This window comes from Pseudomonas sp. NPDC007930, from assembly GCF_042958985.1.
Lineage (GTDB): Bacteria > Pseudomonadota > Gammaproteobacteria > Pseudomonadales > Pseudomonadaceae > Aquipseudomonas.
The window spans coordinates 773,496-883,225 of the sequence record NZ_JBIBKC010000001.1; the positions used below are offsets into that span (position 1 = coordinate 773,496).

Consider the following 109,730-nt stretch of genomic DNA (forward strand, 5'->3'; position numbering starts at 1 on the left):
TTCCAGAGCGCCAAGCCACCGGAGCAGGCCGACTTCCTTGCCCAGGCCAACCAGCAGGGCAGCGGCACCCTGGAGAAAAAGGCCATCCCGAAAACCACCGAGGTGGCGCCTTTCGACGATGCCGAGATCAACCAGGTGACCCCGCCCCCCGCGCGCAAGGTGCAACCGGTGGAAGCGCCCAAGGCGCAGAAGGCCGTGGCCACCCGCGCCACCCAGCCGCGCAAGACCGAAGCCGACCCAGACCTGAGCAAGCCCCAGGAGCAGGCCCAGGAGGCCACCCCGGACCTCGACAGCCCGCAGTTGTCCAACCAGATCGCCAGCCTCGAGGCCGAGCTCGCCCGCGAGCAGCAGGCCTACGCCAAGCGCCCGCGCATCTACCGGCTGACCGCCGCCTCGACCCAGCGCGACAAGGGCGCCTGGTACAAAGAAGAGTGGCGCAAGAAGATCGAGCGCATCGGCAACCTCAACTACCCTGAACAGGCGCGCCGCGAGAAAACCTACGGCAGCCTGCGCATGCTGGTATCGCTCAACCGCGACGGCTCGCTGTATGAAGTGCAGTTGCTCGAAAGCTCCGGCAAACCGGTGCTCGACGAAGCCGCCATGCGCATCGTGCGCCTGGCCGCGCCGTTCGCCCCGTTCACCGGCGATTTATCCGACATCGACCGCCTGGAAATCATCCGTACCTGGCGCTTCGAGAAGGGCGACAAGCTGTCGAGCAACTGAACCGTGTGACAAAATCGTCAACATCGCTGGCTTGTATGTCCGGCGGGCCAGCGCCACACTAAGTGCCATGAAGAACCTCGAAACCACCTACCTCAAGCACCAGTTCCTGATCGCCATGCCGCACATGGCCGACCCGAACTTCGCCCATACCTTGACGTACATCGTCGAGCACTCGGCCAATGGCGCCATGGGCCTGGTGATCAACCGGCCACAAGACCTCAACCTGGCCGAAATCCTCGAGCAGCTTCAACCCGACATCGAGCCGCCGCCCAGTTCGGCGCTCATCCCCATTTACGGCGGCGGCCCGGTGCAAACCGACCGCGGCTTCGTGCTGCATACCAGCGGCCCGGTGTACCAGGCCACGGTCGAGCTGGGCGGCGTGTCGTTGTCTACCTCGCAAGATGTGCTCTTCGCCATCGCCGACGGCGTGGGCCCGGCGCGCAGCCTGATCGCCCTCGGCTATGCCGGCTGGGAGGCCGGCCAGCTCGAGGCGGAAATGGCCGACAACGCCTGGCTGACCTGCCCGTTCGACGCCGAGATCCTCTTCAACCTCGACAGCGACCTGCGCCTGAACGCCGCGGCCCGGCAGCTGGGCATCGACCTCAGCCTGCTCACCAGCCAGGCAGGCCACGCCTGATGGCCGTTCGCTTGTTACTGGGTTTCGATTACGGCAGCAAACAGATCGGCGTGGCGGTCGGCCAGGCCATCACCGGCCAGGCCCGTGAGCTGTGCACGCTGAAGGCGCAGAACGGCGTGCCCGACTGGGCCAAGCTCGAAGCCCTGCTCAATGAATGGAAGCCCGACGCGCTGGTGGTGGGCCTGCCGCTGAACATGGACGGCACCCCCAGCGAAATGAGCGACCGCGCCGAAAAATTCGCGCGGCGCCTGGCCGGGCGCTTCAACCTGCAGGTTTACACCCACGACGAACGCCTGACCACCTTCGAGGCCAAGGGCGAACGCCTGGCCCGCGGCGGCCAGAAGGGCAGCTACCGCGACAACCCGGTAGACGCCATTGCCGCGCGCCTGCTGTTGCAAGGCTGGCTCGAGGCCAACCCCGGGCAGTTGGCCCATTGATACCGTTCGGCCCGCGACGGCGGGCTTGCCAGGAGCACGCATGAGCTTACCCAACCCCGATCAACTGATCCGCGAGATGGCCGCGGCGCTGAACCAGCACCTGGCCCAGCGCGGCATCGCTACCCCGCGCTTCATCGGCATCCGCACCGGTGGCGTGTGGGTCACCGAGGCCCTGCTTGCCGCCCTCGGGCGCGAAGAAGAGTTCGGCACGCTGGACGTGTCGTTCTACCGCGACGACTTCAGCCAGAACGGCCTGCACCCACAGGTACGCCCCTCGGCACTGCCGTTCGAGATCGAAGGCCAGCACCTGGTGCTGATCGACGACGTACTGATGAGCGGGCGCACCGTGCGCGCCGCCCTCAATGAACTGTTCGATTACGGCCGCCCGGCCAGCGTCACCCTGGTGTGCCTGCTCGACCTCGACGCCGCCGAACTGCCGATCCGCCCAGACATCGTCGGCGCTACCCTAGCGCTGGGGCCAGACGAACGGATCAAACTGCTCGGGCCCAGCCCGCTTTCCCTGGAACGCCAGGCCCTCGCCACCAGCCTATAAGAGTCCCGCGATGACGCCACTCGACGCCAAGCGCCCGCTGCAGCTCAATGACCAGGGCCAGCTGCGCCATTTTCTCTCGCTCGACGGGTTGCCCCGCGAACTGCTCACCGAAATCCTCGACACCGCCGACTCGTTCCTTGAAGTCGGCGCCCGGGCGGTGAAGAAGGTCCCGCTGCTGCGCGGCAAAACCGTATGCAACGTGTTCTTCGAGAACTCCACCCGCACCCGCACCACCTTCGAGCTGGCCGCCCAGCGGCTGTCCGCAGACGTGATCAGCCTGAACGTGTCGACCTCTTCCACCAGCAAGGGCGAGACGCTGTTCGACACCCTGCGCAACCTCGAGGCGATGGCCGCCGACATGTTCGTGGTGCGCCATGCCGACTCCGGCGCGGCGCACTTCATCGCCGAGCACGTGTGCCCGCAGGTGGCGGTGATCAACGGCGGCGACGGCCGCCACGCGCACCCGACCCAGGGCATGCTCGACATGCTGACCATCCGCCGCCACAAGGGCAGCTTCGAGAACCTCTCGGTGGCCATCGTCGGTGACATCCTGCACTCGCGGGTGGCGCGCTCGAACATGATCGCCCTGCGCGCCCTGGGCTGCCCCGACATCCGCGTGATCGGGCCGAAAACCCTGCTGCCGGTGGGCGTTGAGCAATACGGGGTGAAGGTCTACACCGACCTTGCCCAAGGCCTCAAGGATGTAGACGTGGTGATCATGCTGCGCCTGCAGCGCGAGCGCATGGCCGGCGGCCTGCTACCGAGCGAGGGCGAGTTCTACCGCCTGTTCGGCCTGACCACCCAGCGCCTGGCGCTGGCCAAGCCTGATTGCATCGTGATGCACCCAGGCCCGATCAACCGCGGGGTGGAGATCGAATCGGCGGTGGCCGACGGTGCCCATTCGGTGATTCTCAATCAGGTCACCTACGGCATTGCCGTACGCATGGCCGTATTGTCCATGGCCATGAGCGGCCAGGCCGCGCAGCGGCAGTTCGAGCAGGAGAGCGCCCAGTGACCCTCAGTATCCTTGGCGCCCGCCTGGTCAGCCCGGGCAACACCCTCGACCAGATCGCCGACCTGCACATCAGCGGCGGCAAGATCGCCGGCATCGGCGCCGCTCCGGAAGGCTTCCAGGCCAGCCACACCCTCGACGCCAGCGGCTTGGTCGCGGCGCCCGGGCTGGTCGACCTGTCCGTGGCCCTGCGTGAACCCGGCTACAGCCGCAAGGGCTCGATCGCCAGCGAAACCCTGGCGGCGGCCGCCGGTGGCGTGACCAGCCTGTGCTGCCCCCCCTTGACCCGGCCGATTCTCGACACCCCCGCGGTGGCCGAGCTGATCCTCGACCGCGCCAAGGAGGCTGGCCACTGCAAGGTGTACCCGGTCGGCGCCTTGACCAAAGGCCTGGAAGGCGAGCAGTTGGCCGAACTGGTCGCCCTGCGCGATGTCGGCTGCGTAGCCTTCGGCAACGGCCTGCAGCCCTTCCCGAACAACCGCACGCTGTGCCGCGCGCTGGAATACGCCGCCACTTTCGGCCTAACGGTGGTGTTCCACTCCCAGGACCGCGACCTGGCCCACGGCGGCCTCGCCCACGAAGGCCCGACGGCGAGCTTCCTCGGCCTGCCGGGCATCCCGGAAACCGCCGAAACGGTCGCGCTGGCGCGCAACCTGCTGCTGGTCGAGCAAAGTGGCGTGCGCGCGCACTTCAGCCAGATCACCAGCGCCCGCGGCGTTGAGCTGATCGCCCAGGCCCAGGCCCGTGGCTTGCCGGTCACCGCAGACGTAGCGCTGTATCAGCTGATTCTCACCGACGAAGCGCTGGTGGGCTTCTCCAGCCTTTATCACGTGCAGCCACCGCTGCGTACCCGCAAAGACCGCGACGCCCTGCGTGACGCGGTGCGCGCGGGGGTGATCAGCGCCATCTCGAGCCACCACCAGCCCCACGAGCGCGACGCCAAGAACGCCCCGTTCGGCCAGACCGAACCGGGCATCAGCAGCGTCGAACTGCTGCTGCCCCTGGCGCTGACGCTGCTCGAAGACGGCCTGCTCGACCTGCCCACCCTGCTCGCCCGCCTCAGCGCAGGCCCGGCCCACGCCATGGGCCTGCCCGGTGGCCAACTGGCCGTGGGCGAAGCCGCCGACCTGGTGCTGTTCGACCTCAACGCCTCGACCATCGCCGGTGAGCGCTGGCTGTCGAAGGGGCAGAACAGCCCGTTCATCGGCCACTGCCTGCCGGGGGCGGTGCGGTATACGTTGGTGGATGGGCGGATGACGTTCGGAAAAGAGGGTTGAAAGTGCCGTAAAGGGCGCAGCGGTTAGCCGCGAGGCGGAAGCGGCAAGCTGCAAGGCAGGCCGCACCTACTTGCAGCTTGCCACTTGCCACTTGCTCTGGGGGCGCTCAGCGCCCCCTGGCGTTCTCCACGGACAGTTGGTCATTCAGCGTCCAGAAGTCATACAGCACCCCCATAAAGCACAGCCCGCCCGTGACCAGGTAAAGGATCCCCGTAATCCACTTGCCCTGGTACATCCGGTGCACGCCGAACACCCCCAGAAAGGTCAGCAGCACCCACGCCAGGTTGTAGTTCAGCCCGCCCGCGTGAAAGCGCAGGTCGGCCTCGCGGTCCATGGCCGGGATCAGGAACAGGTCGATGAACCAACCGATGCCCAGCAGCCCCAGGGTCAATAACCAGATCGTGCCGGTGACCGGCTTGCCATAGTAGAAGCGGTGCGCCCCGGTGAAGCCGAAAATCCACAACAGGTACCCCAGCACCCTGCTGTGGGAGCCCTGCGGGGTGGCAGTTTGATAGCCGTTCATGGGGCTGCTGTGCTCCGCTGATAATTAAATTTTCTATTCAGGTATGTGACTTTTTACCGCGCACCCGACAAGTGGTCGGCCACCGGGCAGCCAAGCGTAACGCCCGAGAATAGGGGGTTCGAGCGGTTTTTTTCGACACTTTTTGCTGGCGCTGGTTCGCCGGCGCCTGAATTTGGATCGACAAGCGGGGGGAAAACGACAAAAAAAGCTGTTATAAGATTTCGCGTCAACCCACCGAGCCCTAGCCTAATGCGTCCATTTATCAAGACATGGCTGACTCTTTGCCTTTTGTTACCCCTGGCCGCCCACGCCACCACCCGTGAGCAACGTCTTCCCAGCGGTTTCTCGGGCCAAACCGCCCGCAGCACCGAGAGCACCCAAGCCAACCCGAGCAATGCGCCGGCCACGCCGCGCCAGCAAACGGTCGCCGCGGTTGTCGAGCCCCGCAACAAGCGCTCCTCGCGCGTGGCCGACAACAGCAAGCGCAGCAAAAGCAGCAAAGGCCAGCCCGTAGCCGTGCAGGCCAGCAGCAAAACCACCAAGGTGAGCAAGGCCACCAGCAAAACCAGCACCAAGGTGAGCACCAAGCTGGCCAAGGCGCCGGCCGCGACCAAGCAGAGCACCCTGGTCGTCGAGCGTGCCGTGAACGCCCTGGGCACCCCGTATCGCTGGGGCGGCACCAGCCCCACCAAAGGCTTCGATTGCAGCGGCCTAGTCAAATACGCCTTCAACGACGTCAAGGCGGTGAACCTGCCGCGCACCTCCAGCGAAATGGCCGCCGGCCATGGCGCCAAGGTCGAGCGCAAGGATTTGAAGCCCGGCGACCTGCTGTTCTTCAAAACCCGCGGCCGCCAGGTGAACCACGTGGCAATCTACCTGGGTGATGACCGCTTTATCCACGCCCCCAGCCGTGGCAAGGCGGTGACCATCGACACCCTCGACAAACCGTACTGGAACGACCATTACGTGGTGGCCAAGCGCGTGCTCAAAACGCAACAGCCACTGCGCCTGGCCAGTGCTGGCAACGAGCAGCACACCCGCACCCGCTAAGGCCGGTGCCCACAAAAAACCCGCCATCTGGCGGGTGTTTTGTTGGGTGCGTGGGCTAGAGGCCTAGAAGTTCTCCGGGATCTTCGCCTTCTCCCGCGCGCTCTCGCGGGCGATCAGGCCCTTGTCGAGCAGGCCCTTGAGGCACATGTCGAGGGTTTGCATGCCAATCTGCCCGCCGGTTTGGATGGCCGAGTACATCTGCGCGACCTTGTCTTCGCGGATCAGGTTACGGATGGCCGGGGTGCCGATCATGATCTCGTGGGCCGCCACCCGGCCACCGCCGATCTTGCGCAGCAGCGTTTGCGAAATCACCGCCTGCAGCGACTCCGACAGCATCGAGCGGACCATGGATTTCTCTTCGGCGGGGAACACGTCGACCACCCGGTCGATGGTTTTGGCTGCCGAGGTGGTGTGCAGGGTGCCGAACACCAGGTGGCCGGTTTCCGCCGCGGTCAGGGCCAGGCGGATGGTTTCGAGGTCACGCATTTCACCGACCAGGATCACGTCTGGGTCTTCCCGCAGGGCCGAGCGCAGCGCCGGGGCGAACCCCAGGGTGTCGCGGTGGACTTCACGCTGGTTGACCAGGCATTTTTTCGACTCGTGCACGAACTCGATCGGGTCTTCCACGGTGAGGATGTGGTGGTGCTTGTTGGTGTTGAGGTAGTCGATGATCGCCGCCAGCGTGGTCGACTTGCCCGAACCGGTCGGCCCGGTGACCAGCACCAGCCCACGCGGCACCTCGGCAATACGCCGAAACACATCTCCCATGCCGAGGTCTTCCATGCTCAGCACCTTCGACGGAATGGTACGGAACACCGCGCCGGCACCGCGGTTCTGATTGAACGCGTTGACCCGGAACCGCGCCACGCCCGGCACTTCGAAGGAGAAGTCGGTTTCGAGGAATTCCTCGAAGTCCTGGCGCTGCTTGTCGTTCATGATGTCGTAGATCAGTTCCTGCACCTGTTTGTCTTCCAGCGGTGGCAGGTTGATACGGCGCACATCGCCGTCGACGCGGATCATCGGCGGCAGGCCGGCCGAAAGGTGGAGGTCCGAGGCCCCTTGTTTGGCGCTGAAGGCAAGCAGTTCGGTAATGTCCATGAGGCTCCCCAAATACGGACAAGCAGGTAGAATGCCGCAGACCCAAAAGCCGCTGGCGCAAGTTATGTCCACGATAGCAGACAACGTTTCCGCGGTAAGCGCCCGAATCGAGGCTGCCGCCCTCGCCGCCGGCCGCGGCGCCGCCCAGGTGGGCCTGCTGGCGGTGAGCAAAACCAAGCCCGCCGCCGCGATCCGCGAGGTATTCGCCGCCGGCGTGCGTGAAATCGGTGAAAACTACCTGCAAGAGGCCTTGGCCAAACAGGCCGAACTGGCCGACCTGCCCTTGAGTTGGCACTTCATCGGCCCCATTCAATCGAACAAGACCAAAGCCATTGCCGAGCATTTCGATTGGGTGCACTCCGTAGACCGCCTGAAAATCGCCCAGCGCCTGGCCGAGCAGCGCCCGGCCGGGTTGGCGCCGCTGAACGTGTGCCTGCAGGTGAACATCAGCGGCGAGGCCAGCAAGGCCGGCTGCACGCCCGAACAACTGCCGGCCCTGGCCGCGGCCGTGGCGGCGCTGCCCAACCTGCGCCTGCGCGGGCTGATGGCCATCCCCGAGCCGACCGAGGACCGCGCCGCACAAGACGCGGCCTTTGCCCTCGTACAAGCCTTGCAACAACAGCTGCAACTGCCCCTGGACACCCTCTCGATGGGCATGAGCCATGACCTGGAGGCCGCCATCGCCCATGGCGCCACCTGGGTACGCATCGGCACGGCCCTGTTCGGCGCACGCGACTACGGCAGCGCCGGCGCCCCCAACCCCGCATAAGGACCCTCCATGAGCGACACCCGCATTGCTTTCATCGGCGCCGGCAACATGGCCACCAGCCTGATCGGCGGCCTGCGCGCCAAGGGCGTGAGCGCCTCGCGCATCAGCGCCAGCGACCCCGGCGCCGACAAACGTGAGCAATTGGCCGCCGAATACGGCATCGCCATGTTCGCCGACAACGCCGAGGCCGCGGCCAACGCCGACGTGATCGTGCTGGCGATCAAGCCGCAAATGATGAAAACCGTTTGCCAGGCCCTGCAACCAGCCCTGCGGCCCGGCCAACTGATCGTCTCGGTGGCCGCGGGCATCACCTGCCAAAGCCTGGCCAGTTGGCTGGGCGAGCGCCCGATCGTGCGCTGCATGCCAAACACCCCGGCGCTGGTCGGCGAAGGCGCCAGCGGCCTGTACGCCACCGCCCAGGTGAGCGCCGCGCAGCGCCAGCAGGCCGAGCAGTTGCTCGAAGCCGTGGGCATGGCGCTGTGGGTCGACAGCGAAGCGCAGATCGACGCGGTGACCGCCGTTTCCGGCAGCGGCCCGGCGTACTTCTTCCTGTTGATGGAAGCCATGACCGCCGCGGGCGAACAGCTCGGCCTGCCGCGCGACAGCGCCGCCCGCCTGACCCTGCAAACCGCCTTGGGCGCCGCGCGCATGGCGCTGGGCAGCGATGCCGATGCCGCCGAACTGCGCCGCCGCGTCACCTCCCCCGCCGGCACCACCGAGGCGGCGATCAAAACCTTCCAGGCCGGGGGCTTCGAAGCCCTGGTGAACAACGCCCTGGGCGCCGCCGCGGCGCGCTCGGTGGAACTGGCCGAACAGCTGGGCAAATAAGGAGCGTTACATGAGTGGATTGAACGGGGCTGCCGTATTCGTGATCCAGGTGTTTGGCGGCCTGTACCTGCTGCTGGTGCTGTTGCGGTTCATCCTGCAACTGGTGCGCGCCGACTTCTACAACCCGCTCAGCCAGGTGGCGGTGCGCGCCACCCAGCCGCTGCTGCGGCCGCTGCGCAAAATCATCCCCAGCGTGGGCGGGCTCGACACCGCCTCGCTGCTGCTGGCGATCATCGTGCAACTGGTGGTGATGGCCCTGACCCTGCTGCTGGCCTACGGGGTGACCGGCAACCCGCTGCAAATGCTGATCTGGGCCGCCATCGGCGTGGCCGCGCTGTTCCTCAAGGTGTTCTTCTTCGCGATGATCCTCATGGTGATCGTCAGCTGGGTGGCGCCGAACAGCCATAACCCGGCGGCGGAGCTGGCCAACCAGATCTGCGAACCGATGCTCGCCCCGATCCGCCGGATCATGCCGACCATGGGCGGGCTCGACCTCTCGCCGATCGTGGCGTTCGTGCTGATCCAACTGCTCAGCACCTACGTGATCGGCTACCTGGCGAGCATCACGCTGATGCCGGATATCATCGGCAAGCTGATTTAAGTGGCCAACAGGCTGCAAGGGGCAAGCTTCAAGAAGATTCGCGGGGTGCCCCCCTTGCAGCTTACCCAGCCGTAGCCTCCGGCGTGCCGCTGCCGTAAACTTGCGCCTCATTTATGCGAGAGCAGGCCAGATGTCCAAGGTCTTCGCCGAAGATTCCGTCGGTTTAGTCACGCCCCAAACTGCCCACTTCACTGAGCCGCTGCCGCTGGCCTGCGGGCGCAGCCTGGCCCAGTACAGCCTGGTCTACGAGACCTACGGCACCCTGAACGCCACGGCCAGCAACGGCATCCTGATCTGCCACGCGCTGTCGGGCCACCACCATGCCGCCGGGTACCACAGCGAAGCCGACCGCAAGCCGGGCTGGTGGGACAGCTGCATCGGCCCCGGCAAGCCGATCGACACCAACCGTTTCTTCGTGGTGGCGCTGAACAACCTGGGTGGCTGCAACGGTTCTACCGGCCCCAGCAGCATCGACCCGGACACCGGCAAGCCGTATGGCGCGCAGTTCCCGGTGCTGACCGTGGAAGACTGGGTGCACAGCCAGGCGCGCCTGGCCGAGCGGCTGGGCATCCACACCTGGGCGGCGGTGGTCGGCGGCAGCCTGGGCGGCATGCAGGCGCTGCAATGGGCGCTGACCTACCCAGACCGCCTGCGCCACTGCGTGGCGATCGCCTCGGCGCCGAAGCTGTCGGCGCAGAACATCGCCTTCAACGAGGTGGCGCGGCAGGCGATCTTGTCCGACCCGGAATTCCACGGCGGCGACTTCCAGGCCGAAGGGGTGATCCCCAAGCGCGGGTTGATGCTGGCGCGCATGGTTGGGCACATCACGTATTTGTCTGATGACTCGATGGGCGAGAAATTCGGCCGCGGCCTGAAAAGCGAAAAACTCAACTACGACTTCCACAGCGTGGAATTCCAGGTCGAGAGCTACCTGCGCTACCAAGGCGAGGAATTCTCCGGGCGCTTCGACGCCAACACCTACCTGTTGATGACCAAAGCCCTGGATTACTTCGACCCGGCCGCCGCCCACAACGACGACCTGGCCAAGACGTTCGAACAGGTGAAGGCCGACTTCTGCATCATGTCGTTCACCACCGACTGGCGCTTTTCGCCGGCCCGCTCGCGGGAGCTGGTCGATGCCCTGATGGCCGCGCGCAAGAACGTGTGCTACCTGGAAATCGACGCCCCCCAGGGCCATGACGCCTTCCTGATCCCGGTACCCCGCTACCTTCAGGGTTTTACCAGCTACATGAACCGTATCGTTACCTGAGGGCCGCATGAGAGCCGATTTGGACATCATCCAGGAGTGGATCCCCGCCGGTAGCCGCGTGCTCGACCTGGGCTGCGGCAACGGCGAGCTGCTCGCCTGGCTGCGCGACCACAAGCAGGTCAGCGGCTACGGCCTGGAAATCGACCCCGACAACCTCAACGAGTGCGTGCGCAAGGGCATCAACGTGGTCGAGCAAGACCTCGACCAGGGCCTGGGCAACTTCGCCAGCAACAGCTTCGACGTGGTGGTCATGACCCAGGCCCTGCAGGCGGTCACCTACCCTGATCGCATCCTCGACGAAATGCTCCGCGTGGGCCGCCAGTGCATCATCACCTTCCCCAACTTCGGCCACTGGCGCTGCCGTTGGTACCTGGCCAGCAAGGGGCGGATGCCGGTGTCGGAATTTTTACCGTATACCTGGTACAACACGCCGAACATCCACTTCTGCACCTTCAAGGATTTCGAAGCGCTGTGCCATGAGCGCCGCGCCCTGGTACTCGACCGCCTGGCGGTCGATCACGAGCACCGGCACACCTGGGCGAGTAAGCTATGGCCCAACCTGCTCGGCGAAATCGGCATTTACCGGGTCAGCAGCCCTGAGCTGGCCCAACACAAGGTGGCGGTGTAACCGCCCCGCACACACAGGTATTTTTTGATGAACCTCCACGAACTGGTGCTGGCCAGCCACAACGCCGGCAAGCTCAAGGAACTGCAGGCCATGCTTGGCGGCAGCGTCACGCTGCGCTCGGTGGGCGAGTTCAGCCAGGTCGAGCCGGAAGAAACCGGCCTGTCGTTCGTCGAGAACGCCATCCTCAAGGCGCGCAACGCCGCGCGGTTGTCTGGCCTGCCGGCGCTGGCCGACGACTCGGGCCTGGCGGTCGACGTACTCGGCGGTGCCCCGGGCATCTATTCGGCGCGCTACGCCGATGGCCAGGGCGACCGCGCCAACAACGCCAAGCTGCTCGAAGCCCTGCGCGGCATCCCCGAGGCCGAGCGTGGTGCGCAGTTCGTCTGCGTGCTGGCGCTGGTGCGGCATGCCGACGACCCGCTGCCGATCCTCTGCGAAGGCCTGTGGCACGGGCGCATTCTCGATGCCCCGCGCGGCGAGCACGGCTTTGGCTACGACCCGCTGTTCTGGGTGCCGGAGCGCAACTGCTCGAGCGCCGAACTGAGCCCGGCCGACAAGAACCAGCTGAGCCACCGCGCCCGCGCCATGGCCCTGCTGCGCGAGCGCCTGGGCCAGGCATGAGCGCCATCACCCTGGGCAGCGCCTTGGCGCTGCCCCCGCTGGCGCTGTACGTGCACATTCCCTGGTGCGTACGCAAATGCCCTTACTGCGACTTCAACTCCCACACCGCCTCCCCCGAGCTGCCTGAAGACGCCTACGTCAGCGCCCTGCTCAGCGACCTTGACCAAGACCTGCACCACGCCCACGGCCGTGAGCTCACGTCGATCTTCTTCGGCGGCGGCACCCCGAGCCTGTTCAGCGCCGCCGCCCTGGGCCGGCTGCTCGACGGCGTGCAGGCGCGTATTCCGTTCGCGGCGGATATTGAAATCACCCTGGAGGCCAACCCCGGCACCTTCGAGCAGGCCAAGTTCGTGGCCTACCGCAAGCTGGGCATCAACCGCTTGTCGATCGGCGTGCAGAGCTTCGCGGCGGCCAAGCTGGAACGGCTGGGGCGCATCCATAGTGGCGATGAAGCCTTGCGCGCGGCAGACATGGCGCGCCGCGCCGGCTTTGATAACTTCAACCTCGACCTGATGCACGGCCTGCCCGAGCAAACCCTGGAGCAGGCCCTGGACGACCTGCGCCAGGCCATCGCCCTGGCCCCCACGCACCTGTCGTGGTACCAGCTCACCCTCGAGCCCAACACGGTGTTCTGGAACCAGCCCCCGCAGCTGCCCGAAGACGACGCCCTGTGGGACATCCAGGAGGCCGGCCAAGCGCTGCTGGCCGAGCACGGTTACCGCCAGTACGAAGTCTCTGCCTATGCCCGTGAGGGCCGCCAGGCGCGGCATAATCTGAATTACTGGGCGTTTGGCGACTTCATCGGCATCGGCGCTGGGGCCCATGGCAAACTCAGCGCCCCCGACGGCACCCTGCGCCGCACCTGGAAAACCCGCCTGCCCAAGGACTACCTGAACCTCGCCAAACCGTTCAAGGCGGGCGACAAGGTATTGCCGGCCGATGAGTTACCGTTCGAATTCCTGATGAACGCCCTGCGCCTGACCGACGGCGTGCCGGCGGCGTTGTTCAGCGAGCGCACCGGGTTGCCGCTGGCCAGCCTCGACGCAGCGCGGCGCCAGGCCGAACAAAAGGGCCTGCTGGCGGTCGAACCGGCGCGGCTGGTGGCCACACCGAAGGGGCAGCTGTTTCTTAATGACTTGTTGCAGTACTTTTTGACCTAAGGGGATTCGATGGACCTGATACTCGACCTGCTCGCCACCGTTTCCCGCTGGAGCCGCAGCAACCTGTCGGAAATCTCCCTGGCCCTGGTCGGCTGCGTGCTGGTGCTGTTCGGTGCCCAGCTCAAGGGCTGGATCGAGGCGCGCCTGGGCAGCCTGGCCGGTGCCCTGCGGGTGCCGGCGCTGGCGCTGGTGTGCCTGGTGGGCAGCGGCGCGGCGTTGATCTACGCCACGCCGTGGGTGGTGCGGGGGCTGGCGCAGTTCAACAACTACAGCCTGGCGCCGGTATTGCTGGTGGTGCTGGTGTTGCTTGGGGTGGTGGCGGACCGCAAATAGCCCGCCGGCCCCTCAGGCCTGTTTCTCGAACTTCAAGTCCCACACCCCATGCCCCAGCCGCTCGCCGCGGCGCTCGAACTTGGTGATCGGGCGCTCGGCCGGGCGCGCCACGCAGCGGCCATCTTCGGCCAGGTTGCGGTAGCCGGGCGCGGCGTTCATCACTTCGAGCATGTGCTCGGCGTACTGCTCCCAGTCCGTGGCCATGTGCAGCACCCCGCCAACCTTCAGCTTGCTGCGCACCAGCTCGGCGAAGGCCGGCTGCACGATGCGGCGCTTGTGGTGGCGGCTTTTGTGCCACGGGTCGGGGAAGAACAGCAGCAGGCGGTCAAGGCTGTTGTCGGCCACGCAGCGCTTGAGCACTTCGATCGCGTCGCAGTCGTACACCCGCACGTTGCTCAGGCGCTGGGTGAGCAGGCCGTTGAGCAGCGCGCCCACACCCGGGCGGTGCACTTCAACGCCGATGAAGTCCAGCTCGGGCGAAGCGGCGGCCATTTCCAGCAGGGAGTGGCCCATGCCGAAGCCAATCTCGAGCGTGCGCGGGGCCTGGCGGCCGAACGCGGCGTCAAAGTCGACCGGGGCATCGGCCAGCGGCAGGATGAATTGCGGGCCGCCGATTTCCAGGCCGCGTTGCTGGCCCTCGGTCATGCGCCCGGCGCGCATCACGAAGCTTTTGATTTCCCGGCGGTGCGGGGCTTCGCCGGCCGGCGGCGTGTGTGGCGTGTCGCTCATTGAGTGCTCTTACTTGATCAGGCCATCCAGCGGCGAAGAGGCGCTGGCATAGAGTTTTTTCGGCATGCGCCCGGCCAACCAGGCCAGGCGCCCGGCCACGATGGCGTGCTTCATGGCTTCGGCCATCAGCACCGGGTTCTGCGCGTGGGCGATGGCCGAGTTCATCAGCACCGCTTCACAGCCCAGCTCCATGGCGATGGCGGCGTCGGAGGCGGTACCCACGCCGGCATCGACCAGCACCGGGACTTTCGCTTCCTCGAGGATGATCTGCAGGTTGTACGGGTTGCAGATGCCCAGCCCGGTGCCGATCAGGCCCGCCAGGGGCATGACCGCGCAGCAGCCGATTTCCGCCAGTTGCCGGGCGATGATCGGGTCGTCGCTGGTGTACACCATCACGTCGAAGCCATCCTTGACCAGCACTTCGGCGGCCTTGAGGGTTTCGATCACGTTGGGGAACAGGGTTTTCTGGTCGGCCAGCACCTCGAGCTTCACCAGGTTATGGCCATCGAGCAGCTCGCGGGCCAGGCGGCAGGTGCGCACGGCTTCCACGGCGTCGTAGCAGCCGGCGGTGTTGGGCAGGATGGTATACCGGCTGGGCGGCAGCACATCGAGCAAGTTGGGCTCGCCGGGGTTCTGGCCGATGTTGGTGCGGCGCACCGCCACGGTGACGATCTCGGCACCGGAGGCCTCGATGGCCAGGCGGGTTTCTTCCAGGTCACGGTATTTGCCGGTACCGACCAGCAGGCGCGACTGGAAGGTGCGGCCGGCTACGGTGAACGGCTTGTCGCTACGCTCGATGCTCATGGGGCAGTCCTCGAAAAGGGTTCGCGAAGAATAGGGCAAAGGCAGCGGCGAACTAGCCGCCGCCGATCGCGTGCACGACTTCGACCTGGTCGCCTTCGCTCAGCGCCGCGCTGGCGTGCTGGCTGCGCGGCACGATGTCCAGGTTGAGCTCGACCGCGACCCGCCGCCCGGCCAGCTCGAGCCTGGCCAGCAGCGCCTCGACGGTGGCGCCGTCGGGCAGTTCGAAGGGTTCGCCATTGAGTTGGATGCGCATGCGCGGGCCGCCTCGGATGTTTTTGGGGTAGGTATTCTAACAGATCACTGTGGGTTTATTTCCAGGCGCGCTGAAGGGCCCGCTACCCCAACGCCAGCGCGGCGATGAACAAGCATGCCCAACCGGCGAGGAACAACGCGCCACCCAGCGGGGTGACGATGCCCAGCTTGCCCACGCCGGTGAGGGTGAGCAGGTACAGGCTGCCGGAGAACAGCAGGATGCCCACCGCGAACAGGCCACCCGCCCAGGCCAGCAGCCGGCCCTGCAGGGTGCTGCTCAGCGCCGCCAGGGCCAGCAAGGCCAGGGCGTGAATCAACTGGTACTGCACGCCGGTCTGGAAGATCGCCAGGTACTCGGCGCTGAGGCGGTTCTTCAACCCGTGCGCGGCGAAGGCCCCCAGGGCGACGCCGGTAAAGCCAAAAAACGCGGCCAGCATCAGGAAGGTTCTTAACATGGGTACGGCTCCGCTCGCAGGGGGTAGGGACCTGTATAATGGCCCGCTCATCCGGCCGGGCCAAGCTCACATATGCTGCGCATCATGTTGCAACGGGTATTCAAAGTCCTGAAATGGTTCGCCATTGGCAGCTTCCTGCTGGTGCTGGCAATGCGCTGGGTGCCGCCGGTGGGCTCGGCATTGATGGTCGAGCGCAAGGTCCAGTCGTGGTTCAACGGCCAGCCGATCGACCTGCAACGCAGCTGGCGCAGTTGGGATGACATCTCCGACGAGCTCAAGATCGCCGTGATCGCCGGCGAGGACCAAAAATTTTCTTCGCACTGGGGCTTTGACCTCGGCGCCATGCGCGCGGCCTTTTTGCACAACGAACGCGGCGGCTCGCTGCGCGGCGCCAGCACGCTGAGCCAACAGGTGGCGAAGAACCTGTTCCTGTGGTCGGGGCGCAGTTACTTCCGCAAGGCCCTGGAAGCCTGGTTCACCGCGTTGATCGAAGTGTTGTGGCCCAAGCAGCGCATCCTCGAGGTGTACCTGAACAGCGTGGAGTGGGACAACGGCATATTCGGCGCCCAGGCCGCGGCGCAGCACCACTTTGGGGTGAACGCCGCCAGCCTGTCACGCCAGCAGGCCAGCCTGCTGGCCGCGGTGCTGCCCAACCCGCGCAACTGGAAGGCCAGCCGCCCCAGCCCCTACGTGATGCGCCGCGCGGCGTGGATCCGCCAGCAGATGGGCCAGCTTGGGGGAGACGAGTACTTGCGTACGCTGAACCATGCCCGGGCGCTGCCTTGGAAATAACGGCTCAGGGCTAATAAAAAACCCCGCACAAGGCGGGGTTTCATTCAACGAGGGCTGGGTCAGGCGACGATTGAGCCCTTGAGCTTGTTCATCGCGTTCTTCTCCAACTGGCGAATACGCTCCGCCGACACGTTGTACTTCTCGGCCAGCTCATGCAGCGTGGCCTTTTCTTCGGCCAACCAGCGCTGGTAGAGGATGTCTCGGCTACGCGGGTCGAGCACCTGCAGCGCTTCGTGCAGGCTGCTGTTGGCGCTGTCGCTCCAGTCGGCGTCTTCCAGCTGGCGGGCGGGGTCGTAGCGGTGGTCTTCGAGGTAATGCGCCGGCGACTGGAACGCGCTGTCGTCGTCGGCCTCGGCGGCCGGGTCGAAGGCCATGTCCTGGCCAGTGAGGCGGCTTTCCATCTCGCGCACTTCACGGGGCTCGACGCCGAGGCTTTCGGCCACGCGATGCACTTCGTCGTTGTTCAGCCAGGCCAGGCGTTTTTTCTGGCTGCGCAGGTTGAAGAACAGCTTGCGCTGCGCCTTGGTGGTGGCCACCTTGACGATGCGCCAGTTGCGCAGGATGAACTCGTGGATCTCGGCTTTGATCCAGTGCACGGCAAACGACACCAGGCGCACGTTCATTTCCGGATTGAAGCGTTTGACCGCTTTCATCAGGCCGACGTTACCTTCTTGGACCAGGTCAGCCTGGGCCAGGCCATAGCCGGAATAGCTACGCGCAATGTGCACCACGAAACGCAAGTGGGCCATTACCAATTCCCGGGCAGCGCTCAGGTCCTGCTCGTAGAAGAGACTATCGGCCAGCTCGCGCTCCCGCTCCGGCGTCAGCAATGGAATGCTGTTGACCGTGTGCACGTAGGCCTCGAGGTTTGCCCCGGGCACCAATGCATAAGCAGGTTGCAAGGATTGGGTCATACGAATGAACCTCCGATATACAGACTCACGCCTTACAGGCGCTGACGATAAGACCGGGAACAGGGTGTGTAGTTCCGATGAAGACGGTCTTTGACGCCAAGAAAACGGCTGATCAACGTGGCGCCAGCTCCCGAAGGTGCCTCGCCACGGCAATCCAAGCCCCGATATACCCTAACAATATGGCACCAAGCAAGAGGGAAAACCCATCTGAGGCCGGTACACCGCCCAGGCCGAAGTCACTCCCGTAGAGCTGCGACAGGTTGATGACCGACTCATTCAGCCAGTTCAGGCCATAAGCCAGTATCGCCCACGCCAGCAACCCCGCGCCCAGGCCGTAGATCGCGCCCATGTATAAAAAGGGACGGCGTACGTAGGCGTCGGTTCCGCCGACCAGCTTGATGACTTCGATCTCGACCCGGCGGTTCTCGATGTGCAGGCGAATAGTGTTACCAATTACGAGCAACAGCGCGGAAATCAACAACACCGCCAGGCCGAAGATGAACCGGTCGCCCAGCTTGAGGATCGCCGCCAGGCGCTCGACCCAGACCAGGTCAAGCTGCGCCTGTTGCACGTTCGGCAGGCCCGCGAGCTGCTCGCGCAGCGCCTCCAGGGCGGCCTTGTCGACCTCCAGCGGGGTCACCACCACGGTGCCCGGCAGCGGGTTGTCTGGCAGCTCCTTGAGCGCCTCGCCCAGCCCCGACTGCTGCTGGAACTCCTGCAGGGCCTTGGCCCGGCTGATGAACTCGGCGTCGGCCACGCCCGCCAGCCCCTTGGCCTTGGCCACCAGGGCCTGGCCGTCGGCGTCGTTGGCATCGATGTTCATGTACAGCGAAATCTGCGCCGCGCGCTGCCACGAGCCACCCAGGCGCTCGACGTTCTTCAGCAGCAACGACAGGCCCATCGGCATGCTCAGCGCCACCGCCATCACCAGGCAGGTGAACAGGCTGCCGAACGGCTGCCGGCCCAAGCGCTTGAGGCTGTCGGCGAGGCTGGCGCGGTGGCTTTCGAGCCAGGCCCGCAGCAACGTGGAGAAGTCCGGGCCGTCGTCGTCATCGGCGCCGCGGCGGGGTTTCTTTTTCGGCGCGTCCGGCTCGGCCGGGCGCGGGGCGACGCGGTCTTGCACCTTGGGGCTACGGGTGGCGCTCATTGCGCAGCCTCCCCGTCGCCGATCAGGCGGCCACGTTGCAGGGTGAGCATGCGGTGGCGCATGCGCGCGATCAGCGCCAGGTCGTGGCTGGCGATCAGCACGCTGGTGCCGAGCCGGTTGATGTCTTCGAACACGCCCATGATCTCCGCGGCCAGCCGTGGGTCGAGGTTACCGGTGGGTTCATCGGCCAGCAGCAGCGCCGGGCGGTGAACGATGGCGCGGGCGATCCCCACCCGCTGCTGTTGCCCGGTACTCAGGTCGCCGGGGTACAGGTCGCCTTTTTCCGCCAGGGCCACGCGGTCGAGGGCCGAATCGACGCGCTTGGCGATCTCGGCCTTGGACAACCCGAGGATTTGCAGCGGCAAGGCGATGTTGTTGAACACCGTGCGGTCGAACAGCAACTGGTGGTTCTGAAACACCACGCCGATCTGCCGGCGCAGGAAGGGGATCTGCGCGTTGCTGATCTGCCCGAGGTCTTGCCCGGCCAGCAGCAACTTGCCACTGGTGGGGCGTTCCATCGCCAGCAACAGGCGCAGCAAGGTGCTTTTGCCCGCGCCGGAGTGTCCGGTCACGAACAGGAATTCACCGCGGCGCACGCGAAAGCTCAGCTCGTGCAGGCCGACGTGGCCATTGGGGTAGCGCTTGCCGACCTGCTCGAAACGGATCATGCACGCTCCCGTTCAGCGAAAAGGGCCTGCACGAACGGCTTCGCCTCGAAGCTGCGCAGGTCTTCGATGCCCTCGCCCACACCGATGTAGCGGATGGGCAGGTTGAATTGCTTGGCCAGGGCGAAGATCACCCCACCCTTGGCGGTGCCGTCGAGCTTGGTCAGGGCCAGGCCGGTGAGCTCCACCGACTGGTTGAAGTGCTTGGCCTGGTTAATGGCGTTCTGCCCGGTGCCGGCGTCGAGCACCAGCAGCACCTCATGGGGGGCGCTCGGGTCGAGCTTGCCCATCACCCGGCGGACCTTTTTCAGCTCTTCCATGAGGTTGTCTTTGGTGTGCAGGCGCCCGGCGGTGTCGGCGATCAGCACGTCGATGCCACGGGCCTTGGCCGCTTGCAGGGCGTCGAAAATCACCGAGGCGGAGTCCGCGCCGGTGTGCTGGGCGATCACCGGGATGCGGTTGCGCTCGCCCCACACCTGCAGTTGCTCGACCGCCGCGGCGCGGAAGGTGTCGCCGGCGGCGAGCATGACCTTCTTGCCTTCGAGCTGGAAGCGCCGCGCCAGCTTGCCGATGGTGGTGGTTTTGCCGGCGCCGTTCACGCCGACGACCAGGATCACGAAAGGCTCGCTGCGTTTTTCGATGACCAGCGGTTTTTCCACCGGCTCGAGCATCGCTGCCAGCTCGCCCTGCAACGACTGGTACAGCGCCTGGGCGTCGGTCAGTTGCTTGCGCGCGACCTTCTGGGTGAGGTTGCGCACGATCACCGACGTGGCCTCGACGCCGACGTCGGCGGTCAGCAGGCGGGTTTCGATCTCGTCGAGCAGGTCATCGTCGATGGCCTTTTTGCCGAGGAACAGGCTGGCCATGCCCTCGCCAATGCTGGCGCTGGTTTTGCTCAGGCCTTGCTTGAGGCGGGCGAAGAAGCCGGCTTTTTCCTTTTCAGGCTCCGCTGGCGCGCGCGCTGGGGCCAGGGGCTCAGGCTCAGGCTCGGGGGCCAGGGCCACGGGTTCTTCGGCCACCGGCAGTGGCAGTACGGGCGCGGCGGGTTCGGGAGCCGGCTTGGGTTCGGGCGCGGGCGCCAATTGAACGGGCGCCGGGGCAGGCTGCGGGGCAACCGGCGCGGGCTCGGCGGCGGGTTCAGGTTCGGGCTCGGGCTCGGGCGCAAGCACAGGCTCCGGCGCCAGGGCCACTGCGCGCTCGGCCGGCACTTCCGCCGGGCCAGGCTCGGGCGCCTCGCGTTCGGCGCTTTCGGCGGCGTGTGCAGCGGCGTGCGCCGCGGCGGGCTCAGCCGCAGGCGCCGCCTCTGGCGCGGGCTCGGCCTGTGGCGCTTCGGGTTGGGCGGCGGGCTCTTCGGCTTTTTTACGCCACCAGCCGAACAGGCCTTTCTTTTCAGGGGCCGCGGCCGGGGCCTTTTTGTCGTCGTTGGAACCAAACATGGAAGACGGCTATCTCACGGTAGCGAAACGCCAGTTGGGCGCTTCGTGGAATTCTCGATATCGCAGAACAGACTGCAATTCATCCCGCTTGTTCACGCGCAATATTTTGTGCAAGTGCCTTGGGGATATTCGCTGACGCAGACGCGGCGGATCAGTATCCTAGCACCTCCTCGCACTGCCGCGCTAAGGCCGGCAGGTTTCCCAACTGGTTTGGATCGACAATGACTGCTTTAGCACGCCGCCTCGCAGGCCTGCTGGCCGGCACGGTTTGCCTGCCCTTGGCCGTATTCGCCGCAGAGCCCCAGCCCACCACCGAATTCACCTTGGCCAACGGCCTGAAGGTCGTGGTGCGCGAAGACCACCGCGCCCCGATTGCCGTCTCGCAGGTCTGGTACAAAGTGGGCTCCAGCTACGAAACGCCCGGCCAGACCGGCCTCTCCCACGCCCTGGAACACATGATGTTCAAGGGCAGCAGCAAACTCGGCCCGGGCGAAGCCTCGCGCGTGCTGCGTGACCTCGGCGCGGAAGAAAACGCCTTCACCAGCGATGACTACACCGCGTTCTACCAGGTGCTGGCCAAAGACCGCCTGCCAGTGGCCTTCGAGCTGGAGGCCGACCGCATGGCCACCCTCGCCCTGCCGGCCGACGAGTTCACCCGTGAAATCGAAGTCATCAAGGAAGAGCGGCGCCTGCGCACCGACGACAAACCGTCGCAAAAGGCTTTCGAGATCTTCAAGGCGGCGGCCTACCCGGCCAGCGGTTACCACACCCCGACCATCGGCTGGATGGCCGACCTCGAGCGCATGAAGATCGACGAACTGCGCCACTGGTACCAGGCCTGGTATACCCCCAACAACGCTACCTTGGTGGTGGTCGGCGATGTTCAACCCGAGGCGGTGAAGGCCCTGGCCGAACAGTGGTTCGGCGGCATCCCGCGGCGCGACACGCCACCGGCCAAGTTGCCGCTGGAACTGGCCGCGCCCGGCGAACGGCTGCTGACCCTGCATGTGCGCACGCAACTGCCGACCCTGATGATGGGCTTCAACGTGCCGAGCCTGGCCACCGCCCAGGAACCACGCACCGCCCAGGCCCTGCGCCTGATCGTCGCCCTGCTCGACGGCGGCTACAGCGCGCGGATGTCGACCCAACTGGAACGCGGCCAGGAGCTGGTCGCCGGCGCCTCCGCCAGCTACGACGCGTTCAACCGCGGCGACAGCCTGTTTACCTTGAGCGCCACGCCCAACGGGCAGAAGCACAAAACCCTGGCCGACGTCGAAAAGGGCATCTGGCAGTTGCTCGATGAACTCAAGGCCAAGCCGCCGACCCCGCAAGAGCTGGAACGGGTGCGTGCTCAACTGATCGCCAGCCTGGTGTACCAGCGCGACTCGATCAGCAGCCAGGCCATCAGCATTGGCCGGCTTGAAACCGTGGGCCTGTCGTGGAAGCTGATCGACAGCGAGGTCGATGACCTGCAAAAGGTCACCCCGCAAGACATCCAGCAAGCCGCCAGCACCTACTTCACCCGCGACCGCCTGACCACTGCCCACGTACTGCCCCTGGAGGCTGCCCATGACTAAGCCCACCCTGCGCGCGGCCCTGGGCCTGCTGGCACTGGCGGTCGGCGGCCAGGCCGTTGCCGCCGAGGGCAACAGCGCACCTTCCAAGCTCGAAACCCTCGCCCAGGTGAGCCAGGCCGCGCCGGCGCACCGCGAGCTGAACATCCAGCGCTGGAACACCGCCAACGGCTCGCGGGTACTGTTCGTCGAGGCCCACGAGCTGCCGATGTTCGACCTGCGCCTGACCTTCGCCGCCGGCAGCAGCCAAGACGGCAAAACCCCCGGCCTGGGCCTGATGACCAACGCCATGCTCAACGAGGGCGTGGCCGGCAAGGATGTACAAGCCATCGCCCAGGGCTTCGAAGGCCTGGGCGCGGACTTCGGCAATGGCTCGTACAAAGACATGGCCACTGCCACCCTGCGCAGCCTGTCGGCCGCCGACAAACGCGAGCCGGCGGTGCAGTTGTTCAGCGAAGTGGTCGGCCACCCGACCTTCCCCGCCGCCTCGCTGGCGCGGATCAAGAACCAACTGCTCGCCAGCTTCGAGTTCCGCAAGCAAAACCCAGGGTTTCTCGCCAGCCAGGCGTTCGCGCAAAAGCTCTACGGCGACCACCCCTACGCCCACAGCAGCGACGGCGACGCCAAGAGCATCCAGGGCCTGACCCTCGAGCAACTGCGGGCCTTCCATAAGCGCGCCTATGCCGCCGGCAACGCGGTGATCGCCCTGGTCGGCGACCTGAGCCCCGAGCAGGCCCACGCCATCGCCGAGCAGGTCTCCAACGCGCTGCCCAAGGGCCCGGCGCTGCCAGCCATGGCCGAGCCGAAGGCGCCGGTGGCCGGTGTCACGCACATCGAGTTCCCGTCGAAGCAAACCCACTTGCTGCTCGGCGAACTGGGCATCCAGCGCAACGACCCAGACTTCGCCGCCCTGACCATGGGCGCGCAAATCCTCGGCGGCGGCAGCTTCGGCACCCGCCTGATGAGCGAAGTGCGGGAAAAACGCGGCCTCACCTACGGCGTGTACGCCGGCTTCACCGCGATGCAGGCCAAGGGGCCGTTCACCATCAGCCTGCAAACCCGCGCCGAGCTGAGCGAGGGCACTTTAGGGCTGGTGAAGCAGATCGTTGCCGACTTCCTCGCCAGCGGCCCGACCCAGCAGGAACTCGATAACGCCAAGCGGGAACTGGCGGGCAGCTTCCCGTTGTCCAATGCCAGTAACGCGGCCATCGCCGGGCAACTGGGGGCGATGGGCTTCTATAACCTGCCGCCGAGCTTCCTCGAAGACTTCATGCAGCAATCGCAGGCCCTGACGGTCGAGCAAGTGCGCGAGGCCATGAGCAAGCACCTGGCCGCCGACCAACTGGTGGTGGTCACAGTCGGGCCCAGCGTGCCGCAACTGCCGCTGCCAGCACCTTCAGCCACGCCTACCGAGCAACCACTCGGCGTACCGGAGCACTGACACATGCCAGCAGCCAAACCCCGGCCCGGCACGGGCACCGGGCAATTGCGCATCATCGGCGGCGAGTGGCGCAGCCGCCGCCTGAGCTTCCCCGAAGCCCCTGGCCTGCGGCCTACCCCTGACCGGGTGCGCGAAACCCTGTTCAACTGGCTCGCGCCTTACGTAGAAGGCGCGCGGGTGCTCGACCCGTTCGCCGGCAGCGGCGCGTTGTACCTCGAAGCGCTGTCGCGCGGCGCGGCCATGGGCCTGGCGCTGGATGCCAACGCCGCGGCCATCGCCAGCCTGCGGCAGAACCTCGACCTGCTCAAATGCGCCACCGGCCAGTTGATGCAAAGCGACGCGCTGCGCTACCTCGAGCACCAGACCCCGCACCTGTTCGACCTGGTGTTCCTCGACCCGCCCTTCCACCAGAACCTGCTGCAAGGCACCTGCGAGTTGCTCGAGCGCAACGGCTGGCTGGCCGAAGGCGCGTGGATCTACACCGAGAGCGAAAGCGTGCCTTCGAGCCTGGGCCTGCCGCCAGGCTGGCGCCTGCACCGAGAAAAGCAAGCCGGGCAGGTGCACTACGCACTGTGGCAGCGCGGGCACTGACCCTCAGCATGGCCGCCCCGCCGTTTCGCCCGGCCCTGGGGCTGGGCAACGCCCACCTGCAAACCCTGTGGGGGCCGTTGTGGCGGCGCATGCCGCCGATGGCGCGGCAGCGTGAGCGGGTGTGGCTGGCCGACGGCGACTTCATCGACCTCGACTGGTGCGGCCCGCACAGCGCCAGCGGCCCACTGGTGCTGGTGCTGCACGGCCTGACCGGCTCATCGAACTCCCCCTACGTGGCCGGCCTGCAGGCCGCCCTCACCGCCCAGGGCTGGGCCAGCGTGGCGGTGAACTGGCGCGGCTGCTCGGGCGAGCCCAACCTGCTGGCGCGCAGCTACCACTCCGGCGCCAGCGAAGACCTCGCCGAAATCATCGCCTTGCTCGCAGCCAAACGCCCAATGGCGCCGCTGTACGCGGTGGGCTACTCGCTGGGTGGCAATATCCTGCTCAAGTACCTGGGCGAAACTGCCGCGGCCTGCCCGTTGCAAGGCGCGGTGGCGGTGTCGGTGCCGTTTCGCCTCGACCAGTGCGCCGACCGCATCGGCCTGGGGTTTTCACGGGTATACCAACGGCACTTCATGCGCGAGATGCTCGGCTACCTGGCCCACAAGCAGCAGCGCCTGAAGCAGGAGGGCCGCAGCGAGCACCTGGCCACCTTGCAGGCGCTTGGCCCGCTGCGGGGCATTCGCAACTTCTGGCAGTTCGACGGCAAGGTCACCGCGCCCCTGCATGGCTTCACCAGCGCGGCGGACTACTACCGCCGCGCCTCCAGCCGCTACTACCTGGGCAGCATTGCCCGGCCAACGCTGTTGATCCAGGCCGAAGACGACCCTTTCGTATTCCGCCACAGCCTGCCAACGGCCGACGAGCTACCGGCCTGCGTGCACTTCGAGCGGCATGCCGGCGGCGGCCACGTGGGTTTTATCGAGGGCAGCCTGCGCCACCCGGCCTATTACCTTGAGCGGCGCATTCCGCAATGGCTGCTGGCTCAGCTGCCGGTGGCCACGGCCCGCTGAGGGTCGGTGATCCACTCGCTCCAGGAGCCGGCGTACAGCCGCGCTAGCGGCAGGCCAGCCAGGCACAGGGCGAACAGGTTGTGGCATGCGGTCACGCCCGACCCGCAATAGGCCACCAGTTGTTCCGCAGGGCGGCCGGCCAGCACACGGTCAAAGCGCTCGCGCAACTGGCCAGCGGGCAAGAAGTGCCCATCGGCGCCCAGGTTTTCAGTGAACGCCGCGCACTGCGCCCCGGGAATATGCCCGGCCACCGGGTCGATGGGCTCCTGCTCGCCGCGAAAGCGGGCCTCGCTGCGGGCATCGATCAACGTCATGCCCGGCTCGGCCAGGCCGGCCTGCAATTGTTGGGCGGTGACCACCAGCGTGTTGTCGGGCTTGCCAGAGAAGTGCCCCTGGGCACTGCGCGGCGCATCCAGGCTCAGCGGCAGCCCGGCCTGGTGCCAGGCCTTCAGGCCGCCGTCGAGCAGGTACACGCCGTTGCGCTTGCCCAACCATGCCAACAGCCACCAGGCGCGGGCCGCGAACGCCCCCGGGCCGTCGTCGTACAGCACCACGTCGCTGTCGGCATTCAGGCCGCAGGCCTGCAGGCGCTCGAGCAGGTGGCCCGGGGTGGGCAATGGGTGCCGCCCGGTCACGCCCTTGACCACCTTGCTCGACAGGTCGCGCTCGAGGTCGGCGAAATGCGCGCCCTCGATGTGCCCCAGGTTATAGCTGCGGCGGCCGTAGTCTGGGTCTTCAAGGGCGAAGCGGCAGTCGAGCACCACCAGTTTGGGTTGGCCTAGGCGGGCGAACAGTTCGGCCGGCGTGATCAGTTGTGCGATGGGCATGGCAGGTACGGTTCCATGAAATGCTGGGTTGATCGGCGGCCGAAGCGGAAGTTCCGGCTCAGCCTGCTCCTTGATCGTTATGCATCATAAGCGGTGCGCTGAATTCGCCCAGTAGACTTTCGACACCCGGGCGCCAGGCCGGCTGCACAAAGCCACTGACCAGGCTCAATACTTGGAAGCAGCCCTGCCGCACCACATCGGCCGCCGGCAGCGGCACTGCCTGGCCGGTCGAGCAATAGCGCACCCAGCCGGTGAGCACGATCCACAGGTTCAGCGCCAGGGCTTCGCCTTGCCGGGGGCTGAGCGCCAGCACCCCGTCACGGCTGAACCCTTCGATCAGCTTGCGGCCGTGAATCAGGCATTGATGGGAGAACACCCGGTAGCGGCTGGCCAACGAGGCGTCGGCGTCGAGCAGGTGTTCGAGGTCTCGGTAAAAGAAGCGAAACTCCCACATGCGTTCGAGCAGGGCCGCCACGTATGCCTGCAACGCTTCTGGGGAATAGCCGCCCGGGGCTTGCCAGGCCAGGCTTTCGCGCACCGCGGCCTGGTAGCGGTCGAACAGCACCGCGACGATCTGTTGTTTATTGGCAAAGTGGTAGTACAGGTTACCGGGGGAAATTTCGAGGTGCGCGGCGATGTGATTGGTGCTCACCGCCCGTTCGCCCTGGTCATTGAACAGCCGCAGGCTGGCCTGGACGATACGCTCTGGGGTTTTCATGCCGTGCGGCACCTGTGTCATGCTTTTGTAACGGCTAGTTTAGCCATGCCGGTGCTGGGGCGGAAGCCACCGGGCCCACGCCCTTGGCCGGTGCCAACTGCTACGCTACCATGCGACTCCCCAAACGGCTCACAGCAGGACGACGCGATGAACCGAGTGTTGTACCCCGGCACCTTCGACCCGATCACCAAAGGCCACGGCGATCTGGTCGAACGCGCTTCGCGGCTGTTCGACACGGTGGTGATCGCCGTCGCCGCCAGCCCGAAGAAGAACCCGCTGTTCCCGCTCGAGCAACGGGTGGCCTTGGCCAAAGAGGTGACCAAACACCTGCCCAACGTCGAAGTGGTGGGGTTTTCTACGCTGTTGGCGCAATTCGCCCAGGAGCAAGGCGCGAACGTGCTGCTGCGCGGCCTGCGCGCGGTGTCGGACTTCGAATATGAATTCCAGTTGGCGAACATGAACAAGCAACTGGCGCCAGACATCGAAAGCCTGTTCCTCACCCCGTCGGAGCGTTACTCGTTCATCTCGTCCACCCTGGTGCGTGAAATCGCCAACCTGGGCGGAGACATCACCAAATTCGTGCACCCCGCGGTGGCCGACGCCCTCAAGGCCCGCTTCCAGGGCTGAGCAACGGGCGTGCAAGGCACGCCACAATGGGGCAAAATGGCCGGCATCTGTTTGTTGATGCCCGGGCCATACGCCCCGGGCTGGAGCCCGCATGTCCCTGATCATCACCGACGACTGCATCAACTGCGACGTCTGCGAACCCGAGTGCCCGAACGCCGCGATTTCCCAGGGTGAAGAAATCTACGTGATCGACCCTAACCTCTGCACCCAATGCGTAGGGCACTACGACGAGCCCCAATGCCAGCAGGTATGCCCGGTAGACTGCATCCCGCTGGATGAAGCCCACCCGGAAACCGAAGAGCAACTGATGGAGAAGTACCGGCGCATTACCGGCAAGGCTTAACGGCCCTTGTTGTAACCGCTATCGGTACAGCCCAGGCAGCGCACGAACGCAGCCTTGCCCGGGTCGACCACCAACGCCTTGCCCGCCGCGCCCATGTTGCCGCCCGCGGCCGTGAACGGTAACGACACCACGAACAGGCCGGCACCGACTACCGTCGCGGCAATCAGCAACGGCCTGGCCACCAGCAGGTCGCCAATCATCGCGAACGCCGGTGGGTTCTGCACCTGGAAGTTCGGGTCGCCACTGGCGCCCCCGGTGGGGCGGCTTTCACTGTCAAAATCGGCCCAAGCGGGCATGGCCTGGGCACCCACGCCCAGGGCGAGCGCCAGGGATAACGCGCGAAACGGCTTCATGGCACGGTCCTTCTGCTGTGCAGATACTTCAAAGGGTGCTTTCAACTATACCAGCGGCACGCGCGTTGTCAGTGTCGTGCCGGTGGCCGAGATGTATTCATTTTTGACACGCGCCGCAGTAAACACTGGCCCGCTGGCCCAGGCGCACCTCGCGCAGGGCTTTACCACAGAGTTTGCAGGGCTCCCCGCCGCGGCCATAGGCGAACAACTCCTGCTGAAAATAACCGGGCTGGCCATCGCCGCCGATGAAGTCACGCAGGGTGGTGCCGCCCCGCTCGATGGCGTTGGCCAGGATGCGCTTGATCTCCACCGCCAGGCGCAGGTAGCGCGCGCGGGAGATACCACCCGCCTCGCGGCGCGGGTCGATACCGGCGGCGAACAGGGCCTCGGTCGCATAGATGTTACCCACGCCCACCACCACGGCGTTGTCCATGATGAACGGCTTGACCGCCATCACCCGCCCGCGCGACAGCTGGAACAGCCGCTCGCCGTCGAACAGGTCGGTCAGTGGCTCTGGCCCCAGGCTGGCGAGCAGCTCATGGGCATGAGGGTCGGTGCTCCAGAGCATCGCGCCGAAACGGCGGGGGTCGGTGTAGCGCAGCGTGAGGCCGGTCTCCAGCTCGATGTCGACGTGTTCGTGCTTGAGCGCCTCCTGCCCGGCCGGCACCAGCCGCAGGTTGCCAGACATCCCCAAATGGCAGATCAGCGTGCCCACCTCGGCGTTGATCAGCAGGTACTTGGCCCGCCGCTGCACGCTGACGATGCGCTGGCCCGACAAGCGCACGTCGAGGTCTTCGGGGATGGGCCAGCGCAACCGGCGGTTGCGCACGATCACCCGGCTAACGCGCTGCCCTTCGAGGTGGGGCGCGATGCCCCGGCGCGTGGTTTCGACTTCTGGTAGTTCAGGCATGCTAGGTAAAGCCTTCAGCGGGTGCCGAGTTCGCGGATGGTTTCGGCCAGGTTATCGAAGTCATACTCGCTCAGGCCCACGTAATCGAGCACCAGCGGGCCCACCACGTTCCATTCGTGGTCCGCGCGTTGGTTGCCGATCACCCGATAGGCGGCGCAGATGTGCTCGGCCATCTTCAGGATCGACAGCAGGTTTTTCAAGGGCGCCTGGCTGCTGGAGCCGTCGCTGAAGATCGCCAACGCATTGTGGTGGTTGGCAATGGCGTTGCACAGGTGCTCGGGCAGGCGCCACGAGCGGGCCGTGTAATAGCCCACCACGGCGTGGTTGGTGTTGAACTGCTGGTTTTCGGTGTCGACGATGCGGGTATCGGGGCCGGCCTGGCCATAGGCGCGTTCGAGCACGCCCATGTACTCAGGGAAGCGTTTGAGCATCAATGGCACGCCGCAATCATGGAACAGGCCGAGGGCGTAGGCTTCATCGACCGCTTGCGAACCGACCCGCTTGGCCAGGGTGGCGCAGGTATTGGCCACGTCTTGGGCGGTGTCCCAGAAACGGTTGAGGATGACGATAGTTTCATCGCTCATCTCGCCCTTGATCGACTGCGCGTTGATCAGGTTGATCACCGAGCGCACGCCGAGGAGGTCTACAGCGCGCTGGATCGAGGCGATGCGGTTGCTGAGCCCGTAGTGCGGCGAGTTGATGATCTTGAGCAGGGCGCCGGACAAACCTGGGTCTTGGGCGATCAGCCTGGCGATGGTGGCCAGGTCTGGATCGGGCATGTACTGCTCCATCTGCAGGTCGACCATGATTTGCGGCTGCGGCGGCACACTGATGCCTTGCAGGGCGTGTTCGATCTGCTCAGCGGTTAACTCGAGGGACATGACTACGGGCTCCAAATGCTCGGCACAGTGTACCCCGTTGCCAGCCGCTTGGTGAGCACCGGTGGGAGGCTACAGGGGTTGCGTAGCGGTTCGAGGGCCCTTCGCCCGGCTGTGCCGGGCGATTTACGCTATCATGGCCGTTTTGCCCGGAAGCCCCCCATGCCCTTGCCCAGCCTTCGCCTCAAAGCCAACGCCGACCGCCGCCTGCGCGCCGGCCACCTGTGGGTATACAGCAACGAGGTCGATGTGGCGGTCACCCCGCTGCAGGGGTTCGCGGCGGGCGCCCAGGCGGTGCTCGAAGCCGCCGGCGGCAAGCCGCTGGGCATCGTGGCGATGAGCCCGAACAACCTGATCTGCGCCCGGGTGGTGTCACGCGACCCCAAGCTGGCGCTGGACAAATCCCTGCTGGTGCACCGTATCAACGTGGCCTTGTCACTGCGCGAGCGGTTGTTCGACAAACCCTTCTACCGCCTGGTGTATGGCGACTCCGACCTGCTGCCGGGCCTGGTCGTCGACCGCTTCGGCGACCACCTGGTGGTGCAACTGGCCTCCGCCACCATGGAAGCGCTGAAGGATGACGTGCAGGCCGCCCTGGTGCAGGTGCTGCAGCCCCGCGGCATTCTGTTCAAGAACGACTCCGCCGCCCGCGACGCCGAAGGCTTGCAGCGCTATGTCGAAACCGGCTTCGGCGTGGTGCCGGAGTGGGTGCCGCTGGAAGAAAACGGCGTGAAGTTCGAAGCGCCCGTGCTCGAAGGGCAGAAAACCGGCTGGTTCTACGACCACCGCATGAACCGTGCGCGCCTGGCGCCCTACGTGAAGGGCAAGCGGGTACTCGACCTGTTCAGCTACATCGGCGGCTGGGGCGTGCAGGCCGGCGCCTTTGGCGCCAGCGAAGTGTTCTGCGTCGACGCCTCGGCCTTTGCCCTCGATGGCGTTGAGCGCAACGCCACCCTCAATGGCATCGCCGAGAAGGTCACCTGCGTGGAAGGCGACGCCTTCGAAGCCCTGCGCGAGCTGAAGGCCGCCGAAGAACGCTTCGACGTGATCATCGCCGACCCACCCGCGTTCATCAAACGCAAGAAAGACCTGAAAAACGGCGAGGCCGCCTACCGCCGCCTGAACGAGCAAGCCATGCGCCTGCTCGCCCGCGACGGCATTCTGGTCAGCGCGTCGTGCTCGATGCACCTGCCAGAAGACGACCTGCAGAACATCCTGCTGACCAGCGCCCGCCACCTGGACCGCAACATCCAGCTGCTCGAGCGCGGCGGCCAGGGCCCGGACCACCCGGTGCACCCGGCCATCGCCGAAACCCGCTACATCAAGAGCCTGACGGTGCGCCTGCTGCCCAACAGCTAAGCACCCGGTTAAAGCTCGAGCACCTGGCTGGCGATCCCGAAGTACACCAGCACCCCCGCGGCATCGGCGATCGACGTGATCAACGGGCCGCTGGCGGTGGCTGGGTCCAGCTTCAGGCGGCTGAAGGCGAACGGCAGGCTCATGCCGATCAGGCTACCGACCAGTACGATCACCAGCATGCTGCTGGCCACGATCACGGCGATGTCGGTACCCCCCCGCACCAGCCCCAAGGTCGAGACCGCTAGCGCCATGGTGCAGCCCAGCGCCAGCGCCACCGCGCATTCGCGGCGCAACAACCCGAGCCAATCGCGCAGCACCACTTCGCCAGTGGCCAGGGCCCGGACCATCAGCGTCGCCGACTGCGCCCCGGCATTGCCGCCGCTGTCTACCAGCAGCGGCAGGAAGAATACCAACGCGATGTTCGAGGCGATCACGTCTTCGAAGGCGGCGATGCCCGCGCCGGAAAACAGGTTGCCAAACACCAGCAGCACCAACCAGAACACCCGTTTGCGGTACAGCAGGCTGACGCTGGCGGTTTTCAGGTTGCCGATGTGCTGGGCGATGCTCGCGCCCTTGTGGAAATCTTCGGTGGCATGCTCCACCACCACGTCCATGGCGTCGTCGCAGGTAACGATCCCCACCAGGCGGGCCTGGGCATCGACGATGGGCAAGGCGAGCAGGTCGTAGTCGCTGATCAGCCGTGCCACCTCTTCGGCAGGCGTGTCGACGCGGGCGTGCACCACCGGGGTGACCATCAGGTTCTCCAGGGCCTCGGCCTCGGGCGCGAGGATCAGTTGGCGCAGCGACAGGGTGCCGAGCAGGCGCCGCTCGCCGTCGAGGATGTAGTTCTGGTAGATGGTTTCAGCCTCGCCCGCCTGGCCGCGCAGCACGCCAATGGCTTCGGCGGCGCTGAGCTGGGCGGGCAGCCAGGAGTATTCGCTGGTCATCAACGCGCCAGCGGTGCCTTCCTGATAGCTGCACAGGCGCAGTACGTCGTCTCGCTCAGCCTGGGCCAACGCCGGCAACAGGCGCTGGCGCAGGGCCTCATCGACATGGTTGAGCAAGTCGGCGCGCTCGTCGGCGGCCAGGGCCTGGAGCAGCTCGCCCAGCGCCGGGGGCGGCAACGCCTTAACCAGCGCGGCCTGCCGCGCCAACGGCAAATAGCCAAACACCTGGGCACGCTTAGGCGGCTCCAGGCTTTCGAGCGCCTGGTTCATGTAGGCCAGGTCGCCCACGCCTTCGAGATAGCGCGCCATGTCGACGGCCAGCAGGCTGGCGGCCCGAATACGGGCTTCGTCATTGACAGGCGCCAAAGACACGGGGGCACGGCGGTAGAGAGGGGTTTGCATGTCACGCACTCCGGGCAGCGGCCACCCGGCTGTACGCGGGGCTCAGCGGGTGGCGAAGATCAAAAGAGAAATGGGACTGGGGGTGTCCATCAAATTAGGAATCCATAGGGCCGCACATGCGGCGCGGGCATAATAGAGAGGCCCGGAGGGCCAGGCTAGCGAGGTGAAACGATTAAGGGACTTTTCCTACAAAGGATTACCGGCCCAGGCCAGCGGTCGCGCGGGGCGCCCGTTACGCTTCTGATTTTGGTAAAGTTTCCTACAGGTCCCTAGGAATCGGCTGCTAGCGCAGTCACGAAGCGGCCGCCTACGCTGCACTCCCTTCCAGCCAGCCCGTAGTCCTTCATGAGCCCTCGCAAACGAAACGCCACGCTGTTCCTGATCCTCACCCTCGTCGTGCTCGGCGCCCTGCCCATCGACCTGCTGCTGCCGGCGCTGCCGGCGATGGCCGCGCAGTTCAACCTGCCGCTGGCGCACATCGCCGGGGTGGCCAGCCTGTACGCCCTCGGCGTGGCCGCGGCGCAGCCGTGCATTGGCCCATTGGCCAGCCGCTGGGGGCGCAAGCCGGTGCTGGTCACCGGGCTGGCGTTGTCGGGGGTGGCCGCCGCCAGCGTGGTGCTGATCGACCACGGCTGGGCCTTGCTGGCGCTGCGCGCGGTGCAGGGCTTTGGCTGTGGCAGCCTGGTGCTGGTGCATGGCCTGCTCGAAGGGCGCGACGTGCGCAGCCAGCGGGCGCTGGCGGTACTGGTGCTGGTTGGGGCGCTGGTGATCGCCGTGGCGCCGCTGGTGGGTGAAGCCCTGCAGCAGCAGTTCGGTTGGCAGGCCGTGTTCCTGGCGTATGAGTTCCTGGTGCTGTTCGCCATCGGCCTGATGATCGGCGTGCTCGACGAAGAGCCCGCCCAGGCCCAGGGCCACAGCAGCTTCGCCAGCTACCGCGAAGCCCTGCGCCAGCCCGGCCTGCGGGGTTATTCGCTGCTGGCGGCGCTGGCCTTCGCCTGCCACTTCGCTGCGCTGGTGTGCCTGCCGGTGGTCGGCACGCTTCACTATGGCCTGGGCAGCGCCCAGGTGGCGCAAATCCTCCTGGCCTACGGCGTGGCCGCCCTCGCCAGCGAGGGCATCGCCGGCTGGCTCGGGCAGCGCTTGAGCGCCAACAACCAGATCCGCGTGGGCCTGGGCCTGACCGCCATGGCCGCGGCGGTGCTGGCCTTGGCGCTGCGCGAGGCCAGCTTGCTGTGGTGCCTTGCCCCGCTGTTGGCCAGCACCCTGGGCACTGGCCTGGTGCGCGGCGCGGCCACCGCCCAGGCGCTGGACTTCGCGCCCAACCGGCCAGCGGCCAAGGCACTGGGCAATACCCTGACCTTCGCCTGCGCCGGGCTGCTGAGCCTGCTCACCCTGCTGGCCGAACCGGATGTGCGGGTCGGCCTGCTGGTGTTGTTCGTGGCCGTGACCCTCGTCAGCTCGCTGCTGCTGGCCGCGGTGACCGAAACCCAGGCCGCCGAGCGTGACGCGGTCAACCTTTAATCTTTCGCGGCGTTCACTCCCCCCGCAGCCGGTGTAGAATCGGCAGATTCATCGCCAGTCATCCCCGGCGGGTTTATGAGCTCGGCCAGCAACGCGCGGCGATCCCGCGCGCCTTGCGGGCCACATCCATGCCAGGCGGCTATCTGCCCGCCCCGCACCGGCCAAGAAAGCTCGACTCTCTTAAAACCTGATTAGCCGTCCGGAGTGCTTCATGCCCGACTATCGCTCGAAAACATCCACCCATGGCCGCAACATGGCCGGCGCCCGTGCCCTGTGGCGCGCCACCGGCATGAAAGACGACGACTTCAAGAAGCCGATCATCGCCATCGCCAACTCCTTCACCCAGTTCGTGCCCGGCCACGTGCACCTCAAAGACCTCGGCCAACTGGTGGCCCGCGAGATCGAGCGGGCCGGTGGCGTGGCGAAGGAATTCAACACCATCGCCGTGGACGACGGCATCGCCATGGGCCACGACGGCATGCTGTACTCGCTGCCCAGCCGCGAAATCATCGCCGACTCGGTCGAGTACATGGTCAACGCCCACTGCGCCGACGCCATCGTCTGCATCTCGAACTGCGACAAGATCACCCCCGGCATGCTGATGGCCGCCCTGCGCTTGAACATCCCGGTGGTGTTCGTGTCGGGCGGGCCGATGGAAGCGGGCAAAACCAAGCTGGCCAGCCACGGCCTGGACCTGGTAGACGCCATGGTGATCGCGGCGGACTCCACCGCCTCGGACGAAAAAGTCGCCGAATACGAGCGCAGCGCCTGCCCTACCTGTGGCTCGTGCTCGGGCATGTTCACCGCCAACTCGATGAACTGCCTGACCGAAGCCCTCGGCCTGGCCCTGCCGGGCAACGGCTCGGTACTGGCCACCCACGCCGACCGCGAGAAGCTGTTCCTGCAGGCCGGCCGCACCGCGGTCGAGCTGTGCAAACGCTACTACCACGACAACGACACCTCGGTGCTGCCGCGCAACATCGCCAACTTCAAGGCGTTCGAAAACGCCATGACGATGGACATCGCCATGGGCGGCTCGACCAACACCATCCTGCACCTGCTGGCCGCGGCCCAGGAAGGCGAGATCCCGTTCGACCTGCGCGACATCGACCGCCTCAGCCGGCTGGTGCCGCAACTGTGCAAAGTGGCGCCGAACACGCCCAAGTACCACATGGAGGATGTGCACCGCGCCGGTGGCATCTTCGGCATCCTCGGCGAGCTGGCCCGTGGCGGCCTGCTGCACACCGACGTGCCCACCGTGCACGCGCCGACCATGGCCGACGGCATCGCCCAATGGGACGTGAAGCTCAGCAAAGACCCAAGCGTGCATGAGTTCTACCGCGCCGGCCCCGCCGGCATCCCGACCCAGACCGCCTTCAGCCAGGCCACCCGCTATGACAGCCTGGACGACGACCGCGCCGAAGGCTGCATCCGCGCCGTCGAGCACGCCTACTCCAAAGAGGGCGGCCTGGCCGTGCTCTACGGCAACATCGCGCTGGACGGCTGCGTGGTGAAAACCGCCGGCGTGGATGAGTCCATCCACGTGTTCGAGGGCACCGCCAAGGTGTTCGAAAGCCAGGACGGCGCGGTACGCGGCATCCTCGCCGACGAAGTGAAAGCCGGTGACGTGGTGATCATTCGCTACGAGGGCCCGAAAGGCGGCCCGGGCATGCAAGAGATGCTCTACCCCACCTCGTACCTGAAGTCCAAAGGCCTGGGCAAAGCCTGCGCACTGCTGACCGACGGGCGTTTCTCCGGGGGCACTTCGGGCCTGTCGATCGGCCACGCCTCGCCGGAAGCGGCAGCCGGTGGTGCCATCGGCCTGGTGCGCGATGGCGACAAGATCCTCATCGACATCCCTAACCGCGGCATCAACCTGCTGGTCGATGACGCCGAGCTGGCCGCCCGCCGCGCCGACCAGGACGCCAAAGGCTGGAAGCCCGCCGAGCCACGCGCCCGCCGCGTGACCACGGCGCTCAAGGCCTACGCCCTGCTGGCCACCAGTGCCGACAAGGGCGCGGTGCGCGACAAGGCGCTGCTCGACGGCTAAGGGTTGCCCTCAGGGCCCATCACCCGGCACAGCCAGCCTCCCACGGGGGCCAGCTGTGCCAGGGCCTGTTACTGAATCTCCTCAGGCTTGACGATCACCCAGTGCTTGTCGGCCGTGACCGCCAGGCCCTCGGCCTTCTGCGCTTCGGCGTTCTTCTTGATCATCGCGTTCAGTTGGTCCATGTACTTGGCCTTGCGGTTCACCCACAGGTGGATGCCGCCCTTGGCCGTGTCGACGCTGTGGAACAGCATGTAGCCATCACTGCTGGGCGTATCGCCCCCCACCAGCACTGGTTTTTTCCACTGGTCGATGTAGGTGAGGATCGCCGCCTGCTTGCCCGCCATCCAGGTGGCTGGGGTCCACAGGTACGGGGTGAGCAGCAGGCCCATGTTGGCCGCGGGGTCATAGTGGCCGGCGGTGATCTGCTTGCGGGCGGTGGTCAGTTCGCCGGTGCTGGGGTTCTTCAGCAGGGTGGTCACGCCGATCACGTTCTGCGGTTTGACGTTGTAGCCGTATTTCGGGTCCGCGGCGACCATCCGCACCAGTTCTTCGGAGGCGGCGGTGATCACGTACACCTCGATACCGTTTTCCATCAGCTTGTTGTACAGCTCAGCCTGGCCGGTGAACACCTTCGGCGGCTGCACCTCGATCGGGGTGACCTTGTCGCCGTCGTAGTAGGTGCTGCTGATCGGCTTGCCCGAGGCCATCAGCTCGTCTACATAGCCCTTGAGCTGCTGCAGGGTGAAGCCGGAAAACACCTGCGCCACCCAGGGGTAGCAGACCATGTCATCGATCTCGCACAGCCGGTAGTAGTAGCTGAACAAGCTCTCTTTATGCTCGGCGGTGTCTTTGAAGGGGATCAGCTTGAGCGACGGGTCGAGGCTGTCGCGGGTGATCACGCCTTTGTTTTCCAGGTAGGGCAGCAACGACTCTTCGAGGTCGTAGCGGTAGCTGGTGTTGTCCATGTCGAACACCGCGTAATTGCCCTTGTGGGCGTTGGCGGCAATCATCGCGTCGAGCTGCTTGGCCGCCTCGGCAGGCCAGTGCTTGAGCTCAGTGGCGGCATGGGCGGTGCCGGCCAGGGCCAGGCATACGGCGGCAACGAACGGCTTGAAGGTGAATGGCATCGGTGGCGCTCCCCAGAATGGTCTGAGGAAGCTAGCAGAGGCAGATGAAGCTTCCGCGCTGAACGCGACGCATTGTTACGTTCGCGCGGCAAAAGCGTTCTGTCAGCGACGCTCCCACACTTCGAAGTGGTAGGCCGGCTTGCCGTCCTGGGCCAGGTTGGGCTCGTCGGAGACCTTATGCCAGACCGCGCGGTCGAACGCCGGGAACCAGGCATCGCCCTCAGGCGCGAGCTCTACGCGGGTCAGGTACAAGCGGTCGGCGTGGGGCAGGCCCAGCGCATACAACTGCGCGCCGCCGATCAGCATCACCTCGCCCACGCCCTGCTCCAGGGCCCAGGCCTGGGCGCGGGCAAAGGCCGCTTCGAACGAGGGGTACACCTCGGCGCCCAGCAGCGCCAACCCTGGCTGGCGGCTGACCACCAGGTTAAGCCGCCCCGGCAGGGGGCGGCCGAGCGAATCCCAGGTTTTGCGCCCCATGATGATCGGCTTGCCGAGGGTAGTGGCCTTGAAATACTTGAAATCGCCCGGCAGGTGCCAGGGCATGGCGTTGTCCACGCCAATCACGCCGTTCTCGCCATGGGCGGCGATCAGGCTCAGGGTCAGTGTTTTGTTCATAGCCGCGGAGCATAACAGAGCCCCACCCACTCAGGTTATGCTGGGCCGTACACAAACGATGGATTGCCGTGTGACTGCACTGGACCGACTCTGGCTGACCGAAGCCATCCACTGGCGTGAAACCCACGCCGGCCCCCTTGAAGACAGCGAAGCGGTGCGCCTGGCCCGCCGCGAAGGCAGCACCCTGGCACAACGCATCGAAGCCCGCGCGCTGTGGCTGGCCGAGCGCGATGGCCTGCCCCAGGCCCTGGGCCATTGGCGCCAGGGCGCGCGGCTGGCGCTGGCGGTGTTGTTGCTGTGCGCCGTGCTCAGCGGCGCCAGCATGGCGGCCGCGGCCTTGGGCGATGGCGGCCGCCCGGTCAACGTGTTCTGGGCCGTGGCCAGCCTGCTCGGGATCAACCTGCTGGCGTTGCTGGCCTGGTGCGCCAGCGGCCTGTTGCGCGGCCATGGCGCCGCGCTGGGCCGGCTGTGGTTGTGGCTGAGCAGCCGCCTGGCCCGCGACAGCCGCGCCTTGCCGCTGGCCCCGGCGTACTGGGCGCTGCTGCAGCGCCGCCGCCTCGGCCGCTGGCGGCTGGGCAGCGCGGCCCATGGCCTGTGGCTGCTGAGCGCGCTGAGCGCCCTGGCCACCCTGGTGCTGATGCTCGCCACCCGCCGTTACGAATTCGTTTGGGAAACCACCCTGCTCGGCAGCGCCAGCTTCGTGCAACTGACCCACGCCCTCGGCGCGCTGCCGGCCTGGCTGGGCTTCAGTGTGCCGGACAGCGAAGCGATTCGCGCCAGCGGCGATGCCGCCCTGGCCAGCGCGCGGCAACCCTGGGCCACTTGGCTGCTGGGGGTGCTGCTGTGTTACGGCGTGCTGCCACGGGCCGTGCTGGGCCTGCTGTGCTGGGCGCTGTGGCGCCGCGGCCGCCGCCAGTTGCTCACGGCCCCGGATTACCCCATCAGCGAAGCCCTGCGCGAGCGGCTGATGCCCAGCGCCGAGCGCCTCGGCGTGCATGACGCCCCCGGGCCATTGCCCGCCACCGCCGAGTTGCGCCCTGCCGTGCACACCGGCAGCGACGCGGTGGTCGTCGCCATCGAACTGAGCGCCGAGCAGCCTTGGCCACCCGCGTTGCCCGCCGGGGTGCACAACGCCGGCATCCTTGACGATCGCGCTTCGCGCCAGCGGGTGCTCGAGCAACTCAGCGCCCACCCGCCCGGGCGCCTGCTGGTGGCCTGCGATCCGCTGCGCTCGCCCGACCGCGGCACCCTCGCGCTGCTCGGCGAGCTGAGCCGCTGCGCGGGCGCCACGCAGGTCTGGCTGCTGCCAAGCGAGCCCCTCGACCTGCCTCGCCTCGAGGCCTGGCACAGCGCCCTGGGCCAAGCCGGCTTTACCCACAGCGCGGCCCTGCCCAGCGCCTGGCTAGGGAGCACGCCATGAGCCAGCCGGTCACCCTCGCCGTGGTCGGCCACACCAACGTGGGCAAAACCTCGCTGCTGCGCACGCTCACCCGTGATGTGGGCTTCGGCGAGGTGTCGCACCGCCCGAGTACCACCCGGCACGTGGAAGGTGCGCGGCTGTCGGTGGTTGGCCAGGCGTTGGTCGAGCTGTATGACACCCCCGGGCTGGAAGACGCCATGGCCCTGCTGGCGCACTTCGACCAGTTGGATGCACCCGGCGAGCGCCTCGACGGGCCAGCGCGGGTGCAGCGCTTTTTGACCAGCGCCGAAGCCCGCCAGCGCTTCGAGCAGGAAGCCAAGGTGCTGCGGCAACTGCTGGCGTGCGATGCCGGGCTGTACGTGATCGATGCCCGCGAGCCGGTGCTGGCCAAGTACCGCGACGAACTGGAAGTGCTCGCGGCCTGCGGCAAGCCGTTGCTGCCGGTGCTCAACTTCGTCGCCGCCCACGAGCACCGTGAACCGCAGTGGCGCGAGGCCTTGGCCCGGCTGGGGCTGCACGCGCTGGTGCGCTTCGACAGCGTGGCGCCGCCGCGGGATGGCGAGCAGCGCCTGTACCAGAGCCTGGCGCTGCTGCTCGAGCCCGCGCGCGGGTTGCTCGAGCGCCTGGTCGAAGACCACCAGCAACAAGCCCAACGGCGCCTGGCCCAAGCACAGCTGCTGGTGGCGCAGCTGCTGGTCGACTGCGCCGCCTGCCGCCGCGGAGTGCCGCGCGAGCAGCACGGCGAGGCCGTAGAGGCCCTGCGCAAGGCCGTACGCGAGCGTGAGCAGCACTGTGTGGAGGCGCTGTTGGCGCTGTATGGCTTTCGCCGGGCCGACGCCGCCGCCAGCGACCTGCCGCTGCTCGACGGGCGCTGGGGCGACGACCTGTTCAACCCGGAAACCCTGCGCCAACTGGGCGTGAAGCTGGGCGGTGGCCTGGCCGCCGGCGCGGCGGCCGGCGCCGGGATCGACTTGATGGTCGGCGGGCTGACCCTGGGCCTTGCCACCCTCGCTGGCGCGCTGGCCGGTGGCGCGCTGCAAACCGCCCGAGGTTACGGCGCGCGCCTGCTCGGCAAGTTCAAGGGCGAGCGCGAGCTGACCGTAGACGACGCCGTGCTGCGCTTGCTGGCGCTGCGGCAAACCCAGCTGGTCAAAGCCCTGCAGGCGCGTGGCCATGCGGCGCTGGCGGCAATCACCGTGCACAGCCCGGACGGCGAGCGCTGGCGCCAGGGCAAGCTACCGGCGGAACTGGCCCGCGCCCGGGCTCACCCGGCCTGGTCCACCCTCAACCGTGGCGCCCGGCCAGGCGACGACGAACGCCAACGGGCGGTGGCCGCGCTCAGCACGCAGTTGGGCCTGGAGGCCGATTAAGCGCGCAACAGCCGCAGGCCGTTGAGCACCACCAGCAGGCTCACGCCCATGTCGGCGAACACCGCCATCCACAGGGTGGCCATGCCGGCCAGGGTAACGCCAAGGAACAGCACCTTGATCACCAGCGCCAGGGCGATGTTCTGCACCAGCACCGCGCGGGTGCGCCTCGACAGCCGGATAAACGCCGGGATCTTGCGCAAGTCGTCGTCCATCAGGGCGACGTCTGCGGTTTCGATCGCCGAGTCGGTGCCGGCCGCGCCCATGGCGAACCCCAGATCAGCCCGGGCCAGGGCCGGCGCGTCGTTGATGCCATCGCCGACCATGCCTACCGGCAGGCCCTGCTCGACCAAGGCCTGCACCGCGGCGAGCTTGTCGTCGGGGAGCAAGTCGCCACGGGCCTCATCGATGCCCACTTCATGGGCGATGGCGCGCGCGGTGTGGGCGTTGTCGCCGGTCAGCATCAGGGTTTTGATCCCCAGCGCGTGCAGCTCGTTGATGGCCTGCCGGCTGCTGGCGCGCAGGGTGTCGGCCACCGCGAACAGCGCCAGCACGCCGTTGGCCGCGCACAGCAACACCGCTGTTTTGCCTTGGCGCTCGAAGGCTTCCAACTGGGCCTCCAACGCCGGGTTGCAGAGGCCCAGTTCATGGACCATGCGGTGGTTGCCCAAACGATAGGGTTGCCCGTCAACCTCACCCATTACCCCGCGCCCAGGCAGCGCCTCGAAGCCGCTCACCTCCAGTAGCACTTGGCCCTCGGCCGCTTGGGCGATCGCCCGCGACACCGGGTGGTCGGAGCGCTGCGCCAGGCTCGCCGCCAGTTGGCGCAGGCGTTCAGGGGCCAGCGCCTGGCTGAGCGGCAGCCAGTCGGTCTGGCGCGGCCGGCCTTCGGTCAGGGTGCCGGTTTTATCCAGGGCCAGCACCTTCAGCCGATGGCCGTTTTCCAGGAACACCCCGCCCTTGATCAAAATCCCGCGCCGCGCCGCCGCGGCCAAGCCGCTGACGATCGACACCGGCGTGGAAATCACCAGCGCGCAGGGGCAGGCCACCACCAGCAACACCAGCGCGCGGTACACCCAGTCGAGCCAGGCACCGCCCAGCAGCAACGGCGGCAGCACCGCGGCGGCGAGCGCCAGCACGAACACCAGCGGGGTGTACACGCGCGAGAACGCATCGACAAAGCGCTGGGTCGGTGCCCGCGCGCCCTGGGCCTGCTCCACCGCGTGGATGATCCGCGCCAGGGTCGAGTCACTGGCTGGCGCAGTCACCCGGTACTCCAGGCTGCCGGCCTGGTTGATGGTGCCAGCGAACAGCTTCGCCCCTGGGCCCTTGTCCACCGGTAGGCTTTCGCCGGTGATCGGCGCTTGGTCCACGCTGCTTTGCCCGCGGGTGACCTCGCCGTCCAACGCCACCCGCTCGCCCGGGCGCACCCGCACCACGGCACCGACCGTGATCAGCTTCGCATCGACTTCAAGCCATTGGCCATCGGCCTGCTGCACGGTGGCTTGCGCGGGCGCCAATTGCATCAAGCTACCAATGGCATTGCGCGCGCGCTCCAGCGAGCGGGCCTCGATCAGCTCGGCCACGGTGAACAGGAACATCACCATTGCCGCCTCGGGAAATTGCCCGATCAGCACCGCGCCGGTCACGGCGATGCTCATCAACGCATTGATGTTCAGGTTGAGGTTTTTCAGGGCGATCCAGCCCTTGCGGTAGGTGCCCGTGCCGCACGCAAGGATCGACACCAAGGCCAGCACACCCGGCACCCAAGCCGGGGCCAGCGCCCCCAGGTGCACCGCCTCGGCGGCCAGCGCGGCCACACCGGCGATGCCCAGCGACCACCAGGGCGTGCGCACCGCGGCCACCTCGCTGGCGGCACCGGCTTCCAGCGGCTGGGCGAGCATACCCAGCTCGCTGATCGCCTGCTGGATCGGCTCGGGGCCAGGCAAGGAATGGCGCACGCCCAGGGTTCGGCTGACCAGGTTGAACTCCAACTGGTGCACCCCAGCCATCTTGCCCAGGCGGCCCTGGATCAGGGTTTGCTCGGTGGGGCAGTCCATGGCGTCGATGCGAAAGCGGCTCAATTGCCCCTCGCCCGCCGCCTGTACGTTCAACGTGATGGTTTCCGCCGCGGCCTGGCCATGGGCGTGGCCGTGGGCGTGCGCGCAGCAGTGCCCGGCGCCGTGGGCATGGGCGTTGGGCGCGCCGGCCGGGGCCAGCTTGGCGCTGCCAGGGCGGGGCGTGAAGGTGGGTTGGCTCATGCTCAGGGCTCCAGCGAGCGGGTATCTGTTGCCAAGTACACACCCTGTAGCCACTATAGGGTCAAGCACCTTGAGGGCACCGCGATGAAAATCGGCGAACTGGCCAAGGCCACCGACTGCCAGGTTGAAACCATCCGCTATTACGAACGCGAGCAGCTATTGCCGGCACCGGCGCGCAGCGACGGCAATTACCGCCAATACACCCAGGCCCACGTGGAGCGGCTGACGTTCATCCGCAACTGCCGGGTGCTCGACATGACCCTCGACGAAATCCGCAGCCTGCTCGACCTGCGCGACAGCCGCATAGATCCCTGCGAACAGGTCAATGCCCTGGTGGATGAGCACATCGACCACGTGCGGGCGCGCATCGACGGGTTGCGGGCGCTGGAGGTGCAACTGGTAGAGCTGCGCCAGCGCTGCGAAGGGCCGAGCGCAAGCGAGCAGTGTTCGATCTTGCAGCGGCTGGAGGAGAACGGCGCGGTGGTGGCGCCGGATGTGGAGCATTCACATGTGGGGCGGGCGCACGGGCATTAGGGGAGCCAATAGAGGATAAAACGCTGCGCATACATGGGAGTTCCACAGATAGGCACCGACCAGCTCCACATCACTGCAGGTAGAAAAAACCTTGCTGTAACTGGCGATTCTATTGGTGCTGATGAGCTGATCGATCAACCTTGGCCGGTACTGGACGGTGTGCGGCATGCAGGCTTCCTTCTGGGCAAGGCGCTGTCATAGCGAGGTTGACAGCAGTGCCAACCGCTCGTAGATTGGCCCTCAGGTTGGCACTAAGCTCCAATGAGCGAAAGCTTACGACTCCTTGCAAAGACCGCGTAACACCCACCCCGGCCTCGAGCCGGGGTTTTTATTTATAGGATGTTTCCACAACGGCTCTGCCGTGCCAGCGCTCAGGCCGCCAGGCCAAGCGTACCTACTGCCTCACACCGCCATGGGCGCCGTCATCGGCGCATGGTGCTCATACCCTTCCAGGCGGAAGTCCCCCGGCTCTACCTGGGCCAGCCACTCCGGCTGGTACACGCCGGTTTTGGCGAACTCGGGCACGCGCTCGTCGATCACCAGCTTCGGTGCCGCCAGCGGCTCGCGGCGCAGTTGCTCGTTGAGCATGTCGAGGTGGTTTTCGTACACGTGCGCGTCGCCGATGAAGTAGGTGAACCAGCGCGGGGTGTAGCCGCTCAGGCGGGCGAACAGCGACAGCAGCGCGGCGCCTTCGGCGAGGTTGAACGGGGTGCCCAGGCCCAGGTCATTCGAGCGAATGTAGAGGGTGAGCGACAACTCGCGGGTTTGCGCGTTGGGGTGGAACTGGTACAGCAGGTGGCACGGCGGCAGGGCCATTTCATCGAGCTGGGCGCAGTTCCAGCCGTGGAACAGGATGCGCCGGCTGCCGGGGTCGTTGACGATGGTGTCGAGGCACTGGCGCACCTGGTCGATGGCCTTGTACAGCACCACGAAACGCTGGCCGTTTTCCTCGCCCTCGGCAATGGGGGCGAAGCCCTGGGCCTGGCTGAAGGCAATAGCGGCCTGGTCGCTCAGGGCGATGCGCTTGTAGGCTGGCCACTGGCGCCATTGCACGCCATAGATTTCGCCGAGGTCGTCAGTGCCCTGGCGAAACGGGTTGTTCAACCACTGGGCATTCTCGTTGGCGTTCTGGTCCCACACCTTGCAGCCCAGCGCGCGGAAATCGGCGGCGTTGTTCACCCCGCGCAGAAAGCCGCACATCTCGCCCACGGCGGCCTTGAAGGCCAGCTTGCGGGTGGTGATGGCCGGGAAGCCCTCGCGCAGGTCGAAGCGCAGCATCGCCCCGGGGAAGCTGATGGTGTCGATGCCGGTGCGGTTGCTTTGCCGGGCGCCATGCTGGATGACGTGGGAAACGAGCTCGAGGTATTGCTTCATGGTTTGTCCACAAGGGCGGGGCAAGCCCCGCCGTTAAACGTTTATTGCGCGTTGGCCACGCTGCCCTGGCGGCGATACGCCAGCCACAGCAGCAACAGGCCGGCGACGATCATTGGCACGCACAGCACCTGGCCCATGGTCAGCCAGCCAAACGCCAGGTAGCCGAGCTGGGCATCGGGCATGCGCACGAACTCGACCGCGAAGCGGAAGATCCCGTAGAACAGCGCGAACATGCCAGACACCGCCATGGTCGGCCGCGGCTTGCGCGTGAATAGCCACAGGATAACGAACAACGCCACGCCCTCGAGGGCGAATTGATACAACTGCGACGGGTGGCGCGGCAGTTGCTCCGGGTCGCTGAACGGCGGGAACACCATGGCCCAGGGTACGTCGGTGGGCTTGCCCCACAGCTCGGCGTTGATGAAGTTGCCCAGCCGGCCAGCGCCCAGGCCGATCGGTACGAACGGGGCGATGAAGTCCATCAGTTCGAAGAACGACTTGTTGTTGCGCTTGCCGAACCACCAGGCCGCGAGCATCACGCCTATGAAGCCGCCATGGAACGACATGCCGCCCTTCCACACCTCGAAGATCAGCGTGGGCTGGGCGATGTAGGCGGGCAGGTCGTAGAACAGCACATAGCCCAGGCGGCCGCCGACGATCACGCCCATGGCGCACCAGAACACCAGGTCGGAGAGTTTCTCGCGGCTCCAGGTGGGGTCGAAGCGCGCCAGGCGCTTGCCGGCCAGCAGCCAGGCGCTGCCGATGCCGATCAGGTACATCAGGCCGTACCAGTGGATTTTCAGGGGCCCGATCGCCACGGCGACTGGGTCTATCTGCGGGTAAGGCAGCATTGCGAATCCTCAAGATCAGGGTGCCAAAAGCCGAGCACTATGCGGTGTGCGGGGCGCGTGCACCAGCCGGGCAAGGATGAAACTTTGTCCATCGAGCCGCGCATATTACCTCATGCCACCGGCCGCGGGCGCATGACTGTGTTTCACAATGGCATACTCAGGTACCCCCCCGACCTCGAGCGAGCTATGTGCCTGATCGTTTTTGCCTGGCGCCCCGGCCACCCGCTGCCGCTGGTGCTGGCGGGCAACCGTGATGAATTCCACGCCCGCCCTACCGCGGCCCTCGGGCCCTGGCCCGACGCCCCGGGGGTGTATGCCGGGCGCGACCTTGAGGCCGGCGGTACCTGGATGGGCATCGGCCCAGGCGGGCGGTTCGCCGCCGTGACCAACATCCGCGCGCCCGGGGCCCGGCACGGCAGCCTCTCCCGTGGGGCCTTGCCGGCCGGTTACCTGGCCGGCGCGCTCAGCCTGCGGGCATACGCGGAGCAGGTGTACGCCGAGCGCGCGCGCTACTCCGGCTTCAACCTGCTGTTGAGCGACGGCGAAAGCCTCTGCCACCTGGCCAGCGAGCAGCCGCCGCGCTGGCTGCCGGCCGGTGTGTATGGGTTGAGCAACGCCGGCCTGGATACGCCTTGGCCCAAGCTGGTAAAGGCCCGCGGCGCCCTGGCCGAGGCGCTGCCGGAGGCGCTCAGCGAGCGCCTGTTCAGCCTGTTGCAAGACCACCAGGTGCCCGCCGACGCCGACCTGCCCGACACCGGCGTGGGCCTGGAGACCGAGCGCCGGCTGAGTACGGCGTTCATCCGTGGCGCGAACTACGGCACCCGCGCCAGCACGCTGCTGTATCTCTACGGCAGTGGCGAGCGGGAAGTGATCGAACGCAGCTTCGGCCCCCAGGGCGTGCCCATGGGGGAGGTGAGGATCACAGCGTTTTCGGCGCCTGCGGGTTGATCATGCGGCCCAGGCCCTGGTTTTTCAGGGCCAATTGCAGGGTGCTGTGGATCACCTGCGGGTTGTCCATTTTCATCAGCTGGGCCAGCAGTTCGCGCGAGGTGGCATGGCTGACCTGGCGCAACATCCACTTCACCTTGGGCAGGTTGGTGGCGTTCATCGAGAGGCTGTCGAAGCCCATGGCCATCAGCAGCACCGCGGCGGCCGGGTCGCCGGCCATCTCACCGCAGATGCTCACCGGCTTGCCCTCGGCGTGAGCTTCGTTGACCACGTGCTGCAGCGCTTGCAGCACGGCGGGGTGCAGGTAGTCGTACAGGTCGGCCACCCGCGGGTTGTTGCGGTCCACGGCGAGCAGGTACTGGGTGAGGTCGTTGGAGCCCACCGAGAGGAAGTCGACCTGCCGCGACAGCTCGCGGGTCAGGTACACCGCCGCCGGGATCTCGACCATCACCCCCACCGGCGGCATCGGCACGTCGGTGCCTTCGTCGCGCACCTCGCCCCAGGCGCGGTGGATCAGGTGCATCGCCTCTTCCACCTCGTGGGTGCCGGAAATCATCGGCAACAGAATGCGCAGGTTGTTCAGGCCTTCGCTGGCCTTGAGCATGGCCCGGCACTGCACCAGGAAGATTTCCGGGTGGTCGAGGGTCACGCGGATGCCGCGCCAGCCGAGGAACGGGTTTTCTTCGTTGATCGGGAAATACGACAGTGATTTGTCGCCGCCGATGTCGAGGCTGCGCATGGTCACCGGCAGCGGGTGGAACGCGGTGAGCTGCTCGCGGTAGATCGCCAGCTGTTCCTTTTCGCTGGGGAAGCGCTGGTTGATCATGAACGGCACTTCGGTGCGGTACAGGCCCACGCCCTCGGCGCCGCGCTGTTGGGCGCGGGCCACGTCGGCGAGCAGGCCGGTGTTGACCCACAGCGGGATACGGTGGCCGTCGGTGGTCACGCAGGGCAGCTCGCGCAGCGCGTCCAGGCCCTTGGCCAGTTCGCGCTCGTCGGCCACCACCGCCGAGTACTGCTTGCGCAGGATCTCGCTCGGGTTGGTGAACACCTCGCCGTGGTAGCCGTCGACGATCAGCTCGATGCCATCGACCTTCGAATACGGCAGGTCGACCAGGCCCATGACCGTCGGGATACCCATCGCCCGCGCCAGGATGGCCACATGGGAGTTGCCCGAGCCCATCACCGACACCAGCCCCACCAGCTTGCCTTCCGGCACTTCGCCGAGCATGGCCGGGGTCAGCTCTTCGCTGACCAGAATGGTGTTGTCGGGGTAAACCAGCGCCTGCTGGCGGGCCTGCTGCAAGTAGGCGAGCAGGCGCCGGCCGAGGTCTTTGACGTCGGAGGCGCGTTCGCGCAGGTAGGCGTCGTCCATCAATTCGAAACGGTTGACGTGCTCGGTGACCACCTGGCGCAGCGCGCCCTGGGCCCACTGGCCGGTCTTGATGATCTGGGTGACCTCACTGCCCAGCGAGGCATCGTCGAGCATCATCAGGTACACGTCGAACAGCGCGCGTTCTTCAGGGCGCAGTTGAGTGGCGAGCTTGGCCGACAACGTGCGCATGTCGTTGCGCACGCCTTCCAGCGCGCTTTGGAACAGCGCCAGCTCCGAGTCGATGTCGGAAACGGGTTTGTCTGGCACGACGTCGAGGTCGGCCGGCGGCAACACCACCACCGCCTGGCCCACGGCAGCGCCTGGCGAGCCGGCGACGCCGACGAACTTGGCTTCCTGGATCTTCACCTTGCCGGCGCGGTCGAGCCCGCGGATCGAACCGGTGGCCTCGGCGTGGGCAATCACCCCCGCCAACTGCGCGCTCATGGTCACCAGGAAGGCTTCTTCGCCTTCGTCGAACTGGCGGCGTTCCTTTTGCTGCACCACCAGCACCCCGACCACGCGGCGGTGGTGGATGATCGGCGCGCCGAGGAACGAGGCAAAGCGTTCTTCGCCGGTTTCGGCGAAGTAGCGATAACGCGGGTGGGCGGCGGCGTCTTCGAGGTTCAGCGGCTCTTCACGGGTGCCGACCAGGCCGACCAGGCCTTCGTTCGGGGCCATGCTGACGCGGCCGATCGAGCGCTTGTTCAAGCCTTCGGTGGCCATCAGCACGAAGCGGTTGGCCTCGGGGTCGAGCAGGTACACCGAGCACACCTGGCTGCCCATGGCTTCTTTCACGCGCAAGACAATGATGCCCAACGCCGACTTGAGATCCTTGGCGGAGTTAACTTCCTGGACGATCTTGCGCAACGTATTGAGCATGCTCGGGGTCGAACTCCGTCGTCAGTCGCGCGCCAGCAGGCGCGGGGCTAGCTCTTTGAGGGCACGGCGGTACACCTCGCGCTTGAATGTGACTACCTGCCCCAACGGGTACCAGTAGCTGACCCACCGCCAGCCGTCGAACTCCGGTTTGCCGGTCAGGTCCATCCGTACGCGTTGCTCGTTGGAGACTAAGCGTAGCAGGAACCATTTCTGTTTTTGCCCGATGCACAGCGGCTGGCTATGGGTGCGCACCAGCCGCTGGGGCAGCCGATAACGCAGCCAGCCACGGGTGCAGGCGAGAATCTGTACGTCTTGGCGCTCGAGCCCGACTTCTTCGTTCAGCTCCCGGTACAGGGCCTGTTCCGGGCTTTCGTCGGGGTTGATGCCGCCTTGGGGGAACTGCCAGGCATCCTGATTGATGCGTCGAGCCCATAGCACCTGGCCAGCATCATTGGTCAGGATGATGCCAACATTGGGACGGAAACCATCGGGGTCGATCACGGCAGCAACCTCGCAAACGCATGTTCGGGCATTGTTCCATAAAGCCCGGCAAAGCGGCAACGAGCGGCCTACCTTATATGAATGTTTCCTGGAAGCCCCGAGTATTGCCGGCCGGCATGACAGTTGTGCAACGCCTTATGACGGAAACGCACGGCTCAGGCTGGCTTGGCCAGCATCAGCACCATCAATACCAGCAGGATCACCACCGCCAGCCCAGCCACGGCCATCACCCAGCGGCCCTGGGTGCTCAACACGGCGGCATTGGCCGGCGCGCTGGCGCGCAGGCGGCGCACCTTCAGCAGTAGCGCCAGCCAGGCCAACGCGCCGACGATATACAACACCGAGCCGGCCAGCAGCCACGCCTGGCTCAAGGGCCAGCCAACGCTGTGCACCAGCCACCAACCACTGATCGGAAAGCTCGCCAGCGCCACTGCCATCACCGCCCAGGCCACCCACCACGGGCGGTCCAGGGTGCTGGCGAACAGCCGGTGGTCGCCCGCGCGCCAACTGGCCTGGGCGCGCCACAGCACCGCGGCAACACTGCCGAGCAACAGTGCGGTGGCCAGCCAGTGCAGGGTTTTGAGGGTGGTCAGGGTGTCCATCGCAGCTCCTGTGGCTCAACCCAGAAAGAGTTGGTACGCCGGGTTATCGGTTTCGTCCCAGAAGGGATAGCCAACATCGGCCAGCGCCGCCAGCACCTGTTCACGTTCCTGCGGCGCCACCTGCAGCCCCGCGACCACGCGGCCGTCGGCAGCGCCGTGGTTGCGGTAGTGGAACATCGAGATGTTCCAGCGCCCGCCCAGCTTGTTGAGGAAGTTGAACAGCGCGCCGGGGCGCTCCGGAAACTCGAAGCGCAGCACCATCTCGTCGCTGACCTTCACCGCATGGCCACCGACCATGTGGCGGATGTGCAGCTTGGCCAGTTCGTTGTCGGTCAGGTCTTGCACCGGGAAGCCCTGGCTGCGCAGGCTGGCCACCAGCGCGCTGCGCGGGTCGTTCTCAGGGTGGGTTTGCACCCCGACGAAGATGTGCGCTTCACGGCCACTGTGGTAACGGTAGTTGAACTCGGTGATCTGCCGCTTACCCACCGCTTCGCAGAAGGCCTTGAAGCTGCCCGGCTGCTCGGGAATGGTCACCGCGATGATCGCCTCGCGGCCCTCGCCCAGCTCGGCGCGCTCGGCCACGTGGCGCAAGCGGTCGAAGTTGACGTTGGCGCCGGAGTCGATCGCCACCAGCGTTTGCCCGCCGACCCCACGAGACTCGACGTACTTCTTGATGCCGGCCACGCCCAGGGCGCCGGCCGGCTCGGTGATCGAGCGGGTATCGTCGTAGATGTCCTTGATCGCCGCGCAGATTTCATCGGTGCTGACGGTGATCACCTCATCCACGTGGTGCTTGCAGATGTCGAAGGTGTGCTGGCCGATCTGCGCCACGGCCACACCGTCGGCGAACAACCCCACTTGCGGCAGCACCACTCGCTCGCCGGCGGCCAACGCGGCCTGCAGGCAGTTGGAGTCGTCGGGCTCAACGCCGATCACTTTCACCTCGGGGCGCAGGTACTTCACATAGGCGGCAATGCCGGCGATCAGCCCACCGCCGCCGACAGGCACGAAGATCGCGTCGAGCGAGCCCTGGTGCTGGCGGAGGATTTCCATCGCCACGGTGCCCTGGCCGGCGATGGTGTCCGGGTCGTCGTAGGGGTGGATGTACACAAAGCCTTTTTCATCGACCAGGCGCAGCGAAAACGCCAGCGCTTCAGGGAAGCTGTCGCCATGCAGCACCACCTTGCCGCCCCGCGAGCGCACGCCTTCGACTTTGATCTCAGGGGTGGTCTTGGGCATCACGATGGTGGCCTTGACGCCCATTTCCCGCGCGGCCAGGGCCAGCCCCTGGGCGTGGTTGCCCGCCGAAGCGGTGACCACGCCACGCGCGCGCTCCTCGGGGCTCAGCTGCGCCAGCTTGTTGTAGGCACCGCGCACCTTGAAGGAAAACACCGGCTGCAGGTCTTCACGCTTGAGCAGAATGCGGTTGCCCAAACGTTTGCTCAGCTGCCCGGCGAGCTGCAGGGGCGTTTCCACGGCGACGTCGTACACGCGCGAGGTGAGAATCTTCTTTACGTACTGTTCGAGCATCGGAACACGCTACGGCTGGCGGGAAAGGGGCAAAAGGATACCAGCCGGGGCCGAAGCTTGCAGCGCCGCGGGCTGGTATAATGCGCGCCCTTTTCTCCCCGTGACGCTTTCGGAGCGCCCGTACATGACGCAAGACCAACTCAAACAGGCCGTCGCGCAGGCTGCCGTGGACTTCATCCTGCCCAAACTCAACGACAAGAGCATCGTCGGCGTGGGCACTGGGTCTACCGCCAACTGCTTCATCGATGCCCTGGCCCAGCACAAGGGCGCCTTCGACGGCGCCGTGGCCAGCTCCGAAGCCACCGCCGCGCGCCTGAAGGGCCATGGCATCCCGGTGTATGAGCTGAACACGGTCAGCGACCTGGAGTTCTACGTAGACGGCGCCGACGAAACCGACGCGCGGCTGAACCTGATCAAGGGCGGCGGCGCCGCGCTGACCCGCGAGAAGATCGTCGCCGCAGTAGCCGGTACGTTCATCTGCATCGCCGACGGCAGCAAGCTGGTGCCGGTGCTGGGCGCCTTCCCGCTGCCGGTGGAAGTGATCCCCATGGCCCGCAGCCACGTGGCGCGCCAGTTGGTGAAGCTGGGCGGCGACCCGGTCTACCGCGAAGGCGTGGTGACCGACAACGGCAACATCATCCTCGATGTACACAACCTGCACATCACCGACCCGGTGGCGCTGGAGCGTGACATCAACGCTATCGTCGGCGTGGTCACCAATGGCCTGTTCGCCGCGCGCCCCGCCGACTTGCTGCTGCTGGGCACGGCCGAAGGCGTCAAGGCGCTGAAGGCTTCTTGAACACGTAGAACAGGTTGGGCTCGCTGACCATGTACAGCGTACCCTGTTCGTCCATGGCCATGCCCTCGCCCTGAGGCATGGCCTGCTCGAGGCCGGCCGAGCCCTGGCGCAGCGACAGGCTGCCGACCACATGGCCGTCCGGGTTCAACTCGAGCACCCTGGACGACTCGTCCGACAGCGCCAGCAAATGCCCACTGGCCTCATCGAACTGCAGGCTAGACAGGTCGCGCACGAACAGCCGGGCATCGCGCTCCGGGTTCTCGGCAATGTGAATACCTTCTGGGCGCGGCGCGGCAAACCCATCGACCTCGTAGATACGCATCGGGTCGCGCTCTTTGGCGACATACAGCCGTTGCGCGCGGCTGTCGTAGGCCAAGCCCTCGAAGCCTTTATTGCCGTTGCGGCCCAGCGCCACGCTCAACTGCTGCCCGGCCTGGGCATCCAGCTCGGTGGCGGCCTCGCCCAGCACCACGCGGACCAGGCGTTGCTCACGCTCATCACTGATCACGAATACGCCGGGGCTGATGTACTCGACCGCCTCCGGGTCGCCAAAGCCTCGCAACGCGACCCGCCGCAGTACTTCACCGTTCAGTGATAGCTCGATCAGCTCTGGGTTTTTGTTGGTCACGGTAAACAGGGTATGGCGATGGCGGTCGTAGGTGAGTGCCGAAACATCGGCCGGCAGGCCGGCGATGGGCAGGCGTTGCACAACGGCACGATACTGCCCCAGTTCGAGGCCGCCGACGGCAGGGGCCAGCCAATGGCTGAGTTCGAACCAGGCCTGCTGCAACAACCGATGGCGGTGGGCGACGGTGGCCAACAGCCCACAAGCCACCAGCAGCAAACCGATGAAGAGAAAACGCCGAACGCGCGCGAACGCCATGACCAAGCACCTGCCCTGAAAAACAGCGAATCTAATCATGAAATGCGGGCTGATAGCACGATGCCAGGCTATTTAGGAGCTTTCTCAAAGCGGTAGAAAAGGTTCGGCTCGCTGACCATGTACAGCGTGCCCTGCTCGTCCATGGCCACCCCTTCGGCGCGGGGGATGGTCTCGCCCAGGCCATTGAAGTGCCCCAGCAACGCCATATAGCTCAACGGTTGCAGGTCGTCGCCCAGCTCCAGCAGCAGGTGCGAATCGGCCGACAGCAGCAGCGTGTGGCCGGTGCGCGGGTCTACCGCCATCGCCGAGAGGTTGCGCAGGTCGAGGTCGCTCTCCAGCGGCTGCGGCTGGCCCAGCAGCGTGGTGCCGTCGCTGGCCCAGCTCGAGAGCTTGGCCGGGCGCTCCTGGCCGAACTGCACCCGGTGCTGGCGGCGGTCCCAGGCCACCGCCTCGGTGCCTTTGTTCTTCTGCTCGGCCGGGCCCAGGTCGAACTGCGGGAAGTCGGCGATGTTCAGCTCGGTAACGCCCTCCGGCGCGGTGACGAGGGTCAGCTTCTGGCTGCGTTCGTCGGTGATCGCGATATGGCCATCTTCAAGCACCGCGACGCCCTCGGGGTTCGACCAGCCGTTAAGGGCGATTTTGCGCAGCACGCTGCCGTCCAGGCCCAACTGCACCAGAAACGGGTTTTTGCCCATCACGCTGTACAGGGTTTTGCTGTGGGGGTCGTAGGCTAGGTCAGAGGCTTCGTCGTCGGCCAGGCCTTCCAGCGGCTTGGCGTCGATCACCACGTGGTAGGCCGGCAGCCAGGCGGCCTTGGCCTGCTCGGCCGGGCTTTGCAGCAGCTCCCGCGCCGACCAGCGCAGGCGGTCGTCCCAGTGCAGCACGGCCGCGACGATGTACAGCACCAGCAACACCAGTAGCCCCGCCAGGGGCCAACGGCGGCGATGCAGGTAGGAGGTAGAACGAGGCATGGGGCGGGTCCGGATTCAAGCGCGCGGTGAGCGCGCCATTATCCGCAGCCGATGTGAAAAAAACGCCAAAGCGCGCGGGGCTTAGCCCAGCACGCGGGTGTCGGCGCTGACCGCGCCCGGCAGCTCGATCACCAGTTCGTCGCCCACGTTCAGCGGGCCAACGCCGGCGGGGGTACCGGTGAGGATCACGTCGCCGGCCTGCAGCGAGAAGCAAGCGGCCATGTACTGGATCATCGGCACGATTGGGTTGAGCATCAGCTCGCTGCTGCCATCCTGGCGCACTTCGCCATTGAGGGTGAGCTTGACCGGGATCGCCGCCAGGTCCGGGAAGGTGCTGGCCGGCACGAACGGGGCCAGCACGCAGGCGCCGTCGAACGCCTTGGCCAATTCCCACGGCAGGCCTTTTTCCTTCAGGCGCGATTGCACGTCGCGCAGGGTCAGGTCCAGTGCGGGGGCGAAGCCGGAGATGGCGTCGATCACTTCTTCTTCACTGGGGCGCGGCGACAGCGGCTTGCCCAGCAGCACGGCGATTTCGGTTTCGTAATGCACCGAGCCGCGGTCGGTCGGGATGCTGAAGCCGCCCTCGGCCGGTACCACGCAACTGCCCGGTTTGATGAACAGCAGCGGCTCGGTGGGAACCGGGTTGTTCAGCTCCTTGGCGTGCTCGGCGTAATTGCGGCCGATGCACACCACCTTGCCCACGGGAAAGTGAACCCGGGTGCCGTCGGCATACTGATGCTGGTAACTCATGCGCCACTCCTGTTTGAAGGTTAACCCTGGGGCCCATTCTACAGCGCTTCACGCGTTCTGCTCATAGTCTGCGTGAGCAGGCTTCACGTCGCTAAATGGCCGATGAGTGTCGCAGCTATGCTAGCATACGCCCCCGCCAAACTTGCCTCAGAGCCTTTGGCGGCCTCCTCGTTTCTACTGCCATTTTCTCTCCGGAGCACAGGTTAAAGCAGATGAGCAAGACTTCTCTCGACAAGAGCAAGATCAAGTTCCTTCTTCTCGAAGGGGTTCACCAAAACGCCGTGGACACCCTCAAGGCGGCCGGTTACTCCAACATCGAGTATTTGACCGGCTCCCTGCCCGACGCAGAATTGAAGGAAAAGATCGCCGATGCCCACTTCCTCGGCATCCGCTCGCGCACCCAGTTGACCGCCGAAGTCTTCGACTGCGCCCAAAAACTGATCGCCGTGGGCTGCTTCTGCATCGGCACCAACCAGGTCGACCTGAACGCCGCCCGTGAGCGCGGTATCGCCGTGTTCAACGCCCCCTACTCCAACACCCGTTCGGTGGCCGAGCTGGTGCTGGGCGAGGCGATCCTGCTGCTGCGCGGCATCCCCGAGAAAAGCGCCTCCTGCCACCGTGGCGGCTGGATCAAAAGCGCGGCCAACTCGTACGAGATCCGCGGCAAGAAGCTCGGCATCGTCGGCTATGGCTCGATCGGCACGCAGTTGTCGGTACTGGCCGAAAGCCTGGGCATGCAGGTGTACTTCTACGACCCGCTGACCAAGCTGCCACTGGGCAACGCCACCCAGGTGCCGTCGCTCAAGGAGCTGCTGGGCCTGGCCGACATCGTCTCGCTGCACGTACCTGAGCTGCCATCCACCCAGTGGATGATCGGCGAAGAAGAAATCCGCTCGATGAAAAAGGGCAGCATCCTGATCAACGCCGCCCGCGGCACCGTGGTGCGCCTGGAAGCCCTGGCCGACGCGATCAAGGACAAGCACCTGATCGGCGCCGCCATCGACGTGTTCCCAGTCGAACCACGCTCGAACGCCGACGTGTTCGAAAGCCCGCTGCGCGGCCTGGACAACGTGATCCTCACCCCGCACATCGGTGGTTCCACCGCCGAAGCACAGGCCAACATCGGCCTGGAAGTGGCTGAGAAGCTGGTCAAGTACAGCGACAACGGCACCTCGGTGTCGTCGGTCAACTTCCCGGAAGTCGCCCTGCCAGCGCACCCGGGCAAGCACCGCCTGCTGCACATCCACGAAAACATCCCGGGCGTGCTCAGCGAGATCAACAAGGTCTTCGCCGAGAACGGCATCAACATTTCCGGCCAGTTCCTGCAGACCAACGAGTCGGTGGGTTACGTGGTGATCGACGTCGACGCCGAGTACTCCGACCTGGCCTTGGCCAAGTTGCAGCACATCAACGGGACGATTCGGTGCCGGGTGCTGTTTTAAGCCTTGCGGTAGGCTCAAGCTGCAAGCTGCAAGCTGTAAGTTCTGGCTTGCAGCTTGCCGCTCAATCCTCCCCCAATATCGCCAGCCACGCCTCATCCAGCTGGTTTTCGTTGAACACCCGCACGCCTTCCTGGCGCAACAGCGCCGCCGTCACGCCCTCCCCCGCTACACGGGTACCGCTGAAGGTGCCGTCGTAGGCCTGCTCGTTGCCGCATGACGGGCTGTTGGCCTTGAGCACCGCCACGCGAATGCCATGCTGCCTGACCAGCGCCAAGGCTTGCTGGGCGCCCGCCATGAAGGGCGCGGTAACGTCCTCGCCGTCGCGGGCGATCACCTGGGCCTGGCCGGTGAGCACGCGCGCGCCCTGGCCGCCTGGGATTTCCGCGGGCGGCCGCGGCGTGGGCAGGCCGCCGGCGACTTCCGGGCACAGCGCAACCACCCGGCCCTCGGCCTGCCACTGCGCCAGCACGGCATAGGGGCCGCTGGCGCCGCCGTCATAGCGCACCTTGTGGCCGAGCAGGCAGCGGCTGACCAGCACCTTGGCCATCTCAGAAGGGCTCATTGCCGCGGCGGCGGAACCAGCCGGTCAATGACAGGCGCTCGCGGCGGGCGGGCAATACTTCATGGGGCATGTCGCTGGAGATGAACACCACCAGGCTGCCGCCCTCGGGCGGCACATCGTGCGCAGCCCCCTGCTCGCCCAGGTAAAGGCGCAACTGGCCGCCGTCCTCGGCTTGCCAGGCCTCGTTGAGGTACAGCACCACCGACACGGTGCGCCGGTCGTCGTCACGGAAGCGGTCGAGGTGGCGCTTGTAGAACGCCCCGGCCGGGTACAGGGCGAAGTGGCACTCGAAGTCCTCCAGGCCCAGGTACAGGGCACGGTTCAGTGCCTCGCGCAGTTCATCCATCAGTGCCAGGTAGGCATCGCAGCAGTCGGCCTGGCCGGGTTCGATCCACTGGGTGAGGTCGCCGCGGATGCCCTCACGCACCTCCTGGCCGCCGCCCCGGCCGACCGCCGCCGGCGCCAGCTGGCCGGCCTGGGCACGCCGGCGGCACTCTTGCGCCAGCGCGGCGGTCAGAGCCGAGGGCAGGAACAGGCCTTGGCGAGACCAACCGTGCTCGGCCAGTTCGTCGACAATGCGCGGCAACAGGGGGGAATCAGTGGTGTTTGGCATGGCGCGAATAGTACCCAGCCACCGGCCAAACCAACAGCGCCTTTTGGCTGCAAATACCGGGCGAGCGCGTTCGTCTCTCGACAAAGGCCGCCCGCCCCACGGACAATAGCGCCCTGCCGACAGGAGTCCTTCATGCGTCGCTTCCTTCTACTGCTGCTGATCTGCTGCTCGATGCCGGCCTGGGCAGACCTTCACGATCAGCTGTACAAGGCCGCGGGCTGGCCCGACCAGCGCGCGCACTTCAGCGATGCCCTCAAGGCCGCCCAGCAGCGCTACCAGAACAGCCTGCCGCCCGCGGTGTTCCAGGCGCTGGTGAACAACAGCAACCAGCGCTTCGCCCCCCAAGCCATGGACCAACGCGCCGAGGCGCGGCTGCGCCAGGGCCTGGCCGACCCACAACCGGCGTTGGCGTTCTTCCAGTCGCCGCTGGGGCACAAAGTGGTGGCCGCCGAGCTGCTGGCCACCCGCCCAGACCAACTCGCCCAGCACGCCAGCGGCATCCCGCATATGCAGGTGGCCGACACCCGCCAGTTGCTGATCGGCCACCTCTCCCGCGCCCTGCCCGCCCGCGAGGCCGGCGCGGAGGTCACCCTGGCGATCGCCGGGGTGGCCGCCGACAGCCTCAGCTCGATGATCCCCGGCCTGCTTGGCGGCGGCTCGACCCAGGGCCTGCTCGACAACCAACGCGCGCGGTTGATGCAACAAATCGGCAACGACCTGGATAACACCCTGCTGTACGTGTACCGCGACCTGTCGGACCCAGAGCTCGAAGAGTTCGTGAGCTTTGCCGAATCGCCTCAGGGGCAGGCCTATTACCAGGCAGCCCTGGCGGCGGTGAAGGCGGGGCTGGCGGTGGGGCAGGCGAATCCTGGGTAGGGGTTGAAGGCCTTTCGCCCGGCGCAGCCGGGCGATGGGCCTAGAGATGCTTCGCCAAAAACCCCAAATACTCCGCCCGCAACCCCGGCAGCTCGTTGGCCAGGTGATGCCGCGCCTGCGGCAGGCGCAGTAACCGCGGCGCGGCGAATTTGCCTTCCAGCACCCTTAGGTTGTGCTGCCAATCGACCGTCATGTCTTGCTCGCCCTGCACGATCAGTGGGCTCAGCCCCGAGCGCGGGGCGGCTTCGATGTGGCGCACCCATTTGACCAGGGCGCCGACCCACGCCGTGGGCAGCCGCAGCGGTTGCAGCGGGTCGGCTTGCAGGAAAGGTAAAAAGGTTGGGTCGTTGCTGTTTTCGCTGAAACGCCGGGCGATGCCTTTCACGAACGGCCGCAGGGCGTGATAGCTGAGCTGCGACCAGCCCCAGGCACGCGGCCGCACCAGGGGGGCGAGCAGCATGGCCTGGCCGTCCAATGGGCTGCCCGGGTGGTGCAACAGGTGGTCGATGGCGATGGCGCCGCCGGTGCTTTGCCCCAGTACGTGCCAAGGGTGCGGCAGGCCCAGCCGGCGGGCTTCGCCGAACAGCCCCTGCAGCGTGGCCTGGTACTCGTCGAAATCACCGATGCTCGCCCGCGCCCCGGCCGAGAGCCCGTGGCCCGGCAGGTCGCAGGCGATCACCGCCAGGCCCTGGCCCAGCGCCCACTGAAACACATGCCGATACAGCCCCATGTGGTCATAAAAGCCATGCAGCACGAACAGCGTGCCGCGTGGGCTGGGCGGCAACCAGCATTGCGTGGCCAGGGCCAGGCCGGCCGCCTCGAACACGCCCAAGCCACAGGTGAAGGGCACGCCGCTGTGGGGCAATTGCAGCCCATAGAAGCGCTGGTACGCCTGGGCCTGGCGCGACAGCGGCTGGGCCGGGTCGAGCCGCGGCAGGCTGGCACGCAGGGCGTCGGCGTTGAATTCGGCTGGCATGAAAAGGCCCGTGTGACAGAACTGGCCTTGATGTTCTGTCACACGGGCCGCGCTGGCAAGCCGCCTATCAGGCCGGGGTCGGCTGCACGCGTGCCGCGCGAGGGTCGGGCTGGCCGGAGTTGGCTGCCGCGGCCTCTTCGATCGCCGCCTGGATGGCACGGCGGCGGGCTTCCTCGGCGCGGCGGCTGAAGAACCACACGAGGAAGGTGAACAGCGACACCACCAGCAGGATCAAGCTGGCAATGGCGTTGATCTCAGGCTTCACGCCCAGGCGCACCTGGGAGAACACCTCCATCGGCAGGGTGGTCGAGCCGGGGCCGGACACGAAGCTGGCCAGTACCAGGTCGTCCAGCGACAGCGCGAACGACATCATCCCCCCCGCGGCCAGCGACGGCGCGATCATCGGGATGGTGATCAACAGGAACACCTTCCACGGCCGCGCGCCGAGGTCCATGGCCGCCTCTTCGATGGACATATCCAGCTCGCGCAAGCGTGCCGACACCACCACCGCCACATAGCTCGAGCAGAACGTGGTGTGGGCGATCCAGATGGTGACGATACCGCGCTCGGCCGGCCAGCCGAGCATTTGCGCCATGGCCACGAACAGCAGCAACAGCGACAGGCCGGTGATTACCTCGGGCATCACCAACGGCGCGGTGACCAGGCCACCGAACAGCGTGCGGCCCTTGAAGCGGGTGATGCGGGTGAGCACGAACGCCGCCAGGGTGCCGAGGATCACCGCCGACACGGCGGTGTACAGGGCGATTTCCAGAGAGCGGAACACCGCGGAAATCAACTGGTTGTTGTCCAGCAGGGTGATGTACCAGTTGACCGACCAGCCCCCCCAGACCGTGACCAGCCGCGAGGCGTTGAACGAGTAGATGACCAGGATGAGCATCGGCGCGTAGATGAAGATCAACCCCGCCCAAAGCATGAAGGTCGAGAAACGAAAGCCGGTTTTCATGCCTTGCCCTCCAGTTCCTTGGCTTGGCTGCGGTTGAACAGCACGATCGGGATGATCAGGATGCCGAGCATCACCACCGCCAGCGCGGAGGCCACCGGCCAATCGCGGTTGTTGAAGAACTCTTGCCAGAGCACCTTGCCGATCATCAGCGTTTCCGGGCCGCCGAGCAGCTCAGGGATCACGAACTCGCCCACCACCGGGATGAACACCAGCATGCAGCCGGCGATGATGCCGTTCTTCGACAACGGCACGGTGATCTTCCAGAAGCTGTTGAAGCGGCTCGAGCCTAGGTCAGACGCGGCCTCGAGCAGGCTCTGGTCGTGTTTGACGAGGTTGGCGAACAGCGGCAGGATCATGAACGGCAGGTACGAGTAGACGATACCGATGTACACCGCCAGGTTGGTGTTGAGGATCTGCAGCGGCTGGTCGATCAGCCCAAGCCATTGCAAGAAGCCATTGAGCAAGCCGTTGTTGCTGAGGATGCCCATCCAGGCATACACGCGGATCAGGATCGCCGTCCAGGTCGGCATCATGATCAGCAGCAGCAGTACGGTCTGGGTTTCTTTCTTCGCCACGGAAATCGCATAGGCCATCGGGTAGCCGATCACCAGGCACAGCACGGTGCTGATGAACGCCATCTTCAGCGAGCCGAAGTAGGCGGCGAAGTACAGGTCGTCATCACCGAGCAGCAGGTAGTTCGCCAGGTTCAGGGCGATGTCGATCTTGTCTTCGGCAAACTGCACCAGGTCCGTGTAGGGCGGGATCGCCACATCAGCCTCGGCGAAGCTGATCTTCAAGACGATGAAGAACGGCAGCATGAAGAACAGGAACAGCCAGATGAACGGGATGCCGATCACGGCCTGGCGGCCGCCGGGCAGGTAACGCTTGAGTCTGCTGGTTTTCATGAGCGAAGCACCACGCCGCTGTCGTCTTCCCACCACACGAACACTTCGTCGTCCCAGGTCGGCCGCGCGCCACGGCGCTCGGCGTTGGCGACGAAGCTCTGCACGATCTTGCCGCTGGCCAACTGTACGTGGAACACCGAGTGGCCACCCAGGTAGGCGATGTCATGCACCTTGCCGCGCGCCCAGTTGTACTCGGTGGTCGGTTGCTCGGTGGTGACCAGCAGTTTTTCCGGGCGCAGGGCGTAGCTCACGCTTTTGTCCTGGGCCGCAGTGCTGACCCCATGGCCCACGTAGATCGGCCGCTCCAGCTCCGGGGTGGAAATCAGCGCGTAGCCTTCCATGTCTTCGACCACTTGGCCGTCGAACAGGTTGACGTTACCGATGAACTCGCACACCAGGCGGCTGGTGGGGGTTTCGTAAATGTCGATCGGGCTGCCGATCTGGGCAATCCAGCCCAGGTGCATGATCGCGATGCGCTCGGCCATGGTCATGGCCTCTTCCTGGTCGTGGGTCACCATCACGCAGGTCACGCCCACGCGCTCGATGATCTGTACCAGCTCGAGCTGCATCTGCGAGCGCAGCTTTTTATCCAGCGCGCCCATCGGCTCGTCGAGCAACAGCAGCTTCGGCCGCTTGGCCAGCGAGCGCGCCAGGGCCACCCGCTGGCGCTGGCCACCGGACAACTGATGCGGCTTGCGCTTGGCGTACTGGGTCATCTGCACCAGCTTGAGCATCTCGGCCACGCGGGCGTCGATCTCGGCGGCGGGGATTTTGTCCTGCTTCAGGCCGAAGGCGATGTTCTGCGCCACGGTCATGTGCGGGAACAGCGCGTACGACTGAAACATCATGTTGATCGGCCGCTCGTAGGGCGGCATATCGGTGATGTCTTCACCGTCGAGGAAAATCCGCCCCTCGGTGGGCCGCTCGAAACCGGCGAGCATGCGCAACAGAGTGGACTTACCCGAACCCGAACCGCCGAGCAGGGCAAAGATCTCGCCCTTGTTGATTTGCAGGGACACATCGTCCACGGCAATCGTCTCATCGAATTTTTTCGTAACCCGATCGATCTTCACCAGCACCTGCTTGGGTTGCTGGCTGCCTTCGAGGGCTTTCTTATAGGCACTAGAGGCAACGGCCATTAACGAAACTCCCAACAGTTGGTCAGCGAACCCACCCCCGCGGTGGGCCCGGCACAATTACTTGCCTGATTTGATCTTGGTCCAGGACCGCGTCATCAGGCGTTGAATCTTCGGCGGCAGCTCGTGGCTGACGTAGGCCTTGGCCAGGACTTCTTGCGGTGGGTACACCGCCGGGTCGTTGGCAACCGTTTGTTCCATCTCGGTCTTGGCCTTGGGGTTAGGGTTGGCGTAGCCCACCGCGTCGCTGACTTCGGCGATCACTTCAGGCTGCAGCAGGTAGTTGATGAACGCATGCGCCTCTTTCACGTTGGTCGCATCCTTGGGGATGGCCAACATGTCGAACCAGAGGTTGCCGCCCTCTTTGGGCACCACATACGCCACCTGAACACCATTCTTGGCTTCCTCGGCGCGCGAGCGGGCCTGGAACACATCGCCGGAGAACCCCGCGGCGACGCAGATGTTGCCGTTGGCCAGGTCAGACACGTACTTCGAGGAGTGGAAGTAGGTCACGTAAGGCCGCACCTTGAGCAGTTTGTCTTCGGCCTTCTTGTAGTCGTCCGGGTTGGTGCTGTTGGGGTCCAGCCCCAGGTAGTTGAGCACCGCCGGCAGCATTTCATCGGGCGAATCGAGGAAGGCCACGCCGCACTGGCTGAGCTTCTTCATGTTCTCCGGCTCGAACAGCATGGCCCAGGAGTCGATTTTATCGACGCCCAGCACCGCCTTGACCTTCTCGACGTTGTAGCCGATGCCATTGGTGCCCCACAGGTACGGCACCGCGTACTGGTTGCCCGGGTCATTGGCCTGCAGGCGCTTCATCAGCTCGGGGTCGAGGTTCTGCCAGTTCGGCAATTGCGCGCGGTCGAGTTTCTGGAATGCCCCGGCTTTGATCTGCTTGCCGAGGAAGTGGTTGCTCGGCACGACCACGTCGTAGCCGGTGCGCCCGGCCAGCAACTTGCCCTCGAGGGTTTCGTTGGAGTCGAACACGTCGTACACCGGCTTGATGCCGGTGGTTTTTTCGAACTCGGCCAGGGTGTTCTCGCCGATGTAATCAGACCAGTTATAAATATGCACGGTACCGGCGGCCTGCGCGGCGGTACCGGCCAGCAGCCCGGCGCCCAGCACCAGTGCTTTCAAAAACAAAGAGTTAGCCACGTGCAGTTCCCCCGCAATGTTCTTCCTGATGCAAGCCATGCCAGCGCAAAACTCAAACCGGCGCGCAACTTACCTGTGATACTTCGGTACAGCAAAAAAAATTTTTGTTGCAAGCACCCCGGCCACGGCAGCGCCGTGACCGGGGGCCATCAGGCCGGGCTTACTTGCCCGACTTGATCTTGGTCCAGCTGCGGGTCAACTCGCGCAGGGTCGGCTGCGGCAGGTCGGCGATCGCGTACAACTTGGCCTTCACTTCAGCCGGCGGGTACACGCCCGGGTCGGAAGTGATGTCTTTGTCCACCAGCGGCGTGGCTTTGTCGTTGATGTTCGGGAAGCGCACGGCGTTGGTGATCTCGGCCATGATTTCCGGCTGCAGGATGAAGTTCATCCACTTGTAGGCCAGTTCTTTGTTCTCAGCGTCTTTCGGGATGGCGACCATGTCGTAGAAGCTGCCGGCGCCTTCCTTCGGAATGGTGTAGGCGACCTTGACCTTGCCACCGGCCTCGTCGGCGCGGGACTTGGCCTGGTACACGTCACCCGAATAGCCCACGGCGACGCAGATGTTGCCGTTGGCCAGGTCCGAGATGTACTTCGAGGAGTGGAAGTACGCCACGTTCGGGCGGATCTTCAGGAACAGGTCTTCAGCCTTCTTGATGTCGGCTTTGTCCTGGGTGTCGGTTTTCAGCCCCAGGTAGTGCAGCGCCACCGGCATCATTTCGGTCGGCGAATCGAGGAAGCTCACGCCGCAGCTTTTCAGCTTGGCGATGTTCTCCGGCTTGAACAGCACATCCCACGAGTCGATCTTGTCGACGCCCAGCGCGGCCTTGACCCTGTCGGGGTTGTAGCCGATGCCGATCGAACCCCACATGTACGGGAAGGCGTGCTCGTTGCCCTTGTCGCTGGCGTCGCCCACGGCCTTCAGTTGGCCCTGGTTGAGGTTGCTCCAGTTGCTGAGCTTGGACTTGTCGAGGGTTTCGTACACACCGGCCTTGATCTGCTTGGCCAGGAAGTTGTTCGAAGGGACCACGATGTCATAGCCGGAGTGGCCGGCGAGCATCTTGGCTTCGAGGGTCTCGTTGCTGTCGTAAACGTCGTAGACCACCTTCACGCCCGGGTTGGCTTCTTCGAACTTCTTCACCGTATCCGGGGCGATGTAGTCAGACCAGTTGTAAACGTGCAGAACTTTGTCATCGGCGTGAACAGCACCGGCCATGGCACCCAACAGGCTCATGGCGAGCAGCGACTTGCCCAACTTCTTCATGCGTAGTGCTCCAAAATATTGTTTAAACCATCCGCCCTGTGGCGCGCCTTCCCTTGCAGTCGAAGCGGCCGTGTGGGGCACCGGCAGATTACGCTTGCCGGGGGTGCCGAAACCCTCTTTTCAGCACACCCGCAAGCCTAGCATTTAGCCATTCAGCGCATTAAGCGTCAGGTCGAGGCATTTGCGTGCCTTGCTCACCAGTTCATCGATCTCGGCGTGGGTAATCACCAACGGCGGCGCAATGATCATGGTGTCGCCCACCGCGCGCATGATCAGCCCGTTGTCGAAACAGAAGTTGCGGCACAGCATGCCCGCCCCCTGCCCCGTGTAACGTTCACGGGTCGACTTGTGCTTGACCAGCTCGATCGCGCCGAGCATGCCCAACCCACGAACCTCGCCCACCAACGGGTGGTCGGCGAGTTCGCGTAAACGCATTTGCAAATACGGTGCCGTTTCGCTGCGTACACGCTCGATGATTTTTTCTTCACGCAGAATGCGCAGGTTTTCCAACCCCACCGCCGCGGCCACCGGGTGCCCGGAATAGGTAAAGCCGTGGTTGAAGTCACCGCCGTCGTGGATCACCTGGACCAGCGTGTCGCGCACGACCACCCCTCCCATGGGGATGTAGCCGCTGGTCAGGCCCTTGGCGATGGTCATCAGGTCGGGCGCGAGGCCGTAGTAATCGCTGCCGAACCACTCGCCGGTGCGGCCAAAGCCGCAGATCACCTCGTCGGCGACGAAGAGGATTTCGTAACGGGCGAGGATTTCCTTGATTTTCGGCCAGTAGGTTGCCGGCGGGATGATCACCCCGCCGGCCCCCTGGATCGGCTCGGCAATGAAAGCGGCGACGTTGTCTTCGCCCACTTCGAGGATTTTCTTCTCCAGTTGCTCGGCCGCCCACACGCCGAATTCGTCGGGGCTCATGTCGCCGCCCTCGCCGAACCAATACGGCTGCGGGATGTGCACCACGCCGGGGATCGGCAAATCGCCCTGTTCGTGCATGTAGGTCATGCCGCCCAGGCTGGCGCCGGCCACGGTGGAGCCGTGGTAACCGTTGACCCGGCTGATCAGCGTTTTTTTCGTGGGTTTGCCCTTGAGCGCCCAGTAGTGGCGCACCAGGCGCAGCACGGTGTCGTTGCCCTCGGAGCCGGAGCCGGTGAAGAACACATGGCTCATGCCGGCCGGGGCCACGTCGGTGATGGCCTTGGCCAGCTCCAGTGCCGGTGGGTGGGCGGTCTGGAAGAACAGGTTGTAGTAGGGCAGCTCGCGCATCTGGTGGGCCGCGGCCTGCACCAGCTCCTCGCGGCCATAGCCCAGGGCCACGCACCACAGCCCGGCCATGCCATCGAGGATCTGCTGGCCCTCGCTGTCCCACAGGTGCACGCCCTGGGCCTTGGTGATGATCCGCGGGCCCTTTTCCTTCAGTTGCTTGTAGTCACTGAACGGGGCCAGATGGTGTTCGCCGCTGAGGGCCTTCCATGCCTGGGTTTGTGCGCTGTTGTCGCTCATTGTTTTCTCCTGTTCTCCCCACTCGCCGGCGGGGTTTGATCAGACCGCGAACAGCAGGAACTCCCGTTCCCACGAACTGATCACGCGCTTGAAGTTTTCGTGCTCGGCTCGCTTTACCGCCACGTAGCCGACGATGAATTTCTTGCCCAGGTATTTCTCCAGAGTGCGGCAGTTTTCCATGCGCTCGAGGGCGTCTTCGATGGTCAGCGGCAGGCGCAGGTTGCGCCGCTCGTAGCCACGGCCATGCACCGGCGCGCTGGGGTTGATGCCCTCGACCATGCCGATGTACCCGCACAGCAGGCTGGCGGCGATGGCCAGGTAGGGGTTGGCGTCGGCGCCCGGCAGGCGGTTCTCGACCCGGCGGTTCTGCGGGGTGGCGTCAGGCACGCGCAGGCCCACGGTGCGGTTTTCCAGGCCCCACTCGACGTTCACCGGCGCCGAGGTGTCGGGCAGGAAGCGGCGGAACGAGTTCACGTTCGGCGCGAACAGCGGCAGCGCCTCGGGGATGAACTTCTGCAAGCCGCCCACATGGTTGAGGAACAGCTGGCTCATGGTGCCGTCTTCGTTGGAAAACACGCTTTTGCCAGTGGCCATGTCAACGATGCTCTGGTGCAGGTGCATCGCGCTGCCTGGCTCGCCGGTCATGGGTTTGGCCATGAAGGTGGCGGCCACGTTGTGCTTGAGGGCGGCCTCGCGCATGGTGCGCTTGAACACCACGATCTGGTCGGCCAGGTGCAGCGCGTCGCCGTGGCGGAAGTTGATTTCCATCTGCGCCGTGCCATCTTCGTGGATCAGCGTGTCGAGGTCGAGGTTCTGCGCCTCGCACCAGTCGTACACATCCTCGAACAGCGGGTCGAATTCGTTGGCGGCCTCGATCGAGAACGACTGCCGGCCGGTTTCGGCGCGGCCCGAGCGGCCGATCGGCGGCTGCAGCGGGTAGTCGGGGTCGTCGCTGCGCTTGGTCAGGTAGAACTCCATCTCCGGCGCCACGATCGGCTGCCAGCCGTGGTCGGCGTAGAGCTTGAGCACGCGCTTGAGCACGTTGCGCGGCGACAGCTCGATGGGGTTGCCTTGTTTGTCGTAGGTGTCGTGGATCACCTGCGCGGTGGGCTCGATGGCCCAGGGCACGAGGAATACGGCGTTTTCGTCCGGGCGGCAGAACATGTCGATGTCGGCCGGGTCGAGCAGGTCGTAATAGATGTCGTCTTCGACGTAGTCGCCGGTCACGGTTTGCAGCAGCACGCTCTCAGGCAGCCGCATGCCTTTTTCGGCGATGAATTTATTGGTGGGGGAGATCTTGCCGCGGGTGATGCCGGTCAGGTCGCTGATCAGGCATTCCACTTCGGTGATCTTGTGGTTTTTCAACCAATCCGTGAGCTGGTCGAGGTTGCTGCTCATAAAGACCTCAGGAGGCTGTTGCCCGGTTGTTCTCAACCAGGCTCGGTTGGCGCGCGCGCGCCACGAAAGGCCGGCCACCCCACACCCCGGGCCCCACGCTGAACGATGGCCAGCGCCCACAGGCAGGCGGGCAAAGGCAGCGAAGCAGCGCTACAGTAGACGTTAAGGCGTGGTAAAGCGGCGCGACAGACACATTGAAGCGTACTGTGGCGGCTTTGGGCAGTGGGCGGTGATGCCTTTGTGTAAGAACTTCGTGCACGGGGGCCGCCAGTACACTGCCCCTTGGATCATAGGGGGCGAATGTGGCAGGCTGCGTAGTGCGTGGCGCACGGCGTGCGCCTCTGGCCAGCATGCCGGCAGCGTTCGGCACACCCCGAGGGGTGGCGCCTGGAGAGGGCGGGCGTGGCATGATGGACCCCGTTATTGTTGATGTTCTGGGTTGCCGCCGAGCTTAGCGCCGTTCAATTTTTTATACAACAGCCCGTTAAAAATTCACTACGGGGTGTTTAATGGCGCTAAACCTGAAAAACAATTCAGGCAAAATCGCCCCAAAAAGCAGCAAAAAACGCTTTTATGCACCACGCTAGCGCACCAATGGGCCCGCTTGACTTCCCCAAGCCTTTCGGATTGACTGGGCCCGTTGCAAATCAATGATTGAGATTTTTAACAAAAAAGGTGTTGCATCATGTCGGTACCCCCGCGTGCCGTTCAGCTCAACGAAGCGAACGCGTTCCTCAAGGAACACCCTGAGGTTCTATACGTCGACCTTCTGATTGCGGATATGAATGGCGTGGTGCGCGGCAAGCGCATCGAACGCACGAGCCTGCACAAAGTGTACGAGAAGGGCATCAACCTGCCCGCCTCGCTGTTCGCGCTCGACATCAACGGTTCGACCGTCGAGAGCACGGGCCTGGGCCTGGACATCGGCGACGCCGACCGCATCTGCTACCCCATCCCCAATACCCTGAGCAACGAGCCCTGGCAGAAGCGCCCCACCGCGCAACTGCTGATGACCATGCACGAGCTCGAGGGCGAGCCGTTCTTCGCCGACCCGCGCGAGGTGCTGCGCCAGGTCGTGAAGAAGTTCGACGACATGGGCCTGACCATCTGCGCCGCGTTCGAGCTGGAGTTCTACCTGATCGACCAGGAGAACGTGAACGGCCGCCCGCAGCCGCCGCGCTCGCCGATTTCCGGCAAACGCCCGCAATCGACCCAGGTGTACCTGATCGACGACCTCGACGAGTACGTCGACTGCCTGCAAGACATCCTCGAGGGCGCCAAAGAGCAACGCATTCCGGCCGACGCCATCGTCAAGGAAAGCGCCCCGGCGCAGTTCGAAGTCAACCTGCACCACGTGGCCGACGCCCTCAAGGCCTGTGACTACGCGCTGCTGCTCAAGCGCCTGATCAAGAACATCGCCTACGACCATGAAATGGACACCACCTTCATGGCCAAGCCCTACCCGGGGCAGGCGGGCAACGGCTTGCACGTGCACATTTCGATCCTCGACAAAGACGGCAAGAACATCTTCACCAGCGAGGATCCCGAGCAGAACGCCGCACTGCGCCACGCGGTCGGCGGTGTGCTCGAGACCCTACCGGCAACCATGGCTTTCATCTGCCCGAACGTGAACAGCTACCGCCGCTTCGGCGCGCAGTTCTACGTGCCCAACTCGCCGACCTGGGGCCTCGACAACCGCACCGTGGCGATCCGCGTGCCCACCGGCACCGCCGACTCCGTGCGCATCGAGCACCGCGTGGCCGGCGCCGACGCCAACCCGTACCTGGTCATGGCCTCCGTACTGGCAGGCATCCACCACGGCCTGACCAACCAGTGCGAGCCTGGCGCGCCACTGGAGGGCAACGCCTACGAGCAGACCGAGCCGAGCTTGCCGAACAACCTGCGCGACGCCCTGCGCGCGCTGGACGACAGCGAGATCATGGCGCGCTACATCGACCCGAAGTACATCGACATCTTCGTCGCCTGCAAGGAAAGCGAGCTGGCCGAGTTCGAACACTCGATCTCCGACCTCGAGTACAACTGGTACCTGCACACCGTCTAAACGGTAGAATGGCGGCCTCGCCCAAGGAGGCCGCCATGCCACGCACCGCCAGCCCACGCAAACCCCGCGCCGCCAGCCAGGCCAGGATCGCCAGTATTCTGCAGGCTGCCCGCGAGATGCTGGCCAGCGATGGCGTGGCTGGGCTGTCGATCTACGGCGTGGCCGAGCGCGCGGGCATACCGCCGTCTTCGGTGTATCACTTCTTCGCCAGCGTACCGGCCTTGCTGCAAGGGCTGACCGCCGACGTGCACGAGGCCTTTCGTGCCTGCCTGCAAGCACCTTTCGAACATGCCTCGCTGGCAACCTGGCGCGACCTGTCGCGGCAGGTGGAACAGCGCATGCTGGCCATCTACCGCAACGACGCGGCCGCGCGCCAGTTGATTCTCGCGCAGCACGGCCTGGCCGAAGTGGCCCAGGCGGACCGCCAGCATGATCTGGAACTGGGCGCGGCGATGGAGCAACTGTTCGCCCGGCATTTCGAGCTGCCCAGCCTGCCGCAGGAGGTAGACGTGTTCGCCCTGGCGATGGAACTGGGCGACCGGGTATATGCGCGCTCGGTGCAGCTGCACGGGGAGATTACCCCACGGCTGGCCGAGGAAGGGATGCGGGTGTTCGATGCTTACCTGGGGCTGTACTTGCCGGTGTACATGGCCAAGCGGCCGCAGGCTTGAGGGCCCTTCGCCCGGCACAGCCGGCCTCCCACGGGTTCTGTGTTGCCCAGTAAATCAATGGCTTACACGAATCTGGTGGGAGGCCGTGGTCCGGCACTCCGGCTGTGCCGGGCGATAGGCCCTTCAGGTTTACAGCTTGGCGATCGACACCTCGGTCGACTTCACGAACGCGATCACTTCGCTGCCCACCGCCAGCTCCAGCTCTTTGACCGAACGGGTGGTGATCACCGAGGTGACGATGCCGGAGGCAGTCTGCACGTCGATTTCCGACAGTACCGGGCCTTCGATGATTTCTTTCACGGTGCCTTTGAATTGGTTACGTACGTTGATGGCTTTGATCGTCATGGGTATTGCCTCTTCAAGGATTAGGTCAGTAAGCCCAGCGCAGCTGGGTCGGTAACGGTGAAGCGGGTTCTGCGCCCTGTTCGCCCGCGGGCAACAGCAGCACACGGTTAAGCACTTCGGTTTCAAGCTCTGCCAGGCGCTGCGAGCCGCGGGCACGCGGGCGTGGCAGGTCAATGGGCAGGTCCAGGCCAATACGGCCTTCTTCGATCAGGATCACTCGGTCCGCCACGGCCACGGCCTCGGCGACGTCGTGGGTCACCAGCAACACGGTAAAACCGTGCTGCTGCCACAGGCGTTCGATCAACTGCTGCATCTCGATGCGGGTCAGCGCATCCAACGCGCCCAGGGGTTCATCGAGCAGCAACAGCCGGGGTTCATGAATCAGCGCGCGGGCCAGCGCCACACGCTGCTTTTGCCCGCCGGAGAGCGCCGCGGGCCATTCGTGGGCGCGCTCGGCCAGGCCGACGGCTTCCAGCGCCTGCAGCGCCTTGGGCCGCCAGTCACCCTTCAGGCCCAGGCCAACGTTGTCGATCACTCGCTTCCAGGGCAGCAGGCGCGAATCCTGGAACATCAGCCGGGTGTCTTCGCGGGCCGCGGCCAGCGTGCGTTCACCGGCGCGCAATTCGCCGCCAGTGGGCTGGTCGAGCCCCGCGAGCAAGCGCAGCAGGGTGCTTTTACCGCAACCGCTGCGGCCAACAATGGCCACGAACTGCCCGGCCGGGATGGTCAAATCGATGCCGTGCAGCACCTGGCGGGCGCCGAAGGCCTTGGTCAGGCCGTGTACGCCGAGGTCTACGCCGCGCAAAAAATGCGGCGAGTCTTTGAAGGCGGTCATGCATCACCCCGCTTGGGTTGGTAGGCCGGGTGCCAGCGCAGCCACAGCCGCTCAAGGCCACGGGCGGCGAGGTCAGCGAGCTTGCCCAGCACCGCATAGAGCACGATGGCCAGCACGACGACGTCGGTTTGCAGGAATTCACGGGCGTTCATCGCCAAGTAGCCAATGCCGGAGCTGGCCGAGATGGTTTCCGCCACGATCAGCGTCAGCCACATCAGGCCGAGGGCGAAACGCACCCCTACCAGGATCGACGGCAAGGCACCGGGCAGGATCACCTGCCAGAACAGCGGGAAGCCACGCACGCCGTAGCTGCGGGCCATTTCCACCAGGGCAGGGTCGACGTTGCGGATGCCGTGGTAGGTGTTCAGGTAGATCGGGAACAAGGTGCCCAACGCCACCAGGAAAATCTTCGCCGACTCGTCGATGCCGAACCACAGGATCACCAGCGGGATCATCGCCAGGTGGGGGACGTTGCGGATCATCTGCACGGAGCTGTCGAGAAAGCGCTCGCCCCATTTCGACAGCCCGGAGATCAGCCCCAGCACCAGGCCGATGCCACCGCCAATGACGAAGCCCACCCCGGCGCGCCAACCGCTGATGGCCAGGTGCGTCCAGATTTCACCGCTGCGCACCAACTGCACACCGGCCTCGATGACCGCGCTGGGCGCGGGCAGGATGCGGGTCGACAACCAGCCCGCGCTCACCGCGCCTTGCCAGGCTGCCAGCAGCAGCACCGGCAGGGCCCAGGGCGCCAGGCGCTCGATGGTTTTCTTTGCAGCGCTCATTCGGGCCTCCTCAGCTCTGCGCCGCGGCTTTGGGCAGGATGTCGTTGGCGACGATCTCGCCGAACGGGCTCACGTAGTTCGTGCCTTCCGGCACCTGCGGGCGGGCCACGTTCAGGTGCGGGAACAGCAACTCGGCCACCCGGTAGGATTCCTCCAGGTGCGGGTAACCGGAGAAGATGAACGTATCGATGCCCAGGGCGGCGTATTCCTTCACCCGCTCTGCCACCGTTGGGCCGTCGCCGACCAACGCGGTGCCGGCACCGCCGCGCACCAGGCCGACGCCCGCCCAGAGGTTGGGGCTCACTTCAAGCTGGTCGCGCTTGCCGTTGTGCAGCGCGGCCATGCGCTGCTGCCCCACTGAGTCAAACTTGGCGAACGAGGCCTGGGCGCGGGCGATGGTCTCGTCGTCGAGGTTGGCGATCAGCCGGTCAGCGGCGCGCCAGGCTTCTTCGTTGGTTTCCCGCACGATCACGTGCAGGCGGATGCCAAAGCGCACCGTGCGGCCTTGCCGGGCGGCTTTTTCACGCACCTGGGCGATTTTTTCGGCAACCGCCGCCGGTGGCTCGCCCCAGGTCAGGTACAGCTCGACCTGCTCGGCGGCGAGGTCCTGGGCGGCCTCGGAGGAGCCCCCAAAATACAGCGGTGGCCGCGGTTGCTGCAGCGGTGGGTAGAGCAGCTTGGCGCCCTTCACCTGAATGTGTTTGCCGTCGTAGTCGACCACTTCGCCTTCGAGCACGCGGCGCCAGATGCGGGTGAACTCCACCGACGCCTCGTAGCGCTCCTGATGGGTGAGGAACAAGCCATCGCCCTCCAACTCGGCCGGGTCGCCGCCGGTGACCAGGTTGAACAACGCGCGGCCACCGGAGAGGCGGTCCAGCGTTGCCGCCTGGCGCGCGGCCACGGTGGGCGAGATGATCCCGGGGCGCAGCGCCACCAGGAACTTCAGCCGCTGGGTCAGCGGGATCAACGACGCGGCGACCAGCCAGGAATCTTCACACGAGCGGCCGGTGGGGATCAGCACGCCACCGAAGCCGAGGCGGTCGGCGGCCTGGGCGATCTGCCCCAGGTAAGCGTGGTCGACGGCGCGGGCGCCTTCGGCGGTGCCGAGGTAGTGGCCGTCGCCGTGGGTGGGCAGGAACCAGAAAATATTGAGGCTCATGGGGTGGTCTCCTTTGAGTGGGTTACTGCGCGGCAGCCACGTTGGCGGGCGGCGTCCAGATCACGTCCTTGATCACCAGCGGCTTGGGAATCAGCTTCAGGCCATAGAAGGCATCGGCGATCTTCTGCTGGGCATCGACCACCGCCGGGGTGAGGAACTGCGCCCCAAAGCCCTGGCGCTTGACCGAGGTCAGGGTGATCGGTACCGGCAGGCCCAGCAGTGGCGCCACTTCGTCGGTCACTTGCTGCGGGTTGCCCTTGGCCCATTCGCCTACCGAGCGCACTTCGTCGATCAGGGTGCTGACCACTTTCGGATGCGCCTGTGCATAAGTACGGGTGGCCAGGTAGAACTGATGGTTATCCACAAGGCCGGTGCCGTCTTGCAGCGTGCGGGCTTGCAGTTGTTGCTCGGCGGCGGCCTGGTACGGGTCCCAGATCACCCAGGCATCCACGGCGCCACGCTCGAAGGCCGCGCGGGCATCGCTGGGCGGCAAGTACACCGGCTGGATGTCGGTGTATTTCAGGCCAGCCTTGGCCAGCACCTGCACCAGCAGGTAATGCACGTTCGAACCTTTGTTCAGGGCGATTTTCTTGCCCTTGAGGTCGGCCAGGGTCTTGATCGGCGAGTCTTTCGGCACCAGCAGCGCTTCGCTGGTCGGCGCTGGCGGCTCGTAGGCCACGTAGAGCAGGTCTGCCCCGGCGGCCTGGGCGAACACCGGCGGGGTTTCGCCGGTCACGCCGAAATCGATCGAGCCCACGTTAAGGCCTTCGAGCAGCTGCGGGCCGCCCGGGAATTCGGTCCATTGCACCTGCACGCCCTGCTCGGCCAGGCGCTTCTCAAGCGTGCCACGGGCCTTGAGCAGCACCAGGGTGCCGTATTTCTGGTAGCCGATGCGCAGGGTTTCGGCCTGGGCGAGGCTGGTAACACCAAGGGTAATGGCCGCGGCAAACAGTGCGACCAAACCTCGGCGCAGGGAACGGGTGCGCATCTGCGCTCTCCTTCTACGAACGATAAGGGGGGTTGGTGGCGCCTGCTGCCCGTGGTCGGGTAAGAAGGGCTACAACGGGTATAAAAAGGCTCAGATGCTCCAACGAGCACTGAGCAAACGATCATTCAGCAACCCGGGCTCGACCGGTTTTGGCCGGCGCGCCAGGGCGCTGTGGAATTCTTCCAGCGCGGCGTCCAGGCGCGCCTGCAACGGCGCCGCCAACTGCGCCGCGGCACTGCCTTCGCCGTAGGCGATCTGGCTGTCGTCGGCGAAAATCCCCTGGAGCATTTCCTGGGCCTTCAGCGCCGCCAGTACCGGCTTGAGCGCGTAGTCCACCGCGAGCATGTGCGCGATGCTGCCGCCGGTGGCCACCGGCAAGACGATCTTGTTCGCCAGGGCACGCTCGGGCAGCAGGTCGATCAGGGTTTTCAAGGCGCCGCTGAACGAGGCCTTGTACACCGGGGTGGCGACGATCAAGCCGTCGGCGCGCTCGACGATGTCGAGAAAACGGGTCACCGCCGGGCTGTTGAAGCGGGCGTGGAGCAGGTCTTCGGCATCGAAGTCGCGTACCTGGAAGGTGACCACTTCCACACCCCAGGCCTGCAACGCGGCCTTGGCGCGTTCGAGCAAAACGCCGGAACGGGAACGGGTACTGGGGCTGCCACCAATCGCTACGACCAACATCGTCCAACCTCTTCGTGCTGCTTCTGTGCAATGGCCCTTACCTTAACAGCGGGCTTTTATATCCTTAAATCATATTTATTCATTTGTTTATTCCTTATAGAAATTAGAAACACGCTGTCATCTTGCTGTCATGTGACAGCGGTATTTACCTGAGCATGAACCTACCCCTCGCCTCGCAGTCCCCCGACGCCGACCCCTATGGCCTGATTTGTGGCTTTCGTTTTCGCCCCGACGAAGCGGGCGTGGAGATGGACGCCCCAACCGCCATGCAAGCCCTTGAGCAGCCGACCGCTGAAGGCGGCTTCGTCTGGCTGCACCTGAACCTGGCCCACGCTGGGTGCAAGCGTTGGATGCTCAACCATCTCGACCTGCCGGAATATTTCTTCGAAACCCTCAGCGAAGGCTCGCGCTCAACGCGCCTGGAGCACGTCGAGGGCGCGCTAACGGCGGTGGTCAACGACGTGGTGTTCAACTTCGGGCAAACCTCCAGCGACATCGCCACCCTGTGGCTGTGCGTGCGCGAGAACATGCTGATCAGCGTGCGCCTGCAACCGCTGCGTTCGGTCGACCGCCTGCGTTTTTCGGTCAAGCGCGGGGAAACCTTCCGCTCGCCGCTGGAGCTGCTCGAACACCTGATCGACGACCAGGCGGAAATCCTCGTGCAAATGGTCCGCGACACCCACCTGGCGGTAGACCGCATCGAAGACCAGCTGCTGTCCGAGCGCCTGGCCACCAACCGCGCCGAGCTCAGCTCGGTGCGCCGGGTGCTGGTGCGCATGCAGCGGCTGCTGGCGCTGGAGCCCAACTCGCTGATGCGCCTGCTCAACCGCCCGCCACGCTGGTTCGGTGAGGAAGACGTGCTCGCCCTGCGCTCGCAAACCGAAGAGTTCTCGCGGGTGATCCACGACCTGGCGGCCTTGCTCGAGCGCATCAAGCTGATCCAGGAAGAGATCGCCGCGATCCAGAACGAGCAGACCAACCGCACGCTGTTCACCCTGACCCTGGTCACGGTGCTGGCGCTGCCGATCAACATCGTCGCGGGTTTTTTCGGCATGAACGTAGGCGGCGTGCCGCTTTCGACCTCGCCCCACGGCTTCTGGATTCTGGTCGCGCTGGTGGCCAGCTTCACGCTGCTGGCCGGGCGCTGGGCCTTCCGCAAGCGCGACGATCACTAGCAGTAACAGGTTGTAACAGGTTTGCCACGGGCGAAGCATACGCTCGCCCTCACAACCGTCCTCCGAGGCCCCGACCATGGATTCGAGCAACGAACTGCTTTCGCGTATGCAACACGACACCCTGGACCATTACGACGAAGAGCTCGAGCAGGAACTGGGCGACGACCACTTCAACCTCGACGAATTCTTCAATGCCGACCTGAACGGCGACCCAGCCCGGATTGCCCGCCGCCACTACTTCGCCGAGCTGTTCCGGCTGCAAGGCGAGTTGGTGAAGTTGCAGAACTGGGTAATGAAAAGCGGCGAAAAAATCGTGATCCTCTTCGAAGGCCGAGATGCCGCGGGCAAGGGTGGGGTGATCAAACGGATTACCCAGCGGCTCAACCCACGGGTGTGCCGCGTGGCCGCCCTGCCGGCGCCGAACGACCGGGAACAAACCCAGTGGTACTTCCAGCGCTACGTGGCGCACCTGCCGGCGGCCGGTGAAATGGTGCTGTTCGACCGCAGTTGGTACAACCGCGCGGGCGTTGAGAAGGTGATGGGCTTTTGCAACGACGAACAGTACGAAGAGTTCTTCCGTTCGGTGCCGGAGTTCGAGCGCATGCTCGCCCGCTCGGGCATCCGGTTGATCAAGTACTGGTTCTCGATCACCGATGATGAGCAACACATGCGCTTCCTGGGCCGTATCCAGGACCCGCTCAAGCAATGGAAGCTCAGCCCGATGGACCTGGAGTCCCGCCGCCGCTGGGAGGCCTACACCAAGGCCAAGGAAGTGATGCTTGAGCGCACCCACATTCCAGAAGCCCCCTGGTGGGTGGTCGAGGCCGACGACAAGAAGAAGGCCCGGCTCAACTGCATCCACCACCTGCTCAAGCAAATCCCTTATGAAGGGGTTGAGCAGCCGCTGGTGAGCCTGCCGCCGCGTGAGCGCCATGAGGATTATTCGCGCAAGCCGGTGCCGCGCGAAATCATCGTGCCGCAGGTTTACTGAGGCCTTCAGGGGCCCCATAAAAAAAGGCCGCTTACGCGGCCTGAAGTCCCTGCAAGACGGGTTCAGCGGTTCGGCTGCGGGGTGAGCCGAAGATAGGGGCGTACCGCGCGGTACCCTTTCGGGAAGCGCTGTTTGATCTCTTCTTCATCCTTGAGCGACGGCACGATCACCACCTCGTCACCCTGCTGCCAATTGGCCGGGGTGGCGACTTTGTGGCTGTCGGTTAATTGCAGTGAATCGATCACCCGCAAAATCTCATTGAAGTTGCGCCCCGTGCTGGCGGGGTAGGTGATGGTGAGCCGCACTTTCTTGTTCGGGTCGATCACGAACAACGAGCGCACGGTAAGGGTGTCGTTGGCGTTGGGGTGAATCAAATCGTAAAGATCACTCACCTTGCGATCGGCATCGGCCAGGATCGGGAAGTTGACCTGGGTGCTCTGGGTGTCGTTGATGTCTTCGATCCACTTCAGGTGCGACTCGACCGGGTCTACCGAGAGGGCAATGGCCTTGACGTTACGCTGGGCGAACTCGTCCTTGAGTTTGGCGGTATAGCCCAACTCGGTGGTGCACACTGGGGTGAAGTCTGCCGGGTGGGAGAACAACACGCCCCAACTGCTGCCCAGCCATTGGTGAAAGTGAATGGTCCCCTGGCTGGAGGCCTGTTCGAAGTCCGGGGCGATGTCGCCGAGTTTGAGACCCATGGTGCGATGTCCTTTTATTGGCAACGCGTGGCTGATGGGTGAACTCTGCGCGAACGCAACGGACTTTAAAAAGACTTAATAACGCTCTTGTTATAGCGCCGGGGAATATAACTCAGCCCCCTCCGCGCACGGCTTGCAGTTGCTGTTGCAACCACTGCTCGCTGGGCACCGCGGGGCGCCCGGGGCAGCGCACCTGGTAGGGCTGGCCACTGACACTGCTGCCGCTGGCGGCCAGGCGGATGAAGTCCTCGGTGGTGTTGATCCGCCCCTTGCCTTGCAGATAATCGAGCTTCTTTTGCAGGTGGGCACGGGCCTCAGCGCCCGGGTACCAGCTGCCGTTACGGTTGAATTCGCAGTTGGAGGCGCCCAGCCGAGTGAGTAGGGCATCGACTTCGGGTTGGGGCTGGGCAAAGGCGGCGGTGGCCACCAAGGCCATCAGGGCAATGTACTTGGGCATGCGCGGGCTCCTGGGCAAAGGGGCCGCCATGCTAGCGCGCCTTGGCGGTGAAGGCGGCTGGATACACATCCAGAAGTATTTTTGCGGGGGGCCAGCTGCTTCATGGAACCCGAAAAAAAACCCCGCCGAAGCGGGGTTCTTTCAACTCAACTTATACAACCCAACCTACTACCACAGGGCGTAGGTGTAGTTCACGTAGAAGCGAGCCTGGTTGACGTTGTTCTGGGTGCCGGCAGGCAGGCCAGTACGGTAAACGCCTTCACGCGCCGAGAAACCCAGGCCTTTGAGCGGGCCGCTTTGCAGGGTGTAGTCGATGCGGTAGTCCGATTCCCACTCGTTGGCGCGGTCGCGAGCTGCGTTGTAGATCGCGTCGCGGCCGTTGACGTAGGTCCAGGTCGCTTTCAGGCCTGGTACGCCCAGCTTGGCGAAGTCGTACGAGTAGATGGCGAAGGTAGAGTTCTCGCCAGCGCGGGTGAAGCTGTTGACCATGATGTCGGTGAACAGGTAGTAGCTGCTGCCACCTTCACCTTCAGGGCGGCCACGGCCGTCGCGTACCGAACCGTTGTTGACTGCGGCCATGCCGCCGTCATCGCTTACACGCTGGTGACCCAGGGTCAGCGAGTGGCCACCCAGGGCATAGGTGAACGCTGCGGACCAGGTGTTGTTGTCAACTTCGCCACCGTCGCTGTAACCGTTGGTGTAGGCATAACGAGCGTCGCTGCCGTTAGCACCATCGGAGCTGTTGTGGAAGTAACGCAGGTCGGTCTTGAACGACTGATCCGGTGCGATCTGGAAGACGTGGGTCAGGCCGAAGAAGTTCTGGTTGTAGTAGTCTTCGAGGTTCGCGAAGTAGTACTGCAGGGTCAGGTCTTTGGTGACTTTCCAGTCAGCGCCGGCGAAGTTGAAGCCGTTCGAACCACGGGTACCGTTGGCGGCGAGGCCAGCCCAGTTGCTCGAAGCACGACCGATTTCACGGGTCAGGCGGCCAGCGGTGAAGGTGACGTTGTCCAGGTCTTTCGACGTGGCGATACCACCCTGGTAAGCAGCAGGCAGCAGGCGACCGTCGTTCGATACCAGCACTGGCAGGTTAGGCGCCAGAGCGTTACCGACTTTCAGTTCGGTCTTGGAGAACTTGACCTTGGCGTTAGCACCTACACGGCCCCAGTTATCAACCGGAGTACCGTCGGTTTTAACCGGCGACACGGTGTTGGAGGTGGTGGTGCTGTGGTTGTCGATACCACCGCCCAGGTTCACGCCCAATACGCCCTGCACGTCGAGGCCGAAACCTACGGTGCCTTGGGTGTAGCCCGACAGGAAGTCGAACTTCAGGCCGGTGACGGTTTGGCGCTGGTCAGCACCGCCTTGGCGGTTATCACCATCAAAATACAGAGTACGGGAACTGATCGATGCTTTGCTGTCCTCGATGAAACCGGCGGCGCTGGCTTGTTGAGCCAGGACGCCCATGGCAACCGCGAGTGCCAGGGTAGACTTGTTCACTGGTATAGCTCCTCTTTGCTTTCTAATTTTTGTCTTGCGGGTGATGACGGGTCTTATGCCCGTTTTTTTGGTTGCCTGGCACGGTTAGCACCAAAGCGTGACCGGTTAGTCAAGCACATTCTTTCAGGATCACCACCTGGGTCCCCCACCCCTCCTCGCGAGCGAGGAGGTTAAAGAATTTTTTAAATCCTAATAACGTTTTGTTGCAATTCTGTTAAGAACCATGGCGCATAAGAAACCATATCCTCAAAACGTTGTCACCCACCGCTTCACGCTATTCTCATAAGCAAAAATTCTTTAGGTGCCGCTGGTTATAGCGATATGGAAGCAGCGCGGCCTGGGCCGTTTTAGGCGCCAATAGCCTATCGGCGGGCCTTTGCGAGACTTTACCCCGCCCAGCCGGGCACAAAACCGGCGAACGCAGGCACACAATGAGGCCGCGCTCACGCTAGCAACGGGGCGATGACGATTAGATTGCAGGAATGCAGCCAGCCGTCGGGTTCCGTGAAAGAACTGTTATCCGACGACCGGTAGAGGTGGGAGCCAAGGGTAAACGAACGGTTACTTCTGCGTACCGTCGTCCAACTGCAGGTTGGCCTGGGTGATGTTGCTGTCGGCCGGCACGCTGCGGGTCAACCACACGTTACCGCCAATCACCGAGCCCTTGCCGATGGTAACCCGCCCGAGAATGGTGGCGCCGGCGTAGATCACTACGTCGTCTTCGACGACTGGGTGGCGTGGCAGGCCTTTTTGCAGGTTGCCCTCGGCGTCTTGCGGGAAGCGCTTGGCGCCCAGGGTCACCGCTTGGTAAATGCGCACACGTTCGCCGATGATCGCCGTTTCGCCAATCACCACGCCGGTGCCGTGGTCGATGAAAAAGCTCGAGCCGATGCGCGCGCCGGGGTGGATGTCGATGCCCGTGGCCGAGTGCGCCAGCTCCGAACTGATCCGCGCCAACAACGGCAAACCGGCGTTGTACAGGTAGTGCGCCAGGCGGTGATGGATGATCGCCAGCACACCGGGGTAGCACAACAGCACCTCATCCACGCTGCGCGCCGCCGGGTCGCCCTGGAAGGCCGCCAGCACGTCGCTGTCGAGCTGCTCGCGCAGCCCCGGCAGCGCGGCGGCAAAGCCCTGGATCAGCTTCAGCGCGTTGGCGTCCAGCGCCGGTACGTCGCATGGGCCTTGGCGGTGGGCGTAACGCAGTTCGAGCTGGGCCTGCAACAGCAGGCCGTTGAGCGCGGCGTCCAGCGTATGGCCGACGAAGAAGTCTTCGCTTTCTTCGCGCAGGTCGACCGGGCCCAGGCGCATCGGGAACAGCGCGCCACACAGTTGCTCGAGAATCACCGCCATGGCCTCACGCGAGGGCAACTGGCGGCCGCCGCTCTGGCCACAACTGCGGCCGTTCAGCCGGCGCCATTGCTGGCGGGCCGAGCGCAGTTGGCCAACGATCTCTTGCAGGTGCCAGGGCTCCGAAGGCGCCTGGCCGGGTACACGCTCGTTCACGGCTTCACTCCTGGGGCAGCGCGGCGCGTGGCGCCGCCGGGCTGCCACTTTAGTTCACATCGAAGCGGCGGCAAAAGAACCTTTGTGCCACTCATCAGGCCATCTGGACCTAAGCCCCGGCCGGGCAGTTCCGCGCTTTTAGAACCAGTTGCCCCGCCCCCGGCCACTCCCTATAGTCGGCTATACCACTGGATACGGACCGCCCATGCTCGCCACCGCGCTCAGCCGCTTCAACCGCCTGGCCCTGCTGCAGGCCCCTACCCCGCTGGAGAAACTCGAGCGCCTGAGCGCCTGGGCCGGCCGCGGCATCTATGCCAAGCGCGATGACCTCACCCCACTGGCGCTGGGCGGCAACAAGCTGCGCAAGCTCGAATACCTGGCCGCCGATGCCCTGGCCCAAGGCGCCGACACGCTGGTCACCGCCGGGGCAATCCAGTCCAACCATGTACGGCAAACCGCCGCGCTGGCCGCGCGCCTGGGGCTGGGTTGCGTGGCGCTGCTGGAAAACCCGATCGGCACCGACCACCCGGCTTACCTGGCCAACGGCAACCGGCTGCTGCTCGACCTGTTCGGCGCCCAGGTGGAGCTGGTGGCGAACCTCGACGCCGCCGACGAACAACTGCACGCCCTCGCGCAACGCCTGCGCAGCCTCGGTAAACAGCCTTACATCGTGCCCATCGGCGGCTCCAGCCCGGTCGGCACCCTGGGCTATGTGCGCGCCGGCCTGGAGTTGGCGGAGCAGATCGAGGCCAGTGGCGAAACCTTCGCCGCGGTGGTGCTGGCCAGCGGCAGCGCCGGTACCCACGCCGGGCTTGGCCTGGCCCTGGCCGAGCAACTGCCAGCGCTGCCGGTGATCGGCGTGACGGTGTCGCGCCCGGCCGCGGCGCAGGCGGCGAAGGTCGACGCACTGGTGCGGCGCACCGCCGAACTGCTCGAGCGGCCGCTGCCCAAAGCCTGGCAGCCACTGCTGTGGGATGACTACTACGGCCCCCGCTACGGCGAGCCGAACGCCGGCACCCTGGCCGCGATCAAACGCGTGGCCAGCCAGGAAGGCATGCTGCTCGACCCGGTGTACACCGGCAAGGCCATGGCCGGCCTGCTCGACGGCCTGGGGCGGCAACGCTTCGCCGCCGGGCCATTGCTGTTTTTGCACACCGGCGGCGCGCCGGGCCTGTTCGCCTACCCCGACGCCTGGTCGGGCCAATAACATCAATAAGGACACCACCATGACTTTGCACACCTTGCGGCGCGGCCTTTCGATCGGCGCACTGGCCCTGTTGGCCACCTTCGCCGGCAGCGCCAGCGCTGGCGAACAACTAGAGCAAATCAAAAAGGCCGGCAGCATCAGCGTGGGCCTGGAAGGCACCTACCCGCCGTTCAGCTTCGTCGATGAAAGCGGCAAGCTCACCGGCTTCGAGGTGGAGTTCGCGCAGGCGCTGGCCAAGCAACTGGGCGTGGAGGCCAAACTGCAGACCACCCCGTGGGACGGCCTGCTGGCGGCGCTGGAGTCCAAGCGCATCGACGTGGTGATCAACCAGGTGAGCATCTCCGATGAGCGCCGTAAAAAATACGACTTCTCCAGCCCCTACACGGTGTCGGGCATCCAGGCGCTGACCCGCGCCGCCGACCAGAGCAAGATCAAAACCGCGCCAGACCTGGCCGGCAAGAAGGTTGGCGTGGGCCTGGGCACCAACTATGAACAGTGGGTGCGGGCCAACGTGCCCCAGGCCGATGTGCGCACCTACAACGATGACCCCACCAAGATGCAAGACCTGATGGTCGGGCGCATCGACGCAGTGCTGGTCGACCGCCTGGCCGCGCTGGAGATGGTCAAGAAAACCAACGAGAAACTGGCCGCCGCCGGCGAGCCGTTCTCGCGCATCGTCTCGGGCATCGCCCTGCGCAAGAACGAGCCCGAGCTGCTCGAGGCGATCGACAAGGCCATCGCCCAACTGCGCGCCGACGGCACCCTGGCCAAGCTGTCGACCAAGTGGTTCGGGGCTGACGTCACCCAATGAACCAAGACAGCCTGAGGGTCGCCTACGAGTCGCTGCCGTTCCTGTTGCAGGGCGCCTGGTTCACCGTGGTGCTGAGCCTGGGCGGGATGTTCTTTGGGTTGCTGCTGGGCTTCGGGCTGGCGCTGATGCGCCTCTCTTCGCTGCCGCCGTTGCGGCTGGTGGCCCGGGCGTATGTGTCGTTCTTTCGCGGCACGCCGCTGCTGGTGCAGTTGTTCCTCATCTACTACGGCCTGCCGGCGTTCGGCGTGCAGCTAGACCCACTGCCGGCGGCGTTGATTGGCTTTTCGCTGAACATGGCCGCCTACACATGCGAAATTCTTCGTGCAGCGATCAGCGCCATCGACCGCGGCCAATGGGAAGCCTGCGCCACCCTCGGCATGACCCGCACCCAGGCGCTGCGCCGGACCATCCTGCCGCAAGCGGCGCGCACCGCCCTGCCGCCGCTGGGCAACAGCTTCATCGCCCTGGTGAAAGACACCGCCCTGGCGGCGACCATCCAGGTGCCAGAGCTGTTCCGCCAGGCGCAACTGGTGACCGCGCGCACCTTCGAGGTGTTCGCCATGTACCTCACCGCCGCGCTGCTGTACTGGGTGCTGGCCACTGCGTTGTCTTACCTGCAGCACCGCCTGGAACTGCGAGTGAACCGCCATGACCTGGAACCCTGACCGATGATCACCGTGGCCAACCTCAGCAAGCGCTTCAAAGACACCACCGTGCTCGACAGCATCGACCTGAGCGTAAGCCCCGGTGAAGTGGTGGCGATCATCGGCCCCAGCGGCTCGGGCAAAACCACCTTCCTGCGCTGCCTGAACCTGCTCGAAACCCCCGACACCGGCACCCTGCAGGTGGGCGAGCTGAGCATCGACACCCAGCGCCCGCTCAGCCAGCAGCAAGCGCGGGTGCGCCAGCTCCGCCAGCAGGTGGGCTTTGTGTTCCAGAACTTCAACCTGTTTCCGCACCGCACCGCGCTGGAAAACGTGATCGAAGGCCCCGTGGTGGTCAAGCGCATGCCCCTGGAGCAGGCCCAGGCGCTGGGCACCCAGCTGCTGGCCAAGGTCGGCCTGGCGGGCAAGGAACACGCCTACCCGCGCAGGCTTTCCGGTGGCCAGCAACAACGGGTTGCGATTGCCCGGGCGCTGGCGATGGAGCCGCAGGTGATCCTCTTCGACGAACCCACCTCAGCGCTAGACCCAGAGCTGGTTGGCGAAGTGCTGGCCACCATCAGCGGCCTGGCCGCAGAAAAACGCACGATGATCATCGTCACCCACGAAATGAGCTTTGCCCGCGACGTGGCCCACCGCGTGGTGTTTTTCGACCGCGGCCGCATCGTTGAGCAAGGCGAGGCCAAGGCGTTGTTCGCCTCGCCCCAGCATGAGCGCACCCGGCAGTTCCTGAGCAAGTTCCGCGGCGCCTGACGGGGCCGCTTTCCCTCTCGCTCCCACACCGCCGCCCTACTTAGGCTCCCGCCCGGCCTGCTTGCCGAACGAGAGCCCAGCGATGCCCCCTGCACACGATACCTTCGCCCTGCCGGCGATCGAACTGCCCCAGCGTTGCCGTGACGGCCTGGGCGCCGATGCCGCCCGCCAACTGTGCCTGCGCATCGGCGCCAGTGCCGCGTTCGCGCCTGGCGACCTGATCGAGGTGTTCATCGATGAACGCTTCGCCACGGCCGTGATCATCAAGCCCAAGCAGGTGGGCCTGCCCCTGGTGTTGAACGTGAGCCAGGCGATTCTCAACAGCGGCATGGTGAAGCTGCGCTATCAGGTGCTGCGGGCCGGGCAGTACAGCCACGCCTCGCCGGTGACCGTGGTCTACGCCAAGCTGGAATGCCCGGGGGCGCGCCGCTGTACGAGGGCGAAGTGGAGAACCAGTTCCTGCCGCCGCTGTGCTTTCCGAAGGCGATGAACCTGCGCCAGATACGCCGCCAGGGCGGCTTGCCGTTCTACCTGCCGGCGTATGAGCACATGGCTGCGGGGGATGAGATCACCGTGCGCTGGGGTGACGAGCGCTTCGACCTGCCACCGCTGCTGCCGCGCCAGGTCGGCCTGCCGGTGCACGGCTGCATCCCCTTGGTGATGCTCGCCCGCGCCCGCCCGGGGCACTGGCGCGAGCTGACCTGGAGCGTGCGGGACCGAGTGGGCAACCATTCGCGTTGGGCACCTTGCCAGAGCCTGGGGTTGCCCGAAGAGGTATGATCCGAGGGCCCTTCGCCCGGCACAGCCGGCCTCCCACGGGTTACGTGTTGGCTCGTAAATCAAGCACTTACACAAATCTGGTGGGAGGCCGGCTGTGCCGGGCGATAGGCCCTGAAGCTCATGCACACAATCAGCCGTGCTCACAGGTTGATTCCCTCCGGCACAGCCGGCCTCCCCACCACCAGGACCCTACCATGCCCCTGCCGCCCAACGCCCTGGAACAGATTGCCCGCACCACCCTGGGTGACTACCAGGCCAGCGCCGAGGCCTTCCGTGAAGGCACCCGCGACCACGACGTCAGCCAGAATATCGCAGCCCTTCTGCGCCACCTGCCGGCCCGGCAGCCGCTGGCCATCCTTGATTTCGGCTGCGGCCCGGGCCGCGACCTGTGCACCTTCAGTGCCCTGGGCCACCAGCCGGTCGGCCTCGACGGTTGCGAGCCGTTCGTCGAGATGGCCCGCCAGGGCAGCGGCTGTGAAGTGTGGCACCAGAGTTTTTTCGCGCTGCAACTGCCGCCGGCGCGGTTTGACGGGGTGTTCGCCAACGCCAGCCTGTTCCATGTACCGCTGGCGCAGTTGCCGCAGGTGTTGGAGCAGTTGCACGCCACCCTCAAACCCGGCGGCGCGCTGTTCGCCTCCAACCCCCGCGGGCAAAACCAGGAAGGCTGGAAGGGCCAGCGCTATGGCGCTTTCCATGACCTCGAGCAATGGCGCGCGGTGCTGACCGCGGCCGGGTTCGAGGAGTTGGAGCATTACTACCGCCCCGAAGGGCTGCCGCGTGAGCAGCAGCCCTGGCTGGCGAGCGTGTGGCGCCGGGCCTGAGCCTCAGGCCGCCTCGCGGCGGGGCTCTTTGATCCGGTACCAAGCCACGTACAGCGCCGGCAAAAACAGTAGCGTGAGCAAGGTAGCGCTGATGATCCCGCCGATCATCGCGTAGGCCATCGGCCCCCAGAACACCTCGCGGGCGATGGGGATCATGCCCAGGCTGGCGGCCGCGGCGGTCAGCAGGATCGGCCGGCGGCGGTGCTGGGTGGCCTCTTGCACCGCGTCCCAGGGCTCGTAGCCTTCGCGCTCGAACTGGTCGATCTGGGTGACCAGAATCACCGAGTTGCGGATGATGATGCCGATCAGCGCCAACACCCCGAGGATCGCCACAAAGCCCAGCGGCGTGCCGGTCGGCACCAGCGCAATGACCACGCCGATGATCCCCAGCGGCGCCACGCTGGCGACCAGGAACAGCTTCTGCAGGCTGTGCAGTTGGATCATCAGGAAGGTGGCCATCAGGAACAGCATCAGCGGCACCACGCTGGCAATCGGCCCCTGGGCCTTGCCGCTCTCCTCCACCGTGCCGCCGGTGGCGACCTTGTAGCCGGCCGGCAGGCCCTGGTTGAACTTGGCGATCTCCGGCGCCAACTGCGCCACCAGGTCGGTGGGCTGCATCTCATCGCGCACCGAGGCCTTGAGGGTAATGGTCGGCAGCCGGTCGCGGCGCCACACCAGCGGTTGCTCGAGCTCGTAGCGCACCGTGGCGAAGGCCAGCAGCGGGATGGAGGTCCCGCTGGGGGTCACGATCTGCAGGTTCTGTAAGGTTTCCGGGGTGCCACGCTCGGCGTCTTCGGCGCGGCCGACCACGTTGACCAGGTAGATGCTGTCGTTCACCTGGGTCACGGTTTGCCCGGCGGTGACCGAGTTCATCAGGTTGGCGACGTCTTGCGACGACAACCCCAACTGGCGCGCGCGGTCCTGGGCGATGTCGATGCGCAGCACTTTGCCCGGCTCGTTCCAGTCGTAGATCATGTCGCCGATGTGGCTGTTGGCGTCGAGCAGGCCGGCCAGGTCCATCGCATGCTTGCGCACTTCGTCGAGGTCCTTGCCGCTCACCCGGTACTGGATCGGCCGGCCCACCGGCGGGCCCATTTCCAGGGGCTGCACGTAGCTGCCGATGCCGACGAAATCATCGCGCAGGGTTTTGCGCAGCCGCGCGGTCAACGCCCCGCGCTCCTCGAGGCCTTTGCTGACGATCACCAACTGGGCGTAGTAGGGGTTCTGCAGTTGCTGGTCGAGCGGCAGGTAAAAGCGGATCGCGCCCTGGCCGATGTAAGTGCTCCAGCGGGCGACGTCGGGGTCATCCTTGAGGGTGGCCTCGAAACGGTCGACCACCTTTTGGGTTTCGTTGATCGAGGCGTTTTGCGGCAGGTTCAGGTCGACCAGCAACTCGGGGCGGTCGGACGACGGAAAGAACTGGTTCTGCACGAAGCGCATGCAGAACAGCGCCAAGGCGAAGATCAGCAGCGTGCCGATGATCGTCAACCAACGGTGGCGCATGCAGAAGGTCAACCCGTTATTGAAGCCGCGGGCGATGCGCCCGGGTGTATGGCCGTCGGCTTTTTTCAGTTTGTCGCTGAGGATGTGCACGCCGATCACCGGCGCGAAGAACACCGCCACCACCCACGACACCAGCATGGCCACGGCGATCACCGCGAACAGGGTGAAGGTGTACTCACCGGCGGAGCTGGCGTTCAGGCCAATGGGCACAAAGCCGGCGACCGTGACCAAGGTCCCGGTGAGCATCGGGAAGGCCGTGGAGGTGTAGGCATAGGTGGCCGCCTCGGCGCGGCTGTCCCCCAGTTCCAGGCGGGTGACCATCATCTCCACGGTGATCATCGCGTCGTCGACCAGCAGCCCCAGGGCGATGATCAGCGCACCGAGGGAAATCCGCTGCATGGTGATGCCGCTGTACTCCATGAACACGAACACCATCGCCAGCACCAGCGGGATCGAGCACGCCACCACCAGCCCGGCGCGCATGCCCAGGCTGACGAAGCTCACTACCAGCACGATCACCACCGCCTCGAACAGCGCGCTGGTAAAGCCGCCCACGGCTTTTTCCACCACCTGGGCTTGGTCCGACACCACGTGCACGCCCACGCCGATCGGCAACTGCGCGGTCACTTCATCCATACGCCCGTGCAGGGCCTTGCCGAAGGTCTGGATGTTGCCGCCCTTCTGCATGGCGATGCCCAGGCCGATCGCCGGCTGCCCATTGAAGCGGAACGACGGCGTGGGTGGGTCGGTATAGCCGCGCTGGATCTCGGCGAGGTCGGCCAGGCGGAAGAAGCGGTCGTTGACCCGCAGGTTGACGTTGCGCAGGTCTTGCTCAGACTTGAACTGCCCGCTGGTGCGCACGGAAATCCGCTCCGGCCCGGCTTCGATCACCCCGGCGGGGGTGACCGCGTTCTGCGCTTGCAGGGCCTGCACCACCTGGTTCTGGTCAAGCCCCAGGGCGGCCAGCTTGCGCGTCGAGAAATTCAGGTAGATCACTTCGTCCTGGGCGCCGATCACCTCGACCTTGCCCAGCCCCGGCACCGAGCGCACCTCGGCGCGCACCTGCTCCACATAGTCCCGCAACTGGCGCAGGGTCAGGCCGTCGGCGGTGAAGGCGTAGATCGAGCCGAACACATCGCCGAATTCATCGTTGAAGGTCGGCCCCTGCAGCCCTTGGGGGAACTGCGCGCGGATGTCGTCGATCTTCTTGCGCACCTGGTACCAGATGTCGGGGATGCCCTTGGCGCTGGTGGTGTCTTTCAGGTACACGAACACCGTGGATTCACCCGGGCGGGTGTAACTTTTGGTGTAGTCGAGCGAGTCGAGCTCTTCGAGCTTCTTCTCGATGCGGTCGGTGACCTGCAGCAGGGTTTCCTCTTGGGTCGCGCCGGGCCAGCGGGTCTGGATCACCATGGTCTTGATGGTGAAGGATGGGTCTTCTTCGCGGCCGAGGTTGAAGTACGAGATCACCCCCATCAGCAGGCCGACGAACATCAGGTACCACACGAACGACTGGTGGCGCAGCGCCCAATCCGAGAGGTTGAAATTCCCTTTCATCGGGCGCTTCCTTCGTCGAGTTTTACCGTTTGCCCAGGCTTGAGGCTGTTCAGCCCAGCGGTGACCACGCGGTCCCCGGCCTTCAGCGGGCCTTGCACGATGGCCATGCCGTCACGTTTTTCCAGCACCTGTACCGGTTGCGGCGCCACGCTGTTGTGGGCGCCATCGGCCAGCCACACGCGCACCTCGCCGTTATGTTCCTGCAGGGCCATCAGCGGCACTTGCAGGCGCGGCGCGGTGGCGTTGCTCAGGCTGACCTGGATCGGCGTGCCGAGGCGGAACCCCGCCGGGGTTTGCGCCAGGCTCAGGCGCGCGCGCCGGGTGCGGGTGTTGGGGTCGGCCTGGGGGGCGATTTCCCGCACCGTGGCACTGGCCTGCAGCTGCGGCGCCAGCTGTGCCTCAACCTTGAACTCGGTACCGGGCGGCAGGCGTTCGACCAGGCTGGCAGGCAGGTCGATCACGGCTTCCTTCACATCTGGCCGGGCCAGTACCGCCACCACCTGGCCCGCGCTGATCACCTGGCCGGCTTCGGCGCGCCACTCGTTGACGATGGCGTCGTGGTCGGCGCGCAGCTCGCCATAGCTCAGTTGGTCACGGGCTTGGCTCACCGCCGCCTTGGCCTGGTCGAGGGAGGCGGCGGCGGTTTTCAGGTTGGCCACGGCGCTGTCGAGCTGGGCCTGGGCGCCCACGCCACGGTCGAACAGCGCCTGCTGGCGGCGGGCGTCGGCCTGGGCGTTGATCCACTGTGCCTCAACCCGCGCCAGGTCACCCTGGTTGGCGCGCACGCGGTTTTGCTGGTCGGTGGGGTCGAGCACGGCGAGCAACTGGCCTTGCTTGACCTCGTTGCCCACATCGACCAAACGTTGGGCGATGCGGCCACTGATACGGAACCCGATGTCGCTCTGGTAACGCGCCTCGATGCTGCCGGCGAAGCGGCCGAACTGGTCGGTGCCGAGTGCCTCGACCGGCGCGGTAAGCACCGGGCGCACGGGCTCGGGGGCGGGGTCTTGCTTGGAGCAGGCGGCCAGCGCCAGCAGGCTGAGCAGGCACAGGCGCTTCATGGCTGGTGCTCCTGGGCCACTTCGACCTGCATGCCGGGGTGCAACAGTTGGCCGCCGGCGGTGACCACCTTGTCGCCCGCCGCCAGGCCCTCGCTGACCACCACCTTGCCGGTGAGGTAGCGTGCTACGGTCACGTTGCGCAGGTTGACCTTATCCCCTTCCAGCAACCAAACCGCCGGGCTGTGCAGGTTTTTCGTCAGCGCCGCCCAGGGCAGTTCGACCGCGGGCCGGGTGGGCGCGGCGATGCTGCCGGCCACCACCGAGCCCAGGCGCATCGCCGCTGGCGTGTTGGCCAGGGTGACCTTCACCTGCAAGGTGCCGGTTTGCGCCGACACCGCCGGGGTCACTTCGCGCACGCGGCCAGTGGTGCTCACCTGCGGGTTGTCGAGCAGGCTCACGGTCACCGGTTGGTCAGCCTTGGCCTCGGCCAGCAGGCCTTCGTAAACGTTGAACACGGCGTCTCGCTCGCCGTCGCGGGCCAGGCCGAAAATCGGCACGGTGGCCTGCACCACCTGGCCCACTTCGGCCTGGCGCGCGGTGATGATGCCCGGCGCCTCGGCGACCAGGTCGGTGTAGCTGCGTTGTTCGCGGGCGTTGGCCAGTTGCGCCTGGGCCGCGGCCAGCGAGCTTTGGCTGGCGCGCAATTGCGCTTGGGCGGCGTCGTATTCGCTGCGGCTGGTGTAGCCCTTGGGCAGCAGCTTGGCCTGGCGCTCGAACGCGGCCTTGGCCTGCACCAGGCGCGCCTGCTCGGCGAGCATCGCGGCGGTGGCCGAGTCGACATTGGTTTGCAGGTCTTTGGGGTCGAGGCGGGCCAGCACCTGGTGGGCGGCCACATGGTCGCCCACATCCACGCTGCGCTGGATGATCTTGCCGCTTACGCGGAACGACAGTTCGGTCTGCACCCGGGCACGGACGTCGCCGGTGAGCTGCACGCTGGCGTTATACGCCACCGGCTGCACGGCCAGCACCTGCACCCGTGGGGTATCCGGCTCGGCGGCCTTCTCCTGGCCACAACCGGCCAGCGCCACGGCCAGCAGCCCTACAGCTCCCTTGCTCAACCCGCGCACCATGCAGGCTCCCTTGCGCAATAGTCATTGGTGTGTATGCGACTATGCGGCAAACCGGGGGTTCCTCGCCAGCGCCGGCGAGGCGGTGGCCAGCTTTGTGCTGGCCACCTGCGGCAGGTGGTTAGAACGCCGGCAGTACCGCGCCTTTGTACTTCTGCTCGATGAAGGCTTTCACTTCAGGGCTGGTCAGGGCCTTGGCCAGCTTCTGGAGGGCGTCGCTGTCCTTGTTGTCCGGGCGGGCAACCAGGTAGTTCACGTAAGGCGAGTCGCTGCCTTCGATGATCAGCGCGTCTTTGGCCGGGTTCAGGCCGGCTTCCAGGGCATAGTTGGTGTTGATCAGGTCGAGGTCGACCTGGTCCAGCACGCGCGGCAGCATGGCCGACTCAAGCTCCTTGAACTTCAGGTGCTTGGGGTTCTCGGCGATGTCTTTCGGGGTGGCCAGGGCGTTGGTGGGGTCTTTCAGGGTGATCACACCAGCCTTTTGCAGCAGCAGCAAGGCGCGGCCGCTGTTGCTGCCCTCGTTGGGGATGGCCACGGTGGCGCCGTCGGGCAGGTCTTTGATGTTTTTGACCTTCTTCGAGTAGCCGCCGAAGGGCTCGACGTGCACACCGATGACGGTGACCAGATTAGTGCCTTTGCCTTCGTTGAAGTTTTTCAGGTAGGGCAGGGTCTGGAAGTAGTTGGCATCGAGGCGTTTTTGATCAACCTGAACGTTGGGCTGTACGTAGTCGGTGAACACTTTGATTTGCAAGTCGACGCCCTCTTTGGCCAGGATCGGCTTGACCAGTTCGAGGATCTCGGCGTGCGGGATCGGGGTGGCGGCGACGGTGAGTTTTTCAGCGGCAGTGGCGAAACCGCCGAACGCCAGGGCAGCGGCAAAAGCCGACAGCAAAAGGGTTTTTTTCATTTTAAATCCTTGGGTTAGGTGCCAGCCGGGGCTGGCTTGACGCAGACGATACCGGCTCGCGTTATAACGTTGAAATAACTTTTAGCTAGGTGCTTATGCTTGTTCTTCAAGCTGCAACAGAGCCGCCTCGAGCAACCGCCGCAGCGCGACCACCTCAGGGCCTCTAGCCTGCGCCACCTGCGCCGCCAGGCGTTGTTGCAGGGCCTGCGCGCCCTCGCTGGGCAGGTTCAGATGGCCGGCCTCGATCACCTCGCCGCTGCTCACCAGCAAGGCAAAATGCACCACGTTTTCCAGCTCGCGGGTATTGCCCGGCCAACTGTGCGCCGCCAGCCGCGCCAGCGCGGCCTCGTCGAAGTACGGCACCGCCAGGCCCAGGCGCTGGCTGTGCACACCGAGAAAGTATTCGGCCAGCGGCACGATGTCTGCCGGCCGGTCACGCAGGGCCGGCAGCTCAAGGTCGCCCTCGTGCAGGTAACGATACAGGCGCTCGTTGAATTTACCCGCGGCCACCGCCTGGGCCAGGTCGATGCTGCTCGCCACCACCAGGCGCACATCCAGCGCGGTCGGCTGGCGCGCGCCGAGGCGGGTGACTTCGTGGGTTTCCAGCACGGCCAGCAGCTTGGTTTGCAGGGCCAGCGGCAGGTCGCCGATTTCATCGAGGTACAGCGTGCCGCCGCTGGCCGAGCCGAACCAGCCGGTGCGCCCGGCGGCGCTGGCGTAGGTGCCGGCGGTGTAGCCGAACAGCTCGGCCTCGGCGTGGGCCGGGCTGAGAGCGCCGCAACTGACCGACACGAACAACCCTGGGCGGCCGCTGCTTTTATGAACGTTGCGCGCCAGCAGCTCTTTGCCGGTGCCGATTTCGCCGCGAATCAGCACCGGCACCGGCAAGGGCGCCAGGTGCTCGAGCTGCTCGCGCAATTGCCGCGAGCGCGGGTCAATGAACACCAGCGCCTTGGCGCGGATCGACAGCGGGCTTTTTTCCGCGTCGGGAAAGGTCAGCAGGGGCTGGCCGGAGGTTTCGTCAGTGTGTGGCATTACGTTGAACTCCCGCCCGCTCCCAGCGGGCGGGCGTTACGGTAAAAGTCAGGCTGCGCGCAGGGCGAGGCGGCTTTGCAGGCGGTACAGGTAGGCGAAGCCTTGCTCCCAGCGGTTGAAGCCGGCCTTCGCGTTGATATGCCCGGCCCCGGTGAGGATGCCCGCCTCGCTGCCCCAACCCCGGGCCAGTTCGAGGGCACGGGCGGCGCTAGCGGCCGGGTCGTTGTCCGAGCCCACCAGGTGGGTGGGGAACGGCAACGGCTGCTGCGGGATCGGCGCGAAGCCGGCCAAGGCCGGCGGGCAGTTGGGCCGCTCAACATCGGCGGGTGCCACCAGCAGTGCGCCCAACACCCGGCGGGCAATCGCCGTGGGCGCGGTGGCGGCCCAATGGGCCACCGCCACGCAGCCCAGGCTGTGGGCAATCAGCACGGCCGGCGTGTCGCTGGCGCGGATGGCAGCATCCAGTTGGGCGACCCAGGCATGGCGCTGTGGGCTGGCCCAGTCGGCCTGCTCGACCCGCGCGCTGTTGGGCAGCACGGCTTGCCAATGGGTTTGCCAGTGGTCCTCCCCGGAATTGTGCCAACCGGGAACGATCAGGTAACGAATCGAGTCGCTGGGCATGTAGGCACCTCCGCCTGCTGTGCTGTGCGTGGGGGCCAGTATAGGGAGGTGGGATATATTGTTTAAGGAATAAGAAGCTATTTGGTAATAACTGAAAAGGAGCTGCAAGAGGTCAGCGGTAAGCGGCAAGAGGCCTGGGCGGTTGATGGGGCGGGCCTTTGAGGGCCCTTAGCCCGGCGCAGCCGGCCCACGGGTTGTGTGTTGTCGCGGAACTCAAGGACAACACCGACCTGGTGGGAGGCCGGCTGTGCCGGGCGAAGGGCCGTTCAGCCTTGCGCTGAATTACCGGCCAGTGGTCTTCGGCTTGAAGAACAGGGTTTGCCCCTTGCCCAGGTCGACCAGCGCGTCGTGGTCCTTGACCACTTCCACTTCCACCAGCTCATCCTGCCCGGAGGCCTTGAGGGTGACCCGGGTGGTCGCGCCCAGTGGGCGAATGTCGCGCACTTCGGCGGGGTGGTGGCCTTCGATCTCTTCGCGGCTGAGCGACACCTCGTGGGGGCGGAACAGCACGTGGTGGTCGGCGCCCAGGTGCAGGCGGTTCGAATCACCGAGGAAGTGGTACACGAAGTCGCTCGCCGGCTGCTCGTACACCTCGCCCGGCGAGCCGATCTGCTCGATCACGCCCTTGTTCATCACCACGATGCGGTCGGCCACTTCCATGGCCTCTTCCTGGTCGTGGGTCACGAACACCGAGGTGAGGTTGATGTCTTCGTGCAGCCGCGCCAGCCAGCGGCGCAGCTCTTTGCGCACCTTGGCGTCCAGTGCGCCGAACGGCTCATCGAGCAGCAGCACCTTCGGCTCTACCGCCAGGGCGCGGGCCAGGGCGATACGCTGGCGCTGGCCGCCGGAGAGCTGCTCCGGGTAGCGGTCGGCGAGCCAGTCGAGCTGCACCATGTTCAGCAGCTCATGCACCTTCTCGGCGATGCGCGTTTCCGTGGGGCGCTCGCCCTTGGGCTTCATGCGCAGGCCGAAGGCAACGTTGTCGAACACGCTCATGTGGCGGAACAGCGCGTAGTGCTGGAACACAAAGCCGACGTTGCGATCGCGCACATCGGTGCTCGACACGTCTTCGCCGTGGAACACGATGCTGCCCTGGTCGGGCGATTCCAGCCCGGCGATGATCCGCAGCAGGGTGGTTTTACCGCAACCCGAGGGGCCCAGCAGGGCCACCAGTTCGCCGCTCTGGATGTCCAGATCGATGCTGTTCAGGGCCTGGAAGTTGTTGAAGCGCTTGCTTACGTTACGCACAAGGATCGACATGAATTATTCCTCCGCAGCGTTCTGGCGCTGGCGGTCAAGTCGCGCTTCGCTCCACTGCTTGAGCAGCAGGATGACCAGCGCCAGGATCAACAGCAGGCTGGCAACGCTGAACGCCGCCACGATGTTGTATTCGTTGTAGAGAATTTCCACATGCAGCGGCAGCGTGTTGGTTTGCCCGCGAATGTGCCCGGACACCACCGACACCGCGCCGAACTCGCCCATCGCCCGGGCGGTGCACAGCACCACGCCGTACAGCAGGCCCCATTTGATGTTGGGCAGGGTCACGTGCCAGAAGATCTGCCAGCCGCTGGCGCCCAGCAGGCGCGCGGCTTCTTCTTCCTGGCTGCCTTGCTCCTGCATCAGCGGGATCAGCTCGCGGGCCACGAACGGCACGGTGACGAACACCGTGGCCAGCACGATGCCGGGCAGGGCGAAGATGATCTGAATGTTGTGGTCGTCGAGCCACGGCCCGAGCAGGCCCTGGGCGCCGAACAGCAGCACGTAGATCAAACCGGCGATCACCGGCGACACCGAGAACGGCAGGTCGATCAGCGTGACCAGGATGGCCTTGCCGCGGAACTCGTACTTGCTCACGCACCAGGCGGCGCTCAGGCCGAACACCAGGTTCAGCGGCACCGCCACCACCACCGCCAGCACCGTGAGCTTGAGCGCGCTGAGGGCGTCTGGCTCGAGGATCGCGGTAAAGAACGGGCCCACGCCCAGGGCGAGCGCCTGGGTCAGCACGATGGCCAGCGGCAGCACCAGGAACAACAGGAACACCAGCACGCCGAGGCCGATCAGCACGCGCCGCGCCAGTGGGTTGCCACGCCGCCCGGCGGCGGCGGAAATTGCATTGGAATGGCTCATGGCAAGCTCCTCAAGGCGCCTGGATACGGCGTTGCAGCAGGTTGATCAACAGCAGCAGGATGAACGACACCACCAGCATCAGCACGCCGATGGACGTAGCCCCGGGGTAGTTGAACTGCTCCAGCTTGACCATGATCAGCAGCGGCAGGATTTCGGTTTTCATCGGCATGTTGCCGGCAATGAAAATCACCGAACCGTATTCACCCACGCCGCGGGCGAACGCCAGCGCGAAGCCGGTGAGCCAGGCCGGCAGCAAGGCCGGCGCCAGTACATGGCGAAACACCTGCCAAGGCTTGGCGCCCAGGCACGCGGCGGCTTCTTCGACTTCGCGGGGGAAGTCAGCCAATACTGGCTGCACCGTGCGCACCACGAACGGCAGGGTGACGAAGGTCAGCGCCAGGGTAATGCCCAACGGGGTGTAGGCAATCTTGAAGCCGGCCTCGGCGGCCCATTGGCCCACCCAGCCTTGCGGGGCATACAGCGCGGTGAGGGCAATGCCCGCCACTGCCGTGGGCAGGGCGAACGGCAGGTCGATCATCGCCTCGATCACCTTGCGCCCCGGGAAGCGGTAGCGCACCAGCACCCAGGCCAGCAGCGTGCCGATCACGCCGTTGATGGCCGCGGCGGCCAGCGCCACGCTGAAGCTCAGGCGCAGGGCGGCCAGCACCCGGGCGTCGGTGATCACCGCCCAGAATTCCGGCCAGGTCAGGCGCGCGGCAAAGATGAACAGGGTAGCCAGCGGGATCAGCACGATCAGGCTGAGGTACAGCAGCGTGTAGCCCAGGGTCAGCCCGAAGCCGGGTATGACCGGGGAGAGACGGCGCGACATAAGTGTCCTTATCTGAACGAGCGAAGCCCGAGGCTCAACCCCGGGCTTGCGATGGAACGGCCGATATTACTTCTTGGTGTAGATCTCGTCGAACACACCGCCGTCAGCGAAGAAGTGTGGCTGGGCTTTTTTCCAGCCGCCGAAGATCGGGTCGTCGATGGTGACCAGGTCCAGTTTCGGGAACTTCGCCTCGAAGGTTTTCGCCACTTCCGGGTCCCGTGGGCGGTAGAAGTTTTCCGCGGCGATGGTCTGGCCTTCCTTGCTGTACAGGTGCTCCAGGTAAGCCTTGGCGATTTCGCCGTTGCCGTTGGCTTCGGCGGTTTTTTCAACCACGGCCACCGGGGGCTCGGCGAGGATCGACGACTTCGGCACCACGATGTCGAACTGGTCTTTGCCCGGCTTGCCGCCAACTTCTTCGTTCAGTGACAGGAACGCTTCGTTTTCCCAGGCCAGCAGCACATCACCCTGGCCACGCTGGGTGAACGAGATGGTCGCGCCGCGGGCGCCGGTGTCGAGTACCGGTACGTGCTCGAACAGGGTTTTCAGGTAGGCCTTGGCCTTGGTTTCGTCACCGCCGTTGGCTTTCAGGCCATAGGCGTAGGCGGCCAGGAAGTTCCAGCGGGCGCCACCGGAGGTTTTCGGGTTCGGGGTGATCACCGCCACGTCGTCTTTGACCAGGTCGGCCCAGTCATGGATGTTCTTGGGGTTGCCCTTGCGCACCAGGAACACGATGGTCGAGGTGTACGGGGTGCTGTTGTTCTTGAACTTGCCTTGCCAGTCTTCAGGGATCTTCTTGGTTTTGTCGGCGATGGCGTCGATGTCGCCGGCCAGCGCCAGGGTCACCACGTCAGCCTTCAGGCCGTTGATCACCGACAGCGCCTGGGCGCCTGAGCCGCCGTGGGAGGCGTTGATCTTGACGGTGTCACCTGGGTGCGCCTTCTCCCAGTATTGGGCGAATGCCTTGTTGTAGTTCACGTACAACTCGCGGGTCGGGTCGTAAGACACGTTCAGCAACGTGTAATCCTTGGCGATCGCGGGGCCTACAAAAACAGCACTGATGGCGGCGGCCAGTGCATAACGGCGCAAAGACATGGTGTTGCTCCTAATGGCAAACGGGGAAGGCGTTGGCGTTTTCTGGTTATGCCGCGCGGGGCGCGCGGTGGGTATCCAATGTGCAACTCACGGTGCAGCGGTGGGGCAGCCCGGTATCAGTGCGCTTTGCTACCCGGGTTTTGCAGGCGGAATTTTTCCTTGCGCTCGATTTGCACCACCTGGGCGTTGTGCACGGTGATTTCCACGGCGCCGAAACGCAGGTCGCGCAGGGCGGCCTGGATCTCACGGAGGATGGCGGCTTCGTCTTGCCCATCGACGCTACGCAGTGGGGCGCTCATGGTGTTGCTCCTTTTGGCAGTGGGCAGGCGGTGTTGCCTGGCATGTGCGCACTATAAAAGGGGCAACATATTCTTAAAAATAATGTTTAAGAATTTTTATATAACCGAAAATTCGGTCTGTTCCGCCGGCTTCGGTTTGCCATACTAATAGCCCTGGCCCAACTCGCAGGCTTGCCCCGCGAGAAACGCTGCCTGCTCTGGCTGCTCGATGCCCTCGGCATGCACCTGCATGCCCAAGCTGCGGGCCAGCACCACAATCGCCTGGACGATCGCCACGTCGCTGGCATCGCCCGGCAGCCCGGCGACAAAGCCCTGGTCGACCTTGAGCTTGTGCACCGGCAGGTTCTTCAAGCGCAGCAGTGAGGAATAGCCCGTGCCGAAGTCGTCGATCGCCAGGCGCAGGCCCAGGCCGCGCAGCCGGTGCAGTTGCTCCAGGGCGCTGTCGGTGTCTTGCATCACCGCGCTTTCGGTCACTTCCAGCTCGAGCAGGCCTGGCGCCAGGCCGGTTTCGGCCAGCACCTGGGCCACCCAATGCTCCAGCTCCGGCCGGCCGAACAGCCGGCTGGAGAGGTTCACCGCCATGAACGCCAGGCCGTGGCCAGCCTGTTGCCAGGCGATCATCTGCTGGCAGGCCTGGGCCATCACCCAGCGGTCGATGTCGGCGATCAACCCGGTTTGCTCGGCCACCGGGATGAATTCACCCGGCGGCACCAGGCCGCGTTCGGGGTGCTGCCAGCGCACCAAGGCCTCGAAACCGGCCAGGCGGCCGTCGCTCAGCCGGTGCACCGGTTGGTAGAACACCCGCAATTCGTGCTGTTCCAGCGCCCGGCGCAATTCGGCGGCCACCCGCAGGCGCTGCTGGGCCTGGGCGGTCAGGGCCTGGGTGTAGAAGGCGTAGCCGGCGCGGCCATTGTGCTTGGCCTCGAACAGCGCGGAGTCAGCGTTGCGCAGCAGTTGCTCAGCGTCTTGGGCGTCATTGGGGAACAGGCTGATGCCCACGCTGGCATTGAGGAACAGCTCGCCGCCGTTCACCTCGAACGGCTCGGCCAACGCCGCCAGCACCCGCTGCGCCAGCGCCGCGGCGGCGCCGATGGACGCGCATTGCTCGTCGAGCACGGCGAATTCATCCCCACCCAACCGCGCCAGGGTCAACGGTGCCGGCAGCAGGCTTTGCAGGCGCTCGCCACAGGCGCGCAGCACGCGGTCGCCGCAGCTGTGGCCATAGCTGTCGTTGACCGCCTGGAAGTCGTCGAGGTCGACCAGCAACAATGCCCGCCCCTGCTTGCCCGCCTGGGCCTGGCGCAGGCTTTGGCCGAGGCGGTCTTGCAGCAGCAACCGGTTGGGCAGCTCGGTCAGGGCGTCGTACCAGGCCAGGTGCGCCAGCTGCTGCTCCGAGCGCTTGGCCACGCTGATGTCGGAGAACACCGCCACGTAGTGGGTGACCCGCCCGGCCGCATCGCGCACCGCGCGGATGGTTTGCCACTGGGGGTAAACCTCGCCATTCTTGCGCCGGTTCCAGATCTCGCCGCTCCACTGCCCGGCGCTGGCCAGGGCCTGGTACACCCGCTGGTAGAAGGCCGCGTCGTGGCGGCCTGACTTGAACTTGCTAGGCTTATGCCCCAGCACTTCGTGTTCGTCGTAGCCGGTGATCTCGATGAACGCGCGGTTCACGTGCACGATGGTGTTGTGCGGGTCGGTGACCAGCACCCCCTCCAGGGTGGCGTCGAACACCACCTCGGCCATGCTCAGGCGCTCGCGGCTGGCCGCGCCGGCCTGTTGCTGGCGGCGCAAAAGGCCCAGCAGGCGGGAGCGCCAGGCGAAAATCAACAGGGCGCTAGCGGCCCCCCAGACATATCCACTTACCAATTGCCAATGGGCCACGGCAGCGTTGTCATGGAAAAGGTTGTTCAATAAACGCCCTGTGCCCCACCACCAAAGTAGCGAAGCCAGCCAGTAGAGCATGGCGATGAGCAAGGCGCTGCGATAAGGAAATGCCATGGAACGGGCCCAGGTCCTTCTGCGAACAGGGCCAGGATTGTAACGCGCCCCCGCCTGGGTTTCATGCTTATTGCCCACTGGCCTTGCGCTGAATACTGCCGATAACGCTATACGTGCCAACGCTCTTCCATCCGAGGTTTTTCACCTATGTGGTACAACGGCTTGCTCGCCCCCAGCGCCTGGGCCCTGGTCGGCATCACGCTCCTGATGACCCACGTCACCATCCTCAGCGTGACCATTTACCTGCACCGCTACTCCGCGCACCGCGCGCTGGAGCTGCACCCCGCGCTCAAGCACTTCTTCCGCCTGTGGCTGTGGCTGACCACCGGCATGAACACCCGTGAATGGACCGCCATCCACCGCAAGCACCACGCCAAGTGCGACACCGCCGAAGACCCGCACAGCCCGGTGGTCATGGGCCTGCGCACGGTGATGTGGCGCGGCGCCGAGCTGTACCGGGACGAAGCCAACAACGAACAGACCCTGCGCATGTACGGCAAGAACTGCCCCGACGACTGGCTCGAACGGCGTGTGTATTCTCGCTACAAAATGGCTGGCATCGCCTTGATGGCGGTCATTGACCTGGCGCTGTTCGGCGTACTGGGCATTACCGTGTGGGCCGTGCAGATGGTGTGGATACCCTTCTGGGCCGCCGGCGTGGTCAACGGCCTCGGCCACGCGGTGGGCTACCGCAACTTCGAATGCCGCGACGCCGCGACCAACCTGGTGCCGTGGGGGGTGATCATCGGCGGCGAAGAACTGCACAACAACCATCACACCTACCCCAACTCGGCCAAGCTGTCGGCGCGCCGCTGGGAGTTCGACATCGGCTGGTTCTGGATTCGCGTGTTCGAAGTGCTGCGCCTGGCCAAGGTGCAGCGGGTGGCGCCGGTGCCCCACCAGGTGCAGGGCAAGGGCGCGCTAGACATGGACAGCGCCATGGCCATCCTCAACAACCGCTTTCAGATCATGGCGCAGTACCGCCGCCAGGTGATCGGCCCGCTGGTCAAGCTCGAGCTGGCCCGCGCCGATGCCTCCATGCGCCAGCGCCTGCGCCGCGCCAAGGCGCTGCTGGCACGGGAAACCACCCTGCTCGACGACCAGCACCGGCAGCGCATCCAGGGCCTGCTGGAGCACAGCCAAGCGCTGAAAACCATCTACGAAAAACGCCTGGCCCTGGCACAGATCTGGGCCGAAACCCGCGCCGGTGGCCAAGACATGCTCACCGCCATGAAGGCCTGGGTGCACGACGCCGAAACCAGCGGCATCCAGGCCCTGCATGATTTCGCCGCGCAGCTGAAAACCTACTCGCTCAAGCCCACCAGCGCTTGACGCCGCTTATCTGGCGCGCCGCTGCGGGGCGCGCCAGAGGGAACTTCGCCGGAAAAAACCACTCTGACCTCGTACTGCGCAACATCTGTAGGCCGGCGCCTGCCGGTGGGGCTTTTTCCTACCCCCTAGTGAGTAGCCGTGATGATGGCCAACAAACAGACGCCGCCCCAGCCTATCGAACAGCTGCCGGAAGCCGCCGAAACCCTGTTGGCCCTGATGCACGCCCAGGGCGAGTCGGCCCGGCTGCGTGAGCGCGAGCAACTGTTCAGCACCCTGCTGGCCAGCGTCAACGCGGTACTCTGGGCGTTCGACTGGCAAACCCAGCAAATGATCTACGTCAGCCCCGCCTACGAGCGCATTTTTGGCCGCTCCGCCGGGCTGTTGCTGGCCGACTACAACGAGTGGCGCAACAGCATTTACCCCGACGACCTCGACTACGCCGAGCGCAGCCTGGCCGAAGTGCTCGAGCGCGGCTCGATCGAAGACCGCGAGTACCGCATCATCAGCGCCGACGGGCAAATCCGCTGGCTCAGCGACAAGTGCTTCATCAGCCAGCAGCAAGAGCCCGGCAAGCCAGTGGTGGTGTTCGGCATTGCCGAGGACATCACTGAAAAGAAGCACCTCGAAGGCGAGCTGCAACGCCTGGCCACCACCGACGTGCTCACCCAAAGCAGCAACCGCCGGCACTTTTTCGAATGCGCCCACCGCGAGTTCGAGCAGGCGCGGCTGCAGGGCACGCCGATGTCGTTCCTGCTGCTCGACATCGATGACTTCAAGATCATCAACGACACCTACGGCCATCAGGAAGGCGACACCGTGCTGCAGCGCATCGCCGAGGTGGGCAAGGGCACGCTGCGCCGGGGTGACGTGTTCGGGCGTATTGGCGGTGAGGAGTTCGCCGCGGTGTTCCCGGGCTGCGCGGCCGACATGGCGCTGCAGATTGCCGAGCGCCTGCAGCGCGAAATCCAGCGCCTGAGCTTTACCAGCAACGGCAAGCAATACGGGGTAACGGTGAGCCAGGGGCTGACCACCGTGCTCGACACCGATGAAGCGCTGGACAACCTCTACTCCCGCGCCGACGCCGCCATGTACCAGGCCAAGCGCCAGGGCAAGAACCAGATCATCGAAGGCTGACTACATCGCCTGCGCTTGCGGCGGGGCGGCCTTGCGCAGGCGCCCCAGTTCCAGGCGGCCGAGCTTGAGCAGGCGCGCGGTCTTGCCGTTGGCGAGCACGTCGAGTTGCTCTTCCTCCGGCCCCAGGCGGGCCATTTGCCCGGCCAGGTTCATCACCAGAATATCCCGCGAGTACACCCCGCCGCCTAACGCGTAGATCGACGCGATCAGTTCACGCAGGCCCAACGGCAGGCGCCAGCGCGTGCGCAACGCTGAGCCGAAGCTGGCGCCGAAGCGGTCTAGCGATTGCTGCACCTGGCCTTCTTCCAGGCTGCCGCCACCGAGCTTCCACTCCTGCAGGCAGCGCAGCAGCGCCAGGTCACCGAGGCAATGCAGCAGGCCGGCGCAATAGCAGCGTTCTTCGTCGATGCCGGTCAGCCGCGCCAGGGTGCGGCCGAACTCGGCGGTGTGCAGGGACAACTTCCAGTAGGTTTCGGCGAACTCGGCCAGTTCAGGGTCGTTTAGCCGGGCGCTGCGCTTGAGCGCCAGGCCGAGGATCAGGTTCATGCTCTGGGTCGCGCCCAGGCGGCTAAGGGCCTGCATCAGGGTTTGCACCACCCCTTCGCGGTGCCGCGCCGCGGCGTTGGCGGCGGAGATCAGCACGGCGGTCACTTGCGGGTCGGTGCGGATGTCTTCTTCGAGCTGCCGCAGGTCGAGGCTGCGGGCTTGCAGGCTGCGGCGCACGGCGTCTTGCACGTCGGCCATCACCGGGGCGCCGTCGGACACCTCCCGGCGGCTTTCGAGGAAGCCATTGAGGGTCATCCCGGGGAGGATGGTCGGCACATCGCAGACCACCGGTTCCTCAGGGCTGATCAGCAAGCCTTCGAGCCGCTTGCGCAACGCCTCGACGTTCAAGGGTTTGGTCAGGTAGGCGGTGGGCGCCAGCGGGATCGCCTCGCGCACGCTGGCGCTGTCGGCGCGTTCGCTCATCAGGATGAACGGCAAGCGCCCGGCATGCTTGCGCACCCGGCGGAGCAATTCCAGGCCATCGATACCCGGCAGCTCACGCGCGCAGATGATCAACTGCGGGTGCTTGGCGATTTCAGCCCACGCCTTCTGGCCGTCTTCGCACACCTGTAGCTCTGCATCGCAGCGCACGCTGAGCAGTAATTGGGCCAGCATGTCGCGGCTCCACGGGTCGGCCTCGGCAATCAGAACCCGAGGTATCGCGGAGGGGGCTTCAGCCATAACGGTCTCCTGGGCCAATGCATTGTGGCCCATCAACAGCTAACAACATAACAGCCAGGATGGGGGCATCGGCGAAAAAAAACCCGCCGAATGGCGGGCTTTTCTGCCGAATGGATCACATTACAGCTCGGCGAAGCACTCGTCGAGGATGGCCAGGCCTTTCTCGAGCAGGGCGTCTTCGGCGGTCAGCGGCACGAGGATGCGCAGCACGTTGCCGTAGGTCCCGCAAGACAGCAGGATCAGGCCTTTTTCACGGGCCTTGGCAACCACGGCGGCCACCGCGGCGGCGTTTGGCTTGTGCGGGTCGCCGTTCTCGAACAGCTCAACCGCGATCATCGCGCCCAGGCCACGCACGTCACCGATCACCGGGTACTTGGCTTGCAGGTCGCGCAGCTTGCCGGTCAGGTGCTCGCCCACCACGCGGCAGCGCTCGAGCAGTTTTTCTTCTTCGAACACGTCCATCACCGCCAGCGCGGCGGCGCAACCCAGCGGGCTGCCGGCGTAGGTGCCACCCAGACCGCCCGGAGCGATGGCGTCCATGATTTCAGCCTTGCCGCACACACCGGCGAGCGGGAAGCCGCCCGCGATGGACTTGGCGAAGGTGGTCAGGTCGGCGGTCACGCCCATCTGCTCCATGGCGAAGAAGGTGCCGGTACGGCCAGCGCCGGTTTGCACTTCGTCAGCGATCAGCAGGATGCCGTGCTGGTCGCACAGCGCGCGCAGGCGCTGCATGAAGGCCTTGGGCGCGACGTAGAAGCCGCCCTCGCCCTGCACCGGCTCGAGGATGATCGCGGCGATGTCCTTGGGCTCGGCGTCGTTCTTGAACACGCGCTCGATGCTGGCGATGGCGTCGTCAACGCTCACGCCGTGCAGCTCGCATGGGTACTGGGCGCGGAACACGCCGCCGGGCATCAGGCCCATGCCAGCGGAGTACGGCACGACCTTGCCGGTCAGGCCCAGGGTCATCATGGTGCGGCCGTGGTAGGCGCCGGTGAAGGCGATCACGCCAGCGCGGCCGGTGGCGGCGCGGGCGATCTTCACGGCGTTCTCGACCGCTTCGGAACCGGTGGTGACCAGCAGGGTTTTCTTGGCGAAGTCACCCGGCACCTTGGCGTTGATCTTCTCGCACAGCTCGATGTAGGGCTCGTAGGCCAGCACCTGGAAGCAGGTGTGGGTCAGCTTGTGCAGTTGCGCTTCAACGGCGGCGATCACCTTCGGGTGCAGGTGGCCGGTGTTGAGCACGGCGATGCCGCCGGCGAAATCGATGAACTCACGGCCTTCGACGTCGGTGACGGTCGAGTTTTTCGCGTGGTCGGCGATGATCGGGTGGATCTGGCCCACGCCGCGGGGAACGGCGGCCATCCGGCGCTGCATCAGGGATTCGTTGGTCTTGCTCATGTCAGTCCTCAGTGGCCGCTCATCGTCGGCCGGTTCAAGGCTAAAGCGCGGCGGCGAGGCCACGGCAGCATACGATGATCGACTGCCGTGGGGCCGCTGCGCCTGGGGTGGCGGGCCAGCGTCAGGGCTGGCCCGGGTGCATCAGACGCTGATGCACAGGTATTTGATTTCGAGGTAGTCCTCGATGCCGTACTTGGAGCCCTCGCGGCCCAGGCCCGAGGCCTTCACGCCACCGAACGGCGCCACTTCGTTGGAAATCAGCCCGGTGTTGATGCCCACCATGCCGTACTCCAGCGCCTCGGCCACGCGGAACACCCGCGACAGGTCACGGGCATAGAAGTACGAGGCCAGGCCAAATTCGGTGTCGTTGGCCATGGCGATGACTTCGGCTTCGTCGCTGAAACGGAACAGCGGCGCCAGCGGGCCGAAGGTTTCGTCTTTGGACACCAGCGCATCCTTGGGCACGTTGGCCAGGATGGTCGGCTCGAAGAAGGTCCCGCCCAGGGCGTGGGCCTTGCCGCCGGTAAGCACGGTCGCGCCCTTGGCCAGCGCGTCTTCGATATGCTCCTTGACCTTGGCCACGGCTTTTTCGTCGATCAGCGGGCCGGTGGTCACGCCTTCTTCGATGCCGTTGCCGATCTTGAGCTTCTGCACCGCAGCTTTGAGCTTCTCGGCGAAGGCGTCGTACACGGCATCCTGCACGTAGATACGGTTGGCGCACACGCAGGTTTGGCCGTTGTTGCGGTACTTGGAGATGATCGCGCCTTCGACGGCCTTGTCGAGGTCGGCGTCGTCGAACACGATGAAGGGCGCGTTGCCACCCAGTTCCAGCGACACCTTTTTGATGTCTTGGGCGCATTCAGCCATCAGTTGGCGGCCGATTTCGGTCGAGCCGGTGAACGACAGCTTGCGCACGATCGGGTTGCTGGTCAGCTCGCTGCCCACTTCGCCGGCGCTGCCGGTGACCACGCTGAACACCCCTTTGGGGATGCCGGCACGCTCGGCCAGCTCGGCCAGGGCCAGGGCCGAGTACGGGGTTTGCGACGCTGGCTTGAGCACCATGGTGCACCCGGCGGCCAGCGCCGGGCCGGCCTTGCGGGTGATCATCGCGGCGGGGAAGTTCCACGGGGTGATGGCCGCGGTCACGCCGATCGGCTGCTTGATCACGATCAGGCGCTTGTCGGGCTGGTGGCCCGGGATGGTGTCGCCATACACGCGCTTGGCTTCTTCGGCGAACCACTCGATGAACGAGGCGGCATAGGCGATTTCGCCCTTGGCTTCGGCCAGTGGCTTGCCTTGTTCGAGGGTCATCAGGCGGCCGAGGTCTTCCTGGTTCTCGAGCATCAGCTCATACCAGCGGCGCAGCTTGGCCGAACGTTCTTTGGCGGTGAGGGCACGCCAGGCCGGCAGGGCTTTGTCGGCGGCCTCGATGGCGCGGCGGGTTTCGGCCTTGCCCATTTTCGGCACGGTGCCGAGGATTTCGTTGGTGGCGGGGTTGTTGACCTTGAGGGTCTGGCCGCTGTCGGCATCGGCCCAGGCACCGTCGATATAGGCTTTTTGGCGAAACAGGGTGGCGTCTTTGAGTTGCATATCGGGTTCCTTCGGCGCGGCTTGGGCAGCTCGGCGCCTCGCTGGTTGTTATTGGGGCCTGGTTTAGAAGCCGCCGGCGCGTATTCATTCACCGCGATACGCTGGGGCCTGCAGGAGCGTTCGGAATCTCAAACGTGATCGTAGGTTCTATGCTTATAAAGGACAAGAGGGTGTTCGAAAAAAAGAACGGGGTATGTTGCACAGCCTGTGAAGCATAGCGGGTGTGGCGGGTTTGGCCGTTTGGAATAAGCCACGGGCGGCTTAAAACATCCCGTTGCGCTCAGGCATGGACGCGCCCGCCCCGGATGGGTATCATGGCGCCCGCGTTGCACTCGTAGCTCAGCTGGATAGAGTACTGCCCTCCGAAGGCAGGGGTCGTGGGTTCGAATCCCGCCGAGTGCGCCATCTTCTTCAAAAGCCCGCCTTGTGCGGGCTTTTGTGTTTCTGCGGCGGCTGTGAGGGCCGAAGGGCCAGCCCGGTCAGGTGCTCAGTAAGCCACCTGAACAGATCAGGGCCTTTCACCCTCGATATAACACTCCGATTGCTTAAGTGAACAGCATTACGGCACAGCCGCCCTCCCGCTCCCTAATAAACTGCAAAACAAAGCCTATGGCTGACCGTTGCGGCAGTTGCTGCTCAGCCCTATAGTCCCGCCGCGCTGTAAAGGCCTGGCGCGCTGAGGCAAGCCGCTCCTTCCGGCCGCAATGAGTTGACACCCGTGCCCATGCTCAGATAATTGCAGGCAACATGTAGCACCAATGTAGCTACAAAACTAGGGAGAACCCTCAACCATGGCAACAGCGCTAAAAACCACAGATGTGCGGTGCAGGATCGACGAAGACCTAAAGGAGCGTGCGACAGCGATTCTGAACGCATGCGGGCTTAGCGTCAGCGATGCGATGCGGCTTTTCTTCCGGCAAGTTGTCGCGACCGAGGGGATACCTTTCGAGGTTCGCGTGCCGTCTGCCCGTACAGAGAAAGCCCTGCAGGAAGCTCAGGACATCCACCGCCACTATCACTCCACGGCTGAAATGTTGAGCGATTTAAATGGCGAAGAAGGGCATAGGGCCAAACCCAAAACGCGCCGAAAGGCCTAGGGCGTGCGCATACACCAAGACCTTCGACAAGTCATGGGAACGGTACAAGCGAGCTGGCTTGCGCGACATGAAGGCCGCCGCAGAGGTGATGGCCCTTATTTTTCGGGCCAGCCGCTACCCGCGGAGTACCTAGACCACGAGCTATTGGGGAACTGGGCTGGCGCACGAGAGTGCCACATTGGCGGTGACTTTCTACTCATCTACATCATTGAAGGTAACAGAGTGACCTTCGTGGACTTGGGAAGCCATTCGGAACTCTTCAAATGAGTAGCCGGCGTCGAAGCCCATCAGGCTCAGTGCCAGCTTGAAGGTAGACGCCGGGGTGACCCGGGTGGTGCAGTCCCCAGTGTGTTGCAGCACCTGGCCGCTGCTGGCGTCGGTGATCAGCGTGCAGAGGGTCTTGGCCTGGGCGGCTGGGCTGCACAGCAACAGGAGGCAGGCACTGGCTGCAAGAACACGAATACACCTCATGGTTTCAACCCTCCCTTAGGCGCCGGGCCGGCCATCCGCGATCCAGGCTTCGACAATACGAATGCCCAAGCGGTAGCGCGAACAGTTGAATGGCTGAAGCATGCTCAGCTCCTGGCTCAACAACTGCCCGAATGCCGCGAGGTCCTTGGGCTCAACGCCGTAGCGTTGCAGATCGCCCAGCGGCAGGCGCGCCAGCACCACATCGCTCACCGCGCCACGCAGCGCTTCACGGTACCGGGCGCGCAGTGGGTCCGGCACGCCCATCGCTTGCACCAGCACTTCGTACTTTTTGATCGAACGCAGGTAGGTCCATTCGAACAGCTCGACCGCCAGGCTCACATCGCAATACTCATACACCGCGAGCATTGCCATTGCGTAATCACTGTTCTGCACGTCGATGAACGACAACGGCGCGCAGTTCTGCAGCAACAAAGGCAGGTTCGCGCTCAGCCGGCTGGTGCGTTTGTTGCCATCTTCGAACGGTTGCAGGTAGGCGATGTTCACCCAGAGGAAAAACGCCGCCTCGACCGGGTTTTTGATGGCCTTGGCCTTGGCGACCACCTCCTCGAGTACCTCCTCCAGCAGGCCCGGCGCTTGCAGCGGGACGTACGCCGAGTCGGAGATATTCACCACCGTGTGGCGG

General features: G+C 65.4%; 111 protein-coding genes, 1 tRNA gene and 1 pseudogene (2 of these 113 cut by a window edge). 48 read left to right on the top strand and 65 right to left on the bottom strand.

From position 1 onward, the window contains the following. The 6 genes from ACFZCE_RS03490 to ACFZCE_RS03515 form a co-directional block, all read left to right on the top strand. Window positions 1-723: the 3' portion of a TonB family protein gene (locus ACFZCE_RS03490; protein ID WP_390936097.1), read on the top strand. It extends 180 nt beyond the left edge of the window; the window shows 723 of its 903 coding nt (coding positions 181-903); its start codon lies beyond the left edge, outside the window; its stop codon occupies window positions 721-723. A gap of 67 nt (window positions 724-790) precedes the next feature. Then, the gene (locus tag ACFZCE_RS03495; RefSeq protein WP_390936099.1) at window positions 791-1,360 is read left to right on the top strand and encodes a YqgE/AlgH family protein; all 570 of its coding nucleotides are present in this window, start codon (window positions 791-793) and stop codon (window positions 1,358-1,360) included. Beyond that, window positions 1,360-1,797 (top strand): Holliday junction resolvase RuvX, encoded by a 438-nt coding sequence (ruvX, locus tag ACFZCE_RS03500; protein ID WP_390936100.1) that lies wholly within the window; start codon window positions 1,360-1,362, stop codon window positions 1,795-1,797. The genes ACFZCE_RS03495 and ruvX overlap by 1 nt, the downstream gene beginning before the upstream one ends. Before the next feature lie 40 nt (window positions 1,798-1,837). Continuing rightward, window positions 1,838-2,350: a bifunctional pyr operon transcriptional regulator/uracil phosphoribosyltransferase PyrR gene (pyrR, locus tag ACFZCE_RS03505; protein ID WP_390936102.1), complete on the top strand. Its 513-nt coding sequence runs from the start codon at window positions 1,838-1,840 to the stop codon at window positions 2,348-2,350. 10 nt (window positions 2,351-2,360) lie between these two features. Further along, window positions 2,361-3,365 (top strand): aspartate carbamoyltransferase catalytic subunit, encoded by a 1,005-nt coding sequence (locus ACFZCE_RS03510; protein WP_390936104.1) that lies wholly within the window; start codon window positions 2,361-2,363, stop codon window positions 3,363-3,365. After that, window positions 3,362-4,639: a dihydroorotase gene (locus ACFZCE_RS03515; protein ID WP_390936106.1), complete on the top strand. Its 1,278-nt coding sequence runs from the start codon at window positions 3,362-3,364 to the stop codon at window positions 4,637-4,639. Before ACFZCE_RS03510 ends, ACFZCE_RS03515 begins: the two co-directional genes overlap by 4 nt. A 106-nt stretch (window positions 4,640-4,745) precedes the next feature. Here ACFZCE_RS03515 and ACFZCE_RS03520 read toward each other — a convergent pair whose 3' ends face one another. After that, window positions 4,746-5,162 carry an NINE protein gene (locus ACFZCE_RS03520; RefSeq protein ID WP_390936108.1) on the bottom strand — a complete coding sequence of 139 codons (417 nt, stop codon included), beginning with the start codon at window positions 5,160-5,162 and terminating at the stop codon, window positions 4,746-4,748. A gap of 249 nt (window positions 5,163-5,411) precedes the next feature. Between ACFZCE_RS03520 and ACFZCE_RS03525 the strand changes: the two genes are divergently transcribed. Continuing rightward, window positions 5,412-6,212, top strand: a complete 801-nt coding sequence (locus tag ACFZCE_RS03525) for an NlpC/P60 family protein (protein ID WP_390936110.1) — start codon at window positions 5,412-5,414, stop codon at window positions 6,210-6,212. A 63-nt stretch (window positions 6,213-6,275) separates the two neighbouring features. Here the strand turns inward: ACFZCE_RS03525 and ACFZCE_RS03530 are convergent, their stop codons facing one another. After that, window positions 6,276-7,310, bottom strand: coding sequence for a PilT/PilU family type 4a pilus ATPase (locus ACFZCE_RS03530; protein ID WP_390936112.1), 1,035 nt, complete (start codon window positions 7,308-7,310; stop codon window positions 6,276-6,278). 64 nt (window positions 7,311-7,374) lie between these two features. On the opposite strand from ACFZCE_RS03530, the gene ACFZCE_RS03535 reads away from it, so the two are divergent. The 8 genes from ACFZCE_RS03535 to ACFZCE_RS03570 all read left to right on the top strand — a co-directional run bounded on the left by ACFZCE_RS03535 (window position 7,375) and on the right by ACFZCE_RS03570 (window position 13,520). Further along, entirely contained in the window at window positions 7,375-8,079 is a 705-nt protein-coding gene (locus tag ACFZCE_RS03535) for a YggS family pyridoxal phosphate-dependent enzyme (RefSeq protein ID WP_390936114.1), read from the top strand. Between the two features lie 9 nt (window positions 8,080-8,088). Beyond that, complete coding sequence (gene proC, locus ACFZCE_RS03540) at window positions 8,089-8,907, top strand: pyrroline-5-carboxylate reductase (protein WP_390936116.1); 819 nt, start codon at window positions 8,089-8,091, stop codon at window positions 8,905-8,907. Between the two features lie 10 nt (window positions 8,908-8,917). Beyond that, a complete protein-coding gene (locus ACFZCE_RS03545) occupies window positions 8,918-9,508 on the top strand; it encodes a YggT family protein (protein ID WP_390936118.1) in 591 nt (196 codons plus the stop codon). 130 nt (window positions 9,509-9,638) lie between these two features. Then, on the top strand, window positions 9,639-10,778 hold the full coding sequence (locus tag ACFZCE_RS03550; RefSeq protein ID WP_390936121.1) for a homoserine O-acetyltransferase: 1,140 nt from the start codon (window positions 9,639-9,641) through the stop codon (window positions 10,776-10,778). Window positions 10,779-10,785: 7 nt separating this feature from the next. Then, window positions 10,786-11,406, top strand: coding sequence for a methionine biosynthesis protein MetW (metW, locus tag ACFZCE_RS03555; protein ID WP_390936123.1), 621 nt, complete (start codon window positions 10,786-10,788; stop codon window positions 11,404-11,406). A 27-nt stretch (window positions 11,407-11,433) separates the two neighbouring features. Beyond that, a complete protein-coding gene (gene rdgB / locus ACFZCE_RS03560) occupies window positions 11,434-12,027 on the top strand; it encodes an RdgB/HAM1 family non-canonical purine NTP pyrophosphatase (protein ID WP_390936125.1) in 594 nt (197 codons plus the stop codon). Continuing rightward, window positions 12,024-13,187 carry a radical SAM family heme chaperone HemW gene (hemW, locus tag ACFZCE_RS03565; protein ID WP_390936127.1) on the top strand — a complete coding sequence of 388 codons (1,164 nt, stop codon included), beginning with the start codon at window positions 12,024-12,026 and terminating at the stop codon, window positions 13,185-13,187. Before rdgB ends, hemW begins: the two co-directional genes overlap by 4 nt. Before the next feature lie 9 nt (window positions 13,188-13,196). Further along, a complete protein-coding gene (locus tag ACFZCE_RS03570) occupies window positions 13,197-13,520 on the top strand; it encodes a DUF3392 family protein (RefSeq protein ID WP_390936128.1) in 324 nt (107 codons plus the stop codon). Window positions 13,521-13,532: 12 nt separating this feature from the next. Here the strand turns inward: ACFZCE_RS03570 and trmB are convergent, their stop codons facing one another. The 4 genes from trmB to ACFZCE_RS03590 all read right to left on the bottom strand — a co-directional run bounded on the left by trmB (window position 13,533) and on the right by ACFZCE_RS03590 (window position 15,760). After that, entirely contained in the window at window positions 13,533-14,249 is a 717-nt protein-coding gene (trmB, locus tag ACFZCE_RS03575; protein ID WP_390936130.1) for a tRNA (guanosine(46)-N7)-methyltransferase TrmB, read from the bottom strand. A 9-nt stretch (window positions 14,250-14,258) separates the two neighbouring features. Continuing rightward, window positions 14,259-15,053 carry a thiazole synthase gene (locus ACFZCE_RS03580; protein WP_390936132.1) on the bottom strand — a complete coding sequence of 265 codons (795 nt, stop codon included), beginning with the start codon at window positions 15,051-15,053 and terminating at the stop codon, window positions 14,259-14,261. Window positions 15,054-15,105: 52 nt separating this feature from the next. After that, a complete protein-coding gene (gene thiS / locus ACFZCE_RS03585; RefSeq protein ID WP_390936134.1) occupies window positions 15,106-15,306 on the bottom strand; it encodes a sulfur carrier protein ThiS in 201 nt (66 codons plus the stop codon). An 82-nt stretch (window positions 15,307-15,388) separates the two neighbouring features. Continuing rightward, the gene (locus ACFZCE_RS03590) at window positions 15,389-15,760 is read right to left on the bottom strand and encodes a DUF423 domain-containing protein (protein WP_390936136.1); all 372 of its coding nucleotides are present in this window, start codon (window positions 15,758-15,760) and stop codon (window positions 15,389-15,391) included. A 72-nt stretch (window positions 15,761-15,832) separates the two neighbouring features. On the opposite strand from ACFZCE_RS03590, the gene mtgA reads away from it, so the two are divergent. Next, on the top strand, window positions 15,833-16,552 hold the full coding sequence (gene mtgA, locus ACFZCE_RS03595; protein WP_390936138.1) for a monofunctional biosynthetic peptidoglycan transglycosylase: 720 nt from the start codon (window positions 15,833-15,835) through the stop codon (window positions 16,550-16,552). Window positions 16,553-16,611: 59 nt separating this feature from the next. On the opposite strand, the gene rpoH is transcribed toward mtgA, so the two are convergent. From rpoH to ftsY, 4 genes are all read right to left on the bottom strand, one after another. Next, entirely contained in the window at window positions 16,612-17,466 is an 855-nt protein-coding gene (rpoH, locus tag ACFZCE_RS03600; protein WP_390936139.1) for an RNA polymerase sigma factor RpoH, read from the bottom strand. Window positions 17,467-17,578: 112 nt separating this feature from the next. Next, the gene (ftsX, locus tag ACFZCE_RS03605; protein WP_390936141.1) at window positions 17,579-18,613 is read right to left on the bottom strand and encodes a permease-like cell division protein FtsX; all 1,035 of its coding nucleotides are present in this window, start codon (window positions 18,611-18,613) and stop codon (window positions 17,579-17,581) included. Further along, window positions 18,610-19,281: a cell division ATP-binding protein FtsE gene (gene ftsE / locus ACFZCE_RS03610; RefSeq protein WP_390936143.1), complete on the bottom strand. Its 672-nt coding sequence runs from the start codon at window positions 19,279-19,281 to the stop codon at window positions 18,610-18,612. The genes ftsX and ftsE overlap by 4 nt, the downstream gene beginning before the upstream one ends. Next, window positions 19,278-20,714: a signal recognition particle-docking protein FtsY gene (gene ftsY, locus ACFZCE_RS03615; RefSeq protein ID WP_390936144.1), complete on the bottom strand. Its 1,437-nt coding sequence runs from the start codon at window positions 20,712-20,714 to the stop codon at window positions 19,278-19,280. The genes ftsE and ftsY overlap by 4 nt, the downstream gene beginning before the upstream one ends. A gap of 221 nt (window positions 20,715-20,935) precedes the next feature. Here ftsY and ACFZCE_RS03620 point away from each other — a divergent pair, with 221 nt between their 5' ends. The 4 genes and pseudogenes from ACFZCE_RS03620 (at window position 20,936) to ACFZCE_RS03635 (ending at window position 25,333) form a co-directional block, all read left to right on the top strand. Then, window positions 20,936-22,291: an insulinase family protein gene (locus ACFZCE_RS03620; protein ID WP_390936146.1), complete on the top strand. Its 1,356-nt coding sequence runs from the start codon at window positions 20,936-20,938 to the stop codon at window positions 22,289-22,291. Beyond that, the gene (locus ACFZCE_RS03625; protein ID WP_390936148.1) at window positions 22,284-23,729 is read left to right on the top strand and encodes an insulinase family protein; all 1,446 of its coding nucleotides are present in this window, start codon (window positions 22,284-22,286) and stop codon (window positions 23,727-23,729) included. The genes ACFZCE_RS03620 and ACFZCE_RS03625 overlap by 8 nt, the downstream gene beginning before the upstream one ends. After that, window positions 23,726-24,320: pseudogene (gene rsmD, locus ACFZCE_RS03630) on the top strand (16S rRNA (guanine(966)-N(2))-methyltransferase RsmD). The gene ACFZCE_RS03625 and the pseudogene rsmD overlap by 4 nt, the downstream one beginning before the upstream one ends. Window positions 24,321-24,328: 8 nt before the next feature. Beyond that, on the top strand, window positions 24,329-25,333 hold the full coding sequence (locus tag ACFZCE_RS03635) for a hydrolase (protein WP_390936149.1): 1,005 nt from the start codon (window positions 24,329-24,331) through the stop codon (window positions 25,331-25,333). On the opposite strand, the gene ACFZCE_RS03640 is transcribed toward ACFZCE_RS03635, so the two are convergent. After that, window positions 25,306-26,160: a rhodanese-like domain-containing protein gene (locus tag ACFZCE_RS03640; RefSeq protein ID WP_390936151.1), complete on the bottom strand. Its 855-nt coding sequence runs from the start codon at window positions 26,158-26,160 to the stop codon at window positions 25,306-25,308. The genes ACFZCE_RS03635 and ACFZCE_RS03640 overlap by 28 nt on opposite strands. Window positions 26,161-26,218: 58 nt before the next feature. Beyond that, window positions 26,219-26,878, bottom strand: a complete 660-nt coding sequence (locus ACFZCE_RS03645; RefSeq protein WP_390936153.1) for a TetR/AcrR family transcriptional regulator — start codon at window positions 26,876-26,878, stop codon at window positions 26,219-26,221. 147 nt (window positions 26,879-27,025) lie between these two features. Here ACFZCE_RS03645 and coaD point away from each other — a divergent pair, with 147 nt between their 5' ends. Together coaD and ACFZCE_RS03655 are read left to right on the top strand one after the other, a co-directional pair. After that, on the top strand, window positions 27,026-27,505 hold the full coding sequence (gene coaD / locus ACFZCE_RS03650) for a pantetheine-phosphate adenylyltransferase (protein ID WP_390936155.1): 480 nt from the start codon (window positions 27,026-27,028) through the stop codon (window positions 27,503-27,505). A gap of 91 nt (window positions 27,506-27,596) precedes the next feature. Continuing rightward, window positions 27,597-27,848: a YfhL family 4Fe-4S dicluster ferredoxin gene (locus tag ACFZCE_RS03655; protein ID WP_010222176.1), complete on the top strand. Its 252-nt coding sequence runs from the start codon at window positions 27,597-27,599 to the stop codon at window positions 27,846-27,848. Here ACFZCE_RS03655 and ACFZCE_RS03660 read toward each other — a convergent pair. The 3 genes from ACFZCE_RS03660 to ACFZCE_RS03670 all read right to left on the bottom strand — a co-directional run bounded on the left by ACFZCE_RS03660 (window position 27,845) and on the right by ACFZCE_RS03670 (window position 29,938). Then, window positions 27,845-28,201 (bottom strand): multidrug transporter, encoded by a 357-nt coding sequence (locus ACFZCE_RS03660; RefSeq protein ID WP_390936157.1) that lies wholly within the window; start codon window positions 28,199-28,201, stop codon window positions 27,845-27,847. The genes ACFZCE_RS03655 and ACFZCE_RS03660 overlap by 4 nt on opposite strands. A gap of 97 nt (window positions 28,202-28,298) precedes the next feature. Beyond that, entirely contained in the window at window positions 28,299-29,111 is an 813-nt protein-coding gene (mutM, locus tag ACFZCE_RS03665) for a bifunctional DNA-formamidopyrimidine glycosylase/DNA-(apurinic or apyrimidinic site) lyase (protein ID WP_390936159.1), read from the bottom strand. A 14-nt stretch (window positions 29,112-29,125) separates the two neighbouring features. After that, the gene (locus ACFZCE_RS03670) at window positions 29,126-29,938 is read right to left on the bottom strand and encodes an HDOD domain-containing protein (protein WP_390936447.1); all 813 of its coding nucleotides are present in this window, start codon (window positions 29,936-29,938) and stop codon (window positions 29,126-29,128) included. A 213-nt stretch (window positions 29,939-30,151) separates the two neighbouring features. Between ACFZCE_RS03670 and ACFZCE_RS03675 the strand changes: the two genes are divergently transcribed. Beyond that, a complete protein-coding gene (locus ACFZCE_RS03675; protein WP_390936161.1) occupies window positions 30,152-31,348 on the top strand; it encodes a class I SAM-dependent methyltransferase in 1,197 nt (398 codons plus the stop codon). An 8-nt stretch (window positions 31,349-31,356) separates the two neighbouring features. Here ACFZCE_RS03675 and mgtE read toward each other — a convergent pair whose 3' ends face one another. Then, window positions 31,357-32,697 (bottom strand): magnesium transporter, encoded by a 1,341-nt coding sequence (mgtE, locus tag ACFZCE_RS03680; RefSeq protein WP_390936163.1) that lies wholly within the window; start codon window positions 32,695-32,697, stop codon window positions 31,357-31,359. 345 nt (window positions 32,698-33,042) lie between these two features. On the opposite strand from mgtE, the gene ACFZCE_RS03685 reads away from it, so the two are divergent. Further along, complete coding sequence (locus ACFZCE_RS03685; protein ID WP_390936165.1) at window positions 33,043-34,218, top strand: MFS transporter; 1,176 nt, start codon at window positions 33,043-33,045, stop codon at window positions 34,216-34,218. 211 nt (window positions 34,219-34,429) lie between these two features. Then, window positions 34,430-36,268, top strand: a complete 1,839-nt coding sequence (gene ilvD / locus ACFZCE_RS03690; protein ID WP_390936166.1) for a dihydroxy-acid dehydratase — start codon at window positions 34,430-34,432, stop codon at window positions 36,266-36,268. 68 nt (window positions 36,269-36,336) lie between these two features. Here ilvD and ACFZCE_RS03695 read toward each other — a convergent pair whose 3' ends face one another. Both ACFZCE_RS03695 and ACFZCE_RS03700 read right to left on the bottom strand, forming a co-directional pair. Then, window positions 36,337-37,395 (bottom strand): haloacid dehalogenase-like hydrolase, encoded by a 1,059-nt coding sequence (locus ACFZCE_RS03695; protein ID WP_390936169.1) that lies wholly within the window; start codon window positions 37,393-37,395, stop codon window positions 36,337-36,339. 102 nt (window positions 37,396-37,497) lie between these two features. Beyond that, window positions 37,498-38,010: a dihydrofolate reductase gene (locus tag ACFZCE_RS03700; RefSeq protein WP_390936171.1), complete on the bottom strand. Its 513-nt coding sequence runs from the start codon at window positions 38,008-38,010 to the stop codon at window positions 37,498-37,500. Window positions 38,011-38,068: 58 nt separating this feature from the next. Between ACFZCE_RS03700 and ACFZCE_RS03705 the strand changes: the two genes are divergently transcribed. Beyond that, window positions 38,069-39,430 (top strand): DUF2868 domain-containing protein, encoded by a 1,362-nt coding sequence (locus ACFZCE_RS03705; protein ID WP_390936172.1) that lies wholly within the window; start codon window positions 38,069-38,071, stop codon window positions 39,428-39,430. Continuing rightward, entirely contained in the window at window positions 39,427-40,800 is a 1,374-nt protein-coding gene (locus tag ACFZCE_RS03710) for a DUF3482 domain-containing protein (protein WP_390936174.1), read from the top strand. Before ACFZCE_RS03705 ends, ACFZCE_RS03710 begins: the two co-directional genes overlap by 4 nt. Here the strand turns inward: ACFZCE_RS03710 and ACFZCE_RS03715 are convergent. After that, complete coding sequence (locus ACFZCE_RS03715) at window positions 40,797-43,058, bottom strand: heavy metal translocating P-type ATPase (RefSeq protein ID WP_390936176.1); 2,262 nt, start codon at window positions 43,056-43,058, stop codon at window positions 40,797-40,799. The genes ACFZCE_RS03710 and ACFZCE_RS03715 overlap by 4 nt on opposite strands. Window positions 43,059-43,142: 84 nt before the next feature. On the opposite strand from ACFZCE_RS03715, the gene cadR reads away from it, so the two are divergent. Beyond that, entirely contained in the window at window positions 43,143-43,592 is a 450-nt protein-coding gene (cadR, locus tag ACFZCE_RS03720) for a Cd(II)/Pb(II)-responsive transcriptional regulator (RefSeq protein WP_390936178.1), read from the top strand. 402 nt (window positions 43,593-43,994) lie between these two features. On the opposite strand, the gene ACFZCE_RS03725 is transcribed toward cadR, so the two are convergent. Next, window positions 43,995-44,966 carry a thymidylate synthase gene (locus tag ACFZCE_RS03725; protein ID WP_390936180.1) on the bottom strand — a complete coding sequence of 324 codons (972 nt, stop codon included), beginning with the start codon at window positions 44,964-44,966 and terminating at the stop codon, window positions 43,995-43,997. 41 nt (window positions 44,967-45,007) lie between these two features. Then, window positions 45,008-45,817, bottom strand: coding sequence for a prolipoprotein diacylglyceryl transferase (gene lgt / locus ACFZCE_RS03730; protein WP_390936182.1), 810 nt, complete (start codon window positions 45,815-45,817; stop codon window positions 45,008-45,010). Window positions 45,818-46,003: 186 nt separating this feature from the next. Between lgt and ACFZCE_RS03735 the strand changes: the two genes are divergently transcribed. After that, on the top strand, window positions 46,004-46,765 hold the full coding sequence (locus ACFZCE_RS03735; RefSeq protein WP_390936183.1) for an NRDE family protein: 762 nt from the start codon (window positions 46,004-46,006) through the stop codon (window positions 46,763-46,765). On the opposite strand, the gene ptsP is transcribed toward ACFZCE_RS03735, so the two are convergent. From ptsP to ilvA, 4 genes are all read right to left on the bottom strand, one after another. After that, window positions 46,737-49,019 (bottom strand): phosphoenolpyruvate--protein phosphotransferase, encoded by a 2,283-nt coding sequence (gene ptsP / locus ACFZCE_RS03740; protein WP_390936185.1) that lies wholly within the window; start codon window positions 49,017-49,019, stop codon window positions 46,737-46,739. The genes ACFZCE_RS03735 and ptsP overlap by 29 nt on opposite strands. A gap of 21 nt (window positions 49,020-49,040) precedes the next feature. After that, window positions 49,041-49,520: an RNA pyrophosphohydrolase gene (locus ACFZCE_RS03745; RefSeq protein WP_390936187.1), complete on the bottom strand. Its 480-nt coding sequence runs from the start codon at window positions 49,518-49,520 to the stop codon at window positions 49,041-49,043. A 155-nt stretch (window positions 49,521-49,675) separates the two neighbouring features. Further along, on the bottom strand, window positions 49,676-50,122 hold the full coding sequence (locus ACFZCE_RS03750) for a DUF2269 family protein (protein WP_390936189.1): 447 nt from the start codon (window positions 50,120-50,122) through the stop codon (window positions 49,676-49,678). Window positions 50,123-50,137: 15 nt separating this feature from the next. Beyond that, window positions 50,138-51,652: a threonine ammonia-lyase, biosynthetic gene (ilvA, locus tag ACFZCE_RS03755; RefSeq protein ID WP_390936191.1), complete on the bottom strand. Its 1,515-nt coding sequence runs from the start codon at window positions 51,650-51,652 to the stop codon at window positions 50,138-50,140. A 124-nt stretch (window positions 51,653-51,776) separates the two neighbouring features. On the opposite strand from ilvA, the gene rpiA reads away from it, so the two are divergent. Beyond that, window positions 51,777-52,451 (top strand): ribose-5-phosphate isomerase RpiA, encoded by a 675-nt coding sequence (rpiA, locus tag ACFZCE_RS03760; protein ID WP_390936193.1) that lies wholly within the window; start codon window positions 51,777-51,779, stop codon window positions 52,449-52,451. Here rpiA and ACFZCE_RS03765 read toward each other — a convergent pair. The 3 genes from ACFZCE_RS03765 to ACFZCE_RS03775 all read right to left on the bottom strand — a co-directional run bounded on the left by ACFZCE_RS03765 (window position 52,429) and on the right by ACFZCE_RS03775 (window position 55,055). Then, window positions 52,429-53,334: an SdiA-regulated domain-containing protein gene (locus ACFZCE_RS03765; protein ID WP_390936194.1), complete on the bottom strand. Its 906-nt coding sequence runs from the start codon at window positions 53,332-53,334 to the stop codon at window positions 52,429-52,431. The two genes, rpiA and ACFZCE_RS03765, sit on opposite strands and share 23 nt — an antisense overlap. Window positions 53,335-53,402: 68 nt before the next feature. Then, window positions 53,403-54,305 (bottom strand): SdiA-regulated domain-containing protein, encoded by a 903-nt coding sequence (locus tag ACFZCE_RS03770; RefSeq protein ID WP_390936196.1) that lies wholly within the window; start codon window positions 54,303-54,305, stop codon window positions 53,403-53,405. A gap of 81 nt (window positions 54,306-54,386) precedes the next feature. Continuing rightward, window positions 54,387-55,055: a fumarylacetoacetate hydrolase family protein gene (locus ACFZCE_RS03775; protein WP_390936198.1), complete on the bottom strand. Its 669-nt coding sequence runs from the start codon at window positions 55,053-55,055 to the stop codon at window positions 54,387-54,389. A 212-nt stretch (window positions 55,056-55,267) separates the two neighbouring features. On the opposite strand from ACFZCE_RS03775, the gene serA reads away from it, so the two are divergent. Then, on the top strand, window positions 55,268-56,497 hold the full coding sequence (serA, locus tag ACFZCE_RS03780; RefSeq protein WP_390936200.1) for a phosphoglycerate dehydrogenase: 1,230 nt from the start codon (window positions 55,268-55,270) through the stop codon (window positions 56,495-56,497). Window positions 56,498-56,558: 61 nt separating this feature from the next. On the opposite strand, the gene ACFZCE_RS03785 is transcribed toward serA, so the two are convergent. After that, complete coding sequence (locus ACFZCE_RS03785; protein ID WP_390936202.1) at window positions 56,559-57,044, bottom strand: 2-thiouracil desulfurase family protein; 486 nt, start codon at window positions 57,042-57,044, stop codon at window positions 56,559-56,561. A gap of 1 nt (window position 57,045) precedes the next feature. After that, window positions 57,046-57,672, bottom strand: coding sequence for a 2OG-Fe(II) oxygenase (locus ACFZCE_RS03790; protein ID WP_390936203.1), 627 nt, complete (start codon window positions 57,670-57,672; stop codon window positions 57,046-57,048). Between the two features lie 132 nt (window positions 57,673-57,804). Between ACFZCE_RS03790 and ACFZCE_RS03795 the strand changes: the two genes are divergently transcribed. Further along, entirely contained in the window at window positions 57,805-58,548 is a 744-nt protein-coding gene (locus tag ACFZCE_RS03795) for a hypothetical protein (protein ID WP_390936205.1), read from the top strand. Between the two features lie 40 nt (window positions 58,549-58,588). Here the strand turns inward: ACFZCE_RS03795 and ACFZCE_RS03800 are convergent, their stop codons facing one another. The 8 genes from ACFZCE_RS03800 to ACFZCE_RS03835 form a co-directional block, all read right to left on the bottom strand. After that, complete coding sequence (locus ACFZCE_RS03800; RefSeq protein ID WP_390936207.1) at window positions 58,589-59,524, bottom strand: alpha/beta fold hydrolase; 936 nt, start codon at window positions 59,522-59,524, stop codon at window positions 58,589-58,591. Between the two features lie 67 nt (window positions 59,525-59,591). Further along, the gene (locus ACFZCE_RS03805) at window positions 59,592-60,488 is read right to left on the bottom strand and encodes an ABC transporter permease subunit (RefSeq protein WP_390936209.1); all 897 of its coding nucleotides are present in this window, start codon (window positions 60,486-60,488) and stop codon (window positions 59,592-59,594) included. Then, entirely contained in the window at window positions 60,485-61,366 is an 882-nt protein-coding gene (locus ACFZCE_RS03810; RefSeq protein WP_390936449.1) for an ABC transporter permease subunit, read from the bottom strand. Before ACFZCE_RS03810 ends, ACFZCE_RS03805 begins: the two co-directional genes overlap by 4 nt. A 23-nt stretch (window positions 61,367-61,389) precedes the next feature. Continuing rightward, a complete protein-coding gene (potA, locus tag ACFZCE_RS03815) occupies window positions 61,390-62,532 on the bottom strand; it encodes a polyamine ABC transporter ATP-binding protein (protein WP_390936211.1) in 1,143 nt (380 codons plus the stop codon). A gap of 57 nt (window positions 62,533-62,589) precedes the next feature. After that, entirely contained in the window at window positions 62,590-63,684 is a 1,095-nt protein-coding gene (locus ACFZCE_RS03820; RefSeq protein ID WP_390936213.1) for an extracellular solute-binding protein, read from the bottom strand. A gap of 160 nt (window positions 63,685-63,844) precedes the next feature. Continuing rightward, a complete protein-coding gene (locus tag ACFZCE_RS03825) occupies window positions 63,845-64,945 on the bottom strand; it encodes an extracellular solute-binding protein (protein WP_390936215.1) in 1,101 nt (366 codons plus the stop codon). A 144-nt stretch (window positions 64,946-65,089) separates the two neighbouring features. After that, window positions 65,090-66,454, bottom strand: a complete 1,365-nt coding sequence (locus tag ACFZCE_RS03830) for an aminotransferase (protein ID WP_390936217.1) — start codon at window positions 66,452-66,454, stop codon at window positions 65,090-65,092. Window positions 66,455-66,493: 39 nt separating this feature from the next. Further along, window positions 66,494-67,852: a glutamine synthetase family protein gene (locus ACFZCE_RS03835; RefSeq protein WP_390936219.1), complete on the bottom strand. Its 1,359-nt coding sequence runs from the start codon at window positions 67,850-67,852 to the stop codon at window positions 66,494-66,496. Between the two features lie 685 nt (window positions 67,853-68,537). On the opposite strand from ACFZCE_RS03835, the gene ACFZCE_RS03840 reads away from it, so the two are divergent. Together ACFZCE_RS03840 and ACFZCE_RS03845 are read left to right on the top strand one after the other, a co-directional pair. Next, window positions 68,538-69,914, top strand: coding sequence for a glutamine synthetase family protein (locus ACFZCE_RS03840; RefSeq protein WP_390936220.1), 1,377 nt, complete (start codon window positions 68,538-68,540; stop codon window positions 69,912-69,914). 35 nt (window positions 69,915-69,949) lie between these two features. After that, complete coding sequence (locus ACFZCE_RS03845) at window positions 69,950-70,585, top strand: TetR family transcriptional regulator (RefSeq protein ID WP_390936222.1); 636 nt, start codon at window positions 69,950-69,952, stop codon at window positions 70,583-70,585. 129 nt (window positions 70,586-70,714) lie between these two features. Here ACFZCE_RS03845 and ACFZCE_RS03850 read toward each other — a convergent pair whose 3' ends face one another. From ACFZCE_RS03850 to ssuE, 6 genes are all read right to left on the bottom strand, one after another. Next, window positions 70,715-70,930 carry a molybdopterin-binding protein gene (locus tag ACFZCE_RS03850; protein ID WP_040259480.1) on the bottom strand — a complete coding sequence of 72 codons (216 nt, stop codon included), beginning with the start codon at window positions 70,928-70,930 and terminating at the stop codon, window positions 70,715-70,717. A 25-nt stretch (window positions 70,931-70,955) separates the two neighbouring features. Beyond that, window positions 70,956-71,765 (bottom strand): aliphatic sulfonates ABC transporter ATP-binding protein, encoded by an 810-nt coding sequence (ssuB, locus tag ACFZCE_RS03855; protein WP_390936224.1) that lies wholly within the window; start codon window positions 71,763-71,765, stop codon window positions 70,956-70,958. Beyond that, window positions 71,762-72,550, bottom strand: a complete 789-nt coding sequence (ssuC, locus tag ACFZCE_RS03860) for an aliphatic sulfonate ABC transporter permease SsuC (protein WP_390936226.1) — start codon at window positions 72,548-72,550, stop codon at window positions 71,762-71,764. The genes ssuB and ssuC overlap by 4 nt, the downstream gene beginning before the upstream one ends. A 10-nt stretch (window positions 72,551-72,560) precedes the next feature. Beyond that, window positions 72,561-73,709 (bottom strand): FMNH2-dependent alkanesulfonate monooxygenase, encoded by a 1,149-nt coding sequence (gene ssuD, locus ACFZCE_RS03865; protein WP_390936228.1) that lies wholly within the window; start codon window positions 73,707-73,709, stop codon window positions 72,561-72,563. A 22-nt stretch (window positions 73,710-73,731) separates the two neighbouring features. Beyond that, window positions 73,732-74,697 (bottom strand): aliphatic sulfonate ABC transporter substrate-binding protein, encoded by a 966-nt coding sequence (locus tag ACFZCE_RS03870; RefSeq protein WP_390936230.1) that lies wholly within the window; start codon window positions 74,695-74,697, stop codon window positions 73,732-73,734. A 90-nt stretch (window positions 74,698-74,787) separates the two neighbouring features. Then, entirely contained in the window at window positions 74,788-75,381 is a 594-nt protein-coding gene (ssuE, locus tag ACFZCE_RS03875) for an NADPH-dependent FMN reductase (protein WP_390936231.1), read from the bottom strand. Window positions 75,382-75,536: 155 nt separating this feature from the next. On the opposite strand from ssuE, the gene ACFZCE_RS03880 reads away from it, so the two are divergent. Together ACFZCE_RS03880 and ppk2 are read left to right on the top strand one after the other, a co-directional pair. After that, window positions 75,537-76,556 carry a CorA family divalent cation transporter gene (locus ACFZCE_RS03880; RefSeq protein ID WP_390936232.1) on the top strand — a complete coding sequence of 340 codons (1,020 nt, stop codon included), beginning with the start codon at window positions 75,537-75,539 and terminating at the stop codon, window positions 76,554-76,556. A 76-nt stretch (window positions 76,557-76,632) separates the two neighbouring features. Continuing rightward, complete coding sequence (gene ppk2 / locus ACFZCE_RS03885; protein WP_390936233.1) at window positions 76,633-77,547, top strand: polyphosphate kinase 2; 915 nt, start codon at window positions 76,633-76,635, stop codon at window positions 77,545-77,547. A gap of 62 nt (window positions 77,548-77,609) precedes the next feature. On the opposite strand, the gene ACFZCE_RS03890 is transcribed toward ppk2, so the two are convergent. From ACFZCE_RS03890 to epsC, 4 genes are all read right to left on the bottom strand, one after another. Continuing rightward, window positions 77,610-78,248 (bottom strand): peroxiredoxin, encoded by a 639-nt coding sequence (locus tag ACFZCE_RS03890; RefSeq protein ID WP_390936234.1) that lies wholly within the window; start codon window positions 78,246-78,248, stop codon window positions 77,610-77,612. Window positions 78,249-78,360: 112 nt separating this feature from the next. After that, window positions 78,361-78,705 carry a DUF5329 family protein gene (locus tag ACFZCE_RS03895; protein WP_390936236.1) on the bottom strand — a complete coding sequence of 115 codons (345 nt, stop codon included), beginning with the start codon at window positions 78,703-78,705 and terminating at the stop codon, window positions 78,361-78,363. Between the two features lie 168 nt (window positions 78,706-78,873). Continuing rightward, window positions 78,874-80,202 carry an OprD family outer membrane porin gene (locus ACFZCE_RS03900; RefSeq protein ID WP_390936237.1) on the bottom strand — a complete coding sequence of 443 codons (1,329 nt, stop codon included), beginning with the start codon at window positions 80,200-80,202 and terminating at the stop codon, window positions 78,874-78,876. 561 nt (window positions 80,203-80,763) lie between these two features. Further along, the gene (gene epsC, locus ACFZCE_RS03905) at window positions 80,764-81,708 is read right to left on the bottom strand and encodes a serine O-acetyltransferase EpsC (RefSeq protein ID WP_390936239.1); all 945 of its coding nucleotides are present in this window, start codon (window positions 81,706-81,708) and stop codon (window positions 80,764-80,766) included. Window positions 81,709-81,913: 205 nt separating this feature from the next. On the opposite strand from epsC, the gene ACFZCE_RS03910 reads away from it, so the two are divergent. The 7 genes from ACFZCE_RS03910 (at window position 81,914) to ACFZCE_RS03940 (ending at window position 86,742) form a co-directional block, all read left to right on the top strand. Next, window positions 81,914-82,915: a D-cysteine desulfhydrase gene (locus ACFZCE_RS03910; RefSeq protein ID WP_390936241.1), complete on the top strand. Its 1,002-nt coding sequence runs from the start codon at window positions 81,914-81,916 to the stop codon at window positions 82,913-82,915. A 19-nt stretch (window positions 82,916-82,934) separates the two neighbouring features. Beyond that, window positions 82,935-83,726, top strand: a complete 792-nt coding sequence (tcyJ, locus tag ACFZCE_RS03915) for a cystine ABC transporter substrate-binding protein (RefSeq protein ID WP_390936243.1) — start codon at window positions 82,935-82,937, stop codon at window positions 83,724-83,726. Next, window positions 83,723-84,391 carry a cystine ABC transporter permease gene (gene tcyL / locus ACFZCE_RS03920; protein WP_390936245.1) on the top strand — a complete coding sequence of 223 codons (669 nt, stop codon included), beginning with the start codon at window positions 83,723-83,725 and terminating at the stop codon, window positions 84,389-84,391. Before tcyJ ends, tcyL begins: the two co-directional genes overlap by 4 nt. Before the next feature lie 3 nt (window positions 84,392-84,394). Beyond that, the gene (tcyN, locus tag ACFZCE_RS03925; RefSeq protein WP_390936247.1) at window positions 84,395-85,141 is read left to right on the top strand and encodes an L-cystine ABC transporter ATP-binding protein TcyN; all 747 of its coding nucleotides are present in this window, start codon (window positions 84,395-84,397) and stop codon (window positions 85,139-85,141) included. 82 nt (window positions 85,142-85,223) lie between these two features. Then, window positions 85,224-85,631 carry a hypothetical protein gene (locus tag ACFZCE_RS03930; protein WP_390936249.1) on the top strand — a complete coding sequence of 136 codons (408 nt, stop codon included), beginning with the start codon at window positions 85,224-85,226 and terminating at the stop codon, window positions 85,629-85,631. After that, a complete protein-coding gene (locus ACFZCE_RS03935) occupies window positions 85,586-85,921 on the top strand; it encodes a hypothetical protein (protein WP_390936251.1) in 336 nt (111 codons plus the stop codon). The genes ACFZCE_RS03930 and ACFZCE_RS03935 overlap by 46 nt, the downstream gene beginning before the upstream one ends. Before the next feature lie 194 nt (window positions 85,922-86,115). Beyond that, on the top strand, window positions 86,116-86,742 hold the full coding sequence (locus tag ACFZCE_RS03940; RefSeq protein WP_390936253.1) for a methyltransferase domain-containing protein: 627 nt from the start codon (window positions 86,116-86,118) through the stop codon (window positions 86,740-86,742). 3 nt (window positions 86,743-86,745) lie between these two features. Here the strand turns inward: ACFZCE_RS03940 and ACFZCE_RS03945 are convergent, their stop codons facing one another. From ACFZCE_RS03945 to dibA, 12 genes are all read right to left on the bottom strand, one after another. Beyond that, the gene (locus ACFZCE_RS03945; protein ID WP_390936255.1) at window positions 86,746-89,802 is read right to left on the bottom strand and encodes an efflux RND transporter permease subunit; all 3,057 of its coding nucleotides are present in this window, start codon (window positions 89,800-89,802) and stop codon (window positions 86,746-86,748) included. Beyond that, a complete protein-coding gene (locus tag ACFZCE_RS03950) occupies window positions 89,799-90,863 on the bottom strand; it encodes an efflux RND transporter periplasmic adaptor subunit (protein ID WP_390936257.1) in 1,065 nt (354 codons plus the stop codon). The genes ACFZCE_RS03945 and ACFZCE_RS03950 overlap by 4 nt, the downstream gene beginning before the upstream one ends. Further along, window positions 90,860-91,921: an efflux RND transporter periplasmic adaptor subunit gene (locus ACFZCE_RS03955; protein WP_390936259.1), complete on the bottom strand. Its 1,062-nt coding sequence runs from the start codon at window positions 91,919-91,921 to the stop codon at window positions 90,860-90,862. The genes ACFZCE_RS03950 and ACFZCE_RS03955 overlap by 4 nt, the downstream gene beginning before the upstream one ends. A 130-nt stretch (window positions 91,922-92,051) precedes the next feature. Next, complete coding sequence (locus tag ACFZCE_RS03960) at window positions 92,052-92,837, bottom strand: MetQ/NlpA family ABC transporter substrate-binding protein (RefSeq protein WP_390936261.1); 786 nt, start codon at window positions 92,835-92,837, stop codon at window positions 92,052-92,054. A 93-nt stretch (window positions 92,838-92,930) separates the two neighbouring features. Further along, window positions 92,931-93,872, bottom strand: a complete 942-nt coding sequence (locus tag ACFZCE_RS03965) for a sigma 54-interacting transcriptional regulator (RefSeq protein WP_390936263.1) — start codon at window positions 93,870-93,872, stop codon at window positions 92,931-92,933. Window positions 93,873-93,920: 48 nt separating this feature from the next. Beyond that, window positions 93,921-94,493 carry an alpha/beta hydrolase gene (locus ACFZCE_RS03970; protein ID WP_390936265.1) on the bottom strand — a complete coding sequence of 191 codons (573 nt, stop codon included), beginning with the start codon at window positions 94,491-94,493 and terminating at the stop codon, window positions 93,921-93,923. 282 nt (window positions 94,494-94,775) lie between these two features. Next, window positions 94,776-95,753, bottom strand: a complete 978-nt coding sequence (locus ACFZCE_RS03975) for a TOBE-like domain-containing protein (protein WP_390936267.1) — start codon at window positions 95,751-95,753, stop codon at window positions 94,776-94,778. A 3-nt stretch (window positions 95,754-95,756) separates the two neighbouring features. Then, on the bottom strand, window positions 95,757-96,620 hold the full coding sequence (gene cysW, locus ACFZCE_RS03980) for a sulfate ABC transporter permease subunit CysW (protein ID WP_390936270.1): 864 nt from the start codon (window positions 96,618-96,620) through the stop codon (window positions 95,757-95,759). Between the two features lie 10 nt (window positions 96,621-96,630). Beyond that, window positions 96,631-97,449, bottom strand: a complete 819-nt coding sequence (gene cysT, locus ACFZCE_RS03985) for a sulfate ABC transporter permease subunit CysT (protein WP_390936272.1) — start codon at window positions 97,447-97,449, stop codon at window positions 96,631-96,633. A 66-nt stretch (window positions 97,450-97,515) separates the two neighbouring features. Next, window positions 97,516-98,541 carry a sulfate ABC transporter substrate-binding protein gene (locus ACFZCE_RS03990; protein WP_390936274.1) on the bottom strand — a complete coding sequence of 342 codons (1,026 nt, stop codon included), beginning with the start codon at window positions 98,539-98,541 and terminating at the stop codon, window positions 97,516-97,518. Window positions 98,542-98,657: 116 nt separating this feature from the next. Then, window positions 98,658-98,840: a sulfur starvation response protein OscA gene (oscA, locus tag ACFZCE_RS03995; protein ID WP_390936275.1), complete on the bottom strand. Its 183-nt coding sequence runs from the start codon at window positions 98,838-98,840 to the stop codon at window positions 98,658-98,660. A gap of 144 nt (window positions 98,841-98,984) precedes the next feature. After that, window positions 98,985-100,838, bottom strand: a complete 1,854-nt coding sequence (gene dibA / locus ACFZCE_RS04000; RefSeq protein WP_390936277.1) for a phosphodiesterase DibA — start codon at window positions 100,836-100,838, stop codon at window positions 98,985-98,987. 147 nt (window positions 100,839-100,985) lie between these two features. Between dibA and desA the strand changes: the two genes are divergently transcribed. Both desA and ACFZCE_RS04010 read left to right on the top strand, forming a co-directional pair. After that, window positions 100,986-102,170, top strand: a complete 1,185-nt coding sequence (gene desA / locus ACFZCE_RS04005; protein ID WP_390936279.1) for a delta-9 fatty acid desaturase DesA — start codon at window positions 100,986-100,988, stop codon at window positions 102,168-102,170. A gap of 144 nt (window positions 102,171-102,314) precedes the next feature. After that, a complete protein-coding gene (locus ACFZCE_RS04010; protein ID WP_390936281.1) occupies window positions 102,315-103,304 on the top strand; it encodes a diguanylate cyclase in 990 nt (329 codons plus the stop codon). Here ACFZCE_RS04010 and ACFZCE_RS04015 read toward each other — a convergent pair whose 3' ends face one another. The 3 genes from ACFZCE_RS04015 to gabD form a co-directional block, all read right to left on the bottom strand. After that, window positions 103,305-104,531: an HDOD domain-containing protein gene (locus tag ACFZCE_RS04015; RefSeq protein WP_390936283.1), complete on the bottom strand. Its 1,227-nt coding sequence runs from the start codon at window positions 104,529-104,531 to the stop codon at window positions 103,305-103,307. Between the two features lie 120 nt (window positions 104,532-104,651). Continuing rightward, window positions 104,652-105,929 carry a 4-aminobutyrate--2-oxoglutarate transaminase gene (gene gabT, locus ACFZCE_RS04020; RefSeq protein WP_390936285.1) on the bottom strand — a complete coding sequence of 426 codons (1,278 nt, stop codon included), beginning with the start codon at window positions 105,927-105,929 and terminating at the stop codon, window positions 104,652-104,654. 141 nt (window positions 105,930-106,070) lie between these two features. Next, the gene (gene gabD / locus ACFZCE_RS04025; protein ID WP_390936287.1) at window positions 106,071-107,519 is read right to left on the bottom strand and encodes an NADP-dependent succinate-semialdehyde dehydrogenase; all 1,449 of its coding nucleotides are present in this window, start codon (window positions 107,517-107,519) and stop codon (window positions 106,071-106,073) included. A 328-nt stretch (window positions 107,520-107,847) separates the two neighbouring features. Between gabD and ACFZCE_RS04030 the strand changes: the two genes are divergently transcribed. The 3 genes from ACFZCE_RS04030 (at window position 107,848) to ACFZCE_RS04040 (ending at window position 108,883) form a co-directional block, all read left to right on the top strand. Next, window positions 107,848-107,924: transfer RNA gene (locus ACFZCE_RS04030), tRNA-Arg, on the top strand. Between the two features lie 386 nt (window positions 107,925-108,310). Then, window positions 108,311-108,616, top strand: coding sequence for a type II toxin-antitoxin system RelB/DinJ family antitoxin (locus ACFZCE_RS04035; protein WP_390936289.1), 306 nt, complete (start codon window positions 108,311-108,313; stop codon window positions 108,614-108,616). Between the two features lie 33 nt (window positions 108,617-108,649). Next, the gene (locus tag ACFZCE_RS04040) at window positions 108,650-108,883 is read left to right on the top strand and encodes a type II toxin-antitoxin system mRNA interferase toxin, RelE/StbE family (RefSeq protein ID WP_390936291.1); all 234 of its coding nucleotides are present in this window, start codon (window positions 108,650-108,652) and stop codon (window positions 108,881-108,883) included. Here ACFZCE_RS04040 and ACFZCE_RS04045 read toward each other — a convergent pair. Together ACFZCE_RS04045 and ACFZCE_RS04050 are read right to left on the bottom strand one after the other, a co-directional pair. Next, entirely contained in the window at window positions 108,809-109,045 is a 237-nt protein-coding gene (locus ACFZCE_RS04045; RefSeq protein WP_390936450.1) for a penicillin-binding transpeptidase domain-containing protein, read from the bottom strand. The two genes, ACFZCE_RS04040 and ACFZCE_RS04045, sit on opposite strands and share 75 nt — an antisense overlap. A gap of 57 nt (window positions 109,046-109,102) precedes the next feature. Then, window positions 109,103-109,730 carry the 3' end of a Fic family protein gene (locus tag ACFZCE_RS04050; protein ID WP_390936292.1) on the bottom strand. The gene runs 689 nt beyond the window's last position, so the window shows 628 of its 1,317 coding nt (coding positions 690-1,317); the start codon falls outside the window, past its right edge — the gene reads right to left on this strand; it ends in the stop codon at window positions 109,103-109,105.

Coding starts and splice junctions, on each gene's coding strand:
- ACFZCE_RS03495 (WP_390936099.1), top strand. CDS start 791: ATGAAGAACCTCGAAACCACCTACCTCAAGCACCAGTTCCTGATCGCC.
- ruvX (WP_390936100.1), top strand. CDS start 1,360: ATGGCCGTTCGCTTGTTACTGGGTTTCGATTACGGCAGCAAACAGATC.
- pyrR (WP_390936102.1), top strand. CDS start 1,838: ATGAGCTTACCCAACCCCGATCAACTGATCCGCGAGATGGCCGCGGCG.
- ACFZCE_RS03510 (WP_390936104.1), top strand. CDS start 2,361: ATGACGCCACTCGACGCCAAGCGCCCGCTGCAGCTCAATGACCAGGGC.
- ACFZCE_RS03520 (WP_390936108.1), bottom strand. CDS start 5,162: ATGAACGGCTATCAAACTGCCACCCCGCAGGGCTCCCACAGCAGGGTG.
- ACFZCE_RS03525 (WP_390936110.1), top strand. CDS start 5,412: ATGCGTCCATTTATCAAGACATGGCTGACTCTTTGCCTTTTGTTACCC.
- ACFZCE_RS03530 (WP_390936112.1), bottom strand. CDS start 7,310: ATGGACATTACCGAACTGCTTGCCTTCAGCGCCAAACAAGGGGCCTCG.
- ACFZCE_RS03535 (WP_390936114.1), top strand. CDS start 7,375: ATGTCCACGATAGCAGACAACGTTTCCGCGGTAAGCGCCCGAATCGAG.
- proC (WP_390936116.1), top strand. CDS start 8,089: ATGAGCGACACCCGCATTGCTTTCATCGGCGCCGGCAACATGGCCACC.
- ACFZCE_RS03545 (WP_390936118.1), top strand. CDS start 8,918: ATGAGTGGATTGAACGGGGCTGCCGTATTCGTGATCCAGGTGTTTGGC.
- ACFZCE_RS03550 (WP_390936121.1), top strand. CDS start 9,639: ATGTCCAAGGTCTTCGCCGAAGATTCCGTCGGTTTAGTCACGCCCCAA.
- metW (WP_390936123.1), top strand. CDS start 10,786: ATGAGAGCCGATTTGGACATCATCCAGGAGTGGATCCCCGCCGGTAGC.
- rdgB (WP_390936125.1), top strand. CDS start 11,434: ATGAACCTCCACGAACTGGTGCTGGCCAGCCACAACGCCGGCAAGCTC.
- hemW (WP_390936127.1), top strand. CDS start 12,024: ATGAGCGCCATCACCCTGGGCAGCGCCTTGGCGCTGCCCCCGCTGGCG.
- ACFZCE_RS03570 (WP_390936128.1), top strand. CDS start 13,197: ATGGACCTGATACTCGACCTGCTCGCCACCGTTTCCCGCTGGAGCCGC.
- trmB (WP_390936130.1), bottom strand. CDS start 14,249: ATGAGCGACACGCCACACACGCCGCCGGCCGGCGAAGCCCCGCACCGC.
- ACFZCE_RS03580 (WP_390936132.1), bottom strand. CDS start 15,053: ATGAGCATCGAGCGTAGCGACAAGCCGTTCACCGTAGCCGGCCGCACC.
- thiS (WP_390936134.1), bottom strand. CDS start 15,306: ATGCGCATCCAACTCAATGGCGAACCCTTCGAACTGCCCGACGGCGCC.
- ACFZCE_RS03590 (WP_390936136.1), bottom strand. CDS start 15,760: ATGTTAAGAACCTTCCTGATGCTGGCCGCGTTTTTTGGCTTTACCGGC.
- mtgA (WP_390936138.1), top strand. CDS start 15,833: ATGCTGCGCATCATGTTGCAACGGGTATTCAAAGTCCTGAAATGGTTC.
- rpoH (WP_390936139.1), bottom strand. CDS start 17,466: ATGACCCAATCCTTGCAACCTGCTTATGCATTGGTGCCCGGGGCAAAC.
- ftsX (WP_390936141.1), bottom strand. CDS start 18,613: ATGAGCGCCACCCGTAGCCCCAAGGTGCAAGACCGCGTCGCCCCGCGC.
- ftsE (WP_390936143.1), bottom strand. CDS start 19,281: ATGATCCGTTTCGAGCAGGTCGGCAAGCGCTACCCCAATGGCCACGTC.
- ftsY (WP_390936144.1), bottom strand. CDS start 20,714: ATGTTTGGTTCCAACGACGACAAAAAGGCCCCGGCCGCGGCCCCTGAA.
- ACFZCE_RS03620 (WP_390936146.1), top strand. CDS start 20,936: ATGACTGCTTTAGCACGCCGCCTCGCAGGCCTGCTGGCCGGCACGGTT.
- ACFZCE_RS03625 (WP_390936148.1), top strand. CDS start 22,284: ATGACTAAGCCCACCCTGCGCGCGGCCCTGGGCCTGCTGGCACTGGCG.
- ACFZCE_RS03635 (WP_390936149.1), top strand. CDS start 24,329: ATGGCCGCCCCGCCGTTTCGCCCGGCCCTGGGGCTGGGCAACGCCCAC.
- ACFZCE_RS03640 (WP_390936151.1), bottom strand. CDS start 26,160: ATGCCCATCGCACAACTGATCACGCCGGCCGAACTGTTCGCCCGCCTA.
- ACFZCE_RS03645 (WP_390936153.1), bottom strand. CDS start 26,878: ATGAAAACCCCAGAGCGTATCGTCCAGGCCAGCCTGCGGCTGTTCAAT.
- coaD (WP_390936155.1), top strand. CDS start 27,026: ATGAACCGAGTGTTGTACCCCGGCACCTTCGACCCGATCACCAAAGGC.
- ACFZCE_RS03655 (WP_010222176.1), top strand. CDS start 27,597: ATGTCCCTGATCATCACCGACGACTGCATCAACTGCGACGTCTGCGAA.
- ACFZCE_RS03660 (WP_390936157.1), bottom strand. CDS start 28,201: ATGAAGCCGTTTCGCGCGTTATCCCTGGCGCTCGCCCTGGGCGTGGGT.
- mutM (WP_390936159.1), bottom strand. CDS start 29,111: ATGCCTGAACTACCAGAAGTCGAAACCACGCGCCGGGGCATCGCGCCC.
- ACFZCE_RS03675 (WP_390936161.1), top strand. CDS start 30,152: ATGCCCTTGCCCAGCCTTCGCCTCAAAGCCAACGCCGACCGCCGCCTG.
- mgtE (WP_390936163.1), bottom strand. CDS start 32,697: ATGCAAACCCCTCTCTACCGCCGTGCCCCCGTGTCTTTGGCGCCTGTC.
- ACFZCE_RS03685 (WP_390936165.1), top strand. CDS start 33,043: ATGAGCCCTCGCAAACGAAACGCCACGCTGTTCCTGATCCTCACCCTC.
- ilvD (WP_390936166.1), top strand. CDS start 34,430: ATGCCCGACTATCGCTCGAAAACATCCACCCATGGCCGCAACATGGCC.
- ACFZCE_RS03695 (WP_390936169.1), bottom strand. CDS start 37,395: ATGCCATTCACCTTCAAGCCGTTCGTTGCCGCCGTATGCCTGGCCCTG.
- ACFZCE_RS03700 (WP_390936171.1), bottom strand. CDS start 38,010: ATGAACAAAACACTGACCCTGAGCCTGATCGCCGCCCATGGCGAGAAC.
- ACFZCE_RS03705 (WP_390936172.1), top strand. CDS start 38,069: ATGGATTGCCGTGTGACTGCACTGGACCGACTCTGGCTGACCGAAGCC.
- ACFZCE_RS03710 (WP_390936174.1), top strand. CDS start 39,427: ATGAGCCAGCCGGTCACCCTCGCCGTGGTCGGCCACACCAACGTGGGC.
- ACFZCE_RS03715 (WP_390936176.1), bottom strand. CDS start 43,058: ATGAGCCAACCCACCTTCACGCCCCGCCCTGGCAGCGCCAAGCTGGCC.
- cadR (WP_390936178.1), top strand. CDS start 43,143: ATGAAAATCGGCGAACTGGCCAAGGCCACCGACTGCCAGGTTGAAACC.
- ACFZCE_RS03725 (WP_390936180.1), bottom strand. CDS start 44,966: ATGAAGCAATACCTCGAGCTCGTTTCCCACGTCATCCAGCATGGCGCC.
- lgt (WP_390936182.1), bottom strand. CDS start 45,817: ATGCTGCCTTACCCGCAGATAGACCCAGTCGCCGTGGCGATCGGGCCC.
- ACFZCE_RS03735 (WP_390936183.1), top strand. CDS start 46,004: ATGTGCCTGATCGTTTTTGCCTGGCGCCCCGGCCACCCGCTGCCGCTG.
- ptsP (WP_390936185.1), bottom strand. CDS start 49,019: ATGCTCAATACGTTGCGCAAGATCGTCCAGGAAGTTAACTCCGCCAAG.
- ACFZCE_RS03750 (WP_390936189.1), bottom strand. CDS start 50,122: ATGGACACCCTGACCACCCTCAAAACCCTGCACTGGCTGGCCACCGCA.
- ilvA (WP_390936191.1), bottom strand. CDS start 51,652: ATGCTCGAACAGTACGTAAAGAAGATTCTCACCTCGCGCGTGTACGAC.
- rpiA (WP_390936193.1), top strand. CDS start 51,777: ATGACGCAAGACCAACTCAAACAGGCCGTCGCGCAGGCTGCCGTGGAC.
- ACFZCE_RS03765 (WP_390936194.1), bottom strand. CDS start 53,334: ATGGCGTTCGCGCGCGTTCGGCGTTTTCTCTTCATCGGTTTGCTGCTG.
- ACFZCE_RS03770 (WP_390936196.1), bottom strand. CDS start 54,305: ATGCCTCGTTCTACCTCCTACCTGCATCGCCGCCGTTGGCCCCTGGCG.
- ACFZCE_RS03775 (WP_390936198.1), bottom strand. CDS start 55,055: ATGAGTTACCAGCATCAGTATGCCGACGGCACCCGGGTTCACTTTCCC.
- serA (WP_390936200.1), top strand. CDS start 55,268: ATGAGCAAGACTTCTCTCGACAAGAGCAAGATCAAGTTCCTTCTTCTC.
- ACFZCE_RS03785 (WP_390936202.1), bottom strand. CDS start 57,044: ATGGCCAAGGTGCTGGTCAGCCGCTGCCTGCTCGGCCACAAGGTGCGC.
- ACFZCE_RS03790 (WP_390936203.1), bottom strand. CDS start 57,672: ATGCCAAACACCACTGATTCCCCCCTGTTGCCGCGCATTGTCGACGAA.
- ACFZCE_RS03795 (WP_390936205.1), top strand. CDS start 57,805: ATGCGTCGCTTCCTTCTACTGCTGCTGATCTGCTGCTCGATGCCGGCC.
- ACFZCE_RS03800 (WP_390936207.1), bottom strand. CDS start 59,524: ATGCCAGCCGAATTCAACGCCGACGCCCTGCGTGCCAGCCTGCCGCGG.
- ACFZCE_RS03805 (WP_390936209.1), bottom strand. CDS start 60,488: ATGAAAACCGGCTTTCGTTTCTCGACCTTCATGCTTTGGGCGGGGTTG.
- potA (WP_390936211.1), bottom strand. CDS start 62,532: ATGGCCGTTGCCTCTAGTGCCTATAAGAAAGCCCTCGAAGGCAGCCAG.
- ACFZCE_RS03825 (WP_390936215.1), bottom strand. CDS start 64,945: ATGAAGAAGTTGGGCAAGTCGCTGCTCGCCATGAGCCTGTTGGGTGCC.
- ACFZCE_RS03830 (WP_390936217.1), bottom strand. CDS start 66,454: ATGAGCGACAACAGCGCACAAACCCAGGCATGGAAGGCCCTCAGCGGC.
- ACFZCE_RS03835 (WP_390936219.1), bottom strand. CDS start 67,852: ATGAGCAGCAACCTCGACCAGCTCACGGATTGGTTGAAAAACCACAAG.
- ACFZCE_RS03840 (WP_390936220.1), top strand. CDS start 68,538: ATGTCGGTACCCCCGCGTGCCGTTCAGCTCAACGAAGCGAACGCGTTC.
- ACFZCE_RS03845 (WP_390936222.1), top strand. CDS start 69,950: ATGCCACGCACCGCCAGCCCACGCAAACCCCGCGCCGCCAGCCAGGCC.
- ACFZCE_RS03850 (WP_040259480.1), bottom strand. CDS start 70,930: ATGACGATCAAAGCCATCAACGTACGTAACCAATTCAAAGGCACCGTG.
- ssuB (WP_390936224.1), bottom strand. CDS start 71,765: ATGACCGCCTTCAAAGACTCGCCGCATTTTTTGCGCGGCGTAGACCTC.
- ssuC (WP_390936226.1), bottom strand. CDS start 72,550: ATGAGCGCTGCAAAGAAAACCATCGAGCGCCTGGCGCCCTGGGCCCTG.
- ssuD (WP_390936228.1), bottom strand. CDS start 73,709: ATGAGCCTCAATATTTTCTGGTTCCTGCCCACCCACGGCGACGGCCAC.
- ACFZCE_RS03870 (WP_390936230.1), bottom strand. CDS start 74,697: ATGCGCACCCGTTCCCTGCGCCGAGGTTTGGTCGCACTGTTTGCCGCG.
- ssuE (WP_390936231.1), bottom strand. CDS start 75,381: ATGTTGGTCGTAGCGATTGGTGGCAGCCCCAGTACCCGTTCCCGTTCC.
- ACFZCE_RS03880 (WP_390936232.1), top strand. CDS start 75,537: ATGAACCTACCCCTCGCCTCGCAGTCCCCCGACGCCGACCCCTATGGC.
- ppk2 (WP_390936233.1), top strand. CDS start 76,633: ATGGATTCGAGCAACGAACTGCTTTCGCGTATGCAACACGACACCCTG.
- ACFZCE_RS03890 (WP_390936234.1), bottom strand. CDS start 78,248: ATGGGTCTCAAACTCGGCGACATCGCCCCGGACTTCGAACAGGCCTCC.
- ACFZCE_RS03895 (WP_390936236.1), bottom strand. CDS start 78,705: ATGCCCAAGTACATTGCCCTGATGGCCTTGGTGGCCACCGCCGCCTTT.
- ACFZCE_RS03910 (WP_390936241.1), top strand. CDS start 81,914: ATGCTCGCCACCGCGCTCAGCCGCTTCAACCGCCTGGCCCTGCTGCAG.
- tcyJ (WP_390936243.1), top strand. CDS start 82,935: ATGACTTTGCACACCTTGCGGCGCGGCCTTTCGATCGGCGCACTGGCC.
- tcyL (WP_390936245.1), top strand. CDS start 83,723: ATGAACCAAGACAGCCTGAGGGTCGCCTACGAGTCGCTGCCGTTCCTG.
- tcyN (WP_390936247.1), top strand. CDS start 84,395: ATGATCACCGTGGCCAACCTCAGCAAGCGCTTCAAAGACACCACCGTG.
- ACFZCE_RS03930 (WP_390936249.1), top strand. CDS start 85,224: ATGCCCCCTGCACACGATACCTTCGCCCTGCCGGCGATCGAACTGCCC.
- ACFZCE_RS03940 (WP_390936253.1), top strand. CDS start 86,116: ATGCCCCTGCCGCCCAACGCCCTGGAACAGATTGCCCGCACCACCCTG.
- ACFZCE_RS03945 (WP_390936255.1), bottom strand. CDS start 89,802: ATGAAAGGGAATTTCAACCTCTCGGATTGGGCGCTGCGCCACCAGTCG.
- ACFZCE_RS03950 (WP_390936257.1), bottom strand. CDS start 90,863: ATGAAGCGCCTGTGCCTGCTCAGCCTGCTGGCGCTGGCCGCCTGCTCC.
- ACFZCE_RS03960 (WP_390936261.1), bottom strand. CDS start 92,837: ATGAAAAAAACCCTTTTGCTGTCGGCTTTTGCCGCTGCCCTGGCGTTC.
- ACFZCE_RS03965 (WP_390936263.1), bottom strand. CDS start 93,872: ATGCCACACACTGACGAAACCTCCGGCCAGCCCCTGCTGACCTTTCCC.
- ACFZCE_RS03970 (WP_390936265.1), bottom strand. CDS start 94,493: ATGCCCAGCGACTCGATTCGTTACCTGATCGTTCCCGGTTGGCACAAT.
- ACFZCE_RS03975 (WP_390936267.1), bottom strand. CDS start 95,753: ATGTCGATCCTTGTGCGTAACGTAAGCAAGCGCTTCAACAACTTCCAG.
- cysW (WP_390936270.1), bottom strand. CDS start 96,620: ATGAGCCATTCCAATGCAATTTCCGCCGCCGCCGGGCGGCGTGGCAAC.
- cysT (WP_390936272.1), bottom strand. CDS start 97,449: ATGTCGCGCCGTCTCTCCCCGGTCATACCCGGCTTCGGGCTGACCCTG.
- ACFZCE_RS03990 (WP_390936274.1), bottom strand. CDS start 98,541: ATGTCTTTGCGCCGTTATGCACTGGCCGCCGCCATCAGTGCTGTTTTT.
- oscA (WP_390936275.1), bottom strand. CDS start 98,840: ATGAGCGCCCCACTGCGTAGCGTCGATGGGCAAGACGAAGCCGCCATC.
- dibA (WP_390936277.1), bottom strand. CDS start 100,838: ATGGCATTTCCTTATCGCAGCGCCTTGCTCATCGCCATGCTCTACTGG.
- desA (WP_390936279.1), top strand. CDS start 100,986: ATGTGGTACAACGGCTTGCTCGCCCCCAGCGCCTGGGCCCTGGTCGGC.
- ACFZCE_RS04010 (WP_390936281.1), top strand. CDS start 102,315: ATGGCCAACAAACAGACGCCGCCCCAGCCTATCGAACAGCTGCCGGAA.
- ACFZCE_RS04015 (WP_390936283.1), bottom strand. CDS start 104,531: ATGGCTGAAGCCCCCTCCGCGATACCTCGGGTTCTGATTGCCGAGGCC.
- gabT (WP_390936285.1), bottom strand. CDS start 105,929: ATGAGCAAGACCAACGAATCCCTGATGCAGCGCCGGATGGCCGCCGTT.
- gabD (WP_390936287.1), bottom strand. CDS start 107,519: ATGCAACTCAAAGACGCCACCCTGTTTCGCCAAAAAGCCTATATCGAC.
- ACFZCE_RS04035 (WP_390936289.1), top strand. CDS start 108,311: ATGGCAACAGCGCTAAAAACCACAGATGTGCGGTGCAGGATCGACGAA.
- ACFZCE_RS04040 (WP_390936291.1), top strand. CDS start 108,650: ATGGGAACGGTACAAGCGAGCTGGCTTGCGCGACATGAAGGCCGCCGC.